The following is a 115,343-nucleotide window of genomic DNA, read 5'->3' on the forward strand; positions in this document are numbered from 1 at the left end:
GACCGTCCAGTTTCTGCTTCAGATCGTCCGGCAGATCCAGATAGGCGGCGCGCATGTTGCCGAATTCGGTGCAGCCCAGCGGTGTGCCATTCACGCGCGGAATCTCGATGCCATACAGCACGTTGGCAAAGGCCATTTCCTTGGAATAGGACATATCCGTGTGCCAGTCCTGCCCGGCATCCGAAAGGCCGAGCGGTTTGCCGTCCACCACCTTGTTGGACAGGATCATCACTTCGGGATGTCCGGGTTCCTGATAGTTTCCGGTCACGTTGATTTCCAGCGTCCCGAAACGACCGGAAAACGCCTTGAGGTCCGCCGCGTCGATTTTCTGATCGGGAAAACAGATGACTCCATGCTTGCTCAGAGCCATCCGCACCTCGCCAACCTGGTCTTCGGTCAGGGTCTGGGACAGATCAATCTCTTTGATCCGGGCGCCAAGGCCGTCGTCGTTGGGAATGATTTTCATGGCTTCCTGTTCCTCCTTATCGGAAATGGTGCCGGGCAAGCGGCCCGTTGGATTCGGGCTGAGAGTAGGGGGCCATCCCCCCGAGGCGACAGTGGTCTTGTGCGAACAATGGTATTTCATTTTTTGAAACACCAAGCGACCAGTTTACTGCTAGCGTGTCGGGCCTGAGGGGGGGGAACAGCCAGCCCCTTGCCTTTGCGCAGAATTGCTGTCTCAACAGGCAGGGGAGGACCGTGATGCAGGATCGCCAGATTATGGGATTGATCGCCACATTCGTCGCGGTCGCGGAAATGGGCAGCTTCAAACGGGCGGCCGAGGCGATCGGACGGTCGCCGTCTGCCGTGACTGCCCAGATCAGCCAGCTCGAGGATATCTTGCAGGCCCGCCTGATTGTTCGCACGACGCGGCGCATCCGGCTTACCGATGCGGGCGAACAGTTTCTCATCCGGGGTCGGCGTTTGTTGAACGAAACCGAACGACTGATCCGTGATTTCCGCGGTCATGCCGCCGAATTCGCCGGTAAGGTCGTGCTGGCCGTGTCGCCAACCATCGCAGTCAGTCTGATGCCCAAGGTGCTGGATACGCTGGGTCTGGAGCACCCCGAAGTCAAAATCGCCCTGCGCGAAGGCCTGCGCGATGATGTTCTGGCCGCCGTCGAAAGCGGCAAGGTTGATTTTGGGATCGGCCCCTATTGGGACGTGCCACAGGCGCTGTCGTTCGAGCATATGTTCGACCAGTTGTTTCGGCTGATTCTGCCGGAAAAGCACCCCGTCGCCAGGCGTGGCTACGCTGAACCCAGTGACCTGAAGACGCTGGATCTACTATGCCCAGGACCCGGTGCAACGGCGCGGATCGTGATCGAGGAATTGGCCGCCGAAGCTGGGTTCACCGTCGAACCCAGATACGAGACGCTGCAATATCCGACGCTTTACGCGCTGGTGGCCGGGGGGTTGGGGGCCACAGTCATGCCGGTGGTGGATCCTAATTTCCTTGCCGCCTCGCGGCTTGTCGCGGTGCCGTTTCACGGACGCAAGGTATCGCGCAAAATCGGGGTGATACAGCGACGCGGAGAGCCGCTTTCGCCAGCGTCGCGCCTGTTCATTCGAACGGTTCGGGATACGGTTCTGCGGTATCGGGATCATTTTCAACTGCAAATGTGATTGTTCAGTTTTTCAGAATCATTATTATGTTTTTCCGGTTTGCCGAAATGGTCCCGAGCGACTTAGTTTACAAAACTAGGCGAGGGGGAGCGTCTGGGGCCAAGGCCATATGTCGGACCGCGGCGCGTCTTGTCGGCGGTCGGGAATGGTTGCGCTGTTCAGAAATAATCGTCGAATGGTCAATCCTGCGCTCGATCTTTGGTCGCGCAGGGCCTGGCCGCAATATACCGGAGCGGCAAAGCCCGCCCGGTGCCATCAAGGAGGAGGAAGACATGACACTCAACAGACGGACCATGCTTACGCGCAGTCTTGCAGCCAGTGCGGTGCTTGCCACGCCGGCGATCCTGCGGGCCGCTTCGGCGGTCGAGCTGACCATCCTGTCGGGCAGTCCCGACAAACATGTGATTTCCCGTGGCGGGGTCGCGCCGTTTATGGAAAAGCTCAAGGAAACGGTTGGCGATGCCATCAGCTATAACTATTTTCCTGCGGGCCAGCTTGCGCCGTTGAAACAGTTGCTTGGTGCGGTGCAAAGCGGCGTCGGCGACGCCGCCCCGCTCCCGGTGGGCTATTCATCTGACAAGATGCCGCTGAACGGTGTGACGATGCTGCCCGGCCTGGGAGCATCGGCGCATCAGATCATCGCGGCCTATTCCAAGGCGGTCAAAGATCCGGTCTACATGAACGAATACGAGGCCAACAATGTGGTGCCGATCTGGAACATGGCCTTTCCGCCGTACCAATACGTCGCCACCGATGAGGCGGTAAAGACCCTCGAAGGGTTCAAGGGCAAGGTCATCCGCTCGGCCGGGGGGTCGACCAACCTCGCGGTTCAGCAGCTTGGCGCTTCGCCGACCGAAGTGGCCGCTGGTGACATCTATGTGGCAATGGAACGCGGCACGGTCAGCGCGACGATCTCGTCCTATCTGACGATCGAGGGGTATGGCGTGGCCGAGTTGTGCAAGGCAGCCAGCCGGAACGGATCGTTCGGCAATTTCTCGAACATCTTCTGCATCAGTGCGAAGAAGTGGGAAACCATCCCCGATGATATTCAAAAGGCAATGATGGACGCGGGCCAATGGACCGAGGATCACGTTGCTGACGTCATGGACACCGAAGCCGAAGAGCTGGCGAAAAAGTTCGAGGGCCTCGGGGTCGAGATATACGACTTTCCCGCGGACCAGCTTGCCCTTATCAACGACAAGCTGGCCTTTGTGCAGGAAGACTGGGTTGAGCGGTTGGAAGCGCGCGGGGTCAAGGCGCGCCAGGCGCTGGACCTCTATAAATCGACGCTGGCGGAAATGTCTGCGTGACGCAGGCCGTCCCCCAAACCAAGCCTCTCGACGGTGCGCTTTGCATCGTCGAGAATTTCATGGCGGTCATCGCGGGTGCGGTGCTTGCGGTTGTCATGCTGCTGGTCAGCGCCGATGCCGTTTTGCGTCACATCTTTCTGGCACCGATTCCGTGGCAATTTACCCTGACTGAAAGCTATCTGATGGTGGCCGGAATCGCGATGGGCCTGCCCTGGGGTTATCGCACTGGTGGGCGCATCCGCATCAATCTGTTGCTTAGCTTCGTTCCCGCTGGTCGCCGACGTCTGATGCTGCGGGTCGGCAACCTGCTGGTCGCGCCCTACATTGCGGTTTTGTGCTGGAAATCAGCCGAGAAAACCTGGGACGCCTTTGCTAACAGCGAATACATGATGGGCATCATCGACTGGCCCGTCGGCTGGAGCTGGATCTGGGTCCCGCTCGCCCTTGCTGTGCTGACCATTCGCCTTGTCTTTGACGCGTTCGGTGACGTTGATCACGCCGATTCGGCAGAACATTGAGACCTGAAAACCTATGACAATATTCTTCGGAACGCTTTTTCTGATAGGCCTGCTGCTGGTCGGAATCCCGGTCGGCTATGCTCTGGGCATCGCTGGCAGTCTCGCGCTTTTGTATATCGCTCCCATGGCCACCGTGCTGGGCCTGATGACCGAAGTTGTGCATCACACCTTTGCGAATTTCGCGATCCTGACCATTCCCGCCTTTGTTCTGATGTCAGAGTTTCTGTCAGCAGGGGGCATCGCCGATGACATGATGATCGCCTGCAACCGGCTGCTGCGCCGGGTGCGCGGGGGGCTGGCCGTGGCCTGCGTTCTTGCCGGGGCGGTGCTGGCCGCCTCTTCGGGCAGTTCTACCGCCTCGGTCGCAACAATTTCTCGTGCGGCGTTCCCGACGATGAAGCGGCTGGGTTACAATCCTGGACTCGCCGTCGGGACCATTGCGATTTCCGGCACTCTGGCGATCATGATCCCGCCGTCCATCGCGTTAGTCGTCTATGGCATCCTGACCGAGGAAAGCATCGGCAAGCTGTTTATCGCCGGGATCGGGCCGGGGATCGTGACGGCGCTGGGTTATGTGGCGACGATCCTGTTCATCCTGTGGCGTCGCCCCGACTACGCGCCTGACATGCTGACCGCACTGGTCGACGAATCCGGTGAAGTTATTGAACAAAAAGGCCGGGTCTGGCCGATTGGGCTGTTGGTGGCACTGGTGCTGGGTGCGCTCTATTCCGGGCTGGCCACACCAACCGAAGTTGGCGCAATTGGCGCAGTCGGTGCCTTTGTACTGGCCCTTGCCCTGGGTCGTTTGAAACCGGCAGACATGGTTCGCGCCATTGGCAACACGCTGCGCACCACGACGATGATTGTCACCATCATTTTCGGCGCGCTGATGTTTGGCTACTTCATGACCTTCACCCAGACGACAAATCGCCTGCTTGGCTTTATCGCTGAGGCGGAATTATCGCCCTATACCGTGCTGGTCGCGATTTTGCTGGTCTATCTGCTGTTGGGGATGTTGATGGATCAGTTTGCCATTCTGGTCCTGACGGTACCGATCAGCTATTCGATCATCACTGGGCTGGGATTCGATCCGATCTGGTTTGGGGTGCTTATCGTTAAGACCGCTGAAATCGGCCTGGTGACTCCGCCGGTGGGGTTGAATGTCTTTATTGCGTCAGCCGCCACGGGACAGCCGACAAAGGTCGGTTTCCGTGGTGTGGCACCGTTTGTGGTGACGGAATTGATTCTTCTTGCCCTCTTTGTGATGTTCCCACAAATATCCCTGTTCCTCGTGAACTGATCTGAAAGGCCAATCATGCATTACGGCAGCACCCGTCCCGATGTCCTGACATTCGACCCGTTCAAAGCAATCGTCGCGCCGCGCCCGATTGGCTGGATCGGGACCGTGAATGCCGACGGTATCCCGAACCTCGCACCCTATTCGTTTTTCATGCCGCTCGGGGCCAATCCGCACATGATCGGGTTCACCAGCGAAGGGATGAAGCACTCAGCGGCCAACGCGCAGTCGCAGGGCGAATTTACCTTTTCCCTCGCGACCGACGCGCTGAAAGAGGCGATGAACACCACTTCGGAGGCACATCCTGACGGTGCGAACGAATTTGAACTGGCGGGGCTGACGATCGGGACCTCGATTGCGGTCTCGGCCCCGTTTGTTGCCGAAAGCCCTGCCGCTCTGGAATGCAAGACAGTCTCGGTCGAACAGATACGGGATATGAATGGTGATCCGGTTGATCGGTTTTTTGTCATTGGTCAGGTGGTGCAAACTCATATCAACGACGCTTATATTGTGAATGGGCGTTTTGATACCGCCGCCGCCAGTCCGATTGCCCGGCTGGGGTATCGCGATTACGCAACGACGGACACGCTTTGGGAACTGACCCGTCCCGATGACTGATGCGTCGGTGCCTGTGTCTCTGGCTCGGCTGATCGGCGCGGCGCATGTACTGACCGCGCCCGATGCAACTGCCCCCTATTATACCGACTGGGTTGGCCGAACCTCTGGCGCGGCACTTTGCGTTTGTCGCCCCGGATCTGTCGATGAGGTGGCTGCCATCGTGCGCTATTGCGCCGGAGCGGCGATCCCGGTTTTCCCGCAGGGCGGCAACACCAGCTCGACCGCTGGCGGTATCCCGTTGTGCGGCGGGCGCGGTGTGGTGCTGTGTCTTGCACGGCTCAACAAGATCGAAGAGGTCGACACCGTAAGTGATGCGATCATCGTTCAGGCTGGTTGCACATTGGCGCAGGTCCAGCAGGCTGCCAAAGATCATGACCGACTGTTTCCGCTGACCCTGTCGTCTGAGGGCAGTTGCCAGATCGGCGGAAATGTGTCGACCAATGCCGGTGGCACTGCCGTCCTGCGCTATGGCAACACCCGTGATCTGGTGCTGGGGATCGAGGCGGTGCTGGCAGACGGGCGAATCTGGAATGGCCTGCGAACACTGCGCAAGGACAACGCCGGTTATGACATGAAATCCATCTTTGTCGGATCCGAGGGTACGCTTGGCATCGTGACCCGTGTCGCGCTAAAGCTGTTCCCCCGCCAGCGTCAACGCGCCATGGCGTTTGTTGCGCTGCCCGCGCCGCAGGCGGCGGTTGATCTGCTGTTGACTTGCCGCGCCAGTTTCGGAGCGGAACTGGACGCGTTCGAGCTGTTCTCGGCGTCCCAGCTGCGAATCATCGCCGAGCATATCCCCGGCGTCCGTCTGCCGTTTGCGGCCCTGCCGGATTGGGCATTGATGATCGAGGTCAAAGGCAACGCGGCCTTTTGCGAATTGTCCGGCCGTCTGGTGGACGTCTTGGGCGGTGCGATGACGTCCGGCCTTATCACCAATGCCGTTCCCGCCGCGACCGAGGCGCAGGCCAATGCGTTCTGGCACATCCGGCACTCTGTATCTGAGGCCAACAAACAGCACGGTCTGAATTTCACCCACGACACTGCCGTGCCGATTGTTCGTGTACCCGATTTTCTCGCCGCTGCCGACGCGGCGGTGACGCAGGCTTATCCAGAGGCAACACTCCATAGTGTGTCGCATCTGGGGGACGGAAATGTCCATTTCACGGCGATTTTCCCGCATGGCCAAGCTGGCAATGCCGGCAACCTAGGGGGCGAGGTGGCGCGCCTCGTTCACGATATTGCCGTCTCGATGGGGGGCACATTCGCTGCCGAGCATGGCATCGGTCAGCGATACCGCGACTCGCTCCAACGCTATAAATCGCCGGTCGAGCTGGATCTTTTTCGAAAGCTCAAGACCGCGCTTGATCCGCAGGGTATACTGAATCCGGGCAAAGTGCTCTGATAGGTCAGTCGTTTACAAAATCTGTCACTGGGGCCACTTTGGCCCACCAGCCCGAGGTATCCAATGACCGCCATAACCCGCCAGCCCCCCGCGCTCGACGCTCTGATTGCGTTGCGCGGTCGATCTTTTGTCAGCGACGTGTCGGTGACGGGGCAGGGGCCACATGCGCCGACACGCTTTAAGGTTGGCGAAACGGTTGGTGCGGTTGTTGCCGCTACTGGCGGGATTGTTGCGGACTTGGCCGCGGCGCGTGGCGGGCCGGTGCAGCCTGTCACATGCGATGCCCGCGCCGCCGCGGCCAGTTTGGCGATGAATCATTTGACCCGTGTTGCAGGCCCTGATGGCACATTTGTCGCGCCAGCGCCTGACCCCAACATGGCCGCGATGCGCAAGCTGACCCAACCCTGGCCGACGCGGGATGGTCGCCACTTTCTGCCGCATCTCAATCTGCCACAGCTGCGCGCCCGCGTGCTTGGTGAACTTGGTTGCGGCGATACTGCAGAGGCGGTGCGGACCGCTGTTGCTGGCCGTGATGCGCAGGAACTCGAAACGGCGATTGCCCGTGCGCGGGCCTGTGGCGGCATGATCCGCACCCGTGCCGACTGGCGCGATCATCCGCAAGGCCAGCTGCTGGCCAGCCGACCCGTCATCACGATAGAGCGTATCGGCGACGCGCCGCCCGAGCCGGTGCCGGGGGGCGCCCGGCCGCTGTCAACCCTGCGGGTGCTTGATCTGACACGGATTCTTGCCGGCCCGATCGCGGCGCGCGAATTGGCCAGCCACGGGGCCGATGTGCTGATGATTACGGCCCCGCATCTGGCCCAGACCCCCGATCACGTGCGCGATACCAGTCACGGGAAACGATCGGCGTATCTTGACCTGAACACCGCCGACGACATGACCCGCCTGCGCGAGCTTATCCGCACGACGGACGTGTTTTCGCAGGGATATCGCCCCGGTACCTTGAACGCGCGGGGGCTGGGCCCCGAGGCGCTGGCCCAGCTGCGACCCGGTATCGTCACGCTTTCGATCAGCTGTTACGGCCACGGTGGGCCGCTGTCCGACCGCGCGGGGTGGGAACAGGTGGCGCAGGCAGTGACCGGCATCTGTGCCGAACAGGGGCCACAAGGCCAGCCCGAGCTGATCCCCCTGCCGGTTTGCGATTACCTGACGGGCTACCTTGGTGCGTTAGGCACGTTGATGGCGCTGGAACGCCGCGCGACAGAAGGCGGCAGCTGGCATGTGCAGGTTTCGCTCTGCCGTTCGGCGATGTTCCTACAGGATCAGGGATTTTCCGACGCCACTGGCGAATTGCCGACACCAGCGGATCTGGCGCCGTGGTTTGTGGACTCAGACGGTGCGCGTGGTGTGATGCGTCATCTTGGGCCAGTGGTGCAGATGCCGGAAACGCCGCCGTTCTGGGCACGTCAAAGCCCGATCCTGGGTCAGGACAGGCCCGAATGGATCTGACGAAAAAGTCGTTGCACACTGGCGACTGGCAACCAGAGCTGCGCACGCTGCGCTATTTCCTCTGCGTGGCCGAAGAAAAGAACATCACCCGCGCGGCGGAACGGCTGCGGATCGCCCAACCGGCGCTAAGTCGTCAGATTTCCCGGCTTGAGGCCGACCTTGGCCAGCCGGTGTTCCTGCGAACGTCGCGCGGGGTCGAGTTGACCGAGGCCGGGGAAATTTTGTCCACCCGCGCCTATGCCATCATGGCACAGATCGCGCAGGCCCATCACGACGTGACCTCGCAGGCGGGATCGGCGCGCGGCGTCGTGGTTGTGGGTATCCCGCCGACGCCCGGCGAATTCATCGTCTCGCCATTGCTCGAACGAACGAAACGTGATTTTCCCGAGATTGAGCTGCGCTTTGTCGAAGGCTTTTCCCGCGAACTCGAAGGTAAATTGGTGCGCGGTGAAATCGGGCTGGCGGTGATGCACGATGCCCCGCGCGGGGAAGATACCGTGTCGACCGAACTGCTGGTCGAGCATCTCTATGTGATTGGCCCCTGCGGTTCGCTGGACCGCGAAAGCTATCCGCTGAATGACGCAGTACGCCTGCCGCTGATCATGCCGAGCCGACAGAATTACCTGCGGATTCTGATCGACAAACACGCGGATGCCATCGGGGCAGAACTAAATATCATCCAGCGGGTCGACGGCGTCTCGCATCTGAAATCACTGGTCCGGCACGGGCATGGTTTTACCATCCTGACCTTTGGCGGCGTTCTGAGTGAGATTCAGGCCGGCACGCTTGAGGCCCGCCCGATCACCGATCCGCAGATCGACTGGACGCTCTGTGTCGCGAGCAAATCTGACCAGAAAAGCAAGCGGGCCATTCAGGTGGTCGCAGAAGTTACGCAGGAGATCGTCAACGATTTGGTTGCCAGCGGAATCTGGAAGTAACGGCATACCTGAGAGGTATCGAAGGCATGAGTTTATAGTATTTGCATCATGCCGTGGAACGCTTCAATTTGGCGGCGCAGGACCGCGGGGAGCGGTTAGAAGACCAATGGGAGGAACTATGAGCAACTCGACTTTTCCGCGCGCAGTGGGCTTTGCCCTTGCCGCCAGCTTCGGCTTTGCCAGCATGGCCGACGCCGACACATACAAGTGGATCACGTTCAAACCGCAGGGCGCGGGTGACGCGCAGGCGATTACCACGCAGTGGCTTGTGGATGAGTTCGCCAAGCGAACTGACGGCAAACACAGCATCGACGTGTTCTGGGGTGGTTCCGTTGCCAAAACTGGCGAGATCCCCGAGGCACTGGCCGCAGGCGTCGGTGATTTCGGCGATATCATCACGCCGTACTTTCCTGACCTGATGCCACTGAACAACGCCGTCGGCTTTTTCATCCCGCAACCGATGAATACGCTCGAAGTCGGGCATTTCATGGAAGAGATGCACGCGACATATCCGGAATTCAAACAGGAGCTGGCGGAAAACAACCTCTATGCTTTTGGCTTCCGTCCGCTCGAAGGCTACGGGATGCTGTGCAACAAGCCGGTGACCAGCGCCGCTGATATGCAGGGACTGCGCATCCGGTCCTACGGCTTTGCCTATCCCAAGCTGATCGAGGCGCTTGGCGCGACGCCGGTGTCCATTGCCACATCCGAGGCCTATGAGGCGCTGCAACGGTCTATCATCGACTGCACGCCGATTGGCCCGGCGCTGGCCCGCGGTTGGAAGTATGACGAGGTCGCCAAATACTATATTGAACTGCCACTCGGCGCGTCCTTTGGGCATCTTCTGGCGATGAACCTTGACAGCTACGAGGGCATGGACGACGAAACCAAAGCCGTGGTTGATCAACTGGGCAAGGATTACCTTGTCGAATATGCGCGCATGCTTGATGACGACGACGCACGGGTTCGCGAACTTTGGAAAGGCGATCTTGGCGTCGAAGTCGTTCCCTTTCCCAAAGAAGAGCTGATGGGTGTCCTTGACGACGATGGCGTCAAAGAAGTGCGACAGGAATGGATCGACAAAGCAACGGCGGCTGGCCTGCCTGCTGACGAGATCATCAAAAGCTTCCAGTTCTGATCCACCCCCCCAGACCCGGACCCTGTTCTGACGGATGGGGTCCGCTTTTTCGAAAGATACCCGATGCAGACCTTTGCCCGCCTGCGCGAGAGCTTTGGCCTTTTGCTGAGCTTTTGCGGCCTGATCGCCGGTGCGCTCACCTTTGCGGTGATGTGCCTTGTCGTGACCAATGTCCTGATGCGCTATGGATTCAACGCCCCGGTCAAGGGGACGCTGGAACTGACCGAAAGCGCGCTGCCGCTGATGATTTTTCTGTCGCTGGCTCTGACCCAGTTCGAGGGCGGGCATATCAAGGTGGTGATCCTGACTCAGCACCTTGCCCCCGGCGGACAACGTGCGACCAAGGTGATCGCCATGCTTTTGGGTGCGGGGCTGTTCGCCTGGGCGGCATATGCGGGCTGGATCATGACCGAAAAAAGCTATCGCATCGGAGAGCTTGAGCGCGGCTCGATCCGCTTTCCGATCTGGCCGATCAAGGGCGCGGTGTTCTTTGGCCTGCTGATGCTGTCGATCCAGTTCCTGATTGACGCAATTTATTGTGCCCTTGGCGGCACCCTACCAGATTCCGAAGCGGAGACAGTTGAATGAGTTCCCTTGTAATCGGATTGATCGGAACCGGCGCGCTGTTCGGCCTGATCCTGATGGGGGTCAATGTCATGGTGGCGCTTGGCCTTGTCGGGGCGCTGGGCATGGCGGCGATCGTCGGGTTCAACGCCGCGACGTCGATCCTTGGGACGGTGTTCTTTGACACCACCCATTCTTTCCACTTTTCGGTGATCCCGTTGTTCCTGCTGATGGGATTTTTCGCCATGCGGGCCGGGCTGGGCGAGGATCTGTTCGAGGCAACGACCAAATGGCTGGGCAACCTGCGAGGCGGGTTGGCAATCTCGACCACGCTTGGGGCTGCTGCGTTTGGGGCGGCCTCGGGTTCATCGGTTGGCACGGCGACGGTCTTTACCAAACTTGCCTTGCCGCAGATGCTGGACCGGGGGTATGACAAGGGCCTTGCCTCGGCCTCGATTGCGATTGCCGGGACGCTGGCGGTGATGATCCCGCCCTCGTCACTGGTGGTGGTCTATGGAATCCTGACAGACAGTTCGATCGGATCGCTGCTGATTGCCGGCTTTATTCCGGGCATACTGTTTGCCATCGTCCTGTGTGTCGCGATTTGGCTGACGGTGTTGCGCAACCCGGCGCTCGCCCCGCGTGAAAGCTACAACTTTACGCTGCGGGAAAAACTGATGTCGCTGCGCCTGGCCGGGCCGTTGGTGCTGATCATCTTTCTGATTGTTGCCGGACTGTACCTTGGTGTCTTTACCCCGACCGAAGCCGGCGGCATCGGCGCCTTTGCCACGCTGCTTCTTGCCATCGTTCGGCACAAGGGGGTTCGGGGGATCGAGTTGCGCAAGACGCTGCTGGAAACGATCCGCACCTCGGCGATGATCTTTGCAATCCTGATCTGCGCGCTGGTGTTTTCCAAATTCCTCGCCCTGTCTGGTGTGGCCAATGCAGTTGGCGGGTTTCTGACCGGGCTGGACGTCAACCGCTGGATCATCGTTGTGCTGGTGTCGCTGATCTACCTCGCGTTGGGGATGATGATGGACGCGCCTGCGCTGCTGGCGATCACGCTGCCGATCACCCATCCGGTGATGATGTCCCTGGGATTCGATCCGATCTGGTTCGGGATCTACGTGGTGCTGCTGGTGGAAATCGGTGCAGTGACGCCGCCTGTCGGGATCAATTGTTTTGTCGTTCAAGCGGCATCAGAGGGGCGGGTCAAACTGGAACAGATCTTTGCCGGGCTTGTGCCCTTTGTTCTGGCCGGGTTTGCGATGCTCGTGCTGCTGTGCCTGTTTCCCCAGATCGCCCTGTTCCTGCCGGAGACGATGAAATGACCTACGAACTTTCTGGACCCGGCGCACAGGGCCGCGCCATTCTGCGCACCACGCCAACCTCTCCCTTCGGTCGCAAGGTCAGGATCGCGGCGCAGGTTCTGCGACTCGACCATCAGATCGAAGAGCGGCCGGCGAATACACTGGATCAGACTGACAATCTGCGCCAGCAGAACCCGTTGGGCAAGATGCCGTGCCTGTTAGCGAATGGCCTGACGATGTATGACAGCCGGGTGATTCTGGAATATCTTGATGCCGTTGCGGGCGGTGGCAAACTGATCCCGACCGCAGGGGCTGACCGGTTTCAGTGCCTGACCCTCGCGAACCTGGCCGATGGGGTGGCTGATGCCGGTCTTTTGATGGTCTACGAAGGTCGGTTTCGCAACCAGGATCAGACATCTGATCGCTGGCTGGATCATCAGCGTGGCAAGGTGGCCCGCGGGCTGGACGCGCTACAGGCCGCGCCGCCGGACCCAAGGCACACTGATGTCGCGTCGATCTCTCTGGCCTGTATGTTATCCTATCTCGACTGGCGTCGTCCGGTCGCGTGGCGAGACACATGGGCAGGGCTTGGGGCATGGCTCGACAGCTTTGCGGACGCCGAACCAGCCTATAACGCAACGAGGATTTCTGAATGACCGACTGGCCCACACAGCGCCTGAATGCGCCCGATCCCGCAACCTATTCCAACCGCCAGAAGGCGGTGCATGACGCCATCGCCAGCGGCCCGCGCGGCGGCGTGCGCGGCCCGCTGGCCGTCTGGCTGCACCGGGCGGAACTGGGCGCCAAGGCGCAGGATCTGGGCCAGTATTGCCGCTACGACAGCTCGCTCGAACCGCGGCTGTCAGAGCTGGCCATCCTGGTCATGGCCCGCACCTACAGCGCCGAATACGAATGGTACGCCCATAAGCCCATCGCGCTAAAGGCCGGGCTGTCGCCGCAGATTGTCGAGGCAATCCGCACCGGATCAGAGCCTGTATTCACCGACCCGGAGGAAGAGGTCGTCTATCTCGTTGCCCGGTCCGCACTGGACACACGACAGGTTCCCGATGACCTGTATGCGCGCGCTGAGGCCGTGCTGGGGACCGATCGGCTGGTCGATCTGGTTGGTGTGTTGGGCTATTATTCGCTGATTTCCCTGACGCTGAACATCTTTCGGGTGTCCCCCCCGTCTGATGCCCCAAAGGAGTTCGAATGAACGACGCACCGATTTGCTGGAACCCGAACCCGTCGCGGCCCGCCTTGACCCTGCCAAAGGGGGCGACGGACACCCATGTGCATGTCTTTGGTCCCACCTCGGTGTTTCCCTATGCGCCGGAAAGCGGTTTCAAACCCGGCGACGCGCCCAAGGAAAAGCTGTTTGCGCTGCATGACATGCTGGGGATCGACCGTTGTGTGATTGTGCAGTCGGGGTGCCATGGTCGTGACAACTCGGTGGTGGCCGATGCCATGGCCGCGCGTCCCGGCACCTATCTTGGGGTTGCGCTGACTCCGCCGGATGTGTCGAGGGACACCCTGTCCCAGCTTTATGCGCAGGGCTTTCGCGGCGTGCGGTTCAATTACATGTCCCACCTTGCCCCCGGTGCAACCAGCGATCAGCTACGCGCCCTTGCGCCCAGACTGGCAGATCTGAACATGCACCTGCTGATCCATATGGAAAGCAAGCTGATCGCGGAACTGGCACCGGTGTTGGCGGAATTGCCGGTTCCGGTTGTGATCGACCATATGGGCCGCGTCGACGCAAGTTTAGGCATGCAGCAGGAGCCTTTTCAACATCTCCTCCGTCTTGGCGAAAGCCAGCATATCTGGATCAAGGTGTCGGGATCGGAACGCTGTTCGCGCCTTGACCCGCCCTATGGCGATGCGACCCCGTTTGCCCGGCGACTGGTGGAAACCTATCCCGACCGCACGCTTTGGGGCACCGACTGGCCCCATCCGAATTTTCGAGCCGACCCGCCTGACGACGGCATTCTGGTCGATCTGCTTTCCGGAATTTGCCCGGGCGACTCCGCATTGCGCCGCCTTTTGGTGACCAATCCGGAACGACTCTATGGTTTTGAAGGGAATTTGTGATGGCTGGCAGGCTTGACGGCAAAGTTGCGATTGTGACGGGCGCGGGGTGTGTCGGTCCCGGCTGGGGCAATGGCCGCGCCGCCTGTGTCCGCTTTGCCGAGGAAGGCGCGCGCATATTTGCCGTCGATCTGCGGTCAGACCCGATGCAAGAGACACTGGAGCGCACCCGCGCGGCCGGGGGCGAAATCGAACCGCACCTCTGCGACGTCACCAACCGCAAGTCGGTCGAAGCGATGGTTGCCGCCTGCCTCGATCGGTTCGGGCAGGTCGACATTCTGGTGAACAACGTTGGCGGTTCGGCCAAGGGCGGCCCGGCGGATATGGACGAGGAAACCTGGGACCGGCAGGTGGATTTCAACCTGAAATCCGTCTACCTCACCTGTCGGTCGGTCCTGCCACACATGGCCGCGCGCGGGTCAGGGTCTATCGTCAACACATCGTCCACATCCGGCATGCGCTGGACCGGCGCTGCACAATCGGCTTATGCCGCAACCAAGGCCGGCGTCATCCAGTTCGGCCGCGTTGTCGCCGTGGAATACGCTCCCAAGGGTGTTCGCGTGAATACGGTTGTTCCCGGTCAACTCCACACCCCGATGGTCGAGATGCGTCTGGCTGGTCAACGCGCCGGAGGCGATGTCGTAACACTGCTCGATTCAAGGGTAAAGCGTATCCCTCTCGGTTTTATGGGCGACGGGCGCGATACGGCCAATGCCGCACTTTTCCTCGCCTCGGAAGAAGCCCGGTTTATCACTGGAACCGAGATTGTGGTCGACGGCGGCATGACCGCGCGTTGTGACTGATCCCTGTTGCCAGGGTCTGTCAAACCGGGCCGCGTGGAATTGCCCTACGCCACCGGCCACCGCGACGCAATTTGAGGTGCCGCTTTGGTCAGCCTCATTCCGACTACCGCCTTCTTGATTTTAGGGGCATTGATGCCGTTGGGAGGGCGGTTGCGGACTACATTGCCGATTTTGGGGCGAAAATTCAGGTGGCGGACGCGTTGATATAGCCATGACGTTCGATCTTGGAAATCAGATCGGTCTTGCGCAGCGGTTTGGTCAGATAGTCGTCCAGCCCGGCCTCAAGGATCACCTCGCGGTCACCGCTCATGGCGTGGGCGGTCACGGCGATGATTGGCACCCGGGGGCCGTCTCCTTCGATTTCACGGATGGCACAGGTGGCTTGTTTTCCGTCCATGCCGGGCATCGAAATATCCATAAAGATCACGTCGGGGCGCGCGGTTTTGAATGCGGCGACCGCCTCGAATCCGTTGTTGGCAAAGGTCAGTTCCAGGTCGAGTGCCGCGACCATTTTGCGAAAAACCAACTGGTTGGTTTTGTTGTCTTCGGCCACAAGAACCCGCAACGTCCCGGTTGGCTGTGATGCTACGGGTTCTGGCGCGCAGGGCAGGGCGGTGTCGTCAGATCGCGCCCCCAATCCACTGAGCGCGGCAAACAGGGTGCGGCGAGCCATCGGTTTTTGCAGCACGGCCTGCACCGCGTCGCGTCCTGGCAGCGATTGCAGCATGGCGGGATTGTTGCTGAACAACAGCGCCGGAGATTGCACACCCAGCCGCCGCAACCGATCCGCAAGGTCCAGTCCGGTCATGTCCGGCAGATCTTGTTCGATCAGCAACAGATCCGGCAGCGATCCGGATTGGCCCAGCGCGCCGACCCGATCCAGCGCATCGGCCCCGGTGGCGCAATAGCTGGTGGTGACACCCAAAATACTCAGTTGCTTGCTCAGGATGCTGCGATTGGTGTTGTGATCGTCCACCACCAGCGCGGTTTTTATCGTCTCGGGCAGATTGGCCGTCTCAAAGGTCACGGGGTGTTCGGGGGGCAGGGTCAGGCTAAAGCCGAAACAGGTGCCCTTGCCGAATTCGGATTCGACCCAGACATCGCCGCCCATCAGCCGGATCAGCCGTTGGGTGATGGCCAGCCCGAGTCCCGTTCCCTCGAACTGGCGGTTCCTCTCATCCTCGACCTGGTTGAATTCGCCGAACACATGATCGGTCTTGTCCGTCGGGATGCCGATCCCAGTATCCTCGACCGTGATATGAATCGCGGTGCCCGCGTCATCGGGAATACCGACGACGCGGATCAGCACATGCCCCTCGATAGTGAACTTGACCGCGTTGCCCAACAGGTTGGTCAGCACCTGACGCAACCGCCCCGGATCGCCGATGAACCGGGTTGGCAGAAACATGTCGTAATCCACCAGCAGGTCCAATCCCTTGTCGCGCGCCGTGGGTTGCAGCAGCATGACGATCTCGTGCACCACGCGTTCCAGGTCAAAGGGTTCGGGGTGCAGGATCAGCTTTTCCGCCTCAATCTTTGAGAAATCCAACACGTCGTTGATGATCACGAGCAAGGCCTCGCCTGAATTGCGGATCGTCTCGACATAGAGTTGCTGTTCTTCGGTCAGATCCGCCTCCATCAGCAGATCGGCCATGCCGACGACGCCGTTCATCGGTGTGCGGATTTCGTGGCTCATATTGGCGAGGAATGCTGACTTGGCGCGATTTGCCGACTCGGCCCGTTCGGTCGCCCGTTCGAGCGCGATCTGCGCCTCTTTCATCGGGGTGATGTCGACGCGCAGGCCGACGCGGCCACCATCGCTGGTCTGCTTGTCAAACACCCGCAACCAGCGACCGTCTTCCAGTTGCTGCTCTTGCTGAGTCACCGGGCTGCGGTGATCCTTTAATCGTTGTTCAAGCCACTCGGCCTCGCGGCCTACGGCGTCTACATGCTGGCCATGATCGAGCGCATAGCGCAAAATGTCCTCGAACTGGGCTCCGGGCACCATGGCGGGCGCGGTTTTGGTATAAAACTGACGATACGGTTCGTTGCACATCAGCAAGCGGTCGTCAGAATCGTAGATCACAAAGCCGTCCGGCATCTCCTGCACAGCGGACCACATGCGCATCAGATCGGTCATGTCGATGGCCAGACTGACCACACCGCCATCAGGTGTTCTGCGGTCCTGGATTTTAAGGAACTGTCCCGACCACAGTCGGATCGTCACCGAGGGAATCACCCGCTGGTCCCAACGTGTCAGCATGCGATGGGACCAGACATCGGCGGTCTCGCCCTGCAGGTCGACAATTCCTTCCTCAACCATCATGGCAACCACATGACCATGGCTTGCACCCGGCCCGATGGTGTCGAGTCCATCGAATACGGTCAGATAGGCGGGGTTGGCGATTTCCAACAGCCCTTCGGCGTTGAAAAGGGCAAAACCGTCGCGAATCGAGGCCAGCGCCTTCCAAAGCTGGCTTTCCACCACCTGGATTTTTTGATTGGCTTGACCCAGCTCTGATTTCACCTGCTGGTTTTCGCTGCGCACATTGGCCACTTCGGCGCGGGTTTCGGTGATTTCGTGGCTCAGCTTCTTGGCGTGATGGCCAAGTTTGCGATTGGCGGCAAAAAGTTCTGCCTGCTTGAGTTCAAGCAGGCGTTCCGCCGCGAGGCGGGCGCGCCGTTCCTCAGCGAGTTTATGGGCGAAATCCATGCCGCTCTCCGTGCCTCCGCCGCGCAGTTTTCGCCGATTGTGGTGAAGAACTGCTTAAGCCCGCAGGGCTGGGAATCCTTGCGCGCATGCCCCCCACCGTGCAACCATCCGGTGTGCCGACGAGGGAGAGTTTTATGCGCCGTCTTGTGATTGCAGCCGTGAGTCTGATGATCGGTATTCTGCCTGCCGTGGCACAACAAAGCGTTCCCGACCGGCGGATTGTTGTGACCCGGAACGTGGATTTTTACGGTGCCGACCTGCAATCCCTGTTCGACACGACGCTGGATGCCTGCCAGCGCGTCTGCCTGAGCGACACGGCCTGTCAGGCGTTCACATTCAACAGCCGTTCCAACGCTTGTTTTCCGAAAAGCACCATCAGCGACCGCAAACCCTATGATGGTGCGGTATCGGCGCAGGTCTACGCGACCGACCGCGATGTTCTGGCGCAGAGTGTCGGACGCGCTGCTGATCTCAGATTTCTGCGCGACTCGGATCGTGGTGCCGCCCTGACCGAGGCGCAGGCGCTGGGGGCGCGCCACGCCGGGGGCGAATGGGATGTCGCAGCGCTGTTGCAGGCGGCTGGTGACAGTCGGGCGGCGGGCGAGCTGCGTTCGGCGCTGAACTGGACCGGCGCGGCGCTGGCCCAGTCGGATGCGGCGGACCAATGGGTGGAGTATGCCCGCTTGTCCGCCGACTATGGCGCGACCCTGCGCGGCAGTGATCAACGCAACCTGCGCAACCGCGCCTTGTTGGCGGCGGTAAACGGCTATCTGCGCGCGCCGTCTGCGCCGGTGCAGATCAACGCCCTGATCGAAATGGCGCGCGCGCTGGAAACGTTGAACCGGGGCCGCGACATGATCCCGGCTTTGCGTCTGGCCGAAACGCTGGGGGACCGGGGCGATGTGACGACGCTGCTGGACGATGCAATCGGGAAATATGGGTTCCGCATTGTCGAGACGTCCGTGGACTCTGACAGCGCCACACCACGGATTTGTGCTGAATTTTCCGAACCGCTGATCCGCGCGGGTCAGGATTATACGCCCTTCGTGCGCTTGCCCGATGCCCGCCTTGTGGTGCAATCGGATGAACGGCAGATCTGCATTTCAGGGGTTGAACATGGCGAACGTTACAGTCTGACCTTCCGCGCCGGGCTGCCATCGGCCGACGGCGAGGAGTTGGTGCGAGACGTGCCGCTTAGCCTCTATGTTCGTGACCGCGCGCCCTCGGTCCGCTTTCCCGGTCGGGCTTATGTACTGCCACGCAGCGCTGATGCGGGACTTCCGGTTGAGACGGTGAACCTGTCGGAACTGGACCTGAGCCTGTCGCGCATCAGTGACCGCAACCTGCTGCGCACGATGCAGGACAGTTATTTTGGCCGCCCCCTGTCGCAGTACCAACAGGACTATTTCCAGTCCGACATGGCCGAGGAGATATGGACCGGCACCGGCGAGGTCGAACAAAGCCTCAATGCCGATGTCCTGACGCGTCTGCCGCTGGGTGACGTCGTGGGGGATCTGCCTGCGGGTATCTATGCGCTGACGGCGCGGGTTCCGGGTGCCGATCCCTATGACGATCCGGGAGCGACGCAATGGTTCATCCTGTCGGACATCGGCATCACCACCTTGTCAGGCACTGACGGGTTGCACGTTTTTGTCCGCGCGCTCTCGGACGCCAGTGCCATGCCCGATCTGACCGTCACGTTGTTGTCGCGCGCCAACCGGGTGCTGGCCACCGCCACCACTGACGCGCAGGGACAGGCCAGCTTTGCCCCTGGGCTTGCTCGTGGCACGGGCGGTGCAGCGCCCGCGTTGGTCACTGTCGAGCGTGGGACCGAAGATATCGCGTTTCTCTCGCTGACTGATCCGGCCTTTGACCTCTCGGATCGGGGTGTCGAGGGGCGCGAACCGGCAGGGCCACTTGACGCCTTCCTCGCCACCGATCGCGGCGCGTATCGGGCGGGTGAGGTGATCCACGCCACTGCTCTGATCCGCGACGCCGATGTGCAGGCGGTGGACGGCCTGCCCGTCACGGCAATCCTGACCCGCCCGGACGGGGTTGAGCACAGCCGTACCTTATCTGCGACAGCTCTTGCCGGTGGTCACACCTTTGATTTGCCGCTGGCGCCGTCGGTGCCACGTGGGACATGGCGGCTCGCGCTCTATGGCGATACTCAGGCACCGCCACTGACCACGCAGACCCTGCTGGTCGAGGATTTTGTGCCGGAGCGCATCGACTTTGCGCTGACGCTGCCTGACGCACCGATTCAACCCGCCAATCCGCCTTTGCTCGACATCTCTGCGCGATATCTCTTTGGGGCGCCGGGCGCGGATCTGCCGATTGAGGGCACCCTGCGCCTGTCGCCGCGCACCACGCTGCCCGCCGCGCCCGGCTATCAGTTTGGTCGCCACGATGCCGCGCCTGACAGCCAGACCCGCGCGCTGTCGTCGGATCTGCGCACCGATGCCGCTGGTGCGACCAGCATCGCCCTGCCGCTGCCGCAACCTGAGGATCGCGGCCGCCCCTATGACGCCACCGTTACTGTGCGCATCGCCGAAGGGTCTGGCCGTCCGGTCGAACGCAGTGTGACCCGCCCCGTCGCCCCCGCTGGTCCGATGATCGGCATCCGCCCGCTGTTCGACGGCGCGGTGAGTGAGGGGACAGAGGCGCAGTTCGCGCTGCAGGCGCTGGGCGCGGATCTGATCCCGACTCCGATGGACGTGAAATGGACCCTCAACCGGGTGTCGACCCGGTACCAGTGGTATCAGCTATATGGCAACTGGGATTGGGAACCGGTGACCACCCGCAGTCAGATCGCGACTGGGCAGGCAATGCTGGGCGCTGACCCCGTGCAGATCGGCCAGACCGTCGGCTGGGGCCAGTACGAACTGGTGGTCGAACGTCTGGGTGGCGACTATACCGTGTCTTCGGTCGGGTTCGATGCCGGTTGGTATGCGCCCGCCGATGCCTCTGCCACACCTGACACGCTTGAGTTGTCGCTCGACAAGCCCGGCTACCGCCCGGGCGATACCGCGCAATTGCGGATTGTGCCGCGCTATACGGGCACGGCGCTGGTGTCGGTGTTGTCGAACCACGTGATAGCGATGCAGGCCGTTGCCGTGACCGAGGGTGAGAACCTGATTGACCTGCCTGTCACCGACGAATGGGGGACAGGTGCCTATGTCACTGCGCAGGTTATCCGGCCTATGAATGTGGCTGCGGATCAGAACCCCGCGCGCGCGCTGGGCCTGACCCATGCCAATATCGACCCCGGTGCCAAAGCCCTGTCGGTCAGCTTTGAAGCCCCCGACGAGTCCGCGCCGCGCGGACAGCTTCGCGCCACTGTGCAGGTGGATGGTGTTGCTGAAGGTGAGACCGCCTATGTCACCGTCGCCGCAGTTGATCTGGGAATCCTGAACCTTACCGGGTTCAACAGTCCCGACCCGTCGCAGCACTACTTTGGCCAGCGGCGACTGGGGGTCGAGATTCGCGATATCTATGGCCGCCTCATCGACGGTATGAACGGCGCGATGGGGCAGATCCGCTCGGGTGGGGATGCCGACGCCGGAATGCGGCTGCAAAGCCCGCCCCCGACCGAGGAACTGGTGGCGTTCTTCTCTGGCCCGGTCACTGTCGAAGCGTCGGGGCGGACCGAGGTCAGTTTTGACATCCCCGATTTTAACGGCACTGTGCGGCTGATGGCTGTGGCGTGGTCACCAACTGGGGTCGGGCAGGCGCAGGCGGACGTGCTGGTGCGTGATCCGGTTGTGGTCACTGCCGCGCTGCCACGGTTCCTTGCTCCGGGGGATGAAACACGGGTGCTGCTTGAGGTGGTCCATGCCAAGGGGCCTTCGGGGCGTATGGCTCTCGACCTGACCGCATCGGGTGTGATGCTGGATAGCACGGCGATCCCCGCCACTCTGGACCTGACGGATCAAGGCAAGGCCCGGATCATCGTGCCGCTGCGCGCGGATGAGATCGGCGATCACAGTATCACGGTGGCGCTGACCACACCGGACGGCATCCGGCTGACCAAGAAACTGACGATCGGGGTGCGCGCCAACGATCCTGCTGTCGCGACAACGCGCCGCTTTGCATTGGCACCGGGGCAGACCTTCACCCTTGATGCAAACGTGTTCGACGGGCTGCGTACCGATACCGCCACGGCATTGCTGTCTGCCGGGCCGCTGGCGCAGTTCGATGCGCCGGGGTTGCTGGCCGCACTTGACCGCTATCCCTACGGCTGTACTGAACAGGTGACATCGCAGGCTCTGCCGCTGCTGACCCTGTCGTCGGTCGCCGAGGCGCTGGGTCTGGGCAATCAGGCGCAGATGCAGACCCGGATTGATCAGGCGATTACCCGCATCCTGACCCGTCAGAGCAGCAACGGCGCCTTTGGCCTGTGGCGTGCGGATTCGGGGGACTTCTGGCTTGATGCCTATGTGTCGGACTTCCTCAGCCGGGCGCGCAGCGCTGGGCATCCGGTGCCGGATATCGCGTTTCGTGCCGCGATGGACAACCTGCGCAACCGCATCGCCTATGCGCCGGATTTTGACGGCGATAGCAACGATGGCGGCACAGATATCGCCTATGCGCTGATGGTGCTGGCGCGCGAAGGGCAGGCGGCCATGGGCGACCTGCGCTACTATGCCGACGAAAAGGCCGATGCCTTTGGCACCCCGCTGGCACTGGCGCAGATGGGCGCCGCATTGGCAAGTTATGGCGATCAGACCCGCGCGGACCGGCTTTTTTCCAGTGCTGCATCCCGGCTCGCTGACACCGCCACGACCGAGCCGCAGATCTGGCGCACCGACTATGGCACCACGCTGCGTGACGCCGCCGGTGTCCTGTCGCTCGCCGTTGAGGCTGGCAGCACAGCCATTGATCGCGCGGCGCTGATCACGCGGATAAGCAGTGCGACCGCTGACAGAATGTCGACCCAGGAACAGGCGTGGTCACTGCGTGCGGCCCATGCGCTGGTGCAGGACCCATCAGTGTCGGGTTTGACGGTTGACGGCGCGCCGGTCACTGGCCCGTTCATCCGGCGGCTGGAGGGATCGGCGTTGATCCCCCAAACCATCAGCAACTCATCGAGCGCGCCGACGGACATCACACTCACCACGCTCGGTGTGCCGTCGGTTCCGGCCCCGGCGGGCGGCTATGGCTATGCGATACGGCGCGAGTATTTTACCATGGAGGGCGCCCCGCAATCTGGCCCCGTGCGCGCAGGCGACCGCCTTGTCACCGTTTTGACCGTCAGTCCGGCCAATGACGGCGGTGCGCGGCTGATGGTGGACGATCCGCTGCCTGCGGGGTTCGAGATCGACAACCCCAACCTGCTACGATCGGGCGATATCCGTGCGCTCGACTGGCTTGACCCGGCCGAGACAACCTATGCCGAGTTCCGCACCGACCGTTTCCTTGCCGCCATCGACCAGCGCGGGTCCGAGCCGCTGCAACTGGCCTATATCGTGCGCGCCATATCGCCGGGATCGTTCCATCATCCCGCCGCCTCGGTCGAGGATATGTACCGTCCCGCCTACCGCGCCCGCACGCAAACCGGCCAAATGGATATCGCGGAATGACCGGGACACCCATTGCGTCGTTGCACTGGCGCGCGCTTGATCGCGAAGGCGAGGATACCTGCCGTCTTGTGCGGTTGGATGCGGGATGGATGCTGATCGGCCACGCTCGGTTCCGCGACGGGCCAAACTTTGCTGCGCTGGATTATGTGATCCGCTGCGGGCTGGACTGGCTTACCTCAAGTGCGGATATCACCGGCACATTTGCCGACGCGTCCGTGTCGCTGCGCATTCTGCGATCCGGACTGCACTGGACGCTGAATGGCGCACCTCAGCCAGATGTTCAGGGGGCGACTGATATCGACCTTGGCTTTACCCCGGCGACCAATCTGATGCCGCTGCGTCGCCTGCCCGAAATTGGACGCATTGCGACCCGCGCTGCGTGGTTGCGCGGCACCGATGCGGCGCTGTCACCGCTGGATCAGACCTATACCCGGGCGCGCGGAGGGCTCGTCGAGTATAGTGCCGAACAGACCAACTATGCCACCCAACTGGTGGTGAACCCGCAAGGCTTTGTCACCCGCTACCCCGGTCTTTGGGAGGTGTCCAATGACCGATGACACAGATCCGGACCGATGCGCGCTGATCGTCTGATTTGTGCCCTCGTCCTCGGCCTCTGGGCGGGGGCGCTGGGTAGGGATGCTGCTGATCAGTGGATCGACGCCACGGTGTTGCCCACGTTGATCCACGCCACTTCTGCCGAGGTGCGCGACCGCAATGGCACGCTGCTGCGGGCCTATACCGTGGATGACGGGCGCTGGCGCATGGCGTTGTCGCTGGATCGCGTTGATCCGCTGTTTGTTCGGATGCTGCTGGCGTTTGAGGACAGGCGCTTTGCCAGCCATTCCGGTGTTGATCCCCGCGCCATGCTGCGCGCCACCGCTCAGGCGCTCTGGCATGGGCGCATCGTTTCTGGTGGGTCGACCCTGACCATGCAGGTTGCGCGATTGCTGGAATCTTCAGGTACCGGCGCGTGGGCGGGCAAGCTGCGCCAGATCCGTCTGGCCCTCGCGATCGAGAGGCATCTTTCCAAGGACGCGATCCTGTCGCTCTATCTGCATCTCGCCCCCTATGGGGGCAATGTCGAAGGGCTGCGCGCCGCCACCCTGACGTGGTTTGGCAAAGAACCGCGTCACCTGACCCCGGCCGAGGCCGCGTTGCTTGTCGCGTTGCCGCAATCGCCCGAGGCGCGTCGCCCTGACCGGCATCCCAACCGCGCCCGCACCGCCCGCGATAGGGTGCTCGCTCGTATGGTGCGGGCTGGTGTCCTGAACGCTGACGCCGCACAGGCAGCCACCCGTGATCCCGCACCCAAGGCCCGCCGTCCGATGCCGATGCTGGCGCCGCATCTGTCGGATCTGGTGGTGGCCACAGCCGGGGGCCGTCACGATCTGACGCTGGACGGGGATCTGCAACAGCGGCTGGAAACGCTGGCTGCGCGGCACATGACCGGGCGCGACCCGGCTCTTTCTCTGGCCATCGTGGTGGCGGATCACCGCACCGGCGAGGTGCTCGCCTCGGTAGGATCGCCCGCCTATGACAACGGCGACGGGCAGGGATTTGTCGACATGACCCGCGCCCTGCGGTCCCCCGGTTCGACGCTGAAACCGCTGGTCTATGGCCTTGCCTTTGATCGTGGGCTTGCCCATCCTGAAACGCTGATCCGTGATACGCCGGTGCAGTTCAAAGGCTACGCGCCGCAGAATTTCGACGGCACATTCATGGGCGAGATGCGGGTATCTGAGGCGCTTCAGACCTCGCGGAATATCCCGGTGGTCCGGCTGACGCAGGCGCTGGGTCCGGCGCATGTGCTTGACGCGCTGCGCCGGGCGAGGACGGAGCCGGTGCTGCCCGCAGGGGCTCCGGGGTTGGCGATCAGCCTGGGGGGGCTGGGGGTGACGCTCACCGATCTGGTGTCGCTGTATGCGATGCTGGCGCAGGGTGGCGCCGCAACGCCGCTGCACTGGTTGTCGGACTCTGGGGGGGCGCCGCGCGATCAGGTCCTTAGCCCGCGCGCGGCTTGGCAGGTGGGTCATATCCTTGCCGGGATTACCCCGCCGCCCGCCTCTGGCCCGCGCGGGCGTGTGGCGTTCAAGACTGGCACCTCATATGGGCACCGCGATACCTGGGCGATTGGTTTTGACGGTGCCTACGTAGTGGGTGTTTGGATGGGGCGGCCTGATGGTACGCCGGTGCCGGGCGCTTTTGGCGGCGACGTCGCCGCGCCACTGCTGTTCGAGGTGCTGGGGCGCACCCGCGCGGACCCGGTCCCTTTGCCGCCGCCGCCGCCCGATACACTGATGGTGTCCAACGCTGCGCTGCCGCTGCCATTGCAACGGTTTCGCGAAAACGGTGAAAATGATGTGCCTACACTTGATCTGCGATTCCCGCCAGAAGGCGCCCGGCTGGCGCTGGAGGACGGTGCTGTGCCGATCAAGCTGCGCGGCGGGACCCCCCCCTATTCGGTATTGGCCAATGGTGCGCTCGTGGCCAGCGGGATACAGCGACCGGATTTCTTGGTGCCCCTTGCTGGGGCCGGGTTCGCAACGTTGTCAGTGATTGATGCCACAGGGGCCTCGGGCCGGGTGTCGATTGAGGTGCGTTAGCCACGCGCTTGGGTCTGGGCGGGGTGCATGCCGGGAATCTATTGATTGCATTAACCTGTTGCTAACCAAGCAGGCGCAGCTTTGTGGGATGACACAACCGTTCCAGTTCTCTGATTCTCAGGCCGCACTGTTTGCCCCGGATGAGGCACAGGTTGTCCCTGTACCGGCGGGGGCGGCGCCGTCTTATATCCGCGATCACCGGGCACGCCTGCGGGAACGGTTTATGATTGGCGGGGCTGACGCTCTGCCCGATTACGAGCTGCTGGAACTGGTGCTGTTTCGGGCGATCCCGCGACGCGACGTGAAACCTCTGGCGCGGCAGCTGATTGAAACCTTTGGGGACTTTAACAGGGTGCTGTCTGCCTCGGCACAGCGTCTGCTGCAGGTTCCGGGTGTCGGAGACGCGGTTGTTGGGGAGCTCAAGATTATCGAGGCGGCGGCGCATCGTCTGTCGCGCAGTCGGGTGTTGCAACGCCATGTGGTCAGCAGTTGGGACGCGCTGATCGACTATTGCCACACCTGCATGGCGCATCGCGAAACGGAACAGTTCCGCATCCTCTACCTTGATCGCAAGAACGTGCTGATCGCGGACGAGGCGCAGGCCCAGGGCACGGTGGATCACGTCCCCGTCTACCCGCGCGAGGTTGTGAAGCGCGCGCTTGAGCTGAATGCCAGCGCGTTTATCCTTGTCCATAATCACCCGTCCGGAGACCCGACGCCATCATCTGCCGACATCGAGATGACTGGGCAGATTCAGGCAGCTGCCACGGCGCTGGACATCACGCTGCATGACCATTTGGTCATCGGAAAATCCCGCGAACTCAGCTTTCGCGCTGAGGGATTGTTGTAACCACTGCGGAACTGGCGGTCAGCGCAACCACACCTCAACGCGGCGGTTGACCTGTCGCCCCCAATCTGTGTCATCGCAGGCCATTGGCATCGCTTCGCCAAAGGCTTCGATATTCAGGTTTACGGCGTCGAAATCCGCGGTCTCTGCGGCAATCTGCACCGCGGTACGCACGGTATCGGCACGCTTGCGGGCAATTTCCAAGTTGGCATCGGCTGGCCCTTCGCCGTCGGAAAACCCGACAAAGACGATGCGATGGGCGTCATAGACTCCATCCTCGAGCGCGCGGGCAAGCTGCTGCACGTTGGATCGGGACTGCGCGTCAAGCCGGGCCGACCCTGTTTCGAACCGAAATGACGTGGTCAGTCGTCGCATCGGCCCAAGCACATTAACCATGCGTTTCAGCTCTGTCAGACCAGAGATGCCATCTGCGGTGCGTATTGCATTGGTCAGCCGGTCACCTTGCAGGTCCAGCGGCACCACTTCTGGTGACTGATCTACAAACCCGGCGCGCCGGATCACGATCTGTGCAGGGCCGCTACGGGTGAAACTAAGAAAATCGCGGGCTAGCTTTGGCAGGCGCCGCGCCGGGATGTACAGAAACATCGGCGCGGTGAGGGGATAATCCTCGGTCTTGATGTTGCGCCGGGTGCTGCGCAGATCAAAGCCGCATTGCCCCGTCAGGATCAGCGGTTTGCTGTTGCCAAGCTCGGAAAAGCTTGCGAATCCAATGCCAAAGGGGTCATCCGAGACGGCCTTGGCCAGCGCCGCATTGCTGGTGTGACGCATCACGTCGTCACGCAGGTCACCCCGTCCGCTGTGCAGCAGCCGATCCTCGACGCCCTGGCTTAGACCCGAGCGGGCGTTGCGCAAATGCAGCACCACCGGGGCGTCCGGGCCACCCAGATCGCGCCAGTTGCGTAGCGTGCCGTCAACGACACGGGTCAGATCGTCAAGCGTCAGCGATTCAATTGGGTTGCCCGCAGCCACCACCGGCACCAGCGCATCCAGTGCCAGCACCCGGCTGCGGTTGTCTCCCAGAAGATTGCCCAATCCTGCATCGCGGGCCAACCTGACTTCTGAGGGGCGGATCTCGCGTACGGCCATAACGATATCGGCTTCGTCCGCCAGCAGATCGGCGAAACCTTCGTCGGTATTGGTCACGCGAAAACTGAAGCGGCCGACCAGCGTGTCGGTTGCCGGATCGCGCAACAGATAGGTGAACCGCTCGGCGTCCTGGGTTTCGCGCTGGGCGGTCAGGTTGTTGCGCAGCGCGAACCCCCCGACCAATGCTGGCATCAGGATCGCGCCGGCGCTGTCCGAGCCTGAGATAGTGAGTTCAGCCACATAATTGGTAAGGGATGGACAGCCCGGCCCCTCGCAGAGCACCCCCGAGCCATCAACGGTCAATTCGCCATATTGTGTCGCGACGCGGTAGAAATCGCCATCAAAGCCCAGCAACGTGCCGGTCAGTTCAATCGCGCCATCGGGAGAGCGAAGGGTGACATCCTGCGCCAAGGCGGGTGAGCCCCCTCCCCACAGGAAAAGTGCGGCGAAAACCGCCGCACATATATATCGCATGAAAGACCCCGCCCGCGTAGACCTCAGTTGGCGGCGATAGTCAGGTCTTCGAGCAGGTTTTTCAACAGCAGAAAGTCGCCCGCAGTGTCGCAGTCTGGCATCGACAGCGTCAGGTCACGTACCCGAAGGCTGTCACCGGTGTGCAGTTCTAGGGTCTGGGCCTCGACGTCGGACATACAGTTGGCCTGTGTGACTTCGGCCTCGACGCTCAGGCTGATGGTGCCATGGTCGCGGGCGGTGCCGGCCGGAAAGCTGTAGACTTCGGCGATGAGGGCGTCGGGTGCGGTATCCTGACCTAGATGGGTCAGAAAACCGCTTTCACCTTTGATTGTGCGCGAAATGTCACCGGCGGAAGCCTGCCAGATGTGGCCTTGGGTAAAATAGTCGGCTCCGAATTCGCGGGCATGCAGTTGCAGACCGGTGTTGCCCTTCCATTGGACCGCAACGCGGTCGTAGAACGGTAGAGACGGAACCGAGGCGCTGGCAACCGCCCCATCGCCATTGCCAAAGGCAGCGATGAACATTGCCTCTTCGGCCAGCGCGGGTACATCGACCGCGAGCGTACCGTCAGGCTGCATCACCTGGGTAAACATCAGGCCATTGTGGTGTAGTGTGACACGTTCGCCGCCGTGGCATGAGGCGGAAATAAACAACGCGACCATGGCACCCGCCGCGGGATCGGCGCGCATAGTCGACTCACATCCAAGCTCGGTTGCCATGTCGCCTTGCGGCGAGGCAGTATCGAGGGCATCGTTTATCGAGGTCGCGGCCAGTTTGATCAGCCCGCTTTGCATCAACGGTTGCGTCGACAAGTCAGAGGTTACTGCGCTCGACATCGGGACGATCTCGGTGACGGACAGTTCGGGTTCAGCCAAGCTGGCTTCGGTCTGGGGTCCCGATTCGCCAAAGCTCGTGCCGAATTGCATCACATAGCCAATGCCAAGCGCGCACAATAGCGTTCCGAATCCAAGTAGATAGGTCTTTGCGCGCGCCATTGCGGCCTCCCAAACAGAAAGTGTTCAATGGACAGACTGCACCTCAAAGGTGGCGGGCTTGGGGCGCGGGTGTGGAGGAATTCGGACGATTATAGTCAAATTCAGATGAACTGGCGCTGCCGGGCCACCATTGCGGCGGCCCGTATCGACTCAGACGAGCCGCCCGTGGCAGTGCTTGAACTTGTTGCCGGAACCGCAGGGGCAGAGGTCATTGCGACCGGGATCCCCCCAGCTGGCGGGGTCGCCTTCGTCAAAGCCGTTTGCAACCGAACCGTTGTCTGCAGAGCCGTCAACCGCAGTCGGTTCCGCCGCGACAGCAGCAGAGTCTGGGGGGGGAGCGGATTTGGAGAGGCTCAGTTCCATCTGCGCCCGCTGAGCTGCCTGCTGCGCGGCCATCTGTTCGACCAGCGCACGCTGTTCCTCTTCGGTCATCGGACGGATCTGGCCCAGCTTTTGCGTCACGTCGACACGCAGCGAATCCAGCATCGATTCGAACAACTGGAACGATTCGGTCTTGTATTCATTCAGCGGGTCACGTTGGGCATAGCCCCGGAACCCGACGACCGAACGCAGATGTTCCAGCGTCAGCAGGTGTTCGCGCCATTTGCCGTCGATGGTCTGCAACAGAACCTGCTTTTCGATCTGGCGCATGGTGTCGTCGCCAAAGGCCGCAGCCTTTTCGGCCATCTGTTTGTCGGTCGCCTCTTCCAGCCGCTCGCGGATGACGTCGGCATCGACGCCCTCTTCGTCGCCCCAGGCGATAATGGGTGTATCGAGGCCAAGGTTTTCCAGAACCGAAGCATAGAGGCCGCGCGTGTCCCATTGGTCGGCATATGTGCGCGGCGGGATGTGTTGCTTGACCAGGTCCTCGATCACCTGATGGCGCATGTCCTGGGTGATTTCACCCAGATCGTCGGCCTCCATGATCTCGCGGCGCTGGGAGAAGACCACTTTGCGCTGGTCGTTCATCACGTCATCGAATTTCAGCAGCTGCTTGCGGATGTCAAAGTTGCGGCCCTCGACCTTGGCCTGAGCGCGCTCCAGCGATTTGTTCACCCAAGGGTGAATGATTGCCTCGCCCTCTTTCATACCCAGAGACGACAGCACCTTGTCGAGTCGTTCAGAGCCAAAGATGCGCATCAGATCGTCTTCGAGCGACAGGAAGAACGATGATTTGCCCGGATCACCCTGACGGCCAGAGCGGCCGCGCAGCTGGTTGTCGATCCGGCGTGATTCGTGGCGTTCGGTCGCCAGGACAAACAGGCCGCCCGCGTCGATCACTGCCTTTTCGTCAGCGGCGTGACCACCTTCGATCCTCTGGCGGATTTCGTCGGGGTGGGTATCGGGATCGGCTGCAATAGCTTCCAGCACCTTGAGTTCGACGTTGCCGCCAAGTTTGATGTCGGTGCCGCGCCCGGCCATGTTGGTGGCGATGGTGACTGCGCCCAGTTTGCCAGCGTCACCGACAATCTGCGCCTCTTGTTCGTGCTGACGCGCGTTCAGGACGTTGTGTTTCAGCCCGGCTTTGGTCAGCAGCGCCGACAGCATTTCGGATTTTTCGATAGAGGTGGTGCCAACCAGAACCGGCGTGCCAACTTCATGCGCCTTGCGGATATCTTCGACCACGGCGTCGTATTTTTCGCGGGCGGTACGATAGACTTTGTCGTCTTCGTCAACCCGGGCGATGGGGCGGTTTGTCGGCACTTCGACCACGCCAAGACCATAGATTTCGGCGAATTCTTCGGCTTCGGTGGTGGCGGTGCCGGTCATGCCCGACAGCTTGCCATAGAGTCGAAAGTAGTTCTGGAACGTGACCGAGGCCAGCGTGACGTTCTCGGGCTGAATCGCGGCGCCTTCCTTGGCCTCGATCGCCTGATGCAGACCATCTGAGAGGCGGCGACCGGCCATCATCCGGCCGGTGAATTCGTCGATCAACACGACCTCATTGTCGCGGACGATGTAATCTTTGTCTTTCTGGAACAGCTTGTGCGCGCGCAGACCCTGATTGACGTGATGCACCACCGTAGTCGATTCAGGATCATAGAGCGTCTGCCCGTCAGGCAACAGACCGCGCGCGTGTAGCTGTTCTTCGAGAAACTCGTTGCCTTCGTCCGTGTAGGTGACGTTGCGGGTCTTTTCGTCCAGCGTGAAGTGTTCTTCGGTCAGGTCCGGGATCAGCTTGTCGATGGCGACATACAGATCGGACCGGTCCTGTGACGGACCCGAGATGATCAGCGGCGTGCGCGCCTCGTCGATCAAGATGCTGTCAACCTCGTCCACAATCGCAAAATTGTGGTCGCGCTGGTACATCTGCTCAAGTTCGGATTTCATGTTGTCGCGCAGGTAGTCAAAACCGAGTTCGTTGTTCGTGGCATAGGTGATGTCGCTGGCGTAGGCGACTTTCTTCTCGTCCTCGGGCTGGCGGGGGTAGACCACACCAGTCGTCATGCCGAGAAAGCCAAAGACGTTGCCCATCCATTCGGCATCGCGGCGCGCGAGATAGTCGTTGACCGTAACGATGTGCACGCCTTTGCCGGTCAGCGCATTCAGATAGGCTGGAAAGGTTGCGACCAGCGTCTTGCCCTCACCGGTCTTCATCTCGGAAATATTGCCCTGGTGCAGGAAAATGCCGCCCATCAACTGGGTGTCAAAGGCCCGCAGACCCAGCGCCCGCAGCGCGCCTTCGCGGCAATTGGCAAAGGCTTCGGGCAGGATGTGGTCCAGGCTCTCGCCGCCCTCGATGCGTTTCCGGAACTCGTCGGTCTTGGCTCGCAGCCCGGCGTCGTCGAGTTTCTGGAACTCAGGTTCCAGCGCGTTGATCTGTTCGACCAGCGGGCGCGTCGCCTTTACCTTGCGGTCATTCGGGGTTCCGAACACCTTGCGCGCGATTTTTCCGATACCCAGCATGGCCCTACTTTCGTGGTTTGACATCATCGTGTGCGGCATCTGCTTGCCCGCCCCGCACACAGCCCATATGAAACAGGGGAACGACCGGCCCGTAGGCGCCCACAGGGCGATGTAAGGGGCGACCTTAGAACTGTCAACGTCGCCCGCAATTGTGGCGGCAAAGGAAGGACCTACCCGATGTCGAAACTTGCCATGAATCTGTCAGCTGCGGTGATCGCTCTGGTTGTAGCCCTGCCCGTGCAGGCGCAGGATACACCAGATGCCGGAACTGTCGTGGCGACGGTCAACGGGACCGAAATCACCCTGGGCCATATGCTGATGGTGCGTGCTGGTCTGCCCGAGCAATACCAGCAACTGCCCACAGATGTGTTGTGGGATGGAATCATGAACCAACTGGTCCAGCAAGAAGTGCTGAGCCAATCCGACGACGCTAAGGAGACGTTCCGCGTCCGCGTCGCGATCGAGAACGAGCGCCGCGCGCTGCTCGCCTCCGAAGCGCTGGCGGCTCTGGCACAGCAGCCCGTGAGCGATGAGGCCCTGCAGGCCGCCTACGAGGCGAAATATGCGTCGGCTGACATGGGCAAGGAATTCAACGCCTCGCATATTCTGGTCGAAACCGAAGAAGAGGCTGCTGCCCTAGTGGCTGAGCTCGAGGGCGGTGCGGACTTTGCCGAGCTGGCCAAAGAGAAATCCACCGGCCCCTCGGGTCCCAACGGCGGCGAACTGGGTTGGTTTGGCCCCGGCATGATGGTGGCACCGTTTCAGGCCGCAGTCGAAAAGATGGAGATCGGCGCGGTCTCTGCCCCGGTGGAAACCCAGTTCGGCTGGCATGTCATCAAGCTGAACGAGTCCCGCGAAATGGATGCCCCCACGCTTGATTCGGTGAGGGATGAGTTGACCGGAGAAGTGCAGCAGCAGGTGGTGGCCGATCTGATCACGTCGCTGACCGAAGAGGCAACCGTGACGCAGTTGGCCAAGGACGAAATCGATACCAACGTCCTGCAAAACCTCGACCTTCTGGAGAACTGAAACTTGGCCAAGATCACGTCGAAGTCGCCGCTGGCGCCTGACTCATTTCCCGATCTGCCGGTGATCAAGGGCGTTCGGTTCGCTTCAGTTGCGGCGGGTGTGCGATATGCCGGGCGACGCGACGTGATGTTGGTACATCTGGTGCCGGGCTCGACCGTGGCAGGGGTGTTCACGCGCTCGGCGACACGGTCGGCACCGGTATTGGATTGTCAGGCCAAGATCGGCACCGACAGCCCGGATGGCGCGGCGATCATCGTCAATTCGGGCAATTCCAACGCCTTTACCGGACGCAACGGGATCGAAGCGACGCAGGCCGTGACCTCTGCGGTGGCGATGGCCATGGATCTGCCCGAAGGGCGGGTGTTTTCCTCGTCCACCGGCGTGATCGGTGAGCCGCTGCCGCATGGCCGGATCACCGCCAAGATTGACGAACTGGTGGCAGGGCTGGACGCCGATGGTATCAGCGACGCCGCTCAGGCCATCATGACCACCGACACCTTTGCCAAGGGCGCCAGCGCCGATGTCGATCTGCCCGGCGGACGCGTCAGGATCGCGGGTATCGCCAAAGGGTCGGGCATGATCGCGCCGGATATGGCGACGATGCTGGTTTACATCTTCACCGACGCCGCGATACCCCGCGCCGACTTGCAGGCGATGGTCAGTGGCATCAACGACCGCACCTTCAACTGCATCACGGTTGATAGCGATACCTCGACCTCAGACACGTTGCTGATGGGCGCGACCGGTGCTTCGGGCGTTGCAGTGACGAAAAACGACGCCGCATTTTCCGAGGCGTTGCACGGCGTGATGCTGGATCTCGCGCATCAGGTGGTACGCGACGGTGAGGGCGCTACCAAGTTTGTGACAGTCAATGTGCGTAGCGCCGCGTCGGATGTCGATGCCCGTACCCACGCGCTGTCCATAGCCAACTCGCCATTGGTCAAGACGGCACTGGCGGGCGAGGATCCGAACTGGGGTCGGATTGTCATGGCGATTGGAAAATCCGGGGCTGCGGCGGATCGCGATCTGTTGACGATCCGATTCGGTGGCGTCCTGGTTGCCGAGAAAGGTTGGGTTTCGCCCGATTACAGCGAAGCTTTGGGCGCGGCGCATATGAAACAGGCCGATATCACAATCAATGTTGACCTTGGGCTCGGGCAGGGGGCTGCTACAGTGTGGACCTGCGATCTGACCCATGGCTATATCTCGATCAATGCGGATTACCGGTCCTGACCGGGGTTCGCAGTGCTATTGAGGGGCCTGTGATGAAGATTTTGCTTGTCTCAGCAGTCGCCCTGATTGACGTTGACGGACGTATCCTGTTGGCACAGCGCCCCGAGGGTAAGCCGTTGGCCGGACTGTGGGAATTTCCTGGTGGCAAGGTCGAGGCGGGTGAAACACCGGAGGCCGCGCTTATTCGTGAATTGCACGAGGAACTGGGCATCGGCACCTGGCAAAGCTGTCTTGCGCCACTTACCTTTGCCAGCCATTCCTACGACGATTTCCATCTTCTGATGCCGCTGTTTGCCTGTCGCAAATGGGAGGGGATTGTGCAGTCACGCGAGGGTCAGGCGCTGAAATGGGTCCGCGCCAAGGATCTATCGAAATATCCGATGCCACCTGCCGACGTGCCACTGATACCGATTTTGCGCGACTGGCTCTAGGGTCTTGTTATCCGCCAACCCAGGCTATTTCGCCTGATGGTTTAGTATTATCGAATACGACATTCGCGTTTCGCCCGATGAGAATTGCCAAAGGTGGCATCATCCAGCACCTCAACCGCGGTCTTATCCTGTTGTTCGGCCTATGCGTGCTCCACACTCGCTTTACGTCTGCAATCAGCACTTGACTACACGACCGGTGCAAACCGCCGCCTGTCCTCTCTTGGGATCCGCGACGGAATCGGGCCTGTGATCCCACATCTTTCGAAGCAGGCACAGGCGGGCGCCCTTTGACCTTGGCCCTTGCAGATTCGGAACGGGGGGCGTATATGCCCCTCAACAGCGGCGCGTCGGGGTCCAAACCGAATGTTCCACCGGGGATTTTCAACGGGCCGCGCGCCCGTTTTTTTGTGCCCGTTCAAAATCGACAAGATCCACTCAGACCGTCAGAGAACACATGACCGATATGATCGCCAAAGCTGCCATGGACAAACGCCTGGCCGAGATTGTGACCCCCGTCATCGAGGACATGGGCTTCGAACTGGTGCGCATTCGTCTGATGGGCGGCAACACCCCCACCCTTCAAATCATGGCCGAACGTCCGGAAGGCGGGATTGAGGTCGACGAATGCGCCCGTATCTCGACTGCGATCAGCGCGACACTGGATGTCGAAGACCCGATTCTTGACACCTACACTCTCGAAGTGTCGAGCCCCGGCATTGACCGCCCGCTCACCCGGCTCAAGGATTTTGACACCTACGAGGGCTACGAGGCCCGCGTCGAAACCGACGAGCTGATCGAAGGCCGCAAGCGCTGGCGCGGCATTTTGGCGGGAATCGAAGGTGACGAGGTTCTGATCAACGTTGACGAGGGCACTGTGGGCCTGAAATTCGACTGGCTGGCCGAGGCCAAGCTGATCCTGACGGACGACTTGATCCGGGAAATGCTGCGCGCCCGCAAGGCGGCTGGCTTGGAAGACGATAAATTTGACGAGATCGAGGCCGACGACGGCCCTCAGGAGGAGTAAGAGAGATGGCGATTACCTCTGCAAACCAGCTTGAGCTGTTGCAAACCGCCGAGGCCGTGGCGCGTGAAAAGATGATAGACCCCAATCTGGTGGTCGAAGCGATGGAAGAAAGTCTGTCGCGCGCCGCCAAGAGCCGCTACGGGTCGGAAATGGATATCAGGGTCACGATTGACCGCAAGACCGGGCGCGCCGCCTTTACCCGTGTGCGCACCGTGGTCGAGGATGAGCTGCTGGAAAACTACCAGTCCGAGTTCACCGTTCAGCAAGCCAAACAATATATGGCCGACCCCAAGGTGGGTGACGAATTCATCGAAGAGGTGCCGCCCGTCGACATGGGCCGGATCGCGGCGCAATCGGCCAAGCAGGTGATCCTGCAAAAGGTCCGCGAAGCGGAACGCGACCGCCAGTTCGAAGAATTCAAGGATCGCGCCGGCACAATCATCAACGGTCAGGTCAAGCGCGAGGAGTACGGCAACGTCATCGTCGATGTGGGCCGAGGCGAAGCGATTCTGCGTCGCAACGAAAAAATTGGCCGCGAGGCATACCGCCCCGGCGACCGGATCCGCTGCTACATCAAGGATGTGCGCCGCGAGGTCCGTGGACCGCAGATTTTCCTGTCGCGTACTGATCCGCAGTTCATGGCCGAACTGTTCAAGATGGAAGTGCCCGAGATCTACGACAACATCATCGAGATCAAGGCCGTCGCCCGTGACCCTGGGTCGCGCGCCAAGATTGCCGTGATTTCCTATGACAGCTCGATCGACCCCGTCGGTGCCTGCGTCGGTATGCGCGGCTCGCGCGTTCAGGCTGTGGTGAACGAGCTACAGGGCGAAAAGATCGACATCATCCCGTGGAACGAGGATATCCCGACATTTCTGGTGAACGCGCTGCAACCTGCCGAGGTTTCCAAGGTGGTTCTGGACGAAGAAGCCGAGCGTATCGTGGTTGTTGTCCCGGACGAACAACTGTCGCTGGCCATTGGCCGTCGCGGTCAGAACGTCCGCCTCGCGTCGCAGCTGACCGGCCTCGACATCGACATCATGACCGAAGAAGAAGAGAGCAAGCGCCGCCAGAAAGAGTTCGAAGAGCGCACACAGCTCTTTATGGACACGCTGGATCTGGATGAATTCTTTGCTCAGTTGCTGGTCTCGGAGGGGTTCACCAACCTCGAAGAGGTGGCCTATGTCGACCTCGAAGAGCTGCTGGTGATTGATGGGGTGGACGCAGATACCGCCGCAGAATTGCAGACCCGCGCCAAAGAGCAGCTCGAAGAGCTGGCCCGCAAGGCACTGGAACGCGCTCGCGAGATGGGTGTCGAAGACAGCCTGCTTGAATTCGAGGGCCTCACGCCCCAAATGTTCGAAGCGCTGGCCGAAGATGGCATCAAGTCACTCGAAGATTTTGCCACCTGTGCGGATTGGGAACTGGCCGGTGGCTGGACCACCGTCGATGGGCAGCGCCACAAGGACGATGGGCTGCTTGAGAAATTCGACGTCTCACTCGACGAGGCGCAAACACTGGTCATGACCGCACGTGTGATGTTGGGCTGGGTCGATCCGACCGAAGTCGAAGCGGAAGCCGAAGACGAGGAAGAAGACATCCTGGACGACGACGCAGACGATAGCAGCGAAGACGAGGCCTGAACCAGACATGACGCGTGGAGGCCAAACCAAGGATCTGCCCGACGGACCCGAGCGCAAATGTATTGCGACCGGTGAAGTGCAGCCGAAACACGGGCTCATCCGTTTTGTGGTGGGGCCGGAAAATCAGATTGTCCCGGATATCATGGGCAAACTGCCCGGCCGGGGCATCTGGGTCGCCGCCGACAGGGCTGCACTTGACAAAGCGGCACAAAAGGGGCTGTTTGCCCGCGCAGCCCGCCAGCCAGTGACTGTCCCCGATGGGATGGTTGATCAGCTGGAACAAATGCTGGTGCGGCGTGTTGTCGATTTGGTGAGCCTTGCGCGCAAGTCTGGTGCGGCGGTTTCGGGATACGAAAAGGTCAAGGACTGGCTCTCGAAAGAAGAGGCCGAAGTCCTGATCCAGTCCAGCGACGGGTCCGAGCGTGGCAAGTCCAAGCTTAGTACGCCGCATTTTGGCAGTTACATTGGCTGGCTTACCGCGAACGAGCTGGGGTTGGCCTTTGGGCGACAAACTGTGATACACGCGGCGCTTGGCGCTGGTGGACTCACGAAACGTGTTGTAGAGGAAGCCCAACGATTAAAGGGCGTACGCATTGGAGTGTCCAGTGCTGATGTTGGCGGCAGGGGCCGCCCGAGAGGATAAGAGAGCTTGATGAGCGATAACGACGGCAAAAAGACATTGGGTTTGGGCGTTGGCGGTCCTCGTTCGGGGAACGTAAAGCAGAGCTTTAGCCACGGCCGGACCAAAAATGTCGTGGTAGAGACCAAACGCAAACGTGTCGTGGTGCCCAAAGTTGCGGCCCCAAAGGCGGCGGGTGCGGCTGGTGGATCCGGCATGGTATCTGCCGGAATGGCGGGCAAACGCCCTGCCGGGATCTCTGACGCCGAAATGGAACGCCGTCTCAAAGCGCTACAGGCAGCGAAACTGCGCGAAGCAGACGAGATTGCCCAGCGTGAGGCCGATGAACGCGAACGCGCAGAAGAGCGCAGCCGCCGCCGGGCCGAAATGGAGGCCAAGGAGCGAGAGCAACGCGAGGCCGCCGAAGCCGCAAAAGCCAAAGCCGAGGAAGAAGAGCGAAAGGCAGCCGAAGCCGCCGCCGCCAAGGTCGTGGCCGAAGCACCTGCCGCCGCCGCCGCGTCGCCTGCCGCTGAATCTTCGCCACGCAGCGCCGCTCCGCGGTCCGCCGCACCGTCTCCGAATGCACCCCGCAAGGCCGAACGCGAACGCGAAGAGCGTGGCCGTGGTGTAAAAACCCGCGACGATGCCGGTGGGCGTCGGGCAGGCAAGCTGACTCTGAACCAGGCGCTGTCCGGTGAGGGCGGTCGCCAGAAATCAATGGCCGCAATGAAGCGCAAGCAAGAGCGGGCGCGGCAAAAGGCTATGGGTGGCAGTGCCACGCGCGAGAAGGTTGTTCGTGATGTACAGCTGCCCGAGGCGATCATGGTTTCCGAGCTGGCCAACCGTATGGCAGAGCGTGTCGGTGACGTCGTCAAGGCGCTGATGAACAACGGTATGATGGTGACGCAGAACGAAGCCATCGATGCCGATACCGCAGAACTGATCATCGAAGAATTCGGCCACCGTGTGGTCCGCGTATCTGACGCCGATGTCGAGGACGTGCTGACCAAAATCGAAGACAAGCCCGAAGATCTGAAGCCGCGCCCGCCGGTCATTACTATCATGGGCCACGTCGACCATGGCAAAACCTCGTTGCTGGACGCGATCCGCAAGACCAAGGTCGTTTCAGGCGAAGCGGGCGGGATCACGCAGCATATCGGTGCCTACCAGGTCACAACCGACAACGGGGCGGTGCTGTCCTTCCTTGATACGCCGGGCCATGCGGCCTTTACCTCAATGCGATCGCGCGGTGCGCATGTCACGGATATCGTGGTGCTTGTTGTTGCCGCAGACGACGCTGTGATGCCGCAGACGATCGAGGCGATCAACCACGCGAAGGCTGCTAAGGTGCCAATGATCGTGGCTATCAACAAGGTCGACAAACCCAACGCTAACCCGACAAAGGTGCGCACCGATCTGCTGCAACACGAGATTGTAGTCGAGCAAATGTCCGGTGAAGTGCAGGATGTCGAAGTTTCGGCCCATACCGGGCAGGGTCTGGATGATCTGCTTGAGGCCATCGCGCTTCAGGCCGAACTTCTGGAACTCAAGGCCAACCCAGATCGCGCCGCACAAGGTGCCGTTATCGAGGCGCAGCTTGACGTCGGCCGTGGCCCCGTGGCGACGGTTCTGATTCAGAACGGGACGCTGCGGCAGGGTGACATCTTTGTCGTCGGCGAACAGTACGGCAAGGTCCGCGCGCTGATCAACGACAAGGGCGAACGGGTCAAGGAAGCAGGCCCTTCAGTTCCAGTCGAAGTGCTGGGTCTGAACGGCACACCTGCCGCTGGTGACGTCCTGAACGTGACCGAGACCGAAGCGCAGGCCCGCGAAATCGCAGAATATCGCGAAAAGCTGGCCAAGGAAAAGCGCGCAACAGCCGGTGCAGCAACCACGCTCGAACAGCTTATGGCCAATGCCAAGGCTAACGAGAGTGTTAGTGAGCTGCCCATTCTGGTCAAAGCCGACGTGCAGGGTTCTGCCGAGGCGATTGTTCAGGCGATGGAGAAGATCGGCAACGACGAGGTGCGCGTCCGCGTACTGCATTCGGGTGTCGGTGCCATTACCGAAACGGATATCGGCCTGGCCGAAGCCTCCGGTGCGCCGGTCTTTGGCTTCAACGTCCGCGCCAACGCGTCGGCACGTCAGACCGCGAACCAAAAGGGTGTCGAAATCCGCTACTACAGCGTGATCTATGACCTCGTGGATGATGTAAAAGCCGCGGCCTCGGGTCTGCTGTCGAACGAGATCCGCGAGAAATTCATCGGGTACGCGTCGATCAAAGAGGTCTTCAAGGTCACTCACGTCGGCAAGGTTGCGGGCTGCCTCATCACCGAAGGCGTGGCGCGCCGTTCGGCTGGTGTTCGACTGCTACGTGACGATGTTGTGGTCCACGAGGGCACTCTTAAGACGCTCAAGCGCTTCAAGGACGAGGTGGCTGACGTGCATTCTGGCCAGGAATGCGGCATGGCGTTCGAGAATTACGACGATATCCGCCCCGGCGATGTCATCGAAATCTTCGAGCGCGAAGAGGTCGAACGCAACCTCTGAGACCGCATCAGTCAAAGACCGACAAAAATGGAAACAGCAAAAAGGGAGGCAAGTTTGCCTCCCTTTTTTGTTCATACTGTGGACTTTTAACGTGTCAGTGCAAAAATGCCGCCGCAACCTTGGAACCGCCCGTGATACCTAGTTGTTCAGTCCCGGCATTGTTGGATCGGATTGAAGATGAATCGATCTGGCTCTGAACCCATCTGTTGAATGCGGGCCTTAGCCTATTAGAAATTGCCAATCACATGGGCTGGTCAATTCGCCACGCCGCTAACGTGATCGAGCATTTCGCCGGGTGAAACGGATGCGGTGCTGGTGAAGTTGGCACAAGCGAAAGAGGGCCGACAGTGAACAAAACTGTAGTGAAAGCCGTCGAGAAGCAGCTGAACGATCATTAGAAAACCTCCGCGAACAGTCTCGGTCCGAGGGCCACAGCAGATATGCACGATGTTCAGTTGGCCCAAAGGCTACTTTGAACGTTGGTTGAGGCCGAACTTGAGGGCCAACCTCAATTTTTGAGCCCAAGTTGGTGAATCAGCGAGCAAAAGTGGACTTGTCCCGATTTAGTTCCGGTCTCTTTCGAGCGATATTCGCAATGAAGGAGACACAAATTGGCACCAAGATACAGCGACGAGTTCAGACGTGATGCGGTTCGCATTGCAACAAGCAGTGGACTGACGCGACCTCAGATTGCGTCTGATTTAGGGGTTGGTGTTTCGACACTGAACAAGTGGGTTCAACACCATCAGAATGATGACCTGATGTCCGGCCCGCATGAGGATGTGGAGAAGGAGAACGCCCGCCTTCGCAAAGAGAACCGGCTACTCCGCGAGGAGAGGGGAGTGTTAAAGAAGGCGACGATCTTCTTCGCAGGCCAAAAGGCGTGAGGTTTGCCTTTATCGACACCTGGAAGAAGATCTGGCCCATTGAGTTTCTATGCCGCGTTTTGCGGGTAACTTCCCGTGGGTTTCGCGCCTGGAAGATCCGCCCTATCAGCCGAAGCCAGCGAGATGACATGGTGCTGTTGGCCCATATCAGAGAACAACACCGCCTTAGCCTGCAAAGCTACGGCCGACCTCGCATGACGGAGGAACTGCGCGATCTCGGTCTTGTTGTCGGGCACCGCCGGGTAGGCCGGTTGATGCGTGAGAACGCGATCAAGGTTATTCGAACCCGTAAACATAAAGTCACGACTAACAGCAATCACGCCTTCAATGTCGCCCCCAACTTTCTTGATCAGGACTTCTCTGCTGATGGCCCAAACCAAAAATGGGCAGGGGACATTTCCTACATCTGGACGAGCGAGGGATGGCTGTATTTGGCCGTGATCATCGATCTTTACTCCCGCCGGGTCATTGGCTGGGCGGTCAGTAACCGGATGAAGCGGGACCTGGCCATCAAGGCATTAGACATGGCAGTAGGGCTGCGAAAGCCACCCAAAGGCTGTATCCATCATACGGATCGTGGCTCTCAATACTGTTCAGGTGACTATCAGAAAAGTCTGAAGCAGCATGGATTTCTGGTCTCAATGAGCGGCAAGGGAAATTGTTATGACAATTCCATGGTCGAGACCTTCTTCAAATCTCTGAAAGCCGAACTGATCTGGCGTCAGAAATGGGCGACCCGCAGACAAGCAGAAGGAGCAATATTCCAATACATCAATGGGTTCTACAACCCGCGAAGACGGCATTCATCCCTTGGCGGGAAAAGTCCCTTGGCTTTCGAGAGACGGCCTCCTAACATGAGCTGAGAGACCGGAACTTTTGCGTGGCAAGTCCAATTTGAGGCTGAAACCTTCAAGGAACTTCTTCAAAACGCGCCCGCAGAACAGACGGGCGACGAATCGTGGATGTTTGACATTGCGCTTGGCACGACCTCTTGCGCCCCCCGACAGGATCGTCTAAGCCGATGCGGAACAGTGCTAATGGCGAGTTGGCGGAGAGGTTACGCAGCGGATTGCAAATCCGTGTAGACCGGTTCGATTCCGGTACTCGCCTCCAATAAAAACAGGCACTTAGCGGTGCCTGTTTTTCTTTTAGCCACTTTTTAGCCACGTTTTGCATTGGCTGTAATCTTAATCGCCCAGTTCACAAACCCGCCGTAGTTCCTGATGTTCGGATCGCGGTGCTTCTGCAACAGGGCGTGGAGGTCTGTCTCGTCGGTCTTGGTCGTGTTGGCCCAGATAGCGATGCGCTTGGCCAGTTCCCGCTTCTCCTTGTCGGTACGGCAGCAGCAGTGAGAGACGATGTCCTCGATCAGCGCCTCCTTGCCGTTACGGGCCTTGTTTGGGGCTGGAGCCTTGAAGCGGTCCATGCTGGCGGCTAGTGGCTTCATTTTAGGGACGATGTGGGGTTGGTCGGGGGTCATAGGGTTTAGGCAAAACCACGGTTAGTGTCGGTTAAAATCCATTCTCCTTTTTTCCTTGTCCGGTAATCCCCCCCGAAAGTAAGGGGCTGCGGAAGTAGAATTTTCTCGGCAAGATGCATGAGGAGATTCAGATGAAGATGACGAGATACAGTGAGCCGCAGATCCTTGCGATCCTGCGCCAGGCCGAAGGCGGTGTTCCTGTGGCCGAGCTTTGCCGCGAACATGGTATGAGCACAGCGTCCTTTTACAAATGGCGGGCGAAGTATGGCGGGATGGATGCTTCAATGATCGCGCAGACCAAGGCGCTTGAAGACGAGAACCGACGCCTGAAGAAGATGTTCGCAGAGTTGAGCATGCAGAACGAGTTGCTGAAGGAAGCCCTTGGAAAAAAGTGACTGGGCCATCTCAGCGACGAGAGATGGCCGCAACGGCGGTAGAGCGACGCGGGGTCAGTGTCGCCGTGGCGTGCCGCACCTTTGGGGTTAGCGAGACCTGCTATCGCTACAGCCCGCTTCTGAGCGATGAGAACGAACAGATTGCCGATTTGCTTGTCGGGCTGACGGATACGAGGAAGACTTGGGGCTTCGGACTTTGCTATCTGCACCTGCGCAACGTCAAAGGTCATCCGTGGAACCATAAGCGGGTCTATCGCATCTATTGCGCGCTGGAACTGAACCTGCGGATTAAGCCCCGCAAACGGCTAAAGCGGGATAAACCCGACGCGCTGGCGGTACCCGAGGCCCCCAACATGACCTGGTCGATGGACTTTATGGCCGACAGGCTGAGCGACGGTCGTCAGTTTCGACTGCTGAACGTGCTGGACGACTTCAACCGCGAAGGGCTTGGCATTGAGGTCGACTTTTCATTGCCTGCTGAACGCGTGATCCGGAGCCTCGATCGCATCATCGAATGGCGTGGCAAGCCCGGCACGATCCGGGTCGATAATGGCCCTGAATACATCAGCATCAAGCTGCTGGAATGGGCTGAGAAACAAGGTGTTACCCTCCAGCACAGCCCCAGCAGAACGCCTACATCGAACGTTACAACCGCACCGTCAGGAATGAATGGCTGGACCAACACATCATCGAAAACATCGAGGAGGCCCAAGACTTCGCCACGCAATGGCTCTGGACTTACAACAACGACCGCCCGAACATGGGCATCGGCGGCATCACACCCGCACAGAAACTGAAAATGGCCGCGTAAGTTCTACGGCTGCACCCCATTAAAAATGGGGGGATTACCGAGGAGACCGATCGGCCAGCGCATCGAACCCGCCCTCGACGTAGCGATCATACCAGCGGTAGAAAGTCGTGCGCGGAATGCCCAGCATATCCAGCGTCATTTTGGTGGGCAGATGCGAACCTTCAACGGTGCGGATGATCTCAAGCTTCTCGGTTGCAGGGTATCTCATTCCTCCACCTCCCCAGCCCCTGTCATACTTTTTTTGAGCAGACGGTTTTCCAGGGTGAGATCGGCCACGCATTCCTTCAGGGCCAAAGACTCAGAGCGAAGCTCCTTCACCTCCGGCGACGTGGCTTGGCGCGCCGTATCGCCAGACAAGCGACGCTTGCCAGCCTCCAGGAACTCCTTCGACCAGCTGTAATACAGGCTCTCGGCGATACCCTCCCGCCGACATAGCACCGAAATGCTTTCCTCACCGCGCAGGCCAGCTAAGACGATGCGGATCTTCTCCTCTGCAGAATAGGTCTGCCGCGTCTTGCGGCGGATGTTCTTGACCAGCTTGTCAGCTGCGTCCTTCGACGTTCCGGATGTCTTGTTCATCTTCGCTCCTTGAAAGCTACGATGAACCAGAAATCCTCCGTTGTTCAAATCCTCAAATCTGTCCCAAAAGCGCTGACGTCAGACAAGCGTTGGCTTTATGCCTGAGGTGAAAATTTCTTCGAGCACGTGCTGCAATGAAGACCAGCTATCCTGCCGAGACCTGCGCGCCCGATGTTCGGCGATCAGGCCAGTCGCGCCGTTGATGGCTGCAGAAACGTTTCTTTTCCAGCGTTTGGCAGCGGAGAACGTCTTACCCCAAGAGCTATCGTAATTCCTGTTCGGGAACTGGCTTTGGAAATGCATAGAGCTGGCCGGGATCCGGTCCGCACTGCGATTGAGGAGCCGTGCTGCTTTCTTCACTGCCTGGGAGTAGGTGCGACGGACTGTCTGGGCGAGGTCACAGCCATCGCTGTCGAGCCAGTTCAGCACATCCTCCAAGGTTTCTGCTTTGGGCGCCGCCTTTGCCGCATCGCTTTGGGAGATAAATTCGAAAGGATTATATGTCATAGGTGTCATGTCCTCATTTGGCCCTTCATCGTTCAGATTGGCCGTTCTTCGTTGAGACGAAGCGGAAATTGACAAACACTGCTCAATAAATGCCGCAGCATTATTGCCGGGTGGTTGTCATGTTTTCCGTTGTTCGTCGGGGGTGTCATTTAATCGTTCCCGGTGGCCGCAGATCGTGCTTCGGCGAACGGATTGTAGGTATTGGACGGAGGTTCTTGAGTGCGGTTAGCCAGGGGTTTTGGTGTGCGTCGAGCTGCCGTCGAAGCGACCGGATAGTGGGGGACTTGCAAACCCGCTTGCCAGGCGCGCAGCTGCGCTGTTCGCCAGAGCATCGGCTTTTTCCGGAGCGGGATCGGGTCTGGGAAACTCGGGTCAGGCTTTGAAACGCCACGCCGCCTTCCAGATCGTACAGACTCACCGAGTGCTTCAGCCACATCGACTGCGGTCCTATGCGGAAGCTTTAATTCTTCCCACCTGTTGCGTCGCGGTGGAGCCAAGCCCTCAGTTGTCCAGATGGAGTACCAGGGAAATTTGCCTTTGACACGCCGTAGGCCGAGTGCCCGTGCAAGTTCACGAGCGGCCCTGACAGATGGCATTCTCCAATATTCGGCCAGCTCTTTTGTGCTTGCTGAACCTGGATCGTTCTTGACGCTTTTCATGACCAAACCTCCTTACAAAAAGGAGATCGGTTCGAGTGAGCGTTAACGGAAACGCCTTTCGATCGTTTGCCCTCGCGCTTGGCGATTGCCATCGCAAAATTGTCTTGACGCAGTTCAAGGCGCTTTCCCTGTAAGGGAAATTGACCAAATGTTTCCCAAACCCAGTGCCATTGTGTGCCACTGAGTGCCACTGAGTGCCACTTTGAGGGTATTTTTGCCCAGGTAAGAAAATTTCAAAACTGGAGGTTTTCGCCTTGTAACGCCTATGTTTTCTTGGCTATACGCGTCGGTGGAGACGTGGCCGAGTGGTCGAAGGCGCTCCCCTGCTAAGGGAGTAGGCCCGGAAGGGTCTCGAGGGTTCGAATCCCTTCGTCTCCGCCACTTGCACTTGAGAAACGTTTCTCCCGATCCGGCTGCGGCCGGATTTTTCCGTTATATTCAAGGGTTGTGCGGGAGGGGCTGTTCACCGACCCCGGTGTCAAGAGGGCCAAAAGCGTTCTCTACGGGCCGATATTCTCCGGACCTGTTGACTGCGCAAATCTAGTGAAATCATCGCAAGACATTGATAATAAATAAGAAAGAACAATCCGTTGAGTTCGCATTTTTCAGAACAGGCATCTTGAAAAGGGACCGGGATCCAACTCGCCCGGCTTCATTCATCAGGTACGAGATCCCAGAAATGAGGATCTCGATCAATCAGAGCTTCTTTGGCCAACGGTACTAGTCCTGACATATCAACCGTAAACCGAACGTCAGAAACGCTTGGCGGGAGTGGGCCCCTCAAAGCGGGTATCTCACGTAAGTCGAAAAACTCGAGAGAGGTTGCCGCAAGGCGCGGATCAAACGAAACTTGCATTGACTCGGAGAGACTGGAACCAAGGGTTGAAGCGACAACCTGATGAAGTTTAAGAACAAGGTCTTCGTCTGCTGCAATCCGTTCCTCGATCGAACCAATCAGACTGTCTAAAGAAATCCCACTAGGAATGCGCTCTACCATAATTGACGCAACGACAGCTTCGGTGCCTGGCGGCGGATTGCACTGATCGTACGAAAATGTGTGCTTACGGGTCCTGACGGCACTGCTTTTGACATCTATCCGAACGTCCCCGGAGGCGAAGTCGTAGCGCGACGCTTCGTCGATGCGCCAAGCCGCAACTGCCCTTGTCGGACTTCGACTCTGCAAAATCATGAAAAGCTCGCCAAACAGTCCGTTTAACGAGCGGACAGGCGGCTTTTTAATGCTTTGAAATATCGACGCGATACGACGTACAGCCGCAGCAATTGAGGTCCGCGAAGGAGCACTCCCCAAGTGCCGCATGATGATCCGGCATACTGAGAGGAAGTACCGGATTGTTTCAGTCTCTAGGGATCGGCACCTGACTACAGTAAACAGATCTTCCCTTACCTCACCTGTGGGGTCCCTAATCACACAAGCGAGCTCGAACTGCGCGTCCAGGCTTTCAAGTCGGATGGGCGGGGGTTTTCGTCCAAACTCATTCGCAGTTGCTATAAGCAGGCACGCTCGTGCGGAAGCGTCTTTGCCTACGAAGTAGGTGCTATGCTCGGCAACCGGCCTGACCGTAAAAAACGGTGTGCCTGCACTTTCGCTATCGGGCACAACTATGCCCTCATAGATGGCGAAAAGCCCAGGTTCTGTCACGTATTCTGGCCTGGTTGATTTTGGTTTATCCAGCCCACCGCGAGCCGAGAGGGAACCCAAACCGCCAGGACAGGAACGTTCTCTCGAACAACTGATCCGTCACGTGTCAGGTCAAGTGTGTGTATCTGGACCGTGACATGTCCTTCTTCCCGAACAGCACGGTCGCCAGGATAGACTTCTCCTCTCCGTGCGGGCGGATTCACGGGCGCTTGACCCTGGAAGAGGTTGGTAACCTCGCCGCTACCATCAACGCCGCGTTCGCGTCCAGTTCTTGGGCTCATGCGGTAGACTGCGCACGGCTCGTCCGGGTCATTTTCAAGCGCCCGGCTAAGCTGCAGCAGGAGCCCAGTTATCTGCTGTGAGTCGCGGGAGCTCGTAATGCGCATCGGAATGAGCAGCCGTTCCAACACATCGCGCAGCGATAAGCCCGTCGCCACTTCGTGACGCTGAGTGTCTGTCCTGTCTTGGTGACCTTCGTCATCAATGAACTGAGTATTCGCAAGAAAATCCGCAACGGTTTGCCGATTGGCTTGAAGCACGTTGTCGGTCGCCAAAACCACACGTGGTGCAACCCAGTCATCAGAAAATCGTCCACGTATATAGTCAAACTCCAGGACGTTTTGACGGCAAGGTCGAAGAGCGTTGTCCAAAACAAAGGCGCGCTTCCAATCGTTTAAAGAACGTCCGCTATCGCGAATGTCTTCGAGTTGGACGCGCATGTCTTCCTCATGCTCGACATAACGTTGGAAGGCACGATGAGTGCCTTGCTCTAGGTAAACACGACAATAGCCGAGGTAGCCTCGCTTGTAGCCAAAGAAACGCGCCCGCTGCTGTACGGTGTCCGCGTTGCCAACGCCGATCCCGCGCGGCATGTAGGTCACGGTCAAACCTTCAATGGTGAAACCGCGGTCCATGGCCTGCCCGCCCACGAGAATCCAACCGTATGAGCTACCCCAATCCACTCTTGGAGTGGGTCCAGAGCGCGCGTTGACTTCGAGGAGGCGGGTTCGTCGAAAGGCAAATCGAAAGGTCGGTGCCAATTGATCGAAGGACGGCAAACCTGCCGGCGCGGTTTGCGCAAGATCGTCATATGCAACGCGCAGTTCCTCGACCAGTTCTTGCTTGTCAGGATCCGTATCAGGTAAGCCAAGAACACGCTTCCATTCTTCAAATATATCGCGAACCCAATTATAAAACTCTTGATGCTGAGCGGTAAGGTGCGACGGATGGACGAGCATGGAGCGATTGCCACGATTTCCCGCTTCCATTAGGCCGACAGCAACGCCAACCATGAAAATTCGCAGAGCCTCGAGTAGCGATTCCGGAGGCTCCGGAAGAGGATTGGCATTGGTTGGCACATCGGCCGGCGGAATTGTGCGAACATATTGTTGATTGTCGTCAAAGAAATCTCTTCCCCCGACATAGGCGTCGCCAGGCGTCAGGACTTCAACAAAATTTGGTGACAGGGCGTCAACAATACTAATCAGAAGCGGGGCCTGTGGAGTCGCGGTGTATTGCAGATAACTGTGCAGTGGTAGCGCGTCGCGGAGCGCCATCAGGCGGCGGTAGGTGGTGCTTTCTTCACCCTGGGCGACTTCCGTGTTGAGGCTCGCTTGATCGGCCTCGTCATCAATGATGAGAACGGGCACCCTTTCCATACCGACAGTCTGCAGAAGATGGGTCAGATTGCCTAATCGGCCGTGATGCTTGAGTACGGTGACCAGCACCGTCATCTTGTACTCGTCTGGGGTGCCTTCATCTCGCCAGTCGTCAAAGACATCTCGCATGGTTTGGACGATAGCGTCCTCTTGTTCGGGATTCTGGAAATGAATCCAACTCCTCGCGCGGCTTGAGTCATCCAGGCGAAAATCGTCGCGCACGCGTCCAGTCGATTGTTCGAGAAGGGGCTTTGAGGTCCCAGCAACAATGATGACCATCTGGAAGCCGTTATCACGGGCAAGAGCCGCCGCAGTTTCAAACGACATGGTCTTGCCGCTTTGAACATAGCCAACTACCAGACCCGTTTCTTGTCCGGCTGGATCATTGGGTGAAATGCCGCGTCCCAGAATTGAGGCGGCGGCATCTCGTACAATGTCACGACTACCGCCAGGTACAACATGCTCAAGGAAATCATGGGTTTCCGGGCCGACCACAGGCTGCCAGCGCCCCACCTGCACTTCGTGGTCTATCGGCTGAACAACAAAGGGAGCATCATCTGTCATGGATCACCTATGAAATATTACGCATCCGAAAGCGCCTGACGAATAATGTCGTTTAAGTTTCGGCGGATCGTTCCGGCATGGCGCACGCCGGAGTCACGAGCCAATACTTCCGCAAGAGCAAGCGCAGCAGCTACTCGCAAGAGCGCCTCCACATCTTCGCTATCAGTTTGTGCAAATCGGACCATGAATGGGTGCACCATCGAAACCCTAATGTCGAGACAACGCGGCTGCTCTGTTGAGGCGGCCACGTCGCTGAAAACCAACCAGAGGCTTTCTGACGGATCCTCGGTCAACTCTATGTTGATACGCCAGTCTTTGTCACGGAAGCGGATATCAAATTGCTTTCGTGCGAGAGTCCCCGCATGCGGCGATTCCTCGTCAGGCGCATCGACTGGAGGTGCATCGGATATCGCTGGCAATGCCTCAGGCAGTCGCGCTGCGATCGCTCTCGCCGTGTTATCGACCGCTTGTGTCGCAGTGCGAGTCATCTGAGCCCGAGCGACGCGCACGCGGTAGCCTTCTGCTTGTTTGAGCAGAGGCAAGTCTTCACTATCCAGGTGTTCACGTAACAGCTCTAGGAACGGCTGTTCGTTTTCGTCCCAACGAAAACCATCTTTTGTGTGGCTGACCTCGAAACCATCAAGGTGAAGTTCACCAAATAGCCGCTGATACCGGTAGCTATTCGAACTTCCGAAGATGAAGGACGGTCGATATCCTTCGTCACCACTTCCTTCGATCACACGACCACGTCGGAAAAGCGAAAAGCCAGCCTTGGCCGTATTCGCCGTCTCCCGCAGAGCGGCAAAGCCTTGGACCGACAACCCATCTCCTAGGTCAAATGCGATGTCCTTTCGCCATAAGTTTGGTGGGCCTTCCATTTCGCGGAAGTATGGAGCTGACAGAATCGGCGGTTCTTGCGGCGCGAGAGTTTCGCCGTTGAAGCGAAGCTCCAGAGCCCCCTCGCGGATAAAGACACGGTAAATGTCAGTCAGGTGTTCCTTGAGTTTCCCGACTGTGCGCCCGACAGGGACGTGAAAGGTATTTTCCAACACGATCTCAGTATAGTGAAAATCGGCTTCTTCCTGCTCTTCCTCAATATCTAATTCTTCGATCTCATCATTGACAATGTTGGCGATCTCAAAACGCACGGTACGAGCCACCGGGTCACCAAAAGCAGACGTTCGAACATACCACTGTGGTGCGAACCAGCAGGCGGCGCTTTTCATGCCCATTCCGAACTCAGCAAGACCAGTCCGGTCGGGTGGAATCGCGGCTGGGCGAAACGCTCGACCAAAATCCACGAGCGCGATGCCAGCGGCATTGTCACGGATAGAAATGCGAGCAGGAGATGTTGTGTCGATATCGATGCTTACGACGAGTTTGAAGTCGCCGCCATGGTGCGCCCGCAACTGGTTCTCATTTCGAGAGAAACTTTCGACCGCATTGTCCACGAATTCTGCAAGGGCGTACCAAGGCTTATAATTCAGATGCCTCAATACTGCGAGAACACTCACGCCAGGACGGTAATCCCCCCCGAAAGTAAGGGGCTGCGGAAGTAGAATTTTCTCGGCAAGATGCATGAGGAGATTCAGATGAAGATGACGAGATACAGTGAGCCGCAGATCCTTGCGATCCTGCGCCAGGCCGAAGGCGGTGTTCCGGTGGCCGAGCTTTGCCGCGAACATGGTATGAGCACAGCGTCCTTTTACAAATGGCGGGCGAAGTATGGCGGGATGGATGCTTCAATGATCGCGCAGACCAAGGCGCTTGAAGACGAGAACCGACGCCTGAAGAAGATGTTCGCAGAGTTGAGCATGCAGAACGAGTTGCTGAAGGAAGCCCTTGGAAAAAAGTGACTGGGCCATCTCAGCGACGAGAGATGGCCGCAACGGCGGTAGAGCGACGCGGGGTCAGTGTCGCCGTGGCGTGCCGCACCTTTGGGGTTAGCGAGACCTGCTATCGCTACAGCCCGCTTCTGAGCGATGAGAACGAACAGATTGCCGATTTGCTTGTCGGGCTGACGGATACGAGGAAGACTTGGGGCTTCGGACTTTGCTATCTGCACCTGCGCAACGTCAAAGGTCATCCGTGGAACCATAAGCGGGTCTATCGCATCTATTGCGCGCTGGAACTGAACCTGCGGATTAAGCCCCGCAAACGGCTAAAGCGGGATAAACCCGACGCGCTGGCGGTACCCGAGGCCCCCAACATGACCTGGTCGATGGACTTTATGGCCGACAGGCTGAGCGACGGTCGTCAGTTTCGACTGCTGAACGTGCTGGACGACTTCAACCGCGAAGGGCTTGGCATTGAGGTCGACTTTTCATTGCCTGCTGAACGCGTGATCCGGAGCCTCGATCGCATCATCGAATGGCGTGGCAAGCCCGGCACGATCCGGGTCGATAATGGCCCTGAATACATCAGCATCAAGCTGCTGGAATGGGCTGAGAAACAAGGTGTTACCCTCCAGCACATCCAACCAGGACAGCCCCAGCAGAACGCCTACATCGAACGTTACAACCGCACCGTCAGGAATGAATGGCTGGACCAACACATCATCGAAAACATCGAGGAGGCCCAAGACTTCGCCACGCAATGGCTCTGGACTTACAACAACGACCGCCCGAACATGGGCATCGGCGGCATCACACCCGCACAGAAACTGAAAATGGCCGCGTAAGTTCTACGGCTGCACCCCATTAAAAATGGGGGGATTACCGGACGAATATCAACCTTTTGTGCCGCCAATTTGCGGTCCTTCCTATGCGATCCAGATACTTATGCAGCCGTTTCAAATGCGGCTTTGGGCTGTTTCTTCTCCCTCGAGGGAGATGAAAAAACCCCTGTTCCGGAATTTTTGTCATCAGTAAGCGATAGGAGTTCTCGTGCAATCGCGTGAACCACATCAACATTCACAGCATTACCAAGAGCCTTAAAGGCTGCAGTCTGAGCCTCAGGCAAGTGCTCCAATTTTCCCATGCTTTGGAGGCGGCTGCATTCTCGCGTGGTCATATACCGCCGCTCCCAAGCGATCACGGGTACTTGGCTCGTCGTCATTGCGACCAACGAGGGTGCAGTGACTGGACGTTTGACGCGGATCCCCGATGCACGAAACTGGATGACGTAGTCCCAGATTAAACGCTTCTCGCCTTTGCAGTTCCATTCGAATTTCTGGAAGCTTGGCGCGAAACCACGGATGCGTGGTAGCCAGTCGTCAATCCAACTTTTGTGCCTCTCATAAAATTCGCGGTTCTGTCGGATGAAATCGATTTTCCACTTGGGATATCCGTCTGCGTTGCCGCGTGCGTAGGCCGGCAACGCCGAAACAACGTCTTCTGCCTTCAGATCACAAAGATGAGTTCCAAAACTTCCCTTATAGGAACCCAGTTCTTCAACGCCGATTCCGCATGCAGAGCGATCGAGGAAAGGATAAGTTGCCCCAAATTCCATCGCCCAAATCGGAAATGATGGCAACTGTTCATCTGCTGGAAAACGATCGAGAAACTCCTGCCACGCCTCGAGATAGCCTAGGAAACTCTCCGGCAAAGGCTTGGCGTCCTGTGGGTTCGTGTCGAGCACATTGTAGATTGAAAGATTTGCTTCCAAGTGAGGCACCGGCCAGGAAAAGTCACCAAGCCCACCGCGTCGACCAACAATAAACGCACGTTCGCGAACTTGTGGGACACCCAATTGGTGAGGCGAGAGTTTTCCGTCATCCACGCTGTAACCAGCAAGGCGCAGTTTGTGCAAAATCTTACGCCATGTCTGACCCTGCCGGTGGCGAACAAGATTAGGAACATTCTCAATAATGAAGAATTCTGGCTTTTTTTGCCGCAAGATTCGGACAACGTAATCGATCAAGTCTCCCCATTGTGGGCATTCAAATCCTTGCTGACCTCCTGCCTTCGAGAAAGGTTGGCAGGGGAAACCTGCGCAAAGAATATCATGATCCGGAACGGAAGGCAGGTCGAGTGTACGAATGTCACCATGAGGGACAATTCCAAAATTCTTTTCATAAAGGAGTGCTAAATTTTCGTCGCGTTCGCAAGCAAACACGCACTGATGGCCAAGTGACTGAAGAGCAAGGTGAAATCCACCGAGGCCAGCAAACAGATCAATGAATTTTAAAGTCCGCATGTTATTCGATGTCCAGCTTAAGTTGCTGATCTCTATTCTCGTCGAGAAAACGCAGAAGTGCGTATCTAACCACGTACTGCAGAGATAATGGTGGGCGGTGTGACGCAGCGATTTGCTTTAATTCGTCATGTGCTGATGCTTCCAATGAGATCGTGAACCGTCGCATCTCGGTTGTTTCGACGTCTGGCATGACCGCTCCCTCTGCCGCGCTGAACCAGATTACACAGGAATGCACCAGAATGCACCAGCTTAATCTTGGTGTCTCAACTTTCGGCTACCGGTTGGCCTCAAACTGGTCGTTGTGATCCTCCCATTTGGCCGATACTGGCTCCAGAAGCTTAGCCAGGGTGGCCTTTGGTCCTTGTCGGCCTTCCAAGATCGCCTCAACAAGATTCGGCGCCAGCAGAGTGATGCGCAGCACTCGTGTCATGTAGGAGAGCGCTATGCCTTCGCGATCCGCCAACTCGGCGATGGTTGTGAATTCGCCGGTTTCCAGCATCCGCTTCCAGCGAAACGCCCGCGCCAGTGCCTTGACCAACGTGTTATCCATCTTGCTGTGCCCAGATGCCCCATCCGGCATCTGCATCTCCTTGCGACCGCCGCGCTTCACGAGGCGGAACGGGATGTGCACTGTAACTGTTTCCGGCACTGGCTTCGCGCGGGTCATACGGCCGTTCCGACGTCAGCCATCATTTCGCGCGCGAGCCCGGTCAGCCCGTCCATGCGCAGGCGAACATCGAGGCCATCGGTGCCAATGTCGATCCGCTCGACCAGCAGCGACACGATGCGCGCTTGCTCAGCGGGGAAGAGTTCATCCCACAGTGGATCAAGACGGGTCAATGCGTCACGGGCGTCGGCCTCGGTGATCTCGTTATCCTGCGAGCGGGCCGCCTTCCATGTGCCCGCCACAATCTCAGGCTGGCGGAACACGGCGCGGAGCTGGTCAATCACGGCGGCCTCGATCTCACCAGCGGGGACCCGCCCCACCGGACACGATCCAGCGCCGTGCTTCAGCACCGTCTGGCTGACATAGTATCGGTAGAGCTTGCCGCCCTTGCGCGTGTGGGTCGGCGAGAAGGCCGCCCCGTCGTGGCCGTAGAGCAACCCTTTGAGCAGTGCGGGCGTGTCGGCGCGGGTGCGCGCGGCTCGCTTGCGAGGGCTTTCAGTCAGGATGGCGTGGACCTTGTCCCAGACATCCCTTTCGATGATGGCATCATGCTCGCCGGGATAGCTGTTCCCCTTGTGCACGGCCTCGCCGATGTAGGCGCGGTTGTTCAGCAGGCGATACAGGTACTTCTTGTCGATCCGGTTGCCACGGCTGGTCTGAATGCCCCGTGCCGCCAGTTCACGAGCCAGTTCCGTGCCCGAGCCGATTTCGATGAAGCGGGCGAAAATCCAGCGGATGTTGGCGGCATCGGCCTCCTTGATGATCAGCTTTCGGTCCTTCACCTCGTAGCCCAGTGGCGGCACGCCGCCCATCCACATGCCCTTCATCCGGCTGGCGCGGACCTTGTCCCGAATACGTTCCGCCGTCACTTCGCGCTCGAATTGGGCGAATGACAGCAGGATGTTCAGCGTCAACCGCCCCATGGATGTGGTGGTGTTGAATGACTGAGTGACAGAAACGAAGGTCACGCCGTTTCGGTCAAACACCTCGACCAGTTTGGAAAAATCCATCAGCGAGCGCGACAGGCGGTCAATTTTGTAGACGACGACCACGTCGACCAGCCCGTCTTCGACATCGGCAAGCAGCCGTTTCAGGCCGGGACGTTCCAACGTCCCGCCCGAGATGCCACCATCGTCATACTGATCGCGGACCAACACCCAGCCTTCGGAGCGCTGGCTTGCGATATAGGCCTCGCAGGCCTCCCGTTGCGCGTGGAGCGAGTTGAATTCCTGCTCGAGCCCTTCCTCGGAGGATTTGCGCGTGTAGATCGCGCAGCGCAGTTTCCGGACAATCGGCTTGGTCATGCGCTCCTCCGGTGGTTTTTCAGGCCGAAGAACACCCAGCCGTTCCAGCGCGTGCCGGTGATGGCGCGAGCAATGGCCGACAGCGATTTGTAAGGGCGGCCCTGCCAGTCGAAGCCGTCGGCGGTCACGGTGACGACATGCTCGACGCCTTGCCATTCACGGATCAACCGCGTCCCGACGATGGGCGTCAGGTCAGCGCGGATTCGGCTCTTTTTACGATCACCGCCATCGAGGTGTTCGCCAAGGGCTTCCAGACGTTTCACGGTTTCCGGCTTCAAGCCGCCATAGGCGAGCTCCTGAATGCGGTAGGCCAGACGGCTTTCAAGGTAGCGACGGTTGAACGGCGGCGGCTCGCTGTCGAACAGCTCACGCCATTGCTGCTTCAGGTCTGCCGTCGATGTCGTCTTGAGCGCGGCCAGGCGGGCGGGAATAGGATCTTGTTTGGTCATGCATTTCTCCGGTGAGTTGGAGTTGCATGACGCCATTCGTCGGCCGGATAGTGTAGGCAACTTTCTCCAATATCGTCAGATACTTCCGCCCGGTCCCGCATCCGTAGGCGAACCAACCCGAGAGCCAGCAGCCTGCACAGGTCGGCACGGCGTTCAGCTGGAGTCATCTGGTTGGGTGGGAGTGGATTGGGGCGTTTCATGCGGGCCTCGGGTCGGTTGTCTCCCTTGGCTTCTACTCATCGGTTTCGAAATTCGTCCCAACTGATCGCCCGACGGTTGCGGGCACATGGACGAGAACATATTATGAACATTCATTTCATGGAAAAAGGGGATTCGCGATGGCAGGCAATTTGAAGAAGTTCGTGAACCCCCGGTTCATCAAGACAATTGATCTGATCCTGATGAAGGCATTGCTGGTCCGTCACGAGGGCAATTTCACCAGCTTCTCTGTCGATCTGCTTGATCAGGAAGAGGATATTGCGCGGGGCGCGCTCCACGAGCTCCTGACGGGAGCCGAGGACAGTTATCCGGAAGGTCTGCGTGCCGATCTCCACCGGATTGCCGAACTGGGTGACAGACGTGGCCTCGAAGTCATCCAGACCCAGGCCGACCGTCAGGGCATCAATCTGTTTCCGGACATGAAGACCGGTGATGAGGATGCACCCAACAAGGCACATGATCCGAAACACATCGCGGTCCGGGTATTTCTGGAGCATCCCGACCTGTTCGACGCGTCCGCCGATCACATGGCGATGCTCGCCGCTGATCGCCTGCACGAATACGCGGGACGGGAACGGGGCGCCACGATCGACCTGACAGAGGAGAAGGTTGGACTTGGACTTGTCGCGATTTAGTTCCGGTCTCTTTCGAGCGATATTCGCAATGAAGGAGACACAAATTGGCACCAAGATACAGCGACGAGTTCAGACGTGATGCGGTTCGCATTGCAACAAGCAGTGGACTGACGCGACCTCAGATTGCGTCTGATTTAGGGGTTGGTGTTTCGACACTGAACAAGTGGGTTCAACACCATCAGAATGATGACCTGATGTCCGGCCCGCATGAGGATGTGGAGAAGGAGAACGCCCGCCTTCGCAAAGAGAACCGGCTACTCCGCGAGGAGAGGGAAGTGTTAAAGAAGGCGACGATCTTCTTCGCAGGCCAAAAGGCGTGAGGTTTGCCTTTATCGACACCTGGAAGAAGATCTGGCCCATTGAGTTTCTATGCCGCGTTTTGCGGGTAACTTCCCGTGGGTTTCGCGCCTGGAAGATCCGCCCTATCAGCCGAAGCCAGCGAGATGACATGGTGCTGTTGGCCCATATCAGAGAACAACACCGCCTTAGCCTGCAAAGCTACGGCCGACCTCGCATGACGGAGGAACTGCGCGATCTCGGTCTTGTTGTCGGGCACCGCCGGGTAGGCCGGTTGATGCGTGAGAACGCGATCAAGGTTATTCGAACCCGTAAACATAAAGTCACGACTAACAGCAATCACGCCTTCAATGTCGCCCCCAACTTTCTTGATCAGGACTTCTCTGCTGATGGCCCAAACCAAAAATGGGCAGGGGACATTTCCTACATCTGGACGAGCGAGGGATGGCTGTATTTGGCAGTGATCATCGATCTTTACTCCCGCCGGGTCATTGGCTGGGCGGTCAGTAACCGGATGAAGCGGGACCTGGCCATCAAGGCATTAGACATGGCAGTAGGGCTGCGAAAGCCACCCAAAGGCTGTATCCATCATACGGATCGTGGCTCTCAATACTGTTCAGGTGACTATCAGAAAAGTCTGAAGCAGCATGGATTTCTGGTCTCAATGAGCGGCAAGGGAAATTGTTATGACAATTCCATGGTCGAGACCTTCTTCAAATCTCTGAAAGCCGAACTGATCTGGCGTCAGAAATGGGCGACCCGCAGACAAGCAGAAGGAGCAATATTCCAATACATCAATGGGTTCTACAACCCGCGAAGACGGCATTCATCCCTTGGCGGGAAAAGTCCCTTGGCTTTCGAGAGACGGGCTGCCTAACATGAGCTGAGAGACCGGAACTTTTGCGTGGCAAGTCCACCTCAAGACCGAGCTTCTTCTTCAGCGCGCCGGACATGGCACCACGAACCGTATGTGACTGCCATCCAGTTGCGACCATGATTTCCTCGATGGTCGCGCCGCCTTCAGCGCGGAGCATCTCGATCAGCTTTGCCTGTTTGGTCCCATTTCGACGCTGGACGGGTTCGCTTGCTCTATCGGTGGGGGCACTTTCGTTCGGTTCGTTGGTGATCCCGAGGACGCTGTAAGCTAGCGACGTGGAACGCAGGGTTATCGGCCCGCCCTTTTCGTCGTGCCGCCAGACCGTGTTCAGGTCCTTGGCTGCAATCTCCTCGATGAGCCCCTTCTTCAGGAGGCTCTTGCAGACATTGCCAACGGCGCCGCCCTTGAGGCTGGCGGTGACGGGGAACACTGCCCCGTCATCCCGCGCGCAGGCGGTGGACAGGATGATGGCTTGTGGGTCGGATAGCTGGATCTGGGTCATTGGTTTCTCCGGTGTTCGGGCAATGCAGGATGCGGCGCCTTCTACCGGATGAAGCCCGCAAGTGCGGGCCTGCGGGCTGACCGAGCCGAATTCAGATCAGGCCGAGGTCTTTCAGACAGGCGGCTGCATCGATCAGCTGATCGGTCGGAACCTCGATGGTGATCGTCATGCTGTCGGCGTAGGCCCGGACATAAACGCCGCCATCGTCCATCAGGGCGCTTTCGATTTCGTCGAGGACCGTGGTGATACGGCTCCGGTCGAAATGATCGGGCAGCTTACGGATGGCAATGCGGACGATGCTGGTTTCCATGGCGCTCACTCCGCGTGCTCGCCTTCGCTGAAGGCGCTGTCGGTGATGCGCTTCAGGAGGCTGGCGTAATGCTCAAGGGTGTCGACATGGCCCCAGTTGATATCGTCGGGATGGGAGTTGAAATGCTCGTCGCTGAGGCTTGCCAAGCGGACGAGCATCTCGTCGATTTCGGCTTTCTTGCCGATGAAGGCGTTCAAGGCCGCCTCCTTGTTCCGCGCAGCCTTCTCGGCGCGCAGTTGATGGCGGGGCGTTGTCTGCGGGTTCAGGCGGGTCATCGTGGCGGCTCCGTGGTGAGTTGCATCTTTTTCTTGAGACCACGTTCGCTCTGGTACGGAGGCCTATCAACTACATAAGAACATGATTTTGAATGATAATCGGAGCACGCAATGGAGGGTCTGAGCGAGCGCCGGTATGCCGCCCGCGTCGGCCTTTCACGTGGTGCAATCCAGAAGGCCAAAGCGACAGGGCGGCTGGTTCTGTACGGCGATGGCAGCATTGACGCGGTGGCCAGCGATGCCTTGCGCGCCGAAGCGACCGATCCGTCGAAGACCCGGAAAGCGCCGCAGCCAAAACTCAAGCCTGTCCCGGAGGCGGCAGTGTCCGCAGTCGGCGAGACGCTCCGTGAACAGGGGTTAGCGGCGCCACAAATCGGCAGCGGCACCACGTTCCTGCAGGCCAAGACGGCGAACGAAGTGCTGAAGGCGCAGGAACGGCGCCTCCGGCTACAGAAGCTGAAAGGCGAGCTGATCGACCGGGCCCGCGCGTTGTCGCTGGTGTTCCGGCTGGCGCGGCAGGAGCGTGACGTCTGGGTCAACTGGCCGTCCCGAGCGGCGGCGTTGATGGCGGCCGATCTGGGCGTTGAGACCGCCGCGATGCAGAAAGTTCTGGAAAAACATGTCCGTGCCCAGCTCGACGATCTTGCCGAGATCAAACCCGATCTCCGGTGATGCCGACGATGTACTGGATTTCGACGGCGCGGCAGAGATACTGCGTGCATGGGGCGCGGGCCTCACGCCCGATCCGGACCTGACCGTTTCCGAATGGGCGGATCGGCACCGAATGCTTTCGGGGCGCGCTTCGGCCGAACCGGGAAGGTATCGCACGGCGCGCACGCCCTACATGGCCGAGATCATGGACCGGCTGTCGCCTGGCGACCCGACCCAGCGGATCGTCTTTATGAAGGCGGCGCAGGTCGGCGCGACCGAGGCCGGGAACAACTGGATCGGCTTTGCGATCCACCAGGCGCCGGGCCCAATGCTGGCGGTCCAGCCGACGGTGGAATTAGCGAAACGAAACTCGCGCCAGCGGATCGACCCGTTGATTGATGAAAGCCCGGAACTGCGCGAGCGGGTCAAACCGGCCCGATCGCGCGACGCGGGCAACACCATGCTGTCCAAGGAGTTTGCGGGCGGCATCCTGATCATGACCGGAGCGAACTCGGCCGTGGGTCTGCGCTCGACACCCGCGCGCTACATCTTCCTCGACGAGGTCGATGCCTATCCGGCCTCCGCTGACGATGAAGGCGACCCAGTCACGCTGGCCGAAGCACGATCATTGACCTTCGCCCATCGGCGCAAGGTGTTCCTGGTCTCGACGCCGACAATTCGGGGCCTGAGCCGGATCGAGCGGGAGTTTGAGGCCAGCGACCAACGCCGGTATTTCGTGCCATGTCCCCATTGCGGTCAAGAACAGTGGCTGAAGTTCGAACGCCTGCGCTGGCAAAAGGGGCGGCCGGAGACTGCTGAATATCACTGCGAGGGCTGCGAGACGCCTATTGCCGAACACAACAAGACGGCGATGCTGGAGGCAGGCGAATGGCGCGCGACTGCGACGGCCGCCGATCCTGGCACTGTCGGCTATCATCTCTCGGCGCTCTATTCGCCGATCGGCTGGCTGAGTTGGGAGCGGATCGTGCGCGCATGGGACGCGGCGCAAGGGTCGGACGAGGCGATCAAGGCATTCCGCAATACGATCCTCGGCGAGACATGGGTCGAAACCGGCGAGGCGCCGGACTGGCAGCGCTTGGCGGACCAGCGCGAGACCTGGGGCGGAGGGACTGTTCCAGAGCGCGGCTTGTTCCTGACAGCCGGGGCCGACGTTCAGAAAGATCGCATCGAAGTCGATGTCTGGGCCTGGGGCCGCGGGCTGGAGAGTTGGCTGATCGATCACCTGGTCATTGAAGGCGGGCCCGGCGATCCGGCGTGCTGGCAGCAACTGGCCAACTTGCTCGGCCAGACATGGGTGCATGCTTCCGGTCAGAATATGACGTTGGCACGGCTGGCGATCGATACCGGCTACGAAACCAGTGCTGTCTATGCCTGGTCACGACAGGTCGGCTTCGCGCAGGTGGCACCGGTCAAAGGCGTTGAAGGCTTCAACCGCTCGAGCCCGGTCACTGGCCCGACGTATGTGGACGCGACCATCGCAGGCAAACGGCTGCGGCGCGGTGCGCGGCTTTGGACGGTCGCCACGTCGACCTTCAAGACCGAGACCTATCGCTATTTGCGCCAGGACCGGCCGACGCGGGAGGAAATCGAGGCTGGGCACCTTTGCCCGCCCGGAACGATCCATCTGCCAAACTGGGCTGACGGCGAGTGGCTGAAGCAATTCACGGCCGAACAACTGGTCACGGTGCGCACCAAACGCGGCTTTGCCCGGCTCGAATGGCAGAAGTTGCGCGAACGCAATGAAGCGCTTGACTGTCGGGTCTATGCCCGCGCCGCCGCGTGGATCCTTGGGGCCGATCGCTGGTCTGAGGCGCGTTGGGCCGATCTGGAAGCACAGGTCGGGATCACAGCGGAGGACGGGGCGGGAAACACGACACCCGCTTCTCGGCGCGCGGGGCCACAGCGGCGAACCGTGCGCTCAAGTTATATGAGGTGAATTGATGTCTACGATTGCCGAGCTCCGTGCCCGCCGCGAGACCTTGGCCGTTCAGCGTTCCTCTGGCGTGGCGCGTGTCAGTTACGACGGAAAGACGGTGGACTATCGCAGCGTCGCGGAAATCGACCGGGCCATCGAGGCGCTTGACCGCGAGATCGCGGCTGCTGAAGGACGGCGGATCGTTCGGCAGGTGCGTGTCACGACGACGAAGGGGCTCTGATCCATGGGCCTGTTCGATCGCTTTCGCCGCCGGGTCCCCGGCGGTGCCGCCATTGTGTCCGCTCGCCTGGAAGGCGCGATGGCCAAGCGGCGCTTGCGGGGTTGGCAACCGCCGCTTGAAAACATCAATTCGCTGGTAGCCTCGGGTGGGCCTCGTCTCTTGGCGCGGTCGCGGGAACTGGTCGTCACCAACGGCTATGCCGCCAATGCCTGCGAGGCGTTTGCTTCGAACATGATCGGCGACGGGATCAAGCCCTCGTCGCTGATCGCAGATGCGACGTTGCGTGACAGCGTTCAGCAGCTCTGGCTCGCATGGACCGACGAGGCGGATGCCGACGGGTTGACCGATTTCTACGGCCTGCAGGCCATGGTGGCGCGGGAAATGTTTGTTGCGGGCGAATGCTTCGTGCGTCTGCGGCCCCGCCGGTCAGAGGATGGTCTGCTGGTGCCGCTGCAACTGCAGCTCCTGCAGTCGGAAATGCTGCCCTTCGAGAAGACGGAAACGTCGGGAAACGGCAATCGCATCCGTTGCGGGATTGAATTTGACGGCATCGGACGGCGCGTGGCCTATCACTTCCGGCGTCGCCATCCGGGAGACAGCACCGACCAAGGGGCTGTGATCCCCGAGACGGTGCGCGTGCCAGCCGACGACGTTCTGCACATCTACCGCCCAATTGATGCAGGCCAGATACGGGGCTTGCCTCATGTGGCTCCAGCCATGGTGCGGCTGTTTCTGCTGGACCAGTACGACGACGCCGAACTGGACCGGAAGAAGACGGCGGCGATGTTCGCTGGGTTCATCACCAAGACCGCGCCTGAAGACCCGATGATGGGTGAGGCCGAGGCCGATCTCGATGGCACCGCCATTGCGAGCCTCGAACCTGGCACGATGCAAGTGCTGCTGCCGGGCGAGGATGTGAAGTTCTCGAGCCCTGCGGACGTTGGTGGCGGCTATGAGGCGTTTCAATATCGGACGCTCTTGTCGGTCTCGGCCTCGCTGGGGCTTCCCTATCATCTGGTCACCGGCGATGTGCGGCAGGCGAACTATTCAAGCTTGCGGGCCGAGCTGGTCGAGTTCCGGCGACGCATCGGCCAGCTTCAGCATGGGGTGATGGCGCACCAGCTGTGTCGGCCGATCTGGCGGCGCTGGCTTGAGACGGCTGTGTTGTCGGGGGCGCTGGATATCGGCAATCCCGCCGTCGCGCGGCCGGTGCAATGGATCCCGCCACGCTGGGATTGGGTCGACCCGCTGAAGGACATCCAGGCGCAAGTGCTGGCCATGGAAGCGGGCATCACCTCGCGCCGGAAGGTGGTCGAGGCCACCGGCTATGACGTCGAGGAAGTGGACCGCGAAAATGCGGCAGATGCCAAACGCGTTGCCGATCTGGGGCTGAGCTACCGCGCGAGCCCCGGCGAAACACAGGGCGCGCGAGCAACGCCCGCCGCGCGGCCTGATCCTGGAGATGGCACAGGCGAAGACACAGGCGACGGATCCGCCTCCACCGATCCCGCCACCGAACAGGAGTGACAATATGACAAGCTGGTATGCGATCCGCGCCCGGGGAACGGGTGCGGAAGTGGCGATCTATGACGAGATCGGTGCCTATGGGGTCTCGGCGAAGGGGTTCCTTGCCGAACTCGGTGCACTGCCCGACGGGACGCCGGTCGATCTGCGGCTGAACAGCCCTGGTGGGTCAGTCTTCGATGCGGTGGCGATTTACAATGCGCTGAAGCGGCACGCGGGCACGGTCACGGTCTGGATCGACGGTATTGCCGCCTCGGCCGCGTCCTATGTCGCGATGGCGGGTGACGAGATCGTCATGCCGGAAAACGCGTTCCTGATGATCCACGACCCGTCGGGGTTGGCAATGGGCACGGCGGGCGACATGCGCGCCATGGCCGAGGCGCTGGACAAGATCGCGGGCAGCCTCGTTCGGGGATATGCCGCCAAATCCGGCAAGTCCAACGACGAGATTAAAGCGCTGATGGCGGCTGAGACCTGGTTCGACGCGGGTGATGCGGTGGCGGCGGGCTTCGCGGACCGGCAGGCGGACCCTGTGAGGATGGCCGCGCGCTTCGACATCGGCCGGTTCCGCAACGCGCCGCCCGACCTCGTCGAGGCCGTGGATGGCACAGACCAGGAGGGTGTTCCGACCCAGACGGAAGGCATTCCGATCGAAGGAGACCCAGAGACGGGCACGGACGCTCGCCGAGAGCCCGACCGCATCCAGGACGACGATGTCGAACTTGCCGACAGCACCGGCGAGACGGGCAGCGACGATGCGCTCGTCGAGCCCGGGGGGCAAGTTGAGGCCGACGATATGCTCCGCGCTTCGGCTCCGGATGGCGCACCGCCCGATCCCGCCGCAATCCGCGCCGAGGCGATCACCCATGCCCGCGCTATCGTCGATCTTTGCCGCCTTGCAGGCCAGCTGCAGATGGCCGGGCGCTTCCTCAAACAGGACGCCAGCCTTGACGACGTCCGCATGGCCCTTCTGGCGGCAAAAGCCGAGGCCGAACCCGAGATCGTCGCCCATCACCCGCAACCCGGCCGGACCACGACGGCCCGCCCATGGGGCGAGATCGTCGCCCGCACCTTCAAGCTGAAAGGATAATTCCGTGACCACGCTCACCGAGACTACGCATCCCGGAGGATTCCTCGTCTGGGAAGCCTTCCGCGACTACACCCGCGAAACCGTCACCTTCGCCACAGGAACAGCGTTTGCCACGCTCGATCCGGGCACCGTGCTGGGCAAGATCACCGCGTCTGGCAAATACGCTGCCCATGATCCCGCCGCCGTTGACGGTACCGAAACCGCCGTGGCGGTGCTCTGGGGTAAGGCCGACGCTGCGGGCGGCGACGTGCCAGCCGTCGCGCTGGTCCGTGGCCCCGCCGTCGTCAATCGCCACGATCTCGTTTTTGCGGGCACCCCCAGCGAGGGCGAGATCACCGTCGCCCATGCCGCGCTGCTGGCGGTCGGCATCCTCGTCCGCTGATCAAACCCTCAAAGGAGGCATTCCCATGACCACCATGGATATCTTCGAAGGCGATGCCTTCACCATCATCGAGCTTACCCGCGCGCTGGAAAACATCCCCTTCAAGCCCGCGATCCTATCGGGTGCCAGCCTGTTCTCGCCGCGCGGCGTGCGCTCGCGCACCGTCGTGATCGAGAGCCGGGACGGCACGCTGTCGCTGATCCCGTTCTCCGAACGCGGCTCGGCGGCCGAGCAACAGGTTCCCGAGCGTCGCGACATGCGCGCCTTTGTGTGCCGCCAGTTCAAGAAACAGGACGTACTCTGGGCTTCGGAAATTCAGGGCATTCGTGACTTCGGCTCGGAAAGCGCCACCCAGCAGGTGCAAAGCGAGGTCGCCCGAAAGCTTGGCCGTCTGCGCCAGGATGCCGAAGCGACATTCGAATATCACCTGCTGAACGGCATTCAGGGGATCGTGAAAGACCCCAAGGATAGCGCCACGGTGATCAATTACTTCACCGAGTTCGGTATCACGCCCGCCACCGAGATCGACTTCGATCTGGACAATGCGACCCCGGGCTCTGGCGCGCTGCGCAAGCGCTGCCAGGCGCTGATCGAAAGCGTCGAAGACAGCATGGGCGGGCTCGCCGCCGGGGCCGTGCAGGTTCGTGCCGAATGCGGGTCGGCCTTCTTCGCCGATCTTATCGCCCACAAGGAAGTGCGCGAGACCTATCTCAACACAGCCGCCGCTGCCGATCTGCGCGGCCGGGTTGCCGACGAGGTCAGCTTTGGCGGCATTACCTTCCGTCGCTACCGAGGTGGGGCGGGCTTCGGTGTGCCGACCGACAAGGCCTTCTTCTACCCCGAAGGCGTCGAGGGGTTGTTCGAGATTTACCATGCCCCGGCGGATACGTTCGAGACGGTCAATACTCTGGGCCTGCCGCTTTACGCGCGCACGATCCCTGATAGGGACCGTGACGAATGGGTGCGGCTCGAAATCGAGAGCAACCCGCTGCCGATCTGCACTCGACCGCAGGTGTTGCGCTCGGCGCGGCGGACGTGAGGGATCAGAGGGTAATCTCGTATCGGGCCCGCAATGCCTTGAGATGCCGCGCCAACCACTCTGCTGGCCCGGCATCATCCCAAGCACGCCACAGTTCAGGATAACTCATGGCCCGAAACCTTGGCGTCGATCCGGCCACACGTTCTGCGAAGGCGGCTATCTCTTGCCTGTGGGCCCTAAACTCAGGACTGGCATCCGGGTTTGCGGGCTCCCAATAGAGGTAAAGCAGGGTCACAGGCTGATCCCGAAAGGTGCGGGCCAGCCCAAACGAATGCTTGATCAGTTGCGCAGCATCCAGCCAGACGTAGCTGTTAGGTGCGTCGGTCAGGCGCAGCATCTCACGGAAATATCCTTGTTCGCGCCGCTCATCGCGGATCTGTTCGGCATAGGCGGGGGAGAATGAGGCTCGGTGCCTTGCGAGATACTCGCTCAGCTTGGACTCGACTCCGACAACACCTTTCGGACCCGACAGAACGACATCGAGGTTGGGGGCGCGGCCGCCACGAAGGCCGGTCGGGCACTTGCGCTCGAACTGCAGCGCCGCGAAGGGGCCGCAGCTCGGCAGAGCCAGATCGACAATCCGGGTCCGAAACGGTGCAAAACAATTGACCGCTAACCCCGAGGATGAATGCGCGGCGCGGAACTTGGTTTGCAGTTCGTTGCCATCCCCGGCCTGCAGGTCGACCTCGAAATTCTCGGTCGCGACAAGCGGCAGAAGCGTATCGCGAAAATCGGAGGCATAGCCTTTGTCGTCGATCAGGATGTCGGGCCTTTGGTGCGCAAATGCTGTCCTTAGGGCAACGAGCGCCCGGCTTCGAACTGGACTGTTTGAAGATAAATTCTGTTTCATAAGGACATTATAGTCATGGCCAGTGCATTTGTATCCGCAATGGAAATACTGTTCACGGATCCGAACATCGGGCGAGAGGCGGTCTACACCTCTGACGGCGGCGCGCCTTTGCTGGTGCGCATCGTCTCCCGGCAGGCGGATGCGATCAGCGACTTCGGCGACGCACGGCTTTGGTCGGAAACGACCCGGATCGACCTGCGCGTCGTTGAGGTTCCGGCCCCGCGGCCGGGCGACCGTTTGGAAATGGACGGCGAAGCCTTCCTCATTCAGGGCGAACCCGTGCGTGACCGCGAGCGGCTGGTCTGGACCGTGGACCTCAGGCCCGCGTGAAGCTGAAGCTCGACATCGATCCGGACATCGTCGCGATGATGGCAGCGGAAGTGGCTGCGGGCGAACGCGCGGTGACCGCAGCCATGCGCGAGGCCGGGACCGGGCTCAAAACTGCCTGGCGCACGCAGATCACCGGTGCGGGGCTCGGACGGCGGCTTGCCAACACGATCCGCAACCAGAACTTCCCGCGGTCGGGCGAGAGCCTGGATGCAGCAGCGCTGGTCTGGTCCAAGGCCCCGGTCATTGTGGGCGCCCACGATACCGGCCCACTGATCCGCTCAAAGGACGGCTTTTGGCTGGCAATCCCGCTGCCCGCTGCTGGAAAATCAACACGTGGTGGTCGGATCACCCCGGCCGAATGGGAACGACGGCGCGGTCTGCGGCTGCGCTTTGTCTATCGCCGCATAGGCCCGAGCCTGCTGGTGGCAGAGGGGCGACTGAATACCAAGGGTCAGGCGGTCGTGTCTCGCGCGAAGACCGGGCGCGGCAAGGTTACCGCGCCGATCTTCCTTCTGGTGCCGCAGGTGAAATTGCCGAAGCGGTTGAACTTGGCACGCGATGCGGAGCGTGCAGTGGACGGTGCGCCGGGGCTGATCGTAGCGAACTGGGTGGCGGGACGGTTATGATTTAGGTCCGGCAACCAACTTTTTATCCTTCCAGAGACGAAAGCTCGTACTGCCAGGTACGCTCGCACGCGCATGCTTAAACGCGACCGACGCGGTTTCACCTTCGAGCAGATGGTAGACAAGAAAAGTCTGTACGAACTGAGAAGCAATCGCGCCGTGCACGCTGTGAAACGGGCCGATAAACCGTTCGCATGAAGTGTGAGATGACGCAGCTCCGCCAAATGCCTTGTAGCCAGTCTCGCAGCACAGACTGATGAAGGTCTTTGCTGAAACTCCCGCAACATCAAAGGCGTTCATGAAGGCATCTGTATCGATCCAATCACCATTCGCGAATTTGATGCTTGCATCACTTCCGTGGCCAATCAGGATCACATGAGAATAGGCTGCATGGGATCGGCCCCACAAGACTTCGATTTCTTGCAAGGATCGCACTTTGTAAGCATGAATAAAGTCATCTGAGACGAGCAGTCTGCAAAACTGGAGTACCGATTTCCCCAGCGGATCGAGAAGCGTGGTTTCCGTCTCCAAGTCTCCGATGCTCAGCATCAGAACGCCAATATTGCGATGGCACAGGCTGCTAGCAACCAACTCGGTTTCTGCATTGCCGACATCGACCCGAACACTCCGGCCTTCCACTGCCAATACTCGCTTCTCTACGAAGGACGATGGCGACTGCAAATTCGCTTTTATCTTCGATACGGGCACAAAAACCCGTTCATCGATTTGGAGGTTCTTAGCCATCAGGAATCCAGTGTTTGAAGTGAACGGCACCTTCCGTTTAATTGCTCCAAACGGCAAGCCAAAGGTGGCGCAGAGAAGGAATTCAGGGTGCCTACATCCCGCGAAACCATCGTCACTGCGCTGCACGCGCGCCTCTCGGCGCTGCCCGCAACCGCTTTGCGCGGCGACGTGCTCCCCGAACGCGTCCCGGCCGAGGGCCTGCTAATCCTGCGGGATGGTGAACCCGGTGAGCCCGAGGTCACGCTGTCGCCGCTGCGCTACCACTACCAACACCGCGCTGAGATCGAAGCGGTCGTGCAGGGCGTCGACCGTGACGCAACCTTCGACACCCTGACCAACAGCATCGGCATGGCCATCGCCGCCGACCGCACGTTGGGCGGCCTCTGCGACTGGATCGAGGCCGAAGCGCCCCGGCCAGTCGATCTGCCGGTCGAGGGCGCGGCGAGCCTGAAGGCGGCCGTCGTGCCGGTGGTACTGCACTATTCGACGGCCGACCCGCTGGCCTGACCCCGACAATCCAAGGAGAACACGATGGGACGAGCCCAAGGGGCGCGGGCGCAGATGGCGCTTGCGTTCGAGACGACCTATGGAATGCCGCCCGTGGGCGGTTTCACGAAGATGCCCTTCGCCAGCACCTCGCTCGGCGCAGAGCAGCCGCTGCTGAACTCAGAACTGCTAGGCTACGGGCGTGATCCGCTAGCGCCGATCAAGGATGCGGTGACGGCCGATGGCGATGTGGTCGTGCCGCTCGACGCAGAAGCCTTTGGGTTCTGGCTGAAGGCGGCATTTGGTGACCCAACCACGACCGGAACCGGCCCCTGGACGCATGAATTCCAGTCGGGGTCATGGACGCTGCCCAGCATGTCCATCGAGACCGGCATGCCCGAGGTACCACGCTTTGCCATGTATTCCGGCTGCGTGCTCGATCAGATCAACTGGCAGATGCAGCGATCTGGCTTGCTGACCGCGACGGCGCGGCTGGTGGCGCAGGGCGAGACGGTGGGTACGACGACGAATGCAGGCACGCCTGCCGCTCTCGAATTGCAGCGCTTCGGCCATTTCAACGGCGCGATCACCCGCAATGGCACCGCTCTCGGCAATGTCGTTTCAGCCGACATCACCTACGCCAACAATCTCGACCGGATCGAAACCATCCGCTCGGACGGCCGCATCGACGGCGCGGACCCGTCCATTGCGGCTCTGACCGGCTCCATAGAGGTGCGCTTCGCCGATCAGACGCTGGTGACACAGGCGATCAACGGCGATCCCTGCGAGCTCGAGTTTGCGTATGTGCTGCCCTCTGGCGAGAGCTTCACCTTCACCGTGCATGCCGTCTACCTGCCGCGCCCGCGCATTGAGATTTCCGGGCCGCAGGGCGTGCAGGCCACCTTCGACTGGCAGGCTGCGCGCGACAGCACGATCGGCCGGATGTGCACCGCCACTCTGATCAACGACATTGAGGTATATTGATGCTGACGCTCGATCTGACGAACACGCCGCGCTGGCATGATCTCGTGCCAGGTGTGCGGGCGGAGCTGCGCCCTCTGACCACGGCCCTGATGGTTGCGACGCGGAGCGATCCGGCCGTCGAGGCGGTTCCTGAGGATGCTTCCGACGAGGAACGCGCTGTTGCCTTTGCCAAGGCGCTCGCGCGCCGGGCAGTTCTCACTTGGGAGGGCATCGGCGACGCAGATGGCAATGCCATCGACCCCAGTCCCGAGGCCGTCGACGCGCTGCTAGACATCTGGCCGATATTCGAGGCCTTCCAGCTGACCTACGTTTCCAAAGGCCTGCTGCTGGACCAGGAAAAAAACGTCTCCGCGCCCTCGCCGAATGGTCCTTCGGCGGGGGCGAGCGATACTGCGACGCGTGCGAAGCGACGTGCGAAACCTGCCCGGCGCGGATGAACCAACCCATCACATTTGAGGGCTGGCAGGTCTGGGACCTCGTTGGCCGTCTTGGCGGCCAGCTCCGCGTGCTGCCTGGCGCGGTGATCGGCTGGGACATGTCGGCCGCGCTCGCCCTCGGTGACGCGCTTGGCATCCCGCCTCTGGCGATGGCCGAACTTCTGCCCGCCGTCGAGGCGGTGATGGTCACCAAACTCAACGAACAGATGGATCATTCCAATGGCTGAAAAGCGCGTTTCTGTCCGACTTGCCGCAGTCGGCGGCCGACAGGTGCGCGCCGAGCTGGAAGGTGTCGGTGAAGCCGGGGCGCGCGGGTTCGGGCGGCTCAGCCGGGAGATGGAGGCGGCCAACACCCGGCTTGCGGCGTTTTCCCGCCGTGTCGGAGTGGCTGCCGCTGCCGCCGTGGCCGCCGCCGCCGCCGCTGGCGTGGCCATGGTCCGCTCGGGGCTTCAAACCGTCGACGCGCAGGCCAAGCTCGCGCAGTCGCTTGGCACGACGGTCGCCTCGATCCAGACCCTCGAACGTGCGGGTGAGCTGGCCGGTGTTTCCATGTCGGGCATCGAGCAGGCGACGAAGGATCTGACTCGCCGCCTCAGCCAGGCCGCCGCCGGGACCGGACCCGCTGCCGATGCGCTGGAGCGGCTGGGGCTATCGGCTGCCGACCTGATTTCCCTGCCTCTGGATCAGCGAGTGGGGGCGATCAACGCCTCCATCGAAAGCTTCGTGCCCGCCGCCGAACGCGCCGCCGTCGCGGGCCAGCTTTTCGGTGAGGAAGGCTCCATCGCCATGTCGCGTATCGACACCGCGACGCTGCGCCAGGCGACGGAGGACGTCCTCGCTTTCGGCGTTGTCGTCTCGGAGCAGGACGCCGACCAGATCGAGCGGACGAACGATGCAATCTCGCGGCTTGGCCTGATCTGGCGTGGCCTGTCGAACCAACTGGCCGTCGCTGCGGCCCCTGCGCTGGAAGCGGTCGCCAACGCGATGGCGGCCGTAGCAAGCCGCACCGGGCCGCTCGGTATCGCGATCCGGGGCCTCTTCGACAATATCGGCCGTCTGACCACCTATGCCGCCACTTTTGTGGCTTTTCTTGCAGGGCGTTGGGTCGCCGGGATGGCGGTTGCAGCGCTGTCGGTCCGTGGGCTCGCCACGGCGCTGGTCCTGTTGCGCGGCGCGCTGATCCGCACCGGCATCGGGGCGTTGATCGTTGGCGCGGGCGAACTTGTCTACCAGTTCACCCGGCTTGTGTCGGGTGCGGGCGGCTTCGGCGAAGCAATGTCGCTCCTGAAGGACCTCGCCGTCGAGGTCTGGGACCGCATCAAGATGGGGTCAGCAGCGGCGGGCGCTGCGGCCACGGCGATGTTCTTCGATCTGAAGGCCGATGCCGCCTCCGGAATGCAGAGCGCCATCGAGAGTGTCGTGGCTTTTGGCAACACATCCGCGAACACGTTTGAGGGGGCCTATGAGGCGATCAAGGCGATCTGGGGCATGCTGCCAGCCGCCATCGGTGATCTGGCGTTTCAGGCGGCGAACAGCCTGATCGACGGCGTCGAGGCGATGCTGAACGGCGTCGTCTCGCGGATCAACACGTTCATCGGCGGGATCAACCAGGGGCTAGAGGCGCTCGGCTCCGAACGGCGCATCTCGATCATCCCTGATCTTGAGCTGGGTCAGATCGAGAACCGCTTTGAGGGTGCTGCGACAGCCGCGACCACCGCCGCACAATCCGCGTTTGGCCGTGCTTTCGAGACCAACCCGCTCACGGCACCCGATCTTGGGCTCAGTCAAGCGGCCAGTTCTGCACTTGCCACCGCAAATACCTATCGTGGTGCCGCGCGCGATCTGGCCGAGGGCGCGCGCGCGCCGCTCGCCAGTTGGCAGGCGTTGCGCGATGCGGTGCGGGGCAGCGATGAAGGTGGCGCGGACGCGCTCACCGAGGCGACCAACGCAGCTGACCGCTTTGAGACAGCCCTTGGTGATGCCGGACGCGCCGCTGCCGGTGCGGGCGCAGCGGTCGGCGCTGCAGCGGCCGCTGCCGAACCCGACACCGACGTTGCAGTTTCCGGCTGGCAGGCGGTCACCGCAGCGCTCAGCGACTATGCCAGCAAGGCGCGCGAAATTGGCGGGGACATCGGTCAGAGCCTCGTCAGCGCGTTCCAGTCGGCTGAGAACGCCGTGGCTACGTTCGTGAAGACCGGCAAGCTGGATTTCCGCGATCTGGTCACCTCGCTGCTGGCCGATCTTGCCAAACTGGCAGCGCGACGGTTCATCCTGGGGCCGATCGCCAACGCGCTCTCTGGCGCGCTTGGGGGAGCGGGCGGGATTTTCGCGAACATCTTGCATGCAGGCGGCATGGTTGGTGCCTCCGCGCCAGGCCGGATGGTCCCGGCGATGGCGTTCGCGGCCGCCCCTCGCATGCATTCCGGCGGCGTTGCCGGTCTGCGCCACGATGAAGTCCCGGCCATCTTGCAACGCGGCGAGCGCGTGCTGTCGCGGCGGGAGGCGCAGGGTTACTCCGCAGGCGGCGGCGTCAATGTCACCATCATGGCGCGTGACGCCGAGAGCTTCCGGCAATCCCGCACGCAGGTCGCGGCCGACATCGCTCGCGCGGTGTCGCTCGGGCGAAGGGGCATGTGATGGCGTTTCACGAAGTCCGGTTCCCCGACAATATCAGCCGGGGCGCGCGCGGCGGGCCCGAGCGGCGGACCCAGATCGTCGAGCTCGCCTCGGGCGACGAGGAACGCAACGCCAGCTGGGCGAACTCCCGTCGGCGCTACGACGTCGCCTATGGCATCCGCCGCGCCGACGATCTCGCGGCGGTCGTCGCCTTCTTCGAGGCGCGCAACGGCCGCCTGCATGGATTCCGGTTCAAGGACTGGGGCGATCACAAGTCCTGCCTGCCCTCGGGCGCGCCATCGCCGACCGATCAGGCGATCGGCACCGGCGACGGCACGGCGACCGCCTTCCAGCTGGCCAAGCGCTACGCATCCGGCGCGCAATCGTGGTCGCGCGCAATCGCCAAGCCGGTGGCGGGAACCGTGCGCATCGCGCTCGGTGGGGTGGAGCAGCCCTCCGGCTGGTCGGTCGATACGACCGCTGGCCTCGTCACCTTTAGCTCCGCGCCCGGCGCTGGCGTCGCGATCACGGCGGGCTTCGAATTCGACGTGCCGGTCCGCTTTGATAGCGACGCGCTCGATGTGACGCACGACATTGAGCGACTGGGCTCGATCACCTCAATCCCACTTCTGGAACTCCGCCGATGAAAAGCATCACCCCCGATCTGCAAGCGCATCTGGACGACGGGACAACAACGCTAGCGTGGTGCTGGCGCATCCTCCGCGCCGATGGCGCGAGTTTCGGCTTCACCGACCACGACCGGACGCTCAGCTTCGACGGCACCGATTTCGAGCCGGAAAGCGGGTTGACGGCGTCAGAGGTCCGCTCTGGCTCCGACCTGTCGGTCGATGCACAGGACGCAGAGGGCGTGCTGACCTCGGACCGGATCACTGAGACCGATATCCTCGACGGCCGCTGGGACAACGCGGAGGTCGAGGTCTGGCGTGTGAACTGGGCGGACACCGGCCAGCGCGTGCTGATGCGTCGGGGCGCTATCGGCCAGATCCGGCGCGGACGACTGGCATTCGTAGCGGAGGTGCGCTCGCTGGCTCATGTGCTTGGCCAAACGGTCGGTCGGACCTTTCAGGCGACCTGCGACGCAGCCCTTGGAGATGCGCGCTGTGGCGTTGATCTGGAGGATCCTGCTTTCAAAGGCAACGGCACGGTACTCGATGTGCTGCGGGATCGGGCTTTCACCGCATCGGGGCTCGGCAGTTTTACCTCCGGCTGGTTCACCTTCGGCACGGTCGAATGGACCGGTGGCGCAAAGGTGGGGAGGCAGGCAGAGATCATCGCACATGACCTGACTGACGGAATCGCAGTGCTGACGCTGCTCGAAGCACCAGTGAGATCTATCGCGGGCGGTGATGCTTTCACCATTCGCGCAGGCTGCGACAAGCGTATCGAGACCTGCAGCGCCAAGTTCGCCAATACCGCCAATTTCCGGGGCTTCCCGCACATCCCCGGCCAAGATGCGGTGCTGCGCTACGCCACCAAGGATGGTGGGCATGAGGGGTCCGTGCTTTGACCTCCGCTGATCCAGCACGTGTCATCGCCATTGCCCGGTCTTGGCTCGGCACGCCATACCACGACCAGGCGAGCCTGCGCGGCGTTGGCTGCGACTGCCTCGGGCTCGCCAGGGGCGTCTGGCGCGAAGTCGTCGGGCCAGAGCCGTTCCCGATCCCGCACTACAGCCGCGACTGGGGTGAGACCGGGCCGCGTGAGGTTCTTGCGGATGGCGCTCGGCGCATGATGCCGGAGATCGCACCTGCTGACGTCGTTCCGGGCGCGCTGGTCCTGTTCCGCATGTTGCCCCGCGCCATTGCCAAGCATGTCGGGATCCTCACCGGGCCTGATGCCTTCCTCCACGCCTACGAGCGGCTCGGCGTGATCGAGGAGCCGCTCACCCCGTCCTGGCGGCGGCGCATCGCCTTCGCCTTTATGTTTCCGCAACGCTGAGATTATCCCATGGCTACCCTCGTTCTCGGTGCCGCTGGTGCTGCCACTGGCGGCAGCATTGGTGGCGCTATCCTCGGCGTCAGTGCAGCCACCATCGGCGGTTTCATCGGCTCCACCATCGGCTCGGTCGTTGACAGCTGGATCATCTCGGCGCTCGCGCCGACCCAGCGGATCGAAGGCGCGCGGATGGACAATCTGCGCATCACCTCGGCCACGGAAGGTGCGGTGATCCCACGCCTCTATGGCCGCATGCGGATCGGCGGTAACATCGTCTGGGCGACGGATTTCCGCGAGGAGACAAAGACCACCACGCAAGGCGGCGGCAAGGGCGGTGGGGGTGGCGGCAAGGTCAAGACGACCGAGTATTTCTACTATGCGAGCTTCGCGGTCGCGCTCTGCGAAGGACCGATCACCGGCATTGGTCGCATCTGGGCCGATGGCAAGCTGCTGGACACCGCCGGGATCACATGGCGCTGGTATCCGGGCGACGAGAGCCAGACGACCGATCCGTTTATGTCCGCGAAGATGGGCGCGGCCAATACGCCAGCCTATCGCGGCACGGCATATGTCGTTTTCGAGGACTTGCCGCTCGGCAATTACGGCAACCGCATCCCGCAGCTCTCGTTCGAAGTGTTCCGCCCGCTGGCCGATCCCGACACCGCCGAGGGGCTAACCCGCGCCGTCACCATGATCCCGGCCTCGGGCGAGTTCACCTATGCGACGCAGGCGATCCGCAAGACCGACGGTGGCGCGACGCAGGCGGAGAACCTGAACGCGCTGGCCGACTCCACTGACATGGTGGAGGCGCTCAACCGGCTGCAGGCCATGGCGCCTGCGGTCGAGAGCGTCAGCCTCGTGGTGGCGTGGTTCGGTGACGACCTGCGCGCGGGATCGTGCAAGGTGCGGCCGGGCGTCGAGGTGTCGGCCAAGTCGACCACGCCCGCCACCTGGTCGGTCAATGGCGTCAGCCGCGCCAGCGCCTTCCTCGTCAGCCGCGACGATCAGGATCGCCCCGTCTATGGCGGCACGCCGTCGGACTTCGCGGTGGTGCAGGCGATCCAGGAGATGAAGGCGCGTGGGTTGCGCGTCACCTTCTATCCCTTCATCCTGATGGATGTCCCGCCCGGCAACACGCTGCCGAACCCGTATTCCGACAACGCCGCTGAGACGGGCCAGCCCGCCTTTCCTTGGCGGGGGAGGATCACCTGTTCGCCTGCGGCGGGATATGTCGGGAGCGTAGACAAGATCGGTACGGCCGCCACGCAAGTGTCCGCACTGTTCGGCGCGGCGACGCCCGCGAGCTTCAACATCTCAGGTCAATCGGTTTCGTGGACCGGGTCGTCGGGTGACTGGGGCCTTCGCCGCATGGTGTTGCACTACGCCCATCTCTGTGCGGCGGCAGGCGGGGTCGATGCGTTCCTGATCGGAACCGAGATGCCGGGGCTGACGACGATCCGCGCGAACGCATCCTCCTATCCGGCGGTGCAGGCCTATCGGGATCTTCTCGCGGATGTCCGCTCGATCCTCGGGTCTGGTGTGAGCCTCGGCTATGCGGCCGATTGGTCGGAGTATTTCGGGCACCAGCCGGGCGATGGCAGCGGCGATGTGTTCTTCCATCTCGATCCGCTCTGGGCCGATCCGGAGATCGATTTCATCGGGATCGACAACTACATGCCGCTCTCGGACTGGCGTGACGGGTTCGAGCACGCCGACGCGCAGGAGGGCTGGCCCGCGATCTATGACCGGGCCTATTTGCAGGCGAACATTGCGGGCGGCGAAGGCTTCGACTGGTTCTATGCCAGCGCCGTCGATCGTTCGGTGCAGGTGCGCACGCCGATCACCGATGGCGCGGCGACCAAGCCATGGGTCTTCCGCTACAAGGACTTGCGCGCCTGGTGGTCGAACCCGCATTACGACCGCCAGGGTGGGCTGGAAAGCGGAACGCCGACGGCATGGGTGCCGCAGTCCAAGCCTGTCTGGTTCACCGAACTTGGCTGCCCGGCCATTGATCGCGGCACCAACCAGCCGAATGTATTCTTCGACCCGAAGTCGTCCGAGAGTTTCACGCCGCATTTCTCGCGGGGCTGGCGGGACGATGCGATCCAGCGCGCCTATCTCGAAGCGACTTATCTCTGGTGGGGCACTCCGACGAACAACCCTGTGTCTTCGGTCTACGGTGACCGCATGGTCCACGTTCCGGAATGCGCCGCCTGGACGTGGGACGCGCGGCCCTATCCGTTCTTTCCGGCGCTGACCGATGTCTGGACAGACGGCGCGAACTGGCGGCTCGGTCACTGGCTGACCGGACGGCTCGGGGCGGTCTCATTGGCCGCGCTCGTCCGGCATCTCTGCCTGCGGGCCGGATTGCCGGAGACCCGGACCGACGTCACCGGCCTGTGGGGCGCAGTCGAAGGCTACGCGATTGGCGCGCTTGAAAGCCCGCGCGCCTCGATCACCACGCTGTCGCGCCATTTCGGCTTCGACGCTGTCGAAACCGAGGGCGTGATCCGGTTTGTCATGCGGGGGCGCGCCTCCGTGGCAAACGTAACCCATGACGATCTGGTGGCCGCCCGCGAAGGCGATGTGATCGAACTGACCCGCGCGCAGGAGACCGAACTGCCGCAGGCTCTGAAATGGCAGGTGGCGCGGGCCGACGAGGATTACGACGCGGCCCTCGTCGAGGCGCGACGCATCACCGTGGACACAACCCGGATTGCCTCGGAAAGTTTTCCAATGGCAGTCCCGCCAGAGGAAGCCGAACGTCGCTGCCGCCGGGCACTAATGGAAGCCTGGACTGGGCGAGAGACGGCCGCGTTTCGTCTGCCACCGTCGCGGCTGGCGCTTGATCCGGCGGACGTTGTTACGCTGGAACATGACCAGCGGCACATCCCGCTTCGGTTGGTCTCCATCGCGGATGTCGAGGCACGCGGCATCGAGGCCGTCCGTCAGGATCGGGAAGCCCACGACCTTCCGCCCGGATCGCCAAGACCGTCCTCACTCTCGAAGGCCGTAGTGTTCGGCGCACCCGAGGTCGTGCAGCTGGACCTGCCTCAGTTGACTGAGGATCAGCCTGCGCATCGGCCGCTGATCGCCGCCCATGCCATACCATGGCCCGGCGAGATGGCGGTCTACCGCAGCCCGTCGACGGACGGGTTCGAGTTGCTGACGACATTTGGTGGCCGTGCCCGGATCGGGACGCTGGTCTCGGATTTCTTCGCAGGCCCGACCTCGCGCTTCGATCTCGGTAATGCGCTGGTGATTGATCTGCTCTCCGGTACGCTGGAAAGCGTCACTGACGTGACGCTGTTCGGCGGGGCCAATGCATTAGCCGTGGAAAGCACGCCCGGTACTTTGGAAATCGTGCAGGCGAGCGCAGCCGAGTTGATCGCGCCGGACCGTTATAGGCTGACGCGGCTCCTGCGAGGACAGCGCGGCACGGAAGCGGCTATGGCCAATCCGGCTCCTGCATGCGCACGGGTCATAGTTCTCGACGAGGCTCTGGCATCTCTACCAATCGCCGAGGCCGATCTCGGGCTTCCCTGGAACTGGCGCATCGGTCCCGCAAGCCGGTCTGTCAGCGACGAGACCTATGTCGCCGCCTCCTTCACACCGGTTGGCGTGGGTCTGCGGCCGTTCTCCGTCGCCCATGTCCAGCAGCCGTGGCGTCGCCCCCGCACGCCCGGCGATCTGACCATCCGCTGGACGCGCCGGTCCCGAGCGCTTTCTGCCGACAGCTGGGGCGCAGTTGAGGTGCCTCTAACCGAGGAACTGGAAGCCTACGAGGTCGAGATCCTCGATGGCAGCACGGTGAAGCGGGTGCTGAGTGCGCCCACAACAAGCGCGATCTACACGGCCGCCCAGCAAACCACCGATTGGGGCGCGCCGTTCGAGCCCGGCGACACGCTGACAGTTCGCATCTCCCAGCTCTCCGCCCTGATCGGGCGGGGTGCGGCCAAAACCGTCACGCTCACATTCTGAAGGCCATCTCATGTCCGATGCCACGACCAAACTGCTGCTCCCCTACATTCTGGCGGCGCAGGCCCAGAAGCATGTCACCCACAACGAGTCATTGCGGCTCCTCGACGGGCTCGTGCAGCTCTCCGTTCTCGACCGCGACCTGACCGCGCCGCCCGGCAGCCCTGCCGATGGCGACCGCCATATCGTGGCGAGCGGCGGGACCAGTCACTGGACGGGGTGGGACGCGAACGTGGCACTATTCACCGACGGGGCTTGGCTTCGCCTGCCGCCACGCATCGGCTGGCGCGCATGGGTCGAGGACGAGGCGCTGCTGCTGGTCTACGACGGCGCGGGGTGGATTGGCACGACGCCTGCGACGCTGCAAAACCTGTCGCTTCTGGGGTTGGGCACCACCGCTGACGCCGCCAATCCGTTTTCGGCCAAGCTGAACGCTGCGCTCTGGACCGCGAAGACTGTGGCAGAAGGCGGGACCGGCGATCTTTTCTACACCATGAACAAGGAGGCTGCGGGCGACGACCTCGGTCTGACTTTGCAGACCAACTTCGTGACAAAGGCACTGGTGGGACTGTTCGGGTCCGACAGGTTCCGGGTCGCGGTCTCGGCCGATGGCAGCACCTTCTTCGACGGTCTGAGCGTCGACAACGCCAATGGCATCATCGACCAGCCGCAGCTGCCCCGCTTCAAAGCCTGGACCAACTACGACAACTATGTGGGCGTCGGGACCTGGACGAAGATCGGCCTGAACAACACCGACTACAATGACCAGGGGGCCTTCGACGTGGCGAACAACCACTTCGTGGCGCCCGTCGACGGTACCTACCTCTTCGGCGCGACGCTGCTTTACAAGATCAACGCCAGCGCCACGGCCCGCATGCGCGGGCGGCTGGTGCTGAACGGTGCGACAGAAATCCGGGGCTCCTTCGGCGAAATCTCTGCCACCCATGTTTCGCTGGCCACCGCGATCTGGCTGCAAACCATGGTGCCGCTGACTGCAGGCGACACCGTTGAACTGCAGGGGTATTTCCGGGTCGCGGACGGCTATTTCGCCGCCGATCACACGTCCTTCTGGGGCTGCAAGGTCGGCTGATAAGCGGGAGGATTGAACCATGACACCACCCCGATCCGATCAGGGTTTCGTGCGCATGCCGGACGCCGAGTTCGAGGCCATACTGGCACGCGCTGCCGAGAAAGGTGCCAAGCGCGCGCTCGCCGATGTCGGCCTCGATGGTGAAGAAGCGGCGCTCGATATTTGTGACCTGCGATCCCTGCTGGATTGCATCCGGCTGGTGCGCCGCACAGCAATGCAGACCGCTGTCCGCATGATCACCACCGGTGTGATGTTGGCGCTGCTGGCGGGTATCGCGATCAAGCTCAAGATCTTCGGCGGGGCCCCATAGCTCCGCCGCATCCCAATCCGTTAGCCCAACCGACCCGCACATGTGGCGGGTTTTTCGTTTCTGGAGGACACCATGACCACGACCTTTTACGACCATTGGCGCGACGTGCCAGAAAGCGCCTGGCACTGGCCCAACTTCTCCCCCGCCGAAATTGCCTGTCGTGGCACCGGCAAGCTGCTGATCAACGAGCCCGCGCTCGACAAGCTGCAGGCGCTGCGCGACCGGCTGGGCAAGCCGCTCATCGTCCGCTCCGCTTATCGCAGCCCGGAGCACAACCGCGCCGTTGGCGGCGCAACGCGTTCCAAGCACATAAGCGGCGCTGCTTTCGACATTGCCATGTCGAACCATGATCCGGTGGCCTTCGAGGCGGCGGCACGGGAGGCTGGGTTCCTTGGGTTCGGCTTCTATCCGCGCTCCGGGTTCATGCATGTCGATCTTGGCCCGGCGCGGCAGTGGGGTGAGCGGTTCCCCATCCAGGCGACCGATTTCGCCGAGGAAAGCCAGCCCGCGCGCGAGGTTCTGGCTGAAAGCCGCATAATGAAAGGTGGCGGAGCGGCCGGGGTGGCGACGCTGGGCGCGGCGGGGGTCGAAGTCGCACAGAGCGTCCTGTCCGAGACCCAGTCCGCCATCCTGCCGCTGGTGCCATATCTCGACACGCTTCGCTGGGTGTTCATCGCGGTGGCGCTCGTTGGCATTGCTGTCACGATCTACGCCCGCCTTGATGATTGGAAGCGAGGGCAGCGATGATCACCACCATTCTCGGCGGGATCGCAGCCAGCACATGGGCGAGGGCCGCACTGCGCTATGGTGCGATTGCCGTCGCCATCGTCCTGTTCCTGCTGTCGATCCGCCGCTCCGGCGAACGCGTCGGCCGGATTGCTGAACGTCTCGAAATCAGGGAGAAAATCAATGAAATCCAACGCCGGATGCTGGAGGCGGCCGCTCGTCGTCCTCACAATCGTGACGAGCTGGTTGACCGGCTGCGCGACGGCGAGTTTTGATCATGACGGCGTGGCAGCATGCCCGCCGGTCGTGACATACAGCGGGGAGTTTAAGGCGCGGGTGGCGCAAGAACTGGCGTTGCTTCCGGACGGATCGGCGGTTGTGGAGATGATGAGCGACTATGCGGTCATGCGAGATCATGCGCGGGTATGCTGAACGGAGCGACCGAAATCCGAGGGTCCTAGGGCGAAATCAGTGGCGCGCATGTATCCGAAGCGAAAGCGCTCTGACTGCAGGCGTTGGTGCCGCTGACGACGGGCGATACGGTTGAGGTCCAAGGGTATTTCCGCGCGCAGGATGGGTGCTTCGCGGCCGATCACACGCCCCCTTGGAGCTGAAAGTTCCAGTAGCCCACACTATCAACAAAGCTCGCAATACTTCAGACGTTGAAGCCAAAGCGATGTTTCAGAAGGGCGCAAGTCTCGGCTGTGGGCCCTTCGCCATAGTTGGAAGCGATGACAGTCCCGAAGTCCTCAAAGTCGATTGTGCCTTCTCCGCATATTGCAGTCATGAAAGCCTTCTCCTTGTTGGGTGGCACATGCACGAAGTAGTAGGCCCATTGACCCGTTGAGTCCTTGGCTTTGAGCTTTTGCACGCAATGACCTTCACGAGAGATGAGACGGTTCAAGAAGCTAATTGTCGGCATGAGGCACCTCCGGTTTCGATGTGGACGCAAGGCGGTAGCTTGGGTTTCGTCCGGGCCACCAATTTCTTAATATGCCTGCTTGGCTGTAATGTTGATAAACGTTGCGCGACGACAGAAGTTTGCCTTGTCCATAGGGTCTTCAGGGTCTGCGATCGAAAGGCATGGGCTTCATGAACACCCAAGACAGAAACGGCGCCGGAAACTTATCCGACGCCGTGTGATCTATGAATTTTCTTCGGCTGCAGTCGGTTCAGTCTGACGCAAGGGCAATCAGGGTCATTGTTGGTATGAAACCGTCGACTTGTTCGGTTACATCGATAGCCTCCACAGCGTACCAGAAAGCACGTGGGCCAAACATGATATAGCCGAGGATCAAGCCGATGATCTCGCCTGCGAACGGCGTTGCGAACAACAAGCGCCCAACGGTGAAGTCGAGGATGTCGATCAAAATTGCAATCATAAGTTTCATTTCCCGCTCCTTGAGGAAGTTGTAGGGCTTCCTGAAAGCTAAGGCATTCAGAGCGGACTGAAACTTGAGACGCTTTGAGACCTGTGTAGAACGAAATGCTCTTCATGTGGCATAGATCAAAGCAAGAACAAAATGAATCCAACTAAGCTGGCGGCCCAGCACAGTTCCAGAAACGCTCGAAACAAGAGGGACCGATCATTCCATGCTGACTTTCGCTTTGAGCGCTGAGGATCTTGGGCTAGCGCTTCATCCTCAGCAGTTCTACTTGCGGAGGACCCCGAGGATATAATGATCGTAAGGCCCTTTGGCCACCACCGTGCCGCATCCTCAAGTGCAATCAAGGAATTATCTGTAGCTCGCCCATTGATGGATTCAACCATTAGCTTCAGTGACGAAACGATCGCCATTCGGAAGATCATCGAAAGCCATATCGGTAGGCCTATTACAATCCAAAACGGCACCGCAATTGCCAACACAAAAAAACGGGATACTGTCCTCGCCATGCCGCCTTCGGCTCTCAATGGCGATCTTGCTTCTTCTTTGTTCATTCGCCTTCTCCGTTACGCGGCCATGCTCCAAACCACCTCAATAATCGCGAACCAACTTCCGGTTGCCGCTTTGAGAAAGTTCTTACTTCAGGGTTTTTTCCGTTTGATGACGCAATCCCGTTGACAACCACGGATAGAACGCATCCAATCTTAACGGGATCTAAATTGTCGGCGCCATGAAGTCGCAACAAAATATTACTCACCCAATCGCTGAATACCTCACTAAAGCGTTGAATTCCGTTCTGTCGCAGGAAAGCCTCAACAAGATCTCGTATGTAAACATGATAAGACGACCCGTCAGAAAATTGGATTGAAAACTCAAAAACGCTCCAAAGTAATTTGTCGGAAACTCTTTCGTTCTGGTTGAGTTTCCGAAGTATAATTACAGTTTTAATTTCACCCAAGATCTTGTGCGATCCGCGGAGAGCCTCCAAAATTGAAGAGGACTCTTCAATGCGTTGGCTTGGGGCTTCCTTGGTGCAGCGCTCACCACTTACTCCTAGTAATGCCATCGCGAGGTGAAGGCCGGGCAGTTCACCTGCATCAAAGTCAGAAGCCGTCTTCGAAGTCATGCCGAAGAAATCATAAAAATCAATTCCACGAAGAATACTTTCGACCAAATTACCTCCACCGACAACGTCCGTCTCTAAGGCCTTCAAGAAACCAATATCGTTTAGTCTTGACCGGAAGAGGTTTCCTAGGGAACCACAATTGACGCCCTTGGCGATAAATTCGCACGCAACTGCAATGCCAACTGAATCCCAAATGGGGGATGGGGAAAGAAGGTTTGCAGCTCGCTGCTCTATGGATTGTCCTATACTTGATTTCTCAACCTTCAAGCTAATGCTCTCATAAATCTCGTGAAGTTCGAATGGATGCAGGATGGACAGAGAACCGGCTATCGAATTATGATCATAATCTGATTCGCGAATCAACTTTCCGTCAAGAAACAATTTTGGGTGTTTCATCTCTGAGTTGCCAAAACCTACGTGCGACTTGATTTGTGCAGAAGCTCTTTGTAGCACCACGGCACTGGCACTGGTCTCGCAAAGCCGTGCGAGTGCCTCAAGGAAGACAATAAATGCTTCCTCTGAAGATAAGTATTCACAAGTAATCGGTCGACACAAATCATTTTCATCGAGGTGCACGAGTTGGCTCAGTACCCCCAAATGACGTTTGTCTGGCTGAATAGATACTTCATCGAGTGATTTTTTTGAGAGATTATCGATGTTGGGGGGCTGAAGCGCTATCTCAGAACGGCTGGCTTCAGGAACCTCGAAAAATGTAGCTGACGAAATCCATGAGAACCTTGTTACAGCCAAGTATTCTTGCCATGTTGGAGACTTCTGATGGCAAACCAAGCAATGTGACAGGTAGTTTTTGGGACGAGGAGCTTCTGAGTTTCGAGTTATCTCATCTCCGCTGAATTGGGTACGAACAAATACCGTGGTTTTCGGAATTGGACGAAGAACTCTAAATATCGCTGCAGACCCGCTACTTCTGAAATCTGGATCAGGTGGCAACTGAGACAGTATAGAATCCACTACGCGATCCGGAACGCCAGGGCTAGATGCAATTATCTGAAATCCTCGAGAGCGAAGTCGACCGAAGAAGGCATTTGTGTAGACAAAGTGGGACCAAGCCGATTCCAATTTTTTATTCCTCTCCGCGCAGCAGATTCAATCGACTTAGTGCCCATACAAGGGGATCCGTAACTCCAAGGGGATGGATGTTCTCAGTGCCAATCTCAGGGTTGTGACCAAGAGATGACACACCGAAGCAGGTACTGTCATCAAACCTATTTTTTGCACTCTGCAGGTAGCCTCGCACGCCGCTATCGAAAAGGAACGTTTTTATTAAATCGGCGTTCTCGCGTATCTTCTTGTCTGAGTATACCTCTGAGAAATCCAATTTAGAGATTGTATTTACATGCCTGTCTAACTTTGCGGCAATGATTCCCAGTGGGGCAGACACCTTTTCTCCAACAGCTACTACGCCATGCGTTGTGTGAAGTTCATAAATTCGCGCGAGTATATCGCTCGCGCTCATGCTGTTGAGCGTTATTTGTGTACTTGCACTTTGGGCTTGACCCGCCACATCGATCTCAATTGGCCGCGGCTCTTCGTTTACAATGTCGGCAAGGTCTATGAGGTGCAAAATAACGTCGGAACGGTGAATGTACTTTAGGCTATGCGCCATGTATTCAACGTCATTTAGATCTTCTCCAGCGACGTCGAGAAAGATAAAAGTAGCGCTCTCTCCGGTGTCTTGATGAGTGAAAGAATATACTAGTGGATTATGAATTTCCTCAATTCCTTTTCTGTCACTAGGTGGAATTTTTTCATTTCTTACAAAGATTGGGTCATAGTAGTTTGTTCTATAGTGGGCACGCGTAAGCTCCCCAACGGGCTGGAAGTCGAACCCGTTGGCTGGACCTATATTTGCGGAGAGTTCTTGTATCGCTGCAGCAAGCCAAGTGGATTTTCCTGCGCCAGGTGTTCCAATAATTGAAACAATTATGGATGTATCCCCACTTTGTGATATCGGGATTGGCATCTTGCAGTTCCTACATATTTTTTGTTGGGAGCCTTGATTGCAACTAGGACAGCTTCCTTCTTGTTTCTTTGCGATCCCGATGGCCGCAAGAAGCTCCGAAAGAGCGCCTCTCTGGAAACAGTTTCCAGTCATTCCAGAAGCGGGCAGAACCTTGATATTTTCAGGATTATACTTTTTTTGCGAATCTAACGCAATTTTGCATTTTCTATTCTTACAAAGGAAAATATCGGAATGATCGCTCGTTGCCTCGAAACAGTATGGACAAAATTGATGTGACACTCGTGTCTATCCTTCTACGACGTTGGTTGGCCAATGTTGCCAAATCACAATATGGACGATCTTCTAAGATGAGCAGTGTTCGGCCCGTTCATTGGCTTAGAAGTACTTCTTTCGCTTCATTGATCTCCCGGGCATGCTTTTCGAGCACCTTCCGTTGCCTTGGCGGCAAATTCCTTATGAGGTCTGGATGAACCTCCTTCATCGCTTCACGATAGGCGCGCTTGATTTGCTCTGGGCTGGCATCTATCGGCACCCCAAGGATCTCACAATGTCTGGCTCGTTCTTCATCTATTTGCGCTTGCTGTTCACCTGAAGCTCCGATGTCTTGCTCTATCGCTGCGCCAAGCCTTCGCAGACTAAGCTGCAAATCAGTATCTGGGCAGAATTGAGCCATGCAGCGCAGAATGTGAGCATGCGTTTGAGTATGGAAGTCAGATCGATCTACAACTTCATCATGAATAATTGCAAAGAGCATATTAGTGATCCTGCGGTCGAGATCTCGCGAAGCGTTAAAAATAGCGCCATGAACCTCGCCCATTTCAGACACGCTTTGGTGCATACGCGAATGTTCCTTTAGAATATCTCGAAACTGCTTTTGCCCTTCGGAATTAAGGGAAAAGAAGTTCGAAATTTTCTCGATCATATTCCTGAGGTCGCTTTTTTGAAGCGTACGTTCCGCGCGAGCGATGAGCAAGATGTGGTAAGCAATTGCTTGAATGTAAGGGGCATTGCCCTCGCCCAAAAAATCCTTCCCATTTTCGAAGACAAACCTAGAACGAGAAAAGACTCCGGTTGGCCCAGCTCCCGTAACCATGACAATAAGGGGTTTGTATCTTGAAACTGTTTGGAAAGCGCCTGCTGACACCAAGGCTTCAAACTTTGCTCCATCCTGTGCAGGAACAAGATCAGATACGGCCACAAAATCGCCATCGCTGTCGCGGTTCAATTCATCCCGTGACTTCAAGAAATCACCATCTTGATCCAAAAGGTGAATCTGCACCACACACTCGGACAGGTCTCCTTCAAAACCTCCCAATACACCGCTCAAGACGAAACTATCGCACCGACCGTAGGGCACGCCTCGGCGATAATTCAGTGTTTGAAAGAGATCTGGGAACGAGGAGCTACCTGAAGAAGGGGATTCTTCGGAAAAAAGTGATTTCGCACCCTGGTAAATGCCATACCCGAGTAATCCTAGGGAAAAGGGATCCATAAACCTGACCTTGCTTCTGAAACCTAGCTGGATTGCGCGTCTGTTTTCATCTTAGCGCATTGTAATCCAACCTGGCTTGAGACCTCTTGAGAAAGTGACTTTGGGTCCAACCGAACCTTTGATTCTCCGGCGTTCGCTCCAAGCTATATTGGTGAGACCGGTGCAACCAATCAACCCGAATGACGTACTCGGCAGCACCTGTGACACGGAAAACAGCGCGCTCATGCGAGATTGTTTGCGGATTGTGCAGTTTGCACGGGCTGAGCGCCAAGGACTACAAGCCAGCCAATAATCTCACTCCGCGCCGACAGCATCGGTTGCTGCAGAAGAGGTGGAAGCAGACGAAGTTGCGATCGGAGCGACGGTTTCGGATCCAACGCTCGTTGATCCGGCTCCATTGTCGGATATCTGTGTGCTCGCGCCGTTTGTGATATCCGGGGATAGATCTGCGGGCTCAATCGTTGGCGCATCATCCGTCTCCGACGCCAGCGAGGCGGCATGATCTGCGTCATACTGCGCGTCTCTGGCGATGTCGTTATCCCATGCTTCGAAGGCCATGTGTGCTGCGAACGCGTCGACGGGGCTTAGCCCTTCCCAAGGTTCAGGCGGATCTTCGGCATTTTGGTCATGCCCCTGGGAATCGCTGCCAAATGATCGATCCAGGACGTCCTGCGGCAGCAATGCGTCCTCCTCCGACCAGTCGGTTGGAGCGCTTTCCATGAGGGGTGCAGCAGTGTCGAGTTGCAGCATGTCTTCGAAGACCTGTTCCGATGGGCTGGGTCCATGTTCTCCGAAGGCGTCGCCTTCACCAAGTGAAATCTCGGGCATTGCGAGGTCGTCTGTGGGCGACAACAGGGCACCCGGATCAAGAGTGCCGACGCCAGGCCCCAGTTCCTCAGGAACAGTCCCTTGCACAGCGTCGTCGCTCTGCTCCCGCCCCAGGAACTGGTCGAATTGTTCCGGGAGCCCGCCCCAGAATTCTCCATCGCCATACCCCGGAATGAAGACCTCTTCGCCAAGAGGTGTGTCCGGCACGGCGTCGGCGACATCAATTTCGTATCCGCGCTCGTTCAGTTCGCTGAGCAAGCGCTCGGTCACATAGTGGCAGTTTTGATCGACAAGGAGATAGGTCATGTCTTCGGCGTTGATGGCAGCGCCCTCGGCCTCGAGGATCGACTTGAGGTGCGCGCCATCCTCGACGCTGCCCGACCAGATCTCATTCGTGTAGCGAGGCGCTTCCATGTTCTTTTCCGAGAGTTCGTAGGAGCCCCCGGCGAACGTGCCAGTCTCATGAACAAGCGGCAATGGGTTCGAAAAGGTCGGGTCGAGTTCGTATCGGCCGGAGAAATGTTGGGGCGGACTGCCATTGCCGGGGTTAAAGACAAGATAGCTGTGGGCAGAGACTGTGTTCTCCACTTCGTCGGAATCGTCAAATGGACCGAAGGGGCGCACATGAACTTCTAGACTTGCTTCACCGGTAGCAGGAAAGGGCCCGTACCAGTGAATTCCATAAGGCGCTTCAATTGCCTCTTGAGTGGGCTCAGCCGGTTGCTCGCCAGTTCTGGACAGGAGCAAAGGGTCTTTGATTTCCATCGGGTTTCCTTCCGGTCAGTGTGCCCAGAGACGTTGCGCAACTGTTGCCGCGCCGTCTGCTTCGGTTTCGTTGTCGGCGTGATCCAGCGGCCCCGCGCGTCTGCGCGTCCATGGACGAGGCTTGGCTGGACTAGTCGGTGTTCCACGGTTTGGTTTGGGAACTGGTCGACCGCCCCAGTTCCAGACGCTGACCGGCGTCAAAGGCATGGCGTAGAGCCAGGCGCGCAAGGGTTCGGTCGCGACCAGTGTTATGCTGCCCAGTTGGAACAGGCATGACGCGATCTGGAGCTCGCCCTGGACACACTTGGGCAAGTCCGTGCGTTCCGGCTCAGCGGGTAGCATCTGAAACATGGCGTGATGCGCCACGAGCACCAAAGTGTGCAATCCCATCATGATCTTCTGTTGCAGTGTCATATCGGCGATCTCCTTGATGCTCAGCGTGCAACAACCGACTGCGAGGCCATGACTGCGCGGGTGATTTCATAGGCCAGGTGTTGGGTGCGCGCAGGCCAGGTAGGCGAAGACAGGGTCATGTGCTTGCCACTGTTCAACTCGATCACCAGCCGGCTCGATGCGGTCAGGCTCTCAAAAGCGTTCCGGTGGAAATTGACCCGACCGATATCCATCACACGGAAGTTCAATTGATCGGGGAAGATCCCGCGGCGCAGGGACAGGAGGTTGCTGCGCGGATCGGATGGGCAAAGCGTCAGGATCAGTTCCGGACGCACGCCTGGGATGAACAAGACCAGCCATGGCGCCATCAGCACCAGACCACCCACACCGACGCCGAGTGCGATGCCTGAACTGGAAAGGAAGAACGACCCGAGCAGCGCGAGTGCACCCGCAACTGCGAGGAACAGCCGCAAGTGATACGACCAGACCAGGCGCTTGCCTCTGAACGCGACCGTATGCCCATCCGGCGGACCACGGTGCAGGTCGGCGCGGTTCATTGCGATGCCAAGCATCAACCAGGCCGCTGCCACCGAAAGAACGCCCGCAATGCCCCAGACCACCCAACTTCCAGCAATGGACGCGACGAAAGAAGCAGCGATGGAAACTCCGGGATGGTGCAGAAGGGCGAAGAACAGAAGTGCGGGCAGCATCACGACGCCACCAAAAGCCCAGACCCACGAGATCAAAGGCGAAGTCTTCGCAGGCCGGGTTTTGGCCAACGTACGAGAAGTCTGGTCTGGTTCAAGCGTAGGTCCCGCCACTTCCTGCACACTTGGCAGTGTCGCTTGTGCCCGCTTGTCCATTGAGGTTTTGTGCTTCTGCACGGCCACTGTCTCAGAGACTTGCTCCGCCTGCGCTTCGGCCCGTTCCCTCGTTTGTTGCGCAAGCAGCGCGGCGTTAGCCTTTTTGCCGTGTTCGGCGGCCTGTTGGGAGCGTTTGAGATAAAGCTTTGCAATGTCCTCGCAACCCAAACTACGCAACGAACTCGCAAACAGCTCTTCGGCCTTGGGGTCACCTGTCCTGAGCACGGCGCGCATGGCCGCTAGGTGATGTGGGTTGATTGTGCTAACACCGCGCGCCTTGACGAAGTTCTCAATCGAAACCTGAGTTTCAGCGTCGAGTTCGCCAAGTAGGCCATGGAAAGGGTTGTGACGTTGCTTGTTTTGAGTACGTGCCGGCTGGGAGGGCTCAAAAGTCTGATTTTGTTCAGTCATTCGATTGGTATCCTTAGAGTATGTGCGAGGCGGCGCTTGGCTTGGGTGCCGAGTGAAGGCCGGCGCCAAAATAGCGATTGTGTCGACGCAGAAGATTGAGACCTGTTGAGATCAACCTTCCGCTTCTACGGAAGGTCGACGTTCCTACGTCCGGATCGCTCGCGTGCGATGACCGACGGTGACGATGGTCTCCCCATCGACAACGAGGTAGGCGTCAAGATCCCGTTCGATCTGGGCATATTTGGCCCGCCCGAGTTCTTTCTTTGCCTTCGTTCGAGCGGCGCGGTTCATGAAGACCTTCTCCGCCCCATGCGCCTGTTGGGCCGCGCCGAAGGCAAGCAAGGTTTCAATCGTTTCTCGATTTATCCCACGCTGGTTGGCGCGCCTTTCTGCATGGCGGGTGAGGCGGAAGGGCATTGTCACCGCGTCTGCCATCACACCCTCCCTCCAGCATTCGAGGAAGCGGCCACAGTGTTGGTCGCGATCCGCGGACGGGTAAAGAGCACCATTGTGACCGCCCACAACAAACCGGCAACGAGAAGAACCGGCCCCTCGTCCGTGCCGAGCATGGCAAGGCCAATACCGGCCGGCGCAAGAACGATGGCAAACCAAACAAGGCGCCAGGCAAAAATGACCGACGCGCGCGCGGCGCGGTACATCGCCCGGAGCACGGCGTTGAGGATGAGCACTGCCAAAATGATGGCAGCCAAGCCGCCAGCGGCGTACAGGGCGAACTCGAAAACGCTGGTCCACTCCACCTCGAAAGTTTCGTTGATCATGATAAGGATCGCGGCCATGGTAGCCACGGCGAAAGGCATTTTCAGCATGTCAGACTTCTCCACTTTAAGACCGAACCGTTCGGCCCATGAGAAGCAATCTGGTCGAATTCGCTGCGCTGAATCCTTGAGAAGGGTTGAGAGCTATCCGACTACGCTTTTTGTGACGCACAAATCGAGGCAAATGCAGTGGCCTGTCCCTCTCCGGCACCACAGTGCCAGCCCGATGTGCTGGATGATGTGATGGTGCCGGGAAGCAGTCCGAACCCAGCAGCAAGGCTGGGTCACTGCAGAGTGTACAGGCGTCATTAGAACGGTGGGACACTTTATTGCCAATCGCGGCATCGCACTTGTTGCTGCGTTACGGGGAAGGGCGACTGTTCGGGGATTGGTGGCGTGGGTTAGGGGTGGCTTTTCCTAGAAGATCAGGGTCGAAGCGCACGTCGTAGCGACCGCCGATCTCTGGAAGCTGACCGCTCCGTGCAACCAGGACTTCTGTATCATCCAGCCCCATAAGTGCCTCGGGAGAAACGCCACCGACAAGCGCCGCGATCTCTTCGGCAGACGCTCGATTTGCTGGCGGATAGGCAAGAATGGCGCCTGCATTGTCCAGAAGCACCCTGTGAGCATCGCCGTAAAGGCTTTTCATCTGGTGCAGCGTCTGAAACACGGCCATCACGCTCATGCCGTATCCACGACCGAGCGCAAATGCCGTCTCCAACTGTGTCATTCGTCCAAGGGAGGCGGCTTCATCGATCGCCAAGAGGGTGGGCTCCGCCCCAATGGTCTCACGCTGGAAGAGGGCAGTCAGGATCGTATCCATCCAGAGCCGCAGGATTGAACCATAGGGGCGCAGAGTTGCCGGCGGCATGACGATGTAAAGGGTGATCGGATCGCCGTCGCTGATCGAGGACAACGGAATGTCGCCATCGCTGGTGGCAGCACGGATTTGACGAACGCCGAACAACCTCAACATCGCCACTGCGGTTGCAAGCACGCCTCCGCGGGTAATCTCAGGCATGCTGAGGACGGCCGCAATCGAACGATGCGCCTCGGCGGGCATGTCCTGATCCTTATCGAGCAGGACCGCCATGTTGTAGACGGCATCATCAGACCGGATCAGATCGGACACTCTAGACAGAGATGCGATCCCGCGTCCCGCCGTCTCTTGCGCCACAAAGTGCTGAACAAGGCCGACGATGAGAGCCTTCGCGTTGTTGTCCCAGAACGGATCCTTGAGCGATTCGGTCGGTGACACTGCATCGACAATCTGCCAAGCTACGTTGTCTGGGTCAGGCGAAGCCGCCACCATTGCCAGGGGATTAAGCGCAAAGGAGGGAACACCAAGGAGGCCGAAAGGATCAAGCACAAGAACTTCCTGACCCATTTGTGCGCGTGCCTTGGCGGTCGTGTGATAGAGTTCGCCCTTCACGTCTATCACGAATGCCGCACCGGGATGATCGAGCAAACGCGGGATCACACCGCTGGTCGTTTTGCCTGACCCAGTCGGCCCAAGTAGGATTGAATGGCTGTCAGCGTACACATGCACAGGAGTCTGCGGATCAATCATTAGGGTTTGACGACCGAATCCAATTTGTCCGCTGCGACCCATTTTGCGGTATGCGATTTTCGCCAGACTTGTTGTCATATTGAAGCGCAACTCTCGTCAGTGCCAATTCTGCCCCACTTACTAAGCGGGATCGAGAGCGTGGCTTGAGAAGCTTTGAGACCGGAGCCGTAGGCTTGCGACAAAGGTGTACTGTTGTTGGTTTCGGAGATCGTGAACGCGGCGCGCCCAAGTTCGACCTTTCCTTCAGAAGCAAGCGGGAAGGGCTACCGCAGCCCAACTGGACCGCACCGTTCGTCTTCACGGGTGCCTTTGATCAAAAATGCTTGCTCAGAGTTTGCGGCCTGCCAAGATCGACCGGGACAGGGTTACTTAGGAGAATCACGGTGGCACAGTGGACAAACCATCAACTCTTTCCCCATTTTTCCGACAAGTTCTACAGAGCTTTGAATGCCTATAATGACAACCCTGAGCGTGGCTCCAATACCCGAATCTCGCAATCGGACGTGGCGCGAGAGGCAGTAGGAGATCCCGCTTTGTTCACGAACTTCTTGATGTGTAGCGGTCCATTTCAGAAGCCCAAAAAAGACAAAGATGGAAACGACCTGCCGCTTGTGAAGAAAAAGCCGGTAACCATGTACAACAAGGATTTCAAGGTCGTCGCCCAAATGCTCAAGCTGTCAAATCCTGAGTATCTTGGTGAGACTGCTTGGAGGTACTTTACTGACGAATATACAGTTGAAGAGTTCGATAAAGCTCTGCAACGCGTCCAGTATGGAAAGTACGTAGTCTCAGACGATCTGACCCTAACCCATACAGATGCCTTCCTCAAAAAATTGGACAGGCAATTCTTCTTTCGATCCACGGGGCTGACTGTTCAGTCTGAGCGCGACGCTCGCCGCGAGCTCGGTCGTGAAAGAGCAGGTATCGCAAGTAAGAGAGACTTGGAAATTCCCGAAGAGGATAGGTTCTTTCCTGGAGACCGGATTGTGATCAGTGTTTGGTCCAAGAAAATTGCTGATCTAGCCATCTTTGCAATCACTGATGTGCCGGGAGCCAGAATGCCAGTTGTTACGGTTATTGCTCCGTCGTTTGTCGCCTACCCGCCAACGTTCGGCCCGCAACAAACAATCAAGGTGCCAGATATTGCAAAAAGTGGTCCGGATTCAGGAATTCCGTTAATGGATGAACCAGGTCGGTTGGATCTGCTATGTGTTCTAACGTGGAATGGCCCGTGGGATCTTGGCGAGGCTGCCAACGCTTTGCAGGATGACTTCTATCGATTCACAACTCGAGAAGACTTAGATTCCGTTTTCAACAGGCTTTATAATCGACGAGTTGAGGCGGAAAAAGCAAAGTCTCCTCTGCCGCTCGTTCTACACAAGGAGATCCGAGTTAGGTCTGGCAACCGGTGATGACCAAGAAAGTTCTGAATGATGAAGTGGATCGGCTGTATGAAACCGCTTCGCAATTTATGCGTCTGGGCGACGCCGGCCAAGCTTTGCCTGTCATCGACCAGTTACTGTGTGCATTTGCCAGCCTTCACTTCGATCAGGTGTTGCAAGTTGAAGATTTGTCCACTGAGGTCGTCTCAGCCTTGGCGAAGCAAAATTCTGTAAGGGACATACGCGCGCAGTTTGCAACCATACTACAGATGAAAGCTGGTGCGTCAGCGCACGCTGGCGCCGAGAAAGAGGCGCTAGAATGGGGCGCCGTGGTTTGTGATGTATCATCTTCTTGGGTCGGAGAGGACCCCTTATTTGACTTTGTTTTTGCCCAGTCGTGTGCGTCTTACACAGCAATGCTTGCGCAACACCATCAGTTCCATCAGGCCGAAGAGCTTCTGGATAACGCAGTCAGATTGTTGTCCGCGGCAACACCGGTCTTGCGATGCATGCTTTCAGTTCGGCTGGCGGACATTTACGTTGAGACGCGCAGGCTAGACTTGGCCAAGAACCTTCTTTTGTCCTTTGAGGATGTTCCATTGGACGAGGAACTGCCTCACGTTTCAGCAGAGTTTCTTCATCGGCTTGCCTCGCTCTGTTACGAAGATCAGCCCAGGAAGGCTCGTAGGATTTTGCGCAACAGCGTGGATCTTATCCTATCGAAGGATGTGAACCCTAGGCTCGCCCTTCAGCACATAGCGAAGGAAGCTTGGCTGTCGGTCGAACTGGATGAATTCGATGAAGCCATTGATCGAGCACTGTTCGGTCTGTTTTTGGCAGACGGATTTCAGTATAAGGATGCAATCTGGCGTCTAACCGAGGCTCTTGGTACTGCCTATCGGGAGCTTGGCAGATCCCATGTGGCAGCTTTCTATTTGAAACGAGCTGTTCACTCCGTACAAGAACTACGCGCCCGCCGAAGAGAATTTGATTCAGCACTACCTGACCTGGATCATTTCGCCACAGTGCTCCCCTTCGATCGCTTGATCGAAGCCCTGGTTTCAGCTGGAAGACTAGGAGAGGCGCGCCAAGCGGTCGAGTTGAAGCAATCTGATGCGATTGGTGACGAGCGTTTCGTTCAGGCCGCATTTTTGAGTGCTTCTGAGAACGAGGTCGCCAAGCAACTCTCTGCAATTCTCAACTGGCTACGTGGTATGCCAGACCTAGACGAAGTTGGGTTACAGCACGCACTTCAACGGTGTCGGTCCACTGTGGAGAACAGACTTGAAGCGGCTTGGTCGAGTATTGCTAAGGCATCGGATAAAAGGTCAATTCCAGAAGGGCTTCTTGAACAATCGGTCACGCCAAATACAGCCACCTTGTACATTGACAGCAGCGTGGATGGCAAGCGACCAATCATTGTGATGGCTTCTCTACCTGGAGAACGATTTTTCGTTTGGCCCACAGATCAGGAGAGAGGCTTCCCGTCACATTTGCTGCATCGGCTGATCCAAAGCTACTTATTTGCTATCAGGAATGGAGACGTTCAGAGTGAATTAGCTGAAGGATCGCGGCTCGCTAGGATATTCTTCGAACCTTGGCTGCCAAGAGTGGCAGACAATGTGCGGCGAATTCGGATTATAGCTAATGGACCAGCTCGGGAGATTCCGTTTTCTGCCTTACCGATCAATGATGTAGCAGCCGCTTCTAAGGGTTTGATACTAGCACGATGTTCAAGGAACGATACAAGAATCAGTGATCCCATTCCCGGAACTCCGAGCATACTTGCTGTTTCCGCGCCCGATGGCGGCGGTAATTTTGGTCCATTAAAGTATGCAAAGGAGGAAATTGACCGCATTCAGCCAGTTTCTCGAGCATTGGTTGGACCAAGCGAATTCACCCCCGAAAAACTGGCTCTCGAGCTGCCTCGCCATGACGTCCTGCATATAGCAAGTCATTTCAGCGCACATCCGACAAACATCTCTGAGTCTTATCTTTTGGCGGGCGACGGTAGTGAGATTTCGGTTCGGCAGCTATCCAAAATGCCGATTGGCCATCTAGAACTCATCGTTCTTTCCGCATGTACCAGTGCTGTATCGAATGTGGAAGAACTCGAAGGAAACTTCGCAGTTGACCAGATGCTGCTGGACACGGGTGCAAAATCTGCCTTGGGAATGTTGTGGCCCGTTGATGATCAAGCAACCGCTCTATTGATGGGCCGCTTCCATGCAGGTTTGCGAGGTGGGTTAGACAAAGCAGAGGCTCTGGCCGCCGCCCAGCGATCAATGGCGGCTGGAGAGGACGGGATGGTTTTTCGAGACGCCTACTACTGGGCAGGTGCAACCCTCTTCGGAAGCTGGCGAGGCTGGCAGAAAACGACTTGAACACACAACATTTAGCAATTTCGGCGCAGGGAGCAATGTAATCAAGCTTGCTGGAATGAACGGTTACTGGTGTTATTCCTTTGCGGTGTGCCAAAAGCTTGCGATGAAGCCGAGCAACCTATCAAACCGCCGGAACTCGCCATTTTGTCAACTGGTTGAGGGGTAGAGAAGGTTCGACGCCAGTCCCGTTCCCTCCGCCACTTGCCCTAGAGAAACTGTTTTCCCTATCCAGCCGAGGCCGGATTTTTCCGTTGTTTTCGAGGGTTATGCGGGTAGGGCAGAACACCGGCCCGGCTGCCAAGAGGCCCGGCAGCGCTCTCTCAGGGCCGATATTCTCCGGACCTCATGACTGCGCCGTTTTGGTGCAGAGCTTGTAAGGCATTGGCAAAAATGCGCTTTTCTGGAGTTCAGAAATTGACTTCGATGCCAGTCTTGTTCGGCCAGAATGGAACTGAAATCGAACCTTTGATTGGTATGGTAATCCCCCCATTTTTAATGGGGTGCAGCCGTAGAACTTACGCGGCCATTTTCAGTTTCTGTGCGGGTGTGATGCCGCCGATGCCCATGTTCGGGCGGTCGTTGTTGTAAGTCCAGAGCCATTGCGTGGCGAAGTCTTGGGCCTCCTCGATGTTTTCGATGATGTGTTGGTCCAGCCATTCATTCCTGACGGTGCGGTTGTAACGTTCGATGTAGGCGTTCTGCTGGGGCTGTCCTGGTTGGATGTGCTGGAGGGTAACACCTTGTTTCTCAGCCCATTCCAGCAGCTTGATGCTGATGTATTCAGGGCCATTATCGACCCGGATCGTGCCGGGCTTGCCACGCCATTCGATGATGCGATCGAGGCTCCGGATCACGCGTTCAGCAGGCAATGAAAAGTCGACCTCAATGCCAAGCCCTTCGCGGTTGAAGTCGTCCAGCACGTTCAGCAGTCGAAACTGACGACCGTCGCTCAGCCTGTCGGCCATAAAGTCCATCGACCAGGTCATGTTGGGGGCCTCGGGTACCGCCAGCGCGTCGGGTTTATCCCGCTTTAGCCGTTTGCGGGGCTTAATCCGCAGGTTCAGTTCCAGCGCGCAATAGATGCGATAGACCCGCTTATGGTTCCACGGATGACCTTTGACGTTGCGCAGGTGCAGATAGCAAAGTCCGAAGCCCCAAGTCTTCCTCGTATCCGTCAGCCCGACAAGCAAATCGGCAATCTGTTCGTTCTCATCGCTCAGAAGCGGGCTGTAGCGATAGCAGGTCTCGCTAACCCCAAAGGTGCGGCACGCCACGGCGACACTGACCCCGCGTCGCTCTACCGCCGTTGCGGCCATCTCTCGTCGCTGAGATGGCCCAGTCACTTTTTTCCAAGGGCTTCCTTCAGCAACTCGTTCTGCATGCTCAACTCTGCGAACATCTTCTTCAGGCGTCGGTTCTCGTCTTCAAGCGCCTTGGTCTGCGCGATCATTGAAGCATCCATCCCGCCATACTTCGCCCGCCATTTGTAAAAGGACGCTGTGCTCATACCATGTTCGCGGCAAAGCTCGGCCACAGGAACACCGCCTTCGGCCTGGCGCAGGATCGCAAGGATCTGCGGCTCACTGTATCTCGTCATCTTCATCTGAATCTCCTCATGCATCTTGCCGAGAAAATTCTACTTCCGCAGCCCCTTACTTTCGGGGGGGATTACCGTATCAGCAACCAAGTTCCTACCGGAACAGCGTACGGGACTGTCGTAGTTCGAACCTGCGCCTCCTACCGCAGGTTCTCAGTCGTGCTGCCCGTGGCCCCGAATAACCGTGGCCGACTAGGATGCCGTCCTCGCATTGGCGCTGACCCGATCATCGGGCCCATTGCGTGCTATTAAACCCAATTCCGCAAGGGAATCTGATGTCCTGCTTCGCGCACCAAAATCACGCAAAAAACCTATAACACATCGATATTGAAATGAACCCTCAATAGTTCGGCTTGAACGACTGCCATGTAGCTGAATCACCAAGATAAATCGGATATTTTTCCGGCTTCAAACTGCAGGAATCCGTAGAATCCAATTGAAAAGGCTGCAGTTTGGATCCTGCCATGAAGCACCGCTCGCGTCCTGAGGAACAGGATGATCTCCTTCGCCCCCGATTGGTCGACATGATCGACATGCGCCACGAGCTTGTAAAGCTGGCAGACTTGATCGACTGGGAGTTCTTCGATCGGGAGTGGGCTGGTTTCTTCCCGTCGGCGACAGGGCGGCCAGCGACGCCGCCACGGTTGGTGGCGGGCCTCATGTATCTGCAGCATGCCTATCGGCTCTCGGACGAGGCCGTGATCGCCCGCTGGGTGGACTCCCCGTATGTCCAGCATTTCACAGGCGAGACGTTCTTCCAGCATCAGCTGCCGATTCATCCGTCCTCGCTCAGCCGCTGGCGTGATCGCATCGGCGAAGAGGGCGCGGAGTGGCTGCTGACCAAGACGATTCAAGCGGGCCGGGTCTGTCGGTATCATCGACGACAGCCTGGCGCGCGTCTCCGTCGACACCACTGTGATGGAAAAGAATATCGCGTATCCAACCCCCTCCCGGCAGCATCCTGCGGATGCGCCTGCCGGGCAATGGACGCCCGGCTCTACGAGAAGGCGCGGGTGCGCTACGAGTTCGGCTGCAAGGTCAGCCTCGCCACCACCATCGACGGCGGCTTCGTCGTCGGCATGCGCGCCATGCCAGGTAACCCAAACGACGGGCACACCCTGGCCGAGGCTCTTGAGCAGGTCGAGACGCTCACGGACCGCCGCCCGGACCTCGCCGCCCGGTCTGGACTTGCCACGCAAAAGTTCCGGTCTCTCAGCTCATGTTAGGAGGCCGTCTCTCGAAAGCCAAGGGACTTTTCCCGCCAAGGGATGAATGCCGTCTTCGCGGGTTGTAGAACCCATTGATGTATTGGAATATTGCTCCTTCTGCTTGTCTGCGGGTCGCCCATTTCTGACGCCAGATCAGTTCGGCTTTCAGAGATTTGAAGAAGGTCTCGACCATGGAATTGTCATAACAATTTCCCTTGCCGCTCATTGAGACCAGAAATCCATGCTGCTTCAGACTTTTCTGATAGTCACCTGAACAGTATTGAGAGCCACGATCCGTATGATGGATACAGCCTTTGGGTGGCTTTCGCAGCCCTACTGCCATGTCTAATGCCTTGATGGCCAGGTCCCGCTTCATCCGGTTACTGACCGCCCAGCCAATGACCCGGCGGGAGTAAAGATCGATGATCACTGCCAAATACAGCCATCCCTCGCTCGTCCAGATGTAGGAAATGTCCCCTGCCCATTTTTGGTTTGGGCCATCAGCAGAGAAGTCCTGATCAAGAAAGTTGGGGGCGACATTGAAGGCGTGATTGCTGTTAGTCGTGACTTTATGTTTACGGGTTCGAATAACCTTGATCGCGTTCTCACGCATCAACCGGCCTACCCGGCGGTGCCCGACAACAAGACCGAGATCGCGCAGTTCCTCCGTCATGCGAGGTCGGCCGTAGCTTTGCAGGCTAAGGCGGTGTTGTTCTCTGATATGGGCCAACAGCACCATGTCATCTCGCTGGCTTCGGCTGATAGGGCGGATCTTCCAGGCGCGAAACCCACGGGAAGTTACCCGCAAAACGCGGCATAGAAACTCAATGGGCCAGATCTTCTTCCAGGTGTCGATAAAGGCAAACCTCACGCCTTTTGGCCTGCGAAGAAGATCGTCGCCTTCTTTAACACTTCCCTCTCCTCGCGGAGTAGCCGGTTCTCTTTGCGAAGGCGGGCGTTCTCCTTCTCCACATCCTCATGCGGGCCGGACATCAGGTCATCATTCTGATGGTGTTGAACCCACTTGTTCAGTGTCGAAACACCAACCCCTAAATCAGACGCAATCTGAGGTCGCGTCAGTCCACTGCTTGTTGCAATGCGAACCGCATCACGTCTGAACTCGTCGCTGTATCTTGGTGCCAATTTGTGTCTCCTTCATTGCGAATATCGCTCGAAAGAGACCGGAACTAAATCGCGACAAGTCCAGAAGTGGTCCCCGAAAACTGGGCACTGACGTAAGCTCTGATTTGCTGTCTGTTGATCTTCACCACGAAGGAGATCAAAGATGTCGAAACGAAAGCAGCATGCCCCTGAGTTCAAGGCGAAGGTGGCGCTGGATTCTCACCTTGTTTGTCGCGCGGCAGCAAGTCGATTCCGCGCGCCAAGCTTGAAGATGGCTTTGCCGAAATCTTGCGCACGCTTCAACCGACTGCGCAGCTCTTCGAGCGGGCAAAGGTCATGTTCAAAGATGCCTGGAACGCGCGGCTAGAATCTGTCAGCAGCGATCAGAAAGAAGTGAAACGGCAGATCCAGGCTACCGAAAAGCAGATTGAAAGCTTGCTTGACCGCATCATGGATGCGGCCAACCGGTCAGTCATCAGTGCCTATGAAACACGGCTGAGCAAGCTGGAGCGCGAGAAGCTTGTTTTGATTGAAAGAGCTGGGGCCGGAGTGCCTGCAAAGGGACGGCTGGAGGAATGTATTGAACTATCCCTAAAATTCCTGGCAAACCCTTGGAATATATACGAAAATGGACAATACCTCATGCGGCAAACAGTGTTCAGATTGGCGTTCTCTGAGCCGCTTCGGTACTCCCGAAATGAGGGGTATGGAACTCCAAAAACTTCGTTCCCTTTCAGGGTGTTAGGGGAAATTTCAAGTCAGAAAAGCGAGATGGTGCTGTGAGAGAGGATTGAACTCTCGACCTCACCCTTACCAAGGGTGTGCTCTACCACTGAGCTACCACAGCACTTAACACCGCTAACGGCGTGGCGGGTGATTAGACTCAATCCTTTGGCGGCGCAAGGGTAATCTGGACGCTTTTTGCCCTCTGCGCTACAGAGAGACCATGGAGCAGAAACCCGCCCCCCGCACACCGACACAAAATGATCGCGATACGCGCCTTAAGGCGGCGCTCAAGGCCAATCTTGCGCGGCGCAAGGCGCAGGCCAGGGCGCGCAGTGACGTTGCAGAGCAAGATACCGTTCGGGGGGACGCGGCCGGGGCCGATCCCGACGAGAGCAAAAAAGGATAAGAACAGGCATGGATTCGATCGTCGTTACAGGAAATGGCCCGCTTTCGGGACAGATCCCCATCGCAGGGGCCAAAAACGCCTGCCTCACTCTGATGCCGGCGACGTTGCTGAGCGATGAGCCGCTGACGCTGACCAATGCGCCGCGGCTGTCGGACATCAGCACAATGACGACGCTGTTGCAATCGCTGGGGGCCGAAGTGCAGAGCCTTCAGGACGGGCAGGTTCTGGCGCTGTCGTCGCATAACATTCACAACCATACCGCTGACTATGACATCGTGCGCAAAATGCGGGCCTCGATCCTTGTGCTTGGTCCGATGCTGGCGCGCGACGGTCATGCGGTCGTGTCGCTGCCGGGCGGCTGTGCAATCGGTGCCCGCCCGGTTGATCTGCACCTCAAGGCGCTCGAGGCGTTGGGGGCGACGCTTGACCTGCGCGACGGCTATGTGCATGCCAAGGCGCCGTCGGGTGGGCTGAAGGGCGGGATCATTGATTTTCCGCTGGTGTCTGTCGGGGCAACTGAAAACGCGCTGTTGGCGGCGACGCTGGCCAAAGGCACCACCGAAATCAGAAATGCTGCACGCGAGCCTGAGATTGTCGATCTCGTCCAATGTCTGCGCAAGATGGGTGCGCAGATCGAAGGCGAAGGCACCCATACGATCACCATTCAGGGTGTCGACCGGCTGGGCGGGGCCACCCATCGAGTTGTCACGGACCGAATCGAGCTGGGCACCTATATGCTGGCCCCGGCGATTTGCGGTGGCGAGGTCACGTTGCTGGGCGGACGCATCGACCTGGTTGGCGCATTTTGTGAAAAGCTGGACGCAGCGGGTATCTCGGTGACCGAGACAGTCGAGGGACTGACTGTCGCCCGCAAGAACGGCAATATCCGCGCCGTCGATGTCACCACTGAACCGTTTCCCGGCTTTCCCACCGACTTGCAGGCGCAAATGATGGCGCTGCTCTGCACCGCCGAGGGAACCTCGGTGCTCGAAGAGAAAATCTTTGAAAACAGGTTCATGCATGCGCCAGAATTGATGCGCATGGGCGCCAGGATCGACGTGCACGGCGGCACGGCCAAGGTGACAGGCGTCAAGAAGCTGAAAGGTGCGCCGGTCATGGCGACGGATCTGCGCGCGTCAGTCTCACTGATCCTCGCTGGTCTGGCCGCCGAAGGGGAGACGGTGGTAAACCGGGTTTACCACCTTGATCGCGGGTACGAACATGTGGTGCGCAAGCTGTCGGGTGTGGGCGCCAATATCGAACGGATCAAAAGCCAATGAGTATGGATGCCCGTTTCGAGGATGGCGGCGATCGTCCACTGAACCTGGGCGCGTTGGACGCCGCTGATTTGGCGATCCTCTCGGCGTTGGCGCAGGATGCAGTCTTTCCGATCACCGAAATGCGCTGGCAACCGCAACAGCGCCGGCTGGGCCTGCTGATAAACCGGTTGCGCCGCGAAGATAGCGTGCGCACAGGCGGTCCCGAACGGGTGCAGTCCCTGCTGGTGATTGACAACGTGCTGCGGTTGTCGAGCCAGGGCGTGGACCGCAGTGACACGGACACAATTCTGTCGCTGCTGTCGATCGCTTTTGAGCCAGGAGCGGACGGAGCGGGCCATGTATTGCTGACCCTCGCCGGTGATGGCGCTCTAAGGGCAGGGGTTGAGGCGCTTGAGGTGAGTCTGAAAGATGTGACGCGCCCCTATCTTGCTCCATCTGGCAAGATACCGAAACACCCCGACTAGCGCGGATATTAAACCCTACACAGGAGGCGGGGCCAGTCCGTGAGGACCGGCCCCGCCTTCGGGCGACGCGCGCAAGCGCGGCGCAACCCCATTGCTTGACGGTTTTTTGTCAGGCCGCTTCTTCGGCTTCACCGCCAAAACGGCCATAAAAGCTCTGACCTTTTTCGGCCATCTCGCGCAGCAGCGCCGGGCAGGCAAAGCGCGCGCCATATGCCGCTTCGAGCTGGTCACAGCGTTCCGCCGCATAGGGGGTTCCGATGATGTCCAGCCACGAGAACGGGCCACCTGACCACGGCGCGAAACCCCAGCCCAGGATCGCGCCGACATCGCCTTCGCGGATGTCCATCAGCACGCCGTCTTCCAGCGCACGCACGGCTTCGAGCACTTGGGCGAACAACAGGCGGTGCTGCACTTCGGTCAGCGTTGGCTGGTCGGCGACGCCGGGATACTGCGCGGCCAACCCATCCCAGAGACCCTGACGCTTACCCTTGTCGTCATATGTGTAAAAACCGGCCTTGGATTTGCGGCCCAGACGGTCCTGGCCTTCCATCCAAAAGATCACCTCGTCGACCGCGCCGTCAGGATAGGCGTCGCCCATCGCCGCCTTGGTCGCGCGGGCGATCTTGGCACCCAGATCAATCGAGGTTTCGTCCACCAGTTGCAGCGGGCCTAGCGGCATACCAACCATCTTGGCGGCGTTTTCGATGAGCGCCGGGGTGACGCCTTCGGCCACCATGCGCATGCCTTCATTGAGGTAGGGAATGATGCAGCGGTTGGCGTAAAAGAACCGCGCGTCATTGACCACAATCGGTGTCTTGCGGATCTGGCGCACAAAATCCAGTGCCTTGGCGACGGCGCGATCGCTAGTCTGCTTGCCACGAATGATTTCGACCAGCGCCATCTTCTCCACCGGAGAAAAGAAGTGGATGCCGATGTACTGCTCCGGGCGTTTTGAGGCGCGCGCCAGATCAGTGATCGGCAGGGTCGAGGTATTGGTGGCAAAGATGCAATCCTCGGGGATCACGCTTTCGACATGCTGCGTCACCTCGGCCTTGATCTTGGGATCTTCAAACACCGCCTCGACAATCAGGTCGCAGCCTTGCAGTGCGGCATAGTCTGTCGTGGCGTGGATGCGCGACAGCAGCGCGTCCTTTTTTTCGGGTGTGGCCTTTTTGCGGGCGATGCCCTTGTCCATGTAGTCTGCTGCATAGGCCTTGCCCCGGTCCGCAGCCTCTTGTTTTTGATCCAGCAGCACCACGTCGATCCCGGCCTGAGCCGATACCAGAGCAATTCCGGCCCCCATCATGCCGGCCCCCAGGATGCCGACCTTTTTGACGCGCTGGTCTGCCACATCGGCAGGGCGCACCGCGCCTTTTTCCAGCGCACCTTTGTTGATGAACAGTGACCGAATCATTGCGCTTGAGCTGGGGTTCATCAGCACGTTGACGAACCAGCGGGCCTCGATCCTGAGTGCGGTGTCGAACGGCACCATCGCGCCCTCATAGACCGCCGAAAGCAGCGCCTTGGCCGCTGGGTAGACGCCCTGCGTCTTGCCGTTGACCATGGCGCTGGCACCGACAAAGGTCATGAACCCGGCAGGGTGGTAAGGTGTGCCTCCGGGCATTTTATAGCCTTTGGCATCCCAGGGCTTGACGATATCGCTGTCTTTGACCGACAGCACCCAGTCGCGGGCGGCGGCCACTGGATCGTCGGCAACCTCGTCAATGATGCCGGCTGACTTGGCCTTGGCCGGATCAACCAGTTTCCCTTCGAGCAGGAAGGGCGACGCGGCCATTGCGCCCATCTTGCGCACCATGCGGGTGGTGCCGCCGGCACCGGGGAAAATCCCGACCATGATCTCGGGCAGACCAATTTTGGCTTTGGGGTCAGGGCGGGCAAAGATCCGGTGGCAGGCCAGCGGAATTTCCAGCCCGATACCAAGCGCTGTGCCGGGCAGGGCGGCGGCGATGGGCTTGCCACCTTTCTGGGTCTTGGGATCCATGCCGGCCAGCTCGATCTTGCGCAGGGCGGCGTGCAGTTTCATGATCCCTTCAAATAGCCCGCGCGCCGGTTCGTCGCCCGCATCGTCGCGCATGCGCGCCAGCACGTTGAGATCCATCCCCGCGGCAAAGCTGTCCTTGCCGCTGGTGATGACGATGCCCTTGACCGCGTCGTTGGCCAGCGCGTCGTCGATCAACCCGTCAAGCGCGTGAAGCGCCTCCATTGACAGTACGTTCATCGCCTTGTCGGCGACGTCCCAGGTGATCAGGGCGACGCCGTCGGCGTCCGTGGCCATGGTGAAATCGCTCATGTCTAGTCTCCGTTCCTGTTGGGGTATTGGCCGGTCCAGTAATGGTGTCCGACCGCGTTCATGATGCACGACATCCGCCAACCGTCAGCCGAGCGGTGGAGCAGTACGGATGAGACATAGGGTGGGCGTACCCGCACCCCATTGCTCAGTAGTTCGGTTTCGTAGGTGCCGATGACGGTGAGATCGTCGCAAATCTCGACCGACATCGCGCGGCGCAACATCAGATCCAGCCGGACGTTTCTCTTGGCCAGAAGGTACAGGTTGAAATTCTCTTCCAGCTCGGCGGTCGTCGTGCTCGTCAGTGGTCCGGTCTGTGTGATGAAGGAAAATGGCAACTGCACATGTGCCGCCCAGCCGTCAAAGTCGGCCGCCATGAAGGTGGACGAGATGTCGTCGAGGAACTGGGCGAATTCGGCATCGGTCATGGTGCATCCTCGCGATCCATGGCGCTACCGTCGCGACGGGTATAGGTCATGACCCGGTCCTGCACCGTCACTTTCATATCCAGATCGCTGTACCATGCGACCTCTTGCGAAGTGCGGGTGCCGATCACCAGAAAGCTGGCCGGTGCCGCCGACCGATTTATCAAATGGTGGCCATTGGCAACACCTGCCGGAAATGCCGCGCAGTCACCGCGTTGCAGCAGGGTTTCGCCGTTGTCCTCGATCAGGGTCAGCGCGCCATCGGTCACCATCAGGAATTCGTCCTGCTGTTCGTGCCAATGGCGCAGAGACGACAATGCACCGGGTTCCAGCCGGACCAGGTTCACGCCGAATTGCGTCAGCCCTGCGGCGTCACCGATGCGCAGGGATGAACGCCCCACCATAGCCGCATCATGCGACGCGGGATAGCTTGACCCGGTTGAGCGGGACAAGGTGCTCAGGTCGATCTTGGGCATGGTACCTCCTGCGTCTGCCCTGCTCTGGTCATGTGTTGTCATCATCGTCAGAATACCGCGCCACCTCGGTTCCCGATGCATCGCGGAACACGCGGTGGCGTCGCCCGGTGATCTGCATCGTCAAACCCGCATCGGGATAATGCACCACGTCCTGCATTTGGCGGCTGCCGACGGTCAGATAGGTCGCATCGGCGTTCGAGCGGTTCTCAAGGCAGTGCCCCACTGGCGCGCCTGCAGGCCAGAGCGCCAGATCCCCCGGCATCAGCGGCGTCTCGACTTCCTCGACCAACACCAGCTCTCCCGAGAGCAGATAGATCAGTTCATCCTCTTTTTCGTGCCATTGTCGGTAGGACGACCGGGATTCCGGCGGCAACACCTCGATATGTGCGCCGAACTGGGTCAGGCCACCCGGCTCGCCCAGTACGGCATGGGCATATGGGCCCAACATCGGGCCGAGCAGAGGATGACCATTTACGGTCTCATCAGTTAGCGGTGGGGGCTGAACGTACGGCATGTTCAGACGCCGCACGGTACGGGAACGGACATCAGTGACAGGCGATACCGCAGCGCGACAGTGTAACCGTGTGCCAGTCCGGCGTTATTTTGCCTATTCTGAAAATCCGTTGCTGCCACGGCGACTTCCTTTTCGTTTCACTGTTGAGCCGTGGTCCGGGCACCTGCCTGCTGTCACCTTTGTGACCGCAGGCGCAGTTGCAAATCTGGTCCAACACGCGGGGCATCCCCACGGGCTTTTAGGTATCTCGTACCGGGTTAACGCATCAAACCCTCTCGATGATGGTGGCTGCCCCCATGCCCGAAGCGATGCAAAGCGTCGCCAAGCCGACGCCTTTGCCCGAACGTTCAAGCTCGTCCAGCAGGGTGCCGATGATGATCGCGCCGGTGGCCCCCAGCGGGTGACCCATCGCGATCGAGCCGCCATTGACGTTGACCTTGTCCGCATCGACATCAAACGCTTGCATGAAGCGCAAAACGACACTGGCGAAGGCTTCGTTGACCTCGAACAGGTCAATGTCGCTGATACTCATGCCGTTGTCGGCGAGGATCTTGTCCGTCACCGGCACCGGCCCGGTCAGCATAATTGTCGGGTCAGTGCCGATCTTGGCAGTGGCGCGGATGCGGGCGCGGGGTTTGAGCCCGAACTTCTCGCCAAATTCCTTGTTGCCGATCAGAATACCGGCCGCGCCATCGACGATGCCGCTGGAGTTGCCGGCGTGGTGGATGTGATTGATCCGCTCAAGGTGCGGATATTTCATCAGCGCGATCTTGTCGAAACCAGGCATCACCTCGCCCATGGCCTGAAAACTGGGGTTGAGCGCGCCGAGGCTTTGCATGTCTGTTTGCGGCCGCATGTATTCATCGCGGTCAAGGATGGCGAGGCCGTTCTGATCACGCACGGTGATCACAGAGCGGGCAAAGCGGTTGTCATCCCAGGCCGCCTTGGCACGACGCTGGCTCTCCACGGCGAGACTGTCAGCATCGTCGCGGCTAAAACCGTATTCGGTTGCAATAATGTCGGCGCTGATGCCCTGCGGGACAAAATAAGTCTCCATCGCGACGGACGGATCGACGGCAATAGCCGCGCCGTCGCTGCCCATGGCGACGCGCCCCATCATCTCGACTCCGCCGGCAATATAGGCATGACCGGCTCCACCGCGGACCTGATTGGCGGCAAGGTTCACGGCCTCCATACCGCTGGCACAAAAGCGGTTGATGGCAAGGCCAGGAATGGATTCATCCAGATCACTCGCCAGCACTGCGGTACGGGCAAGACAGCCACCCTGTTCACCGACCTGCGTGACATTGCCCCAGATCACATCTTCGACCGCGTGGCCGTAAAGGTTGTTGCGCTCTTTCAGGGTGTTCAGCACCTGCGCACTGAGACGCACACTTGTCACCTCATGCAGGGCCCCGTCCTTGCGGCCCTTGCCGCGGGGGGTGCGGATGGTGTCGTAGATATAGGCTTCGGTCATGGTCGTCTCCTTCAGGCCCGGTCGGATGGGTTGCCGGGCATCAGATCATAGGGGTGTTTCCAGCCGGGCTGTTCGCTAACGCGTGCCAGCCAGGTATCGATATGGGGCCAGTCGGCACGATCGAAACCGAACGGTTCCGGGTAATAGAGATACCCGCAGCAGGACAGGTCTGCGTTGGTGATGCCGTTGCCAACTATCCAGTCACGCCCGTCCAGATGCCGATTCAACACGTCATAGGCAGCCTTCAGCCGACCCTGCATGAAACCGATAACCTCTGCCGGGCGCTTTTCGGCGGGCAGAAAATTCATCAGAAAACGCGTCATCCCCGCCTGCGAGCTGAGCTTGTGATTGTCCCAGAACATCCAGCGCATCACCTCGCGCTGCTGTGCCGGAGTCGCGCCTGCGAACTTGCCCGACATTTCGCTGACATATATCTGAATGACACCGGATTGGGTCAGGGTCACGTCGCCGTCGATCAGTACCGGCGCCTCGCCCATCGCGTTGATTTCGGCGCGGTAGTCGGCGCTGCGTGTCGCTCCGTTGAAGAAATCGACAAAGACAGGCTCCCAGTCCAGACCTGACAGTTGCAGCGCCAGCGCCGCCTTGTACGCGTTGCCGGATTCGCCGAAGCAGTGAAGTTGAGCCGTCATATAATTTGCCCTCCCGAGGCGCGGATTGTGAGGATGGTATTTGCGTATTTAAGAAGAGAAGAAGCGCAAAAAGCACTGTCTCCGGTAACCCCGTGTTAAGGTTAATGCGATGACAGTGAGCGGGCGGTACAGGCTGGCGAGCCGATGACCGTAAGAGGAGAAGCCCTGGACTCCCGCCCGCATGGGTAAATCCCGATTTGGTGCCGGAGGACAGGGTGGACCTTTGCTAACTTCTTCTCTTTCTAAATACGCAAAATCCGAGCGTAACAAAATCGCAGGTTTCGCAGACATCAAAACGCCCTCGCACTCAGTTCTTTCATGATCTCGTTTGTGCCACCATAGATCCGTTGCACCCGGGCATCTGCCCACATTTCAGCGACCGCGTATTCCTGCATGTAGCCGTAGCCGCCATGCAACTGCAGACAGTCATCCAGTACGTCGCCTTGGGTGTCCGTCAGCCAGTATTTTGCCATAGCCGCCTTTTCGACCGTCAACGCGCCCTGAAGGTGTTCGGTGATGCACTGACCGAGGAACGTGCGGGCCACCACGGTCCGGGTCTGGCACTCGGCGAGCTTGAACCGTGTGTTCTGAAACTGCGTCAGCGGGCCGCCAAAGGCTTCGCGCTCTTTGCAATAGGTGATTGTCCGTTCGACGGCACCTTCCATTGCGCCGACCGCGCCGCATCCGATGATCAGGCGTTCCTGCGGCAACTGCTTCATCATTTGGTAGACCCCCTGACCGGGGCCACCGCCAAGAATATTTTCTGGCGCGACTTCTACGTGGTCGAAGAACAATTCGGATGTGTCCGCAGCGTGGCAGCCAATCTTGCCGAGGTTGCGGCCACGGGTAGAGCCTGCTGCGTTCTCTGTCTCCACCACCACGAGCGAGATCCCTTTGGAACCTTGTTCTGGGTCAGTTTTGGCGGCGACCACGATAAGATTGGCGTGTTGGCCATTGGTGATAAAGGTTTTCTGGCCCGACAGCCGATAGGAATTGCCGTCGCGCAGGGCGCGGGTTTTGATTCCCTGCTCGTCTGTCATCCATGTCTGTGTCATCCGGCCTCCCCTCCATCTGATGGTATTTCAGCGTTTGCGCGCGTCGAGTTCGGCGTTGAAGATTCGCAGGCGGTGGCCCAAGTTCTCTGAATCGGTGACGCTGTCGAAATGTTCGAACAGGAACGACAGCGCCTCACCTTCGTCCAGACCCGCTTCGGCCGCGAATTTCCGCAGACGGCGATACCCGTCGTCGGTCATGGCAACCGGAAAGCGGCGGGTCAGGCGAAAGCGTTTGGGCATAGGGGTCTCCTCAGATGGGGCAGGGTGGGATTGTCCCACCGTTCCCTCAAAACTGAGCGGCGTCCAGTGCCATCACCGTATCTGCGCCTGACTGAATTCGCGCCAGGTGCATCGCTGTGGCAGGCAGTTGCCGCGCCATATAGTAGCGCCCGGTGGCGAGTTTTGTCTCGTAGAACGCGGCGTCTGACGCGCCTGCCGCCAGTGCGTCGCGGGCAGCGGTGCCCATTCGGGCCCACATATACCCCAGGCAGACATGGCCGAACATGTGCATGAAATCATACGACCCGGACAGCGCGCTATCGGGATTTTTCATGCCGTTCTGCATGAAGTACATCCCCGCTGCCTGAAGATCCTTGGACGCCGCTTTGAGCGGATCAAGAAAGTCCTTGTCAAAATCCGCATCCTGACCGGAGTTGTCCTTGATAAAGCTCTTGATCATCTCAAAGAATGCCATGACGTGTTTGCCGCCGTCCTGCGACAGTTTGCGCCCAACCAGATCCAGCGCCTGGACGCCGTTTGCACCTTCGTAGATCATGGCGATGCGGGCGTCGCGGGCAAATTGCGACATCCCGGATTCTTCGATATACCCATGCCCGCCATAAATCTGCTGGGCGTTCACCGCCATCTCAAAGCCTTTGTCGGTCTGGAACCCCTTGATCACAGGGGTCAGCAGAGAAATCAGACCATCGGCTTGTTTGTCATCGGTCTTGTGGGCCCGATCGATCAGGTAGGCCCCCCAATAGGTCAGCGCCCGTGCTCCTTCGACAAAGGATTTCTGATCCATCAGATTGCGACGGATATCGGGATGGACGATCAGCGGATCGGCGGGTTTCTCCGGTGCTTTGGTGCCGGTTACGGCGCGGCCCTGCAGCCGGTCCCGCGCATATTCTACAGCGTTCTGATAAGCAGCTTCAGCCTGGGCATAGCCCTGCAAACCGACCCCCAGACGCGCCTCGTTCATCATGGTGAACATGGCGCGCATCCCTTTGTGCGCCTCACCGATCAGGAAGCCAGTGGCCGCGTCATAGTCCAGCACACAGGTTGAATTGCCATGAATGCCCATCTTCTCTTCGATCTTGCCGACCGTTACGCCGTTGCGGGCGCCAAGCGAGCCATCGTCGTTCACTAACACTTTGGGCACGATAAACAGCGACACGCCTTTGATGCCTTCGGGTCCGCCGGGGATCTTGGCCAATACCAGGTGGATGACGTTGTCCGTCAGATCGTGATCGCCAGCCGAGATAAAGATCTTTTGTCCCGTCAACAGATAGGACCCGTCGTCCTGAGGTACCGCCTTGGTCCGCATCAGGCCCAGATCGGTGCCGCAATGCGGTTCCGTCAGGTTCATGGTGCCGGTCCATTCGCAGGTCGCCATCTTGGGCAGGTAGGTCTGCTTTTGTGCGTCCGAGCCATGCGCGTTGATCGCCGAGTAGGCGCCGTGCGTCAGGCCCTGATACATGTTGAATGCCATGTTGGCCGACACGAACGGCTCCATTGCGGCAGTGTTCATCAGATAAGGCAGACCTTGACCACCGTACGCCGGATCGCAGTCCAGCGCCGTCCAGCCGCCTTCACGCAGCTGGTCAAAAGCCTGTTTGAAACCGGTCGGAGTGCGCACCACACCGTTTTCCAATACACATCCTTCGCGATCCCCCACAGCGTTCAGCGGCGCCAGAACTTCCGAGGCAAGCTTGCCCGACTCTTCCAGCACGGCGGCAGTAAAGTCGCGGTCCAGCTCGTCGTAGCCCGGAATATCCTGTTCTGAGGCCTTGAGAACATCATGCAGCACAAACTGCATGTCTTTGGTGGGCGCGTGGTAGATGGGCATGGTCGGTCCTCCTCAGGGCCGGATCACTCGGCCGCTTTTTTGGTCTCTGACATTGAAGCGAGCATCTGTTCGCCCCAGGTCAGCTGATCTTGCAACTCGGCAATCGCCGCGTTCAGGTCGTCGCGCTGGCTAACCATGTCCGATAGGCGCGTGCGCGCAATCTTGCATGTCCGGTCCAGCTGTGTCTGCTGCGCGTCACCCATGTGATACAGGTCGAGCAGTTGACGTATCTCCTCCAGGCTGAATCCGAACCGCTTGCCGCGCAGAGTCAGCTTGAGCCGGGCCCGGTCGCGTTTTGTGAACAGCCGTTTCTGGCCTTCGCGAATCGGGAACAGCAGTTCCTTGGCTTCATAGAACCGTAGGGTGCGCGGGGTCACTTCGAAGGTGTCGCACATCTCGCGGATCGTCATAGTGTCGTCGTGTGTCATCAATAACTGCCTCTCGTCAGGTCAAGTCTGCCTCACGTGATGGTCATGCCGGTTTTGTACAATGGGAAATTCCGAAGACGTAACTCAGACGCTACGTCAGATTCCAGATGACGTAAGATAAAGTCGCGTCAGTCGGCTTCAGAGTAATTTTTATCGGTTGGTCAAAACTGAAAATGCCCAATACGGGCGTAATTTCCAGATGCTGATGGCAGGTCAGCGTTCCGGCGACTCAGTTTTAAGTGTGGCCGCAGTCTGGTCGCGCAGGCGTTTGAGGCTGTCTATCGCTTCGTCCAGCTGTGTGCGTTGCTCGGCCAGCTCGGTCAGCTGGCTGTCGGCCAGGATGATCCATGCCTGCATCTGTGCGGTGGTGCCTTCGTGTTCGTAGATCAGCAGCCATTGCCGGATATCTTCGAGCTGAAACCCGAATTTGCGCCCACGCAGAATCAGCGTCATTCGCGCGCGTTCGCGCGACCCATACCAACGCGACCGGCCCTCGCGGTCGGGATGAAGTAATTCAATATATTCATAGTAGCGCAGGGTCCGCGGCGTCACATCGTACTCGGCGCACATCTCTTTGAAGCTCAGGCGTTTGTCGGGCATGCTTGCACTCCTTAAACAAAACCTATGCGCAGGCGCGACGAAGGGCAACCTCAGATGGGGGGGTGGCATTGCGGCTTGCGGTTCGTCGCCGCCGCAACGCATAAAGACCCAAGGCATCCGCAGGGACGTAACCATGACCGCCGACCAAACCGCCATCGCCCGTCAGTTCATCGAAGCGATACCCCATGCACAATCGCTCGGTATGCAGATCGTCGATATCGGTGACGGGGCGGCGACCATCGCCATGCCGTATGATCCGCGTTTTATCGGAGATCCGCAGACCGGGGTGATTCACGGCGGGGCGGTGTCGGCGCTGATGGACACGTGCGGCGGCGCGGCGGTTATGAGCCACCCGTCAGCACCTGCCGGAACAGCGACGATTAATCTGCGAATTGACTACATGCGTGCGGCAACACCGGGGCAGACGATCACCGCGCAGGCCGTGTGTTACCACATCACCCGGTCGGTCGGGTTTGTGCGGGCAACGGCCTGCGATGAGGATACCGACAATCCGGTTGCCACGGCCACTGGTGCGTTTACGGTCGAGGAGGTCTGAGGATGGCCTATCGTGCCCCCGATCCGGTGCAAAAGGTAAAACACCGGCGCGACGCGGCGCTGCATGCGCTGGTGGGGGGGGTGCCCTACATCCAGCACCTCGGCATAACGTTCGACCGCCGCGGCGACGAGCTGACCGCCGTGCTGAGCTATGACGACAAGCTGATCGGAAACCCGCTGTTGCCGGCGATCCACGGCGGGGTGACGGCCGCCTTTCTTGAGGTCACGGCAATTATTACGCTGAGCTGGGCGTGGATGTGGGAAGACGTCGAAAGTGGTGCGATTGCGGTCGGCGCGCTCGAGTCGGGGGATCTGCCGCGTCTGCCCAAGACTATCGACTTTACGGTCGATTATTTGCGCTCAGGCCTGCCGCGTGACGCCTATGCGCGGGCACGGGTCAATCGGTCAGGGCGGCGCTATGCCAGCGTTCAGGCCGAGGCATGGCAAGACAACCGCGACCGACCTATCGCGCAGGCGACGGCGCATTTTCTCATGCCGCGCCGGGATGGCTGACCGGCTCTGGCGTGCCACTTTGCGTTCGATCCTCTGAAAAGGCAATTCCATAGAATGACCCAAGCCACCGTGCCGCCCGAAGCGCCGCAACAAATCACACATGCGCGCGTGCTACGCATTGCGATACCCATCGTTATCTCAAACGCGACGGTCCCAATTCTGGGCGCAGTGGATACAGGTGTTGTGGGGCAGCTTGGCCTGGCTGCGCCGATTGGTGCGGTCGGCATTGGGGCGATCATCCTGACTGGCGTCTATTGGATGTTCGGATTTCTGCGCATGGGCACCACAGGTCTGGCAGCACAGGCCGCAGGCGAAGGCAACCGCGCCGAAGTGGCGGCCCTGCTGACCCGGGTGCTGATGATCGGTCTGGGCGCAGGTGCGCTGATGATCCTGGGGCAGGGGGCCATC

The 115,343-nt window shown here is 59.5% G+C and carries 104 protein-coding genes, 3 tRNA genes and 4 pseudogenes (2 of these 111 running past the window's edge); 65 read left to right on the forward strand and 46 right to left on the reverse strand.

What is annotated here, in order from left to right:
* Positions 1-466, reverse strand: partial view of a TauD/TfdA family dioxygenase gene (locus tag IMCC21224_RS03680; RefSeq protein ID WP_047994194.1) — the 5' portion only. 410 nt of this gene lie to the left of the window's left edge; the window shows 466 of its 876 coding nt (coding positions 1-466); its start codon is at positions 464-466; its stop codon lies beyond the left edge, outside the window.
* 236 nt (positions 467-702) lie between these two features.
* Here IMCC21224_RS03680 and IMCC21224_RS03685 point away from each other — a divergent pair, with 236 nt between their 5' ends.
* The 15 genes from IMCC21224_RS03685 (at position 703) to IMCC21224_RS03755 (ending at position 15,082) form a co-directional block, all read left to right on the forward strand.
* Complete coding sequence (locus IMCC21224_RS03685) at positions 703-1,626, forward strand: LysR family transcriptional regulator (RefSeq protein ID WP_047994195.1); 924 nt, start codon at positions 703-705, stop codon at positions 1,624-1,626.
* A 272-nt stretch (positions 1,627-1,898) separates the two neighbouring features.
* The gene (dctP, locus tag IMCC21224_RS03690) at positions 1,899-2,936 is read left to right on the forward strand and encodes a TRAP transporter substrate-binding protein DctP (protein WP_231582012.1); all 1,038 of its coding nucleotides are present in this window, start codon (positions 1,899-1,901) and stop codon (positions 2,934-2,936) included.
* Positions 2,933-3,454, forward strand: coding sequence for a TRAP transporter small permease (locus tag IMCC21224_RS03695; RefSeq protein ID WP_047994197.1), 522 nt, complete (start codon positions 2,933-2,935; stop codon positions 3,452-3,454). Before dctP (IMCC21224_RS03690) ends, IMCC21224_RS03695 begins: the two co-directional genes overlap by 4 nt.
* Before the next feature lie 13 nt (positions 3,455-3,467).
* Positions 3,468-4,754 carry a TRAP transporter large permease gene (locus IMCC21224_RS03700; protein WP_047994198.1) on the forward strand — a complete coding sequence of 429 codons (1,287 nt, stop codon included), beginning with the start codon at positions 3,468-3,470 and terminating at the stop codon, positions 4,752-4,754.
* A gap of 15 nt (positions 4,755-4,769) precedes the next feature.
* The gene (locus tag IMCC21224_RS03705; protein WP_047994199.1) at positions 4,770-5,369 is read left to right on the forward strand and encodes a flavin reductase family protein; all 600 of its coding nucleotides are present in this window, start codon (positions 4,770-4,772) and stop codon (positions 5,367-5,369) included.
* Entirely contained in the window at positions 5,362-6,771 is a 1,410-nt protein-coding gene (locus IMCC21224_RS03710; protein WP_047994200.1) for an FAD-binding oxidoreductase, read from the forward strand. Before IMCC21224_RS03705 ends, IMCC21224_RS03710 begins: the two co-directional genes overlap by 8 nt.
* 63 nt (positions 6,772-6,834) lie before the next feature.
* Entirely contained in the window at positions 6,835-8,241 is a 1,407-nt protein-coding gene (locus IMCC21224_RS03715; protein WP_047994201.1) for a CoA transferase, read from the forward strand.
* Positions 8,232-9,179 carry a LysR family transcriptional regulator gene (locus tag IMCC21224_RS03720; RefSeq protein WP_047994202.1) on the forward strand — a complete coding sequence of 316 codons (948 nt, stop codon included), beginning with the start codon at positions 8,232-8,234 and terminating at the stop codon, positions 9,177-9,179. Before IMCC21224_RS03715 ends, IMCC21224_RS03720 begins: the two co-directional genes overlap by 10 nt.
* A gap of 118 nt (positions 9,180-9,297) precedes the next feature.
* Complete coding sequence (gene dctP, locus IMCC21224_RS03725; protein ID WP_047994203.1) at positions 9,298-10,317, forward strand: TRAP transporter substrate-binding protein DctP; 1,020 nt, start codon at positions 9,298-9,300, stop codon at positions 10,315-10,317.
* A 63-nt stretch (positions 10,318-10,380) separates the two neighbouring features.
* Complete coding sequence (locus tag IMCC21224_RS03730; protein ID WP_047994204.1) at positions 10,381-10,905, forward strand: TRAP transporter small permease subunit; 525 nt, start codon at positions 10,381-10,383, stop codon at positions 10,903-10,905.
* Entirely contained in the window at positions 10,902-12,212 is a 1,311-nt protein-coding gene (locus IMCC21224_RS03735; protein ID WP_047994205.1) for a TRAP transporter large permease, read from the forward strand. The genes IMCC21224_RS03730 and IMCC21224_RS03735 overlap by 4 nt, the downstream gene beginning before the upstream one ends.
* Positions 12,209-12,847, forward strand: coding sequence for a glutathione S-transferase family protein (locus tag IMCC21224_RS03740; RefSeq protein ID WP_047994206.1), 639 nt, complete (start codon positions 12,209-12,211; stop codon positions 12,845-12,847). The genes IMCC21224_RS03735 and IMCC21224_RS03740 overlap by 4 nt, the downstream gene beginning before the upstream one ends.
* A complete protein-coding gene (locus tag IMCC21224_RS03745) occupies positions 12,844-13,407 on the forward strand; it encodes a carboxymuconolactone decarboxylase family protein (protein ID WP_047994207.1) in 564 nt (187 codons plus the stop codon). Before IMCC21224_RS03740 ends, IMCC21224_RS03745 begins: the two co-directional genes overlap by 4 nt.
* The gene (locus IMCC21224_RS03750) at positions 13,404-14,282 is read left to right on the forward strand and encodes an amidohydrolase (RefSeq protein WP_047994208.1); all 879 of its coding nucleotides are present in this window, start codon (positions 13,404-13,406) and stop codon (positions 14,280-14,282) included. Before IMCC21224_RS03745 ends, IMCC21224_RS03750 begins: the two co-directional genes overlap by 4 nt.
* Entirely contained in the window at positions 14,282-15,082 is an 801-nt protein-coding gene (locus IMCC21224_RS03755; protein ID WP_047994209.1) for an SDR family NAD(P)-dependent oxidoreductase, read from the forward strand. The genes IMCC21224_RS03750 and IMCC21224_RS03755 overlap by 1 nt, the downstream gene beginning before the upstream one ends.
* A gap of 184 nt (positions 15,083-15,266) precedes the next feature.
* Here the strand turns inward: IMCC21224_RS03755 and IMCC21224_RS03760 are convergent, their stop codons facing one another.
* Positions 15,267-17,795 carry a response regulator gene (locus tag IMCC21224_RS03760; RefSeq protein WP_047994210.1) on the reverse strand — a complete coding sequence of 843 codons (2,529 nt, stop codon included), beginning with the start codon at positions 17,793-17,795 and terminating at the stop codon, positions 15,267-15,269.
* 134 nt (positions 17,796-17,929) lie between these two features.
* Here IMCC21224_RS03760 and IMCC21224_RS03765 point away from each other — a divergent pair, with 134 nt between their 5' ends.
* The 4 genes from IMCC21224_RS03765 to radC all read left to right on the forward strand — a co-directional run bounded on the left by IMCC21224_RS03765 (position 17,930) and on the right by radC (position 26,830).
* Entirely contained in the window at positions 17,930-23,377 is a 5,448-nt protein-coding gene (locus tag IMCC21224_RS03765) for an alpha-2-macroglobulin family protein (RefSeq protein ID WP_047994211.1), read from the forward strand.
* Positions 23,374-23,934, forward strand: a complete 561-nt coding sequence (locus IMCC21224_RS03770) for a putative glycolipid-binding domain-containing protein (protein WP_047994212.1) — start codon at positions 23,374-23,376, stop codon at positions 23,932-23,934. Before IMCC21224_RS03765 ends, IMCC21224_RS03770 begins: the two co-directional genes overlap by 4 nt.
* A gap of 15 nt (positions 23,935-23,949) precedes the next feature.
* Positions 23,950-25,980 carry a penicillin-binding protein 1C gene (gene pbpC, locus IMCC21224_RS03775; protein WP_047994213.1) on the forward strand — a complete coding sequence of 677 codons (2,031 nt, stop codon included), beginning with the start codon at positions 23,950-23,952 and terminating at the stop codon, positions 25,978-25,980.
* Between the two features lie 88 nt (positions 25,981-26,068).
* A complete protein-coding gene (radC, locus tag IMCC21224_RS03780) occupies positions 26,069-26,830 on the forward strand; it encodes a DNA repair protein RadC (protein WP_047994214.1) in 762 nt (253 codons plus the stop codon).
* An 18-nt stretch (positions 26,831-26,848) separates the two neighbouring features.
* Here radC and IMCC21224_RS03785 read toward each other — a convergent pair whose 3' ends face one another.
* From IMCC21224_RS03785 to secA, 3 genes are all read right to left on the reverse strand, one after another.
* Positions 26,849-28,408, reverse strand: coding sequence for a phosphate ABC transporter substrate-binding/OmpA family protein (locus IMCC21224_RS03785; protein ID WP_047994215.1), 1,560 nt, complete (start codon positions 28,406-28,408; stop codon positions 26,849-26,851).
* A gap of 23 nt (positions 28,409-28,431) precedes the next feature.
* Positions 28,432-29,403, reverse strand: coding sequence for a hypothetical protein (locus IMCC21224_RS03790; protein WP_047994216.1), 972 nt, complete (start codon positions 29,401-29,403; stop codon positions 28,432-28,434).
* A 150-nt stretch (positions 29,404-29,553) separates the two neighbouring features.
* Positions 29,554-32,310: a preprotein translocase subunit SecA gene (gene secA, locus IMCC21224_RS03795; protein ID WP_047994217.1), complete on the reverse strand. Its 2,757-nt coding sequence runs from the start codon at positions 32,308-32,310 to the stop codon at positions 29,554-29,556.
* Between the two features lie 177 nt (positions 32,311-32,487).
* On the opposite strand from secA, the gene IMCC21224_RS03800 reads away from it, so the two are divergent.
* The 9 genes from IMCC21224_RS03800 (at position 32,488) to IMCC21224_RS03845 (ending at position 42,839) form a co-directional block, all read left to right on the forward strand.
* Positions 32,488-33,339, forward strand: a complete 852-nt coding sequence (locus IMCC21224_RS03800) for a peptidylprolyl isomerase (RefSeq protein ID WP_047994218.1) — start codon at positions 32,488-32,490, stop codon at positions 33,337-33,339.
* 3 nt (positions 33,340-33,342) lie between these two features.
* Entirely contained in the window at positions 33,343-34,572 is a 1,230-nt protein-coding gene (gene argJ, locus IMCC21224_RS03805; RefSeq protein ID WP_047994219.1) for a bifunctional glutamate N-acetyltransferase/amino-acid acetyltransferase ArgJ, read from the forward strand.
* A gap of 32 nt (positions 34,573-34,604) precedes the next feature.
* Positions 34,605-35,003: a (deoxy)nucleoside triphosphate pyrophosphohydrolase gene (locus IMCC21224_RS03810; protein WP_047994220.1), complete on the forward strand. Its 399-nt coding sequence runs from the start codon at positions 34,605-34,607 to the stop codon at positions 35,001-35,003.
* Positions 35,004-35,457: 454 nt separating this feature from the next.
* Positions 35,458-36,027 carry a ribosome maturation factor RimP gene (rimP, locus tag IMCC21224_RS03815; RefSeq protein ID WP_047994221.1) on the forward strand — a complete coding sequence of 190 codons (570 nt, stop codon included), beginning with the start codon at positions 35,458-35,460 and terminating at the stop codon, positions 36,025-36,027.
* 5 nt (positions 36,028-36,032) lie between these two features.
* Positions 36,033-37,670, forward strand: a complete 1,638-nt coding sequence (gene nusA, locus IMCC21224_RS03820; protein WP_047994222.1) for a transcription termination factor NusA — start codon at positions 36,033-36,035, stop codon at positions 37,668-37,670.
* A 7-nt stretch (positions 37,671-37,677) separates the two neighbouring features.
* A complete protein-coding gene (locus tag IMCC21224_RS03825; protein ID WP_047994223.1) occupies positions 37,678-38,313 on the forward strand; it encodes an RNA-binding protein in 636 nt (211 codons plus the stop codon).
* A 9-nt stretch (positions 38,314-38,322) separates the two neighbouring features.
* Complete coding sequence (gene infB, locus IMCC21224_RS03830) at positions 38,323-40,839, forward strand: translation initiation factor IF-2 (protein WP_047994224.1); 2,517 nt, start codon at positions 38,323-38,325, stop codon at positions 40,837-40,839.
* A 611-nt stretch (positions 40,840-41,450) separates the two neighbouring features.
* Positions 41,451-42,589, forward strand: a protein-coding gene (locus tag IMCC21224_RS03840) for an IS3 family transposase (RefSeq protein ID WP_156178105.1) whose coding sequence is annotated in 2 segments (ribosomal slippage) — positions 41,451-41,691 and positions 41,691-42,589 — 1,140 coding nt in all. Because the reading frame shifts where the segments join, the coding sequence is not laid out codon by codon here.
* Between the two features lie 176 nt (positions 42,590-42,765).
* Positions 42,766-42,839, forward strand: a tRNA-Cys gene (locus tag IMCC21224_RS03845).
* A 46-nt stretch (positions 42,840-42,885) separates the two neighbouring features.
* Here the strand turns inward: IMCC21224_RS03845 and IMCC21224_RS03850 are convergent.
* Positions 42,886-43,152: a hypothetical protein gene (locus tag IMCC21224_RS03850; RefSeq protein WP_047994227.1), complete on the reverse strand. Its 267-nt coding sequence runs from the start codon at positions 43,150-43,152 to the stop codon at positions 42,886-42,888.
* Between the two features lie 185 nt (positions 43,153-43,337).
* Between IMCC21224_RS03850 and IMCC21224_RS03860 the strand changes: the two are divergent.
* Positions 43,338-44,412, forward strand: a pseudogene (locus tag IMCC21224_RS03860) (IS3 family transposase).
* 37 nt (positions 44,413-44,449) lie between these two features.
* Here IMCC21224_RS03860 and IMCC21224_RS03865 read toward each other — a convergent pair.
* Both IMCC21224_RS03865 and IMCC21224_RS03870 read right to left on the reverse strand, forming a co-directional pair.
* Positions 44,450-44,991: pseudogene (locus IMCC21224_RS03865) on the reverse strand (helix-turn-helix domain-containing protein); the annotation flags it as partial.
* Between the two features lie 78 nt (positions 44,992-45,069).
* Positions 45,070-45,498 (reverse strand): hypothetical protein, encoded by a 429-nt coding sequence (locus IMCC21224_RS03870; protein ID WP_047994228.1) that lies wholly within the window; start codon positions 45,496-45,498, stop codon positions 45,070-45,072.
* Positions 45,499-46,448: 950 nt separating this feature from the next.
* On the opposite strand from IMCC21224_RS03870, the gene IMCC21224_RS03875 reads away from it, so the two are divergent.
* Positions 46,449-46,538: transfer RNA gene (locus tag IMCC21224_RS03875), tRNA-Ser, on the forward strand.
* A gap of 271 nt (positions 46,539-46,809) precedes the next feature.
* On the opposite strand, the gene IMCC21224_RS28910 is transcribed toward IMCC21224_RS03875, so the two are convergent.
* The 3 genes from IMCC21224_RS28910 to IMCC21224_RS03890 are packed head-to-tail and all read right to left on the reverse strand — an operon-like array spanning position 46,810 to position 51,619.
* Complete coding sequence (locus IMCC21224_RS28910) at positions 46,810-47,817, reverse strand: PD-(D/E)XK motif protein (protein ID WP_047994229.1); 1,008 nt, start codon at positions 47,815-47,817, stop codon at positions 46,810-46,812.
* Positions 47,814-50,039, reverse strand: coding sequence for a Z1 domain-containing protein (locus IMCC21224_RS03885; protein WP_053078883.1), 2,226 nt, complete (start codon positions 50,037-50,039; stop codon positions 47,814-47,816). The genes IMCC21224_RS28910 and IMCC21224_RS03885 overlap by 4 nt, the downstream gene beginning before the upstream one ends.
* Positions 50,040-50,056: 17 nt before the next feature.
* Positions 50,057-51,619: an ATP-binding protein gene (locus IMCC21224_RS03890; protein ID WP_047994230.1), complete on the reverse strand. Its 1,563-nt coding sequence runs from the start codon at positions 51,617-51,619 to the stop codon at positions 50,057-50,059.
* A 12-nt stretch (positions 51,620-51,631) separates the two neighbouring features.
* Between IMCC21224_RS03890 and IMCC21224_RS03900 the strand changes: the two genes are divergently transcribed.
* Positions 51,632-52,719 (forward strand): IS3 family transposase gene (locus tag IMCC21224_RS03900; RefSeq protein ID WP_156178101.1). Its coding sequence is split into 2 segments (ribosomal slippage): positions 51,632-51,893 and positions 51,893-52,719, totalling 1,089 coding nucleotides; the frame shifts between segments, so codons are not numbered across the junction.
* A 98-nt stretch (positions 52,720-52,817) separates the two neighbouring features.
* Here IMCC21224_RS03900 and dcm read toward each other — a convergent pair.
* From dcm to IMCC21224_RS03925, 4 genes are all read right to left on the reverse strand, one after another.
* Positions 52,818-54,176, reverse strand: a complete 1,359-nt coding sequence (gene dcm / locus IMCC21224_RS03905) for a DNA (cytosine-5-)-methyltransferase (RefSeq protein WP_082135122.1) — start codon at positions 54,174-54,176, stop codon at positions 52,818-52,820.
* A gap of 274 nt (positions 54,177-54,450) precedes the next feature.
* A complete protein-coding gene (locus IMCC21224_RS03915) occupies positions 54,451-54,843 on the reverse strand; it encodes a bacteriophage-like protein (RefSeq protein ID WP_047994232.1) in 393 nt (130 codons plus the stop codon).
* Entirely contained in the window at positions 54,840-56,147 is a 1,308-nt protein-coding gene (locus tag IMCC21224_RS03920; RefSeq protein WP_047994233.1) for a recombinase family protein, read from the reverse strand. The genes IMCC21224_RS03915 and IMCC21224_RS03920 overlap by 4 nt, the downstream gene beginning before the upstream one ends.
* Complete coding sequence (locus IMCC21224_RS03925) at positions 56,144-56,596, reverse strand: DUF2924 domain-containing protein (protein ID WP_047994234.1); 453 nt, start codon at positions 56,594-56,596, stop codon at positions 56,144-56,146. Before IMCC21224_RS03925 ends, IMCC21224_RS03920 begins: the two co-directional genes overlap by 4 nt.
* Before the next feature lie 338 nt (positions 56,597-56,934).
* Between IMCC21224_RS03925 and IMCC21224_RS03930 the strand changes: the two genes are divergently transcribed.
* Together IMCC21224_RS03930 and IMCC21224_RS26930 are read left to right on the forward strand one after the other, a co-directional pair.
* Positions 56,935-57,450, forward strand: coding sequence for a hypothetical protein (locus tag IMCC21224_RS03930; RefSeq protein ID WP_053078884.1), 516 nt, complete (start codon positions 56,935-56,937; stop codon positions 57,448-57,450).
* A 44-nt stretch (positions 57,451-57,494) separates the two neighbouring features.
* Positions 57,495-58,624 (forward strand): IS3 family transposase gene (locus tag IMCC21224_RS26930; RefSeq protein ID WP_156178107.1). Its coding sequence is split into 2 segments (ribosomal slippage): positions 57,495-57,735 and positions 57,735-58,624, totalling 1,131 coding nucleotides; the frame shifts between segments, so codons are not numbered across the junction.
* On the opposite strand, the gene IMCC21224_RS03945 is transcribed toward IMCC21224_RS26930, so the two are convergent.
* The 3 genes from IMCC21224_RS03945 to IMCC21224_RS03955 all read right to left on the reverse strand — a co-directional run bounded on the left by IMCC21224_RS03945 (position 58,542) and on the right by IMCC21224_RS03955 (position 59,711).
* Complete coding sequence (locus tag IMCC21224_RS03945; RefSeq protein ID WP_082135124.1) at positions 58,542-59,126, reverse strand: DUF3489 domain-containing protein; 585 nt, start codon at positions 59,124-59,126, stop codon at positions 58,542-58,544. The two genes, IMCC21224_RS26930 and IMCC21224_RS03945, sit on opposite strands and share 83 nt — an antisense overlap.
* 91 nt (positions 59,127-59,217) lie before the next feature.
* Positions 59,218-59,436, reverse strand: coding sequence for a hypothetical protein (locus IMCC21224_RS03950; RefSeq protein WP_047994236.1), 219 nt, complete (start codon positions 59,434-59,436; stop codon positions 59,218-59,220).
* Positions 59,437-59,441: 5 nt separating this feature from the next.
* Positions 59,442-59,711, reverse strand: a complete 270-nt coding sequence (locus IMCC21224_RS03955; protein ID WP_047994237.1) for a hypothetical protein — start codon at positions 59,709-59,711, stop codon at positions 59,442-59,444.
* Positions 59,712-59,822: 111 nt separating this feature from the next.
* Between IMCC21224_RS03955 and IMCC21224_RS03960 the strand changes: the two genes are divergently transcribed.
* The 7 genes from IMCC21224_RS03960 to IMCC21224_RS03990 are packed head-to-tail and all read left to right on the forward strand — an operon-like array spanning position 59,823 to position 66,574.
* The gene (locus tag IMCC21224_RS03960) at positions 59,823-60,383 is read left to right on the forward strand and encodes a hypothetical protein (RefSeq protein WP_047994238.1); all 561 of its coding nucleotides are present in this window, start codon (positions 59,823-59,825) and stop codon (positions 60,381-60,383) included.
* A complete protein-coding gene (locus IMCC21224_RS03965) occupies positions 60,331-62,319 on the forward strand; it encodes a phage terminase large subunit family protein (RefSeq protein WP_047994239.1) in 1,989 nt (662 codons plus the stop codon). The genes IMCC21224_RS03960 and IMCC21224_RS03965 overlap by 53 nt, the downstream gene beginning before the upstream one ends.
* 4 nt (positions 62,320-62,323) lie before the next feature.
* Positions 62,324-62,539: a phage head-tail joining protein gene (locus tag IMCC21224_RS03970; RefSeq protein WP_047994240.1), complete on the forward strand. Its 216-nt coding sequence runs from the start codon at positions 62,324-62,326 to the stop codon at positions 62,537-62,539.
* Positions 62,540-62,542: 3 nt separating this feature from the next.
* Positions 62,543-64,066 (forward strand): phage portal protein, encoded by a 1,524-nt coding sequence (locus IMCC21224_RS03975; RefSeq protein ID WP_047994241.1) that lies wholly within the window; start codon positions 62,543-62,545, stop codon positions 64,064-64,066.
* A 4-nt stretch (positions 64,067-64,070) separates the two neighbouring features.
* Positions 64,071-65,153 (forward strand): head maturation protease, ClpP-related, encoded by a 1,083-nt coding sequence (locus tag IMCC21224_RS26370; RefSeq protein ID WP_053078885.1) that lies wholly within the window; start codon positions 64,071-64,073, stop codon positions 65,151-65,153.
* Positions 65,154-65,157: 4 nt separating this feature from the next.
* Positions 65,158-65,535 carry a head decoration protein gene (locus tag IMCC21224_RS03985; protein ID WP_047994242.1) on the forward strand — a complete coding sequence of 126 codons (378 nt, stop codon included), beginning with the start codon at positions 65,158-65,160 and terminating at the stop codon, positions 65,533-65,535.
* Between the two features lie 25 nt (positions 65,536-65,560).
* Positions 65,561-66,574 (forward strand): major capsid protein, encoded by a 1,014-nt coding sequence (locus IMCC21224_RS03990; RefSeq protein WP_047994243.1) that lies wholly within the window; start codon positions 65,561-65,563, stop codon positions 66,572-66,574.
* 4 nt (positions 66,575-66,578) lie between these two features.
* Here IMCC21224_RS03990 and IMCC21224_RS03995 read toward each other — a convergent pair whose 3' ends face one another.
* Complete coding sequence (locus IMCC21224_RS03995) at positions 66,579-67,424, reverse strand: hypothetical protein (protein WP_047994244.1); 846 nt, start codon at positions 67,422-67,424, stop codon at positions 66,579-66,581.
* A 15-nt stretch (positions 67,425-67,439) separates the two neighbouring features.
* On the opposite strand from IMCC21224_RS03995, the gene IMCC21224_RS04000 reads away from it, so the two are divergent.
* Positions 67,440-67,754, forward strand: a complete 315-nt coding sequence (locus tag IMCC21224_RS04000) for a hypothetical protein (protein WP_047994245.1) — start codon at positions 67,440-67,442, stop codon at positions 67,752-67,754.
* Entirely contained in the window at positions 67,751-68,380 is a 630-nt protein-coding gene (locus tag IMCC21224_RS04005; RefSeq protein ID WP_047994246.1) for a DUF6441 family protein, read from the forward strand. Before IMCC21224_RS04000 ends, IMCC21224_RS04005 begins: the two co-directional genes overlap by 4 nt.
* Here the strand turns inward: IMCC21224_RS04005 and IMCC21224_RS04010 are convergent.
* Positions 68,375-69,121 (reverse strand): hypothetical protein, encoded by a 747-nt coding sequence (locus tag IMCC21224_RS04010; RefSeq protein ID WP_047994247.1) that lies wholly within the window; start codon positions 69,119-69,121, stop codon positions 68,375-68,377. The genes IMCC21224_RS04005 and IMCC21224_RS04010 overlap by 6 nt on opposite strands.
* An 87-nt stretch (positions 69,122-69,208) precedes the next feature.
* Between IMCC21224_RS04010 and IMCC21224_RS04015 the strand changes: the two genes are divergently transcribed.
* The 13 genes from IMCC21224_RS04015 (at position 69,209) to IMCC21224_RS04075 (ending at position 81,979) form a co-directional block, all read left to right on the forward strand.
* Positions 69,209-69,628 carry a hypothetical protein gene (locus tag IMCC21224_RS04015; RefSeq protein WP_047994248.1) on the forward strand — a complete coding sequence of 140 codons (420 nt, stop codon included), beginning with the start codon at positions 69,209-69,211 and terminating at the stop codon, positions 69,626-69,628.
* A 24-nt stretch (positions 69,629-69,652) separates the two neighbouring features.
* A complete protein-coding gene (locus IMCC21224_RS04020) occupies positions 69,653-70,591 on the forward strand; it encodes a phage tail tube protein (protein WP_047994249.1) in 939 nt (312 codons plus the stop codon).
* Positions 70,591-71,028 carry a hypothetical protein gene (locus tag IMCC21224_RS04025; protein ID WP_047994250.1) on the forward strand — a complete coding sequence of 146 codons (438 nt, stop codon included), beginning with the start codon at positions 70,591-70,593 and terminating at the stop codon, positions 71,026-71,028. Before IMCC21224_RS04020 ends, IMCC21224_RS04025 begins: the two co-directional genes overlap by 1 nt.
* Entirely contained in the window at positions 71,025-71,255 is a 231-nt protein-coding gene (locus tag IMCC21224_RS04030) for a hypothetical protein (RefSeq protein ID WP_047994251.1), read from the forward strand. Before IMCC21224_RS04025 ends, IMCC21224_RS04030 begins: the two co-directional genes overlap by 4 nt.
* Positions 71,248-73,665 (forward strand): phage tail tape measure C-terminal domain-containing protein, encoded by a 2,418-nt coding sequence (locus IMCC21224_RS04035; protein WP_047994252.1) that lies wholly within the window; start codon positions 71,248-71,250, stop codon positions 73,663-73,665. Before IMCC21224_RS04030 ends, IMCC21224_RS04035 begins: the two co-directional genes overlap by 8 nt.
* Positions 73,665-74,291: a DUF2460 domain-containing protein gene (locus tag IMCC21224_RS04040; RefSeq protein WP_047994253.1), complete on the forward strand. Its 627-nt coding sequence runs from the start codon at positions 73,665-73,667 to the stop codon at positions 74,289-74,291. Before IMCC21224_RS04035 ends, IMCC21224_RS04040 begins: the two co-directional genes overlap by 1 nt.
* On the forward strand, positions 74,288-75,172 hold the full coding sequence (locus IMCC21224_RS04045; protein WP_047994254.1) for a DUF2163 domain-containing protein: 885 nt from the start codon (positions 74,288-74,290) through the stop codon (positions 75,170-75,172). Before IMCC21224_RS04040 ends, IMCC21224_RS04045 begins: the two co-directional genes overlap by 4 nt.
* The gene (locus tag IMCC21224_RS04050; protein WP_047994255.1) at positions 75,169-75,603 is read left to right on the forward strand and encodes an NlpC/P60 family protein; all 435 of its coding nucleotides are present in this window, start codon (positions 75,169-75,171) and stop codon (positions 75,601-75,603) included. Before IMCC21224_RS04045 ends, IMCC21224_RS04050 begins: the two co-directional genes overlap by 4 nt.
* Positions 75,604-75,612: 9 nt before the next feature.
* Positions 75,613-79,581: a glycoside hydrolase TIM-barrel-like domain-containing protein gene (locus IMCC21224_RS04055; protein WP_047994256.1), complete on the forward strand. Its 3,969-nt coding sequence runs from the start codon at positions 75,613-75,615 to the stop codon at positions 79,579-79,581.
* A 10-nt stretch (positions 79,582-79,591) separates the two neighbouring features.
* Positions 79,592-80,668: a DUF2793 domain-containing protein gene (locus tag IMCC21224_RS04060; RefSeq protein ID WP_047994257.1), complete on the forward strand. Its 1,077-nt coding sequence runs from the start codon at positions 79,592-79,594 to the stop codon at positions 80,666-80,668.
* 19 nt (positions 80,669-80,687) lie between these two features.
* Positions 80,688-80,978, forward strand: coding sequence for a DUF6127 family protein (locus tag IMCC21224_RS04065; protein WP_047994258.1), 291 nt, complete (start codon positions 80,688-80,690; stop codon positions 80,976-80,978).
* 72 nt (positions 80,979-81,050) lie between these two features.
* Positions 81,051-81,725 (forward strand): D-Ala-D-Ala carboxypeptidase family metallohydrolase, encoded by a 675-nt coding sequence (locus tag IMCC21224_RS04070; protein ID WP_047996857.1) that lies wholly within the window; start codon positions 81,051-81,053, stop codon positions 81,723-81,725.
* Complete coding sequence (locus IMCC21224_RS04075) at positions 81,722-81,979, forward strand: hypothetical protein (RefSeq protein WP_047994259.1); 258 nt, start codon at positions 81,722-81,724, stop codon at positions 81,977-81,979. Before IMCC21224_RS04070 ends, IMCC21224_RS04075 begins: the two co-directional genes overlap by 4 nt.
* A 380-nt stretch (positions 81,980-82,359) precedes the next feature.
* Here the strand turns inward: IMCC21224_RS04075 and IMCC21224_RS04080 are convergent, their stop codons facing one another.
* The 12 genes from IMCC21224_RS04080 to IMCC21224_RS04130 form a co-directional block, all read right to left on the reverse strand.
* The gene (locus tag IMCC21224_RS04080) at positions 82,360-82,626 is read right to left on the reverse strand and encodes a hypothetical protein (RefSeq protein ID WP_047994260.1); all 267 of its coding nucleotides are present in this window, start codon (positions 82,624-82,626) and stop codon (positions 82,360-82,362) included.
* Positions 82,627-82,876: 250 nt separating this feature from the next.
* Positions 82,877-83,095 carry a hypothetical protein gene (locus IMCC21224_RS04085; protein ID WP_047994261.1) on the reverse strand — a complete coding sequence of 73 codons (219 nt, stop codon included), beginning with the start codon at positions 83,093-83,095 and terminating at the stop codon, positions 82,877-82,879.
* 116 nt (positions 83,096-83,211) lie between these two features.
* On the reverse strand, positions 83,212-83,643 hold the full coding sequence (locus IMCC21224_RS27660) for a hypothetical protein (RefSeq protein ID WP_156178109.1): 432 nt from the start codon (positions 83,641-83,643) through the stop codon (positions 83,212-83,214).
* Positions 83,640-85,295, reverse strand: a complete 1,656-nt coding sequence (locus tag IMCC21224_RS27665) for a hypothetical protein (RefSeq protein ID WP_231582013.1) — start codon at positions 85,293-85,295, stop codon at positions 83,640-83,642. Before IMCC21224_RS27665 ends, IMCC21224_RS27660 begins: the two co-directional genes overlap by 4 nt.
* A 4-nt stretch (positions 85,296-85,299) precedes the next feature.
* On the reverse strand, positions 85,300-86,478 hold the full coding sequence (locus tag IMCC21224_RS26945) for a GTPase (protein ID WP_156178113.1): 1,179 nt from the start codon (positions 86,476-86,478) through the stop codon (positions 85,300-85,302).
* 88 nt (positions 86,479-86,566) lie between these two features.
* A complete protein-coding gene (locus IMCC21224_RS04100; RefSeq protein WP_082135129.1) occupies positions 86,567-87,691 on the reverse strand; it encodes a DnaJ family molecular chaperone in 1,125 nt (374 codons plus the stop codon).
* A gap of 294 nt (positions 87,692-87,985) precedes the next feature.
* Positions 87,986-89,284, reverse strand: coding sequence for a hypothetical protein (locus tag IMCC21224_RS04105; protein WP_047994265.1), 1,299 nt, complete (start codon positions 89,282-89,284; stop codon positions 87,986-87,988).
* Between the two features lie 15 nt (positions 89,285-89,299).
* Complete coding sequence (locus tag IMCC21224_RS04110; protein ID WP_047994266.1) at positions 89,300-89,698, reverse strand: hypothetical protein; 399 nt, start codon at positions 89,696-89,698, stop codon at positions 89,300-89,302.
* Between the two features lie 20 nt (positions 89,699-89,718).
* A complete protein-coding gene (locus IMCC21224_RS04115) occupies positions 89,719-90,951 on the reverse strand; it encodes a hypothetical protein (protein WP_047994267.1) in 1,233 nt (410 codons plus the stop codon).
* A gap of 144 nt (positions 90,952-91,095) precedes the next feature.
* Positions 91,096-91,386, reverse strand: coding sequence for a DUF4258 domain-containing protein (locus IMCC21224_RS04120; protein WP_053078886.1), 291 nt, complete (start codon positions 91,384-91,386; stop codon positions 91,096-91,098).
* Positions 91,386-91,778: a hypothetical protein gene (locus IMCC21224_RS04125; protein WP_156178115.1), complete on the reverse strand. Its 393-nt coding sequence runs from the start codon at positions 91,776-91,778 to the stop codon at positions 91,386-91,388. Before IMCC21224_RS04125 ends, IMCC21224_RS04120 begins: the two co-directional genes overlap by 1 nt.
* Positions 91,779-92,088: 310 nt before the next feature.
* Positions 92,089-93,375, reverse strand: coding sequence for a type IV secretory system conjugative DNA transfer family protein (locus IMCC21224_RS04130; RefSeq protein WP_047994269.1), 1,287 nt, complete (start codon positions 93,373-93,375; stop codon positions 92,089-92,091).
* 65 nt (positions 93,376-93,440) lie between these two features.
* On the opposite strand from IMCC21224_RS04130, the gene IMCC21224_RS04135 reads away from it, so the two are divergent.
* Both IMCC21224_RS04135 and IMCC21224_RS04140 read left to right on the forward strand, forming a co-directional pair.
* Positions 93,441-94,709, forward strand: coding sequence for a hypothetical protein (locus IMCC21224_RS04135; RefSeq protein ID WP_156178117.1), 1,269 nt, complete (start codon positions 93,441-93,443; stop codon positions 94,707-94,709).
* Positions 94,709-97,063: a CHAT domain-containing protein gene (locus IMCC21224_RS04140; RefSeq protein ID WP_047994271.1), complete on the forward strand. Its 2,355-nt coding sequence runs from the start codon at positions 94,709-94,711 to the stop codon at positions 97,061-97,063. Before IMCC21224_RS04135 ends, IMCC21224_RS04140 begins: the two co-directional genes overlap by 1 nt.
* 515 nt (positions 97,064-97,578) lie before the next feature.
* On the opposite strand, the gene IMCC21224_RS04145 is transcribed toward IMCC21224_RS04140, so the two are convergent.
* A protein-coding gene (locus tag IMCC21224_RS04145) for an IS3 family transposase (RefSeq protein ID WP_156178101.1) occupies positions 97,579-98,666 on the reverse strand; the annotation gives its coding sequence in 2 pieces (ribosomal slippage) (positions 97,579-98,405 and positions 98,405-98,666; 1,089 coding nt in all).
* 458 nt (positions 98,667-99,124) lie between these two features.
* On the opposite strand from IMCC21224_RS04145, the pseudogene IMCC21224_RS04155 reads away from it, so the two are divergent.
* Positions 99,125-99,835: pseudogene (locus IMCC21224_RS04155) on the forward strand (transposase); the annotation flags it as partial.
* Between the two features lie 37 nt (positions 99,836-99,872).
* Here the strand turns inward: IMCC21224_RS04155 and IMCC21224_RS04160 are convergent.
* Positions 99,873-101,011 (reverse strand): IS3 family transposase gene (locus tag IMCC21224_RS04160; RefSeq protein ID WP_156178119.1). Its coding sequence is split into 2 segments (ribosomal slippage): positions 99,873-100,771 and positions 100,771-101,011, totalling 1,140 coding nucleotides; the frame shifts between segments, so codons are not numbered across the junction.
* A 207-nt stretch (positions 101,012-101,218) separates the two neighbouring features.
* On the opposite strand from IMCC21224_RS04160, the gene IMCC21224_RS26950 reads away from it, so the two are divergent.
* Positions 101,219-101,773 carry a hypothetical protein gene (locus tag IMCC21224_RS26950; RefSeq protein WP_082135130.1) on the forward strand — a complete coding sequence of 185 codons (555 nt, stop codon included), beginning with the start codon at positions 101,219-101,221 and terminating at the stop codon, positions 101,771-101,773.
* Here the strand turns inward: IMCC21224_RS26950 and IMCC21224_RS04170 are convergent.
* Positions 101,763-101,837: transfer RNA gene (locus tag IMCC21224_RS04170), tRNA-Thr, on the reverse strand. The two genes, IMCC21224_RS26950 and IMCC21224_RS04170, sit on opposite strands and share 11 nt — an antisense overlap.
* A gap of 99 nt (positions 101,838-101,936) precedes the next feature.
* Here IMCC21224_RS04170 and IMCC21224_RS04175 point away from each other — a divergent pair.
* Genes IMCC21224_RS04175 through IMCC21224_RS04185 form a run of 3 tightly spaced genes read left to right on the forward strand, consistent with a single transcriptional unit; the run spans position 101,937 to position 103,866 of the window.
* Positions 101,937-102,122 carry a hypothetical protein gene (locus tag IMCC21224_RS04175; RefSeq protein WP_047994272.1) on the forward strand — a complete coding sequence of 62 codons (186 nt, stop codon included), beginning with the start codon at positions 101,937-101,939 and terminating at the stop codon, positions 102,120-102,122.
* An 8-nt stretch (positions 102,123-102,130) separates the two neighbouring features.
* Positions 102,131-103,402, forward strand: coding sequence for a UDP-N-acetylglucosamine 1-carboxyvinyltransferase (gene murA / locus IMCC21224_RS04180; RefSeq protein ID WP_047994273.1), 1,272 nt, complete (start codon positions 102,131-102,133; stop codon positions 103,400-103,402).
* Entirely contained in the window at positions 103,399-103,866 is a 468-nt protein-coding gene (locus IMCC21224_RS04185; RefSeq protein WP_047994274.1) for a DUF2948 family protein, read from the forward strand. Before murA ends, IMCC21224_RS04185 begins: the two co-directional genes overlap by 4 nt.
* 109 nt (positions 103,867-103,975) lie before the next feature.
* On the opposite strand, the gene IMCC21224_RS04190 is transcribed toward IMCC21224_RS04185, so the two are convergent.
* From IMCC21224_RS04190 to IMCC21224_RS04240, 11 genes and pseudogenes are all read right to left on the reverse strand, one after another.
* The gene (locus IMCC21224_RS04190) at positions 103,976-106,177 is read right to left on the reverse strand and encodes a 3-hydroxyacyl-CoA dehydrogenase NAD-binding domain-containing protein (protein WP_047994275.1); all 2,202 of its coding nucleotides are present in this window, start codon (positions 106,175-106,177) and stop codon (positions 103,976-103,978) included.
* 2 nt (positions 106,178-106,179) lie between these two features.
* Entirely contained in the window at positions 106,180-106,602 is a 423-nt protein-coding gene (locus IMCC21224_RS04195; protein ID WP_047994276.1) for a hypothetical protein, read from the reverse strand.
* Positions 106,599-107,075 (reverse strand): cupin domain-containing protein, encoded by a 477-nt coding sequence (locus IMCC21224_RS04200; protein ID WP_047994277.1) that lies wholly within the window; start codon positions 107,073-107,075, stop codon positions 106,599-106,601. The genes IMCC21224_RS04195 and IMCC21224_RS04200 overlap by 4 nt, the downstream gene beginning before the upstream one ends.
* 28 nt (positions 107,076-107,103) lie before the next feature.
* Entirely contained in the window at positions 107,104-107,589 is a 486-nt protein-coding gene (locus IMCC21224_RS04205) for a cupin domain-containing protein (RefSeq protein ID WP_053078888.1), read from the reverse strand.
* Between the two features lie 265 nt (positions 107,590-107,854).
* A complete protein-coding gene (locus IMCC21224_RS04210) occupies positions 107,855-109,066 on the reverse strand; it encodes an acetyl-CoA C-acetyltransferase (protein WP_047994279.1) in 1,212 nt (403 codons plus the stop codon).
* A gap of 11 nt (positions 109,067-109,077) precedes the next feature.
* Positions 109,078-109,716, reverse strand: a complete 639-nt coding sequence (locus tag IMCC21224_RS04215) for a glutathione S-transferase family protein (RefSeq protein ID WP_047994280.1) — start codon at positions 109,714-109,716, stop codon at positions 109,078-109,080.
* 290 nt (positions 109,717-110,006) lie between these two features.
* A pseudogene (locus tag IMCC21224_RS04220) lies at positions 110,007-110,753 on the reverse strand (acyl-CoA dehydrogenase family protein); the annotation flags it as partial.
* A gap of 45 nt (positions 110,754-110,798) precedes the next feature.
* The gene (locus IMCC21224_RS04225; RefSeq protein WP_047994281.1) at positions 110,799-111,011 is read right to left on the reverse strand and encodes a hypothetical protein; all 213 of its coding nucleotides are present in this window, start codon (positions 111,009-111,011) and stop codon (positions 110,799-110,801) included.
* Between the two features lie 46 nt (positions 111,012-111,057).
* Positions 111,058-112,839 (reverse strand): acyl-CoA dehydrogenase C-terminal domain-containing protein, encoded by a 1,782-nt coding sequence (locus IMCC21224_RS04230; RefSeq protein WP_047994282.1) that lies wholly within the window; start codon positions 112,837-112,839, stop codon positions 111,058-111,060.
* Between the two features lie 23 nt (positions 112,840-112,862).
* Positions 112,863-113,267, reverse strand: a complete 405-nt coding sequence (locus IMCC21224_RS04235) for a MerR family DNA-binding transcriptional regulator (RefSeq protein WP_047994283.1) — start codon at positions 113,265-113,267, stop codon at positions 112,863-112,865.
* A 213-nt stretch (positions 113,268-113,480) separates the two neighbouring features.
* A complete protein-coding gene (locus IMCC21224_RS04240; protein ID WP_047994284.1) occupies positions 113,481-113,867 on the reverse strand; it encodes a MerR family DNA-binding transcriptional regulator in 387 nt (128 codons plus the stop codon).
* A 133-nt stretch (positions 113,868-114,000) separates the two neighbouring features.
* Between IMCC21224_RS04240 and IMCC21224_RS04245 the strand changes: the two genes are divergently transcribed.
* The 3 genes in view from IMCC21224_RS04245 to IMCC21224_RS04255 are tightly spaced (at most 54 nt apart) and all read left to right on the forward strand, a layout consistent with a single transcriptional unit that may run on beyond the window.
* Positions 114,001-114,423 (forward strand): PaaI family thioesterase, encoded by a 423-nt coding sequence (locus tag IMCC21224_RS04245; RefSeq protein ID WP_047994285.1) that lies wholly within the window; start codon positions 114,001-114,003, stop codon positions 114,421-114,423.
* Between the two features lie 2 nt (positions 114,424-114,425).
* A complete protein-coding gene (locus IMCC21224_RS04250) occupies positions 114,426-114,935 on the forward strand; it encodes a PaaI family thioesterase (protein ID WP_047994286.1) in 510 nt (169 codons plus the stop codon).
* Positions 114,936-114,989: 54 nt separating this feature from the next.
* Positions 114,990-115,343, forward strand: the 5' portion of a protein-coding gene (locus tag IMCC21224_RS04255; RefSeq protein WP_047994287.1) for an MATE family efflux transporter. It continues 981 nt past the right edge of the window; 354 of the gene's 1,335 nt are visible here — the first part of the coding sequence; it begins with the start codon at positions 114,990-114,992; the stop codon falls past the right edge of the window.

This window comes from Puniceibacterium sp. IMCC21224, from assembly GCF_001038505.1.
Taxonomy (GTDB): Bacteria; Pseudomonadota; Alphaproteobacteria; order Rhodobacterales; family Rhodobacteraceae; genus Puniceibacterium.

Coding starts and splice junctions, on each gene's coding strand:
- IMCC21224_RS03685 (WP_047994195.1), top strand. CDS start 703: ATGCAGGATCGCCAGATTATGGGATTGATCGCCACATTCGTCGCGGTC.
- dctP (WP_231582012.1), top strand. CDS start 1,899: ATGACACTCAACAGACGGACCATGCTTACGCGCAGTCTTGCAGCCAGT.
- IMCC21224_RS03700 (WP_047994198.1), top strand. CDS start 3,468: ATGACAATATTCTTCGGAACGCTTTTTCTGATAGGCCTGCTGCTGGTC.
- IMCC21224_RS03705 (WP_047994199.1), top strand. CDS start 4,770: ATGCATTACGGCAGCACCCGTCCCGATGTCCTGACATTCGACCCGTTC.
- IMCC21224_RS03710 (WP_047994200.1), top strand. CDS start 5,362: ATGACTGATGCGTCGGTGCCTGTGTCTCTGGCTCGGCTGATCGGCGCG.
- IMCC21224_RS03715 (WP_047994201.1), top strand. CDS start 6,835: ATGACCGCCATAACCCGCCAGCCCCCCGCGCTCGACGCTCTGATTGCG.
- IMCC21224_RS03720 (WP_047994202.1), top strand. CDS start 8,232: ATGGATCTGACGAAAAAGTCGTTGCACACTGGCGACTGGCAACCAGAG.
- dctP (WP_047994203.1), top strand. CDS start 9,298: ATGAGCAACTCGACTTTTCCGCGCGCAGTGGGCTTTGCCCTTGCCGCC.
- IMCC21224_RS03730 (WP_047994204.1), top strand. CDS start 10,381: ATGCAGACCTTTGCCCGCCTGCGCGAGAGCTTTGGCCTTTTGCTGAGC.
- IMCC21224_RS03735 (WP_047994205.1), top strand. CDS start 10,902: ATGAGTTCCCTTGTAATCGGATTGATCGGAACCGGCGCGCTGTTCGGC.
- IMCC21224_RS03740 (WP_047994206.1), top strand. CDS start 12,209: ATGACCTACGAACTTTCTGGACCCGGCGCACAGGGCCGCGCCATTCTG.
- IMCC21224_RS03745 (WP_047994207.1), top strand. CDS start 12,844: ATGACCGACTGGCCCACACAGCGCCTGAATGCGCCCGATCCCGCAACC.
- IMCC21224_RS03750 (WP_047994208.1), top strand. CDS start 13,404: ATGAACGACGCACCGATTTGCTGGAACCCGAACCCGTCGCGGCCCGCC.
- IMCC21224_RS03755 (WP_047994209.1), top strand. CDS start 14,282: ATGGCTGGCAGGCTTGACGGCAAAGTTGCGATTGTGACGGGCGCGGGG.
- IMCC21224_RS03760 (WP_047994210.1), bottom strand. CDS start 17,795: ATGGATTTCGCCCATAAACTCGCTGAGGAACGGCGCGCCCGCCTCGCG.
- IMCC21224_RS03765 (WP_047994211.1), top strand. CDS start 17,930: ATGCGCCGTCTTGTGATTGCAGCCGTGAGTCTGATGATCGGTATTCTG.
- IMCC21224_RS03770 (WP_047994212.1), top strand. CDS start 23,374: ATGACCGGGACACCCATTGCGTCGTTGCACTGGCGCGCGCTTGATCGC.
- pbpC (WP_047994213.1), top strand. CDS start 23,950: ATGCGCGCTGATCGTCTGATTTGTGCCCTCGTCCTCGGCCTCTGGGCG.
- radC (WP_047994214.1), top strand. CDS start 26,069: ATGACACAACCGTTCCAGTTCTCTGATTCTCAGGCCGCACTGTTTGCC.
- IMCC21224_RS03785 (WP_047994215.1), bottom strand. CDS start 28,408: ATGCGATATATATGTGCGGCGGTTTTCGCCGCACTTTTCCTGTGGGGA.
- IMCC21224_RS03790 (WP_047994216.1), bottom strand. CDS start 29,403: ATGGCGCGCGCAAAGACCTATCTACTTGGATTCGGAACGCTATTGTGC.
- secA (WP_047994217.1), bottom strand. CDS start 32,310: ATGCTGGGTATCGGAAAAATCGCGCGCAAGGTGTTCGGAACCCCGAAT.
- IMCC21224_RS03800 (WP_047994218.1), top strand. CDS start 32,488: ATGTCGAAACTTGCCATGAATCTGTCAGCTGCGGTGATCGCTCTGGTT.
- IMCC21224_RS03810 (WP_047994220.1), top strand. CDS start 34,605: ATGAAGATTTTGCTTGTCTCAGCAGTCGCCCTGATTGACGTTGACGGA.
- rimP (WP_047994221.1), top strand. CDS start 35,458: ATGACCGATATGATCGCCAAAGCTGCCATGGACAAACGCCTGGCCGAG.
- nusA (WP_047994222.1), top strand. CDS start 36,033: ATGGCGATTACCTCTGCAAACCAGCTTGAGCTGTTGCAAACCGCCGAG.
- IMCC21224_RS03825 (WP_047994223.1), top strand. CDS start 37,678: ATGACGCGTGGAGGCCAAACCAAGGATCTGCCCGACGGACCCGAGCGC.
- infB (WP_047994224.1), top strand. CDS start 38,323: ATGAGCGATAACGACGGCAAAAAGACATTGGGTTTGGGCGTTGGCGGT.
- IMCC21224_RS03850 (WP_047994227.1), bottom strand. CDS start 43,152: ATGGACCGCTTCAAGGCTCCAGCCCCAAACAAGGCCCGTAACGGCAAG.
- IMCC21224_RS03870 (WP_047994228.1), bottom strand. CDS start 45,498: ATGACATATAATCCTTTCGAATTTATCTCCCAAAGCGATGCGGCAAAG.
- IMCC21224_RS03885 (WP_053078883.1), bottom strand. CDS start 50,039: ATGACAGATGATGCTCCCTTTGTTGTTCAGCCGATAGACCACGAAGTG.
- IMCC21224_RS03890 (WP_047994230.1), bottom strand. CDS start 51,619: ATGCATCTTGCCGAGAAAATTCTACTTCCGCAGCCCCTTACTTTCGGG.
- dcm (WP_082135122.1), bottom strand. CDS start 54,176: ATGCGGACTTTAAAATTCATTGATCTGTTTGCTGGCCTCGGTGGATTT.
- IMCC21224_RS03915 (WP_047994232.1), bottom strand. CDS start 54,843: ATGACCCGCGCGAAGCCAGTGCCGGAAACAGTTACAGTGCACATCCCG.
- IMCC21224_RS03920 (WP_047994233.1), bottom strand. CDS start 56,147: ATGACCAAGCCGATTGTCCGGAAACTGCGCTGCGCGATCTACACGCGC.
- IMCC21224_RS03925 (WP_047994234.1), bottom strand. CDS start 56,596: ATGACCAAACAAGATCCTATTCCCGCCCGCCTGGCCGCGCTCAAGACG.
- IMCC21224_RS03930 (WP_053078884.1), top strand. CDS start 56,935: ATGGCAGGCAATTTGAAGAAGTTCGTGAACCCCCGGTTCATCAAGACA.
- IMCC21224_RS03945 (WP_082135124.1), bottom strand. CDS start 59,126: ATGACCCAGATCCAGCTATCCGACCCACAAGCCATCATCCTGTCCACC.
- IMCC21224_RS03950 (WP_047994236.1), bottom strand. CDS start 59,436: ATGGAAACCAGCATCGTCCGCATTGCCATCCGTAAGCTGCCCGATCAT.
- IMCC21224_RS03955 (WP_047994237.1), bottom strand. CDS start 59,711: ATGACCCGCCTGAACCCGCAGACAACGCCCCGCCATCAACTGCGCGCC.
- IMCC21224_RS03960 (WP_047994238.1), top strand. CDS start 59,823: ATGGAGGGTCTGAGCGAGCGCCGGTATGCCGCCCGCGTCGGCCTTTCA.
- IMCC21224_RS03965 (WP_047994239.1), top strand. CDS start 60,331: ATGTCCGTGCCCAGCTCGACGATCTTGCCGAGATCAAACCCGATCTCC.
- IMCC21224_RS03970 (WP_047994240.1), top strand. CDS start 62,324: ATGTCTACGATTGCCGAGCTCCGTGCCCGCCGCGAGACCTTGGCCGTT.
- IMCC21224_RS03975 (WP_047994241.1), top strand. CDS start 62,543: ATGGGCCTGTTCGATCGCTTTCGCCGCCGGGTCCCCGGCGGTGCCGCC.
- IMCC21224_RS26370 (WP_053078885.1), top strand. CDS start 64,071: ATGACAAGCTGGTATGCGATCCGCGCCCGGGGAACGGGTGCGGAAGTG.
- IMCC21224_RS03990 (WP_047994243.1), top strand. CDS start 65,561: ATGACCACCATGGATATCTTCGAAGGCGATGCCTTCACCATCATCGAG.
- IMCC21224_RS03995 (WP_047994244.1), bottom strand. CDS start 67,424: ATGAAACAGAATTTATCTTCAAACAGTCCAGTTCGAAGCCGGGCGCTC.
- IMCC21224_RS04000 (WP_047994245.1), top strand. CDS start 67,440: ATGGCCAGTGCATTTGTATCCGCAATGGAAATACTGTTCACGGATCCG.
- IMCC21224_RS04010 (WP_047994247.1), bottom strand. CDS start 69,121: ATGGCTAAGAACCTCCAAATCGATGAACGGGTTTTTGTGCCCGTATCG.
- IMCC21224_RS04020 (WP_047994249.1), top strand. CDS start 69,653: ATGGGACGAGCCCAAGGGGCGCGGGCGCAGATGGCGCTTGCGTTCGAG.
- IMCC21224_RS04025 (WP_047994250.1), top strand. CDS start 70,591: ATGCTGACGCTCGATCTGACGAACACGCCGCGCTGGCATGATCTCGTG.
- IMCC21224_RS04030 (WP_047994251.1), top strand. CDS start 71,025: ATGAACCAACCCATCACATTTGAGGGCTGGCAGGTCTGGGACCTCGTT.
- IMCC21224_RS04035 (WP_047994252.1), top strand. CDS start 71,248: ATGGCTGAAAAGCGCGTTTCTGTCCGACTTGCCGCAGTCGGCGGCCGA.
- IMCC21224_RS04040 (WP_047994253.1), top strand. CDS start 73,665: ATGGCGTTTCACGAAGTCCGGTTCCCCGACAATATCAGCCGGGGCGCG.
- IMCC21224_RS04045 (WP_047994254.1), top strand. CDS start 74,288: ATGAAAAGCATCACCCCCGATCTGCAAGCGCATCTGGACGACGGGACA.
- IMCC21224_RS04055 (WP_047994256.1), top strand. CDS start 75,613: ATGGCTACCCTCGTTCTCGGTGCCGCTGGTGCTGCCACTGGCGGCAGC.
- IMCC21224_RS04060 (WP_047994257.1), top strand. CDS start 79,592: ATGTCCGATGCCACGACCAAACTGCTGCTCCCCTACATTCTGGCGGCG.
- IMCC21224_RS04065 (WP_047994258.1), top strand. CDS start 80,688: ATGACACCACCCCGATCCGATCAGGGTTTCGTGCGCATGCCGGACGCC.
- IMCC21224_RS04070 (WP_047996857.1), top strand. CDS start 81,051: ATGACCACGACCTTTTACGACCATTGGCGCGACGTGCCAGAAAGCGCC.
- IMCC21224_RS04075 (WP_047994259.1), top strand. CDS start 81,722: ATGATCACCACCATTCTCGGCGGGATCGCAGCCAGCACATGGGCGAGG.
- IMCC21224_RS04080 (WP_047994260.1), bottom strand. CDS start 82,626: ATGCCGACAATTAGCTTCTTGAACCGTCTCATCTCTCGTGAAGGTCAT.
- IMCC21224_RS04085 (WP_047994261.1), bottom strand. CDS start 83,095: ATGAAACTTATGATTGCAATTTTGATCGACATCCTCGACTTCACCGTT.
- IMCC21224_RS27660 (WP_156178109.1), bottom strand. CDS start 83,643: ATGAACAAAGAAGAAGCAAGATCGCCATTGAGAGCCGAAGGCGGCATG.
- IMCC21224_RS04100 (WP_082135129.1), bottom strand. CDS start 87,691: ATGGATCCCTTTTCCCTAGGATTACTCGGGTATGGCATTTACCAGGGT.
- IMCC21224_RS04105 (WP_047994265.1), bottom strand. CDS start 89,284: ATGGAAATCAAAGACCCTTTGCTCCTGTCCAGAACTGGCGAGCAACCG.
- IMCC21224_RS04110 (WP_047994266.1), bottom strand. CDS start 89,698: ATGACACTGCAACAGAAGATCATGATGGGATTGCACACTTTGGTGCTC.
- IMCC21224_RS04115 (WP_047994267.1), bottom strand. CDS start 90,951: ATGACTGAACAAAATCAGACTTTTGAGCCCTCCCAGCCGGCACGTACT.
- IMCC21224_RS04120 (WP_053078886.1), bottom strand. CDS start 91,386: ATGGCAGACGCGGTGACAATGCCCTTCCGCCTCACCCGCCATGCAGAA.
- IMCC21224_RS04125 (WP_156178115.1), bottom strand. CDS start 91,778: ATGCTGAAAATGCCTTTCGCCGTGGCTACCATGGCCGCGATCCTTATC.
- IMCC21224_RS04130 (WP_047994269.1), bottom strand. CDS start 93,375: ATGACAACAAGTCTGGCGAAAATCGCATACCGCAAAATGGGTCGCAGC.
- IMCC21224_RS04140 (WP_047994271.1), top strand. CDS start 94,709: ATGACCAAGAAAGTTCTGAATGATGAAGTGGATCGGCTGTATGAAACC.
- IMCC21224_RS04175 (WP_047994272.1), top strand. CDS start 101,937: ATGGAGCAGAAACCCGCCCCCCGCACACCGACACAAAATGATCGCGAT.
- murA (WP_047994273.1), top strand. CDS start 102,131: ATGGATTCGATCGTCGTTACAGGAAATGGCCCGCTTTCGGGACAGATC.
- IMCC21224_RS04185 (WP_047994274.1), top strand. CDS start 103,399: ATGAGTATGGATGCCCGTTTCGAGGATGGCGGCGATCGTCCACTGAAC.
- IMCC21224_RS04190 (WP_047994275.1), bottom strand. CDS start 106,177: ATGAGCGATTTCACCATGGCCACGGACGCCGACGGCGTCGCCCTGATC.
- IMCC21224_RS04195 (WP_047994276.1), bottom strand. CDS start 106,602: ATGACCGATGCCGAATTCGCCCAGTTCCTCGACGACATCTCGTCCACC.
- IMCC21224_RS04200 (WP_047994277.1), bottom strand. CDS start 107,075: ATGCCCAAGATCGACCTGAGCACCTTGTCCCGCTCAACCGGGTCAAGC.
- IMCC21224_RS04205 (WP_053078888.1), bottom strand. CDS start 107,589: ATGCCGTACGTTCAGCCCCCACCGCTAACTGATGAGACCGTAAATGGT.
- IMCC21224_RS04210 (WP_047994279.1), bottom strand. CDS start 109,066: ATGACCGAAGCCTATATCTACGACACCATCCGCACCCCCCGCGGCAAG.
- IMCC21224_RS04215 (WP_047994280.1), bottom strand. CDS start 109,716: ATGACGGCTCAACTTCACTGCTTCGGCGAATCCGGCAACGCGTACAAG.
- IMCC21224_RS04225 (WP_047994281.1), bottom strand. CDS start 111,011: ATGCCCAAACGCTTTCGCCTGACCCGCCGCTTTCCGGTTGCCATGACC.
- IMCC21224_RS04230 (WP_047994282.1), bottom strand. CDS start 112,839: ATGCCCATCTACCACGCGCCCACCAAAGACATGCAGTTTGTGCTGCAT.
- IMCC21224_RS04235 (WP_047994283.1), bottom strand. CDS start 113,267: ATGACACACGACGACACTATGACGATCCGCGAGATGTGCGACACCTTC.
- IMCC21224_RS04240 (WP_047994284.1), bottom strand. CDS start 113,867: ATGCCCGACAAACGCCTGAGCTTCAAAGAGATGTGCGCCGAGTACGAT.
- IMCC21224_RS04245 (WP_047994285.1), top strand. CDS start 114,001: ATGACCGCCGACCAAACCGCCATCGCCCGTCAGTTCATCGAAGCGATA.
- IMCC21224_RS04250 (WP_047994286.1), top strand. CDS start 114,426: ATGGCCTATCGTGCCCCCGATCCGGTGCAAAAGGTAAAACACCGGCGC.